This window comes from Streptomyces sp. AM 4-1-1, assembly GCF_029167625.1.
In the GTDB taxonomy this organism is placed as follows: Bacteria; Actinomycetota; Actinomycetes; order Streptomycetales; family Streptomycetaceae; genus Streptomyces.
The window spans coordinates 1,606,983-1,722,325 of sequence record NZ_CP119145.1 but is presented as its reverse complement, the minus strand read 5'-3'; the positions used below and the strand labels follow the sequence as shown (position 1 = coordinate 1,722,325).

General features: G+C 71.9%; 95 protein-coding genes, 1 tRNA gene, 1 other RNA gene, 4 pseudogenes and 1 riboswitch (2 of these 102 cut by a window edge). Of the genes and pseudogenes, 49 read left to right on the top strand and 52 right to left on the bottom strand.

Annotation, left to right across the window (positions count from 1 at the left end; translation table 11 throughout):
- The 4 genes from PZB75_RS07205 to PZB75_RS07190 form a co-directional block, all read left to right on the top strand.
- Positions 1-423, top strand: partial view of an HpcH/HpaI aldolase/citrate lyase family protein gene (locus tag PZB75_RS07205; RefSeq protein ID WP_275534455.1) — the final stretch only. Its footprint begins 738 nt before the window's first position; only the last 423 of its 1,161 coding nucleotides appear in the window; its start codon lies beyond the left edge, outside the window; the stop codon is at positions 421-423.
- Positions 424-426: 3 nt separating this feature from the next.
- A complete protein-coding gene (locus PZB75_RS07200) occupies positions 427-3,321 on the top strand; it encodes a phosphoribosyltransferase (protein ID WP_275534454.1) in 2,895 nt (964 codons plus the stop codon).
- A complete protein-coding gene (locus tag PZB75_RS07195) occupies positions 3,318-4,136 on the top strand; it encodes an HAD family hydrolase (protein WP_275534453.1) in 819 nt (272 codons plus the stop codon). Before PZB75_RS07200 ends, PZB75_RS07195 begins: the two co-directional genes overlap by 4 nt.
- Before the next feature lie 109 nt (positions 4,137-4,245).
- Complete coding sequence (locus PZB75_RS07190; RefSeq protein WP_275534452.1) at positions 4,246-4,905, top strand: O-methyltransferase; 660 nt, start codon at positions 4,246-4,248, stop codon at positions 4,903-4,905.
- 44 nt (positions 4,906-4,949) lie between these two features.
- Here the strand turns inward: PZB75_RS07190 and PZB75_RS07185 are convergent, their stop codons facing one another.
- From PZB75_RS07185 to PZB75_RS07170, 4 genes are all read right to left on the bottom strand, one after another.
- The gene (locus PZB75_RS07185) at positions 4,950-5,171 is read right to left on the bottom strand and encodes a zinc ribbon domain-containing protein (protein WP_275534451.1); all 222 of its coding nucleotides are present in this window, start codon (positions 5,169-5,171) and stop codon (positions 4,950-4,952) included.
- A gap of 19 nt (positions 5,172-5,190) precedes the next feature.
- The gene (locus tag PZB75_RS07180) at positions 5,191-5,757 is read right to left on the bottom strand and encodes a DUF4383 domain-containing protein (protein ID WP_275534450.1); all 567 of its coding nucleotides are present in this window, start codon (positions 5,755-5,757) and stop codon (positions 5,191-5,193) included.
- A 588-nt stretch (positions 5,758-6,345) separates the two neighbouring features.
- A complete protein-coding gene (locus tag PZB75_RS07175; RefSeq protein ID WP_275534449.1) occupies positions 6,346-7,713 on the bottom strand; it encodes a hypothetical protein in 1,368 nt (455 codons plus the stop codon).
- A gap of 71 nt (positions 7,714-7,784) precedes the next feature.
- A complete protein-coding gene (locus PZB75_RS07170) occupies positions 7,785-8,549 on the bottom strand; it encodes a DUF4097 family beta strand repeat-containing protein (protein WP_275534448.1) in 765 nt (254 codons plus the stop codon).
- Between the two features lie 327 nt (positions 8,550-8,876).
- Between PZB75_RS07170 and PZB75_RS07165 the strand changes: the two genes are divergently transcribed.
- Positions 8,877-8,951 (top strand) — tRNA-Val (locus tag PZB75_RS07165).
- A gap of 68 nt (positions 8,952-9,019) precedes the next feature.
- Here the strand turns inward: PZB75_RS07165 and PZB75_RS07160 are convergent.
- Both PZB75_RS07160 and PZB75_RS07155 read right to left on the bottom strand, forming a co-directional pair.
- Positions 9,020-9,465, bottom strand: a pseudogene (locus PZB75_RS07160) (tyrosine-type recombinase/integrase); the annotation flags it as partial.
- Positions 9,458-9,944: pseudogene (locus tag PZB75_RS07155) on the bottom strand (replication initiator); the annotation flags it as partial. The pseudogenes PZB75_RS07160 and PZB75_RS07155, both read right to left, overlap by 8 nt.
- 249 nt (positions 9,945-10,193) lie before the next feature.
- On the opposite strand from PZB75_RS07155, the gene PZB75_RS07150 reads away from it, so the two are divergent.
- Positions 10,194-11,252, top strand: coding sequence for an HNH endonuclease (locus tag PZB75_RS07150; RefSeq protein WP_275534447.1), 1,059 nt, complete (start codon positions 10,194-10,196; stop codon positions 11,250-11,252).
- A 226-nt stretch (positions 11,253-11,478) separates the two neighbouring features.
- Here the strand turns inward: PZB75_RS07150 and PZB75_RS07145 are convergent.
- Positions 11,479-11,730, bottom strand: a pseudogene (locus tag PZB75_RS07145) (LysR family transcriptional regulator); the annotation flags it as partial.
- Between PZB75_RS07145 and PZB75_RS07140 the strand changes: the two are divergent.
- Positions 11,729-12,514 (top strand): MFS transporter, encoded by a 786-nt coding sequence (locus PZB75_RS07140; protein ID WP_275534446.1) that lies wholly within the window; start codon positions 11,729-11,731, stop codon positions 12,512-12,514. The pseudogene PZB75_RS07145 and the gene PZB75_RS07140 sit on opposite strands and share 2 nt — an antisense overlap.
- Positions 12,515-12,980: 466 nt before the next feature.
- On the opposite strand, the gene murJ is transcribed toward PZB75_RS07140, so the two are convergent.
- Positions 12,981-14,666 (bottom strand): murein biosynthesis integral membrane protein MurJ, encoded by a 1,686-nt coding sequence (murJ, locus tag PZB75_RS07135; protein WP_275534445.1) that lies wholly within the window; start codon positions 14,664-14,666, stop codon positions 12,981-12,983.
- 59 nt (positions 14,667-14,725) lie between these two features.
- Positions 14,726-15,175, bottom strand: a complete 450-nt coding sequence (locus PZB75_RS07130; RefSeq protein ID WP_275534444.1) for a DUF6224 family protein — start codon at positions 15,173-15,175, stop codon at positions 14,726-14,728.
- Positions 15,176-15,426: 251 nt separating this feature from the next.
- Here PZB75_RS07130 and PZB75_RS07125 point away from each other — a divergent pair, with 251 nt between their 5' ends.
- The gene (locus tag PZB75_RS07125) at positions 15,427-15,867 is read left to right on the top strand and encodes a hypothetical protein (protein WP_275534443.1); all 441 of its coding nucleotides are present in this window, start codon (positions 15,427-15,429) and stop codon (positions 15,865-15,867) included.
- Between the two features lie 96 nt (positions 15,868-15,963).
- On the opposite strand, the gene PZB75_RS07120 is transcribed toward PZB75_RS07125, so the two are convergent.
- Positions 15,964-16,626: a VTT domain-containing protein gene (locus tag PZB75_RS07120; RefSeq protein WP_275534442.1), complete on the bottom strand. Its 663-nt coding sequence runs from the start codon at positions 16,624-16,626 to the stop codon at positions 15,964-15,966.
- Between the two features lie 318 nt (positions 16,627-16,944).
- On the opposite strand from PZB75_RS07120, the gene PZB75_RS07115 reads away from it, so the two are divergent.
- Complete coding sequence (locus PZB75_RS07115; RefSeq protein ID WP_275534441.1) at positions 16,945-17,592, top strand: superoxide dismutase family protein; 648 nt, start codon at positions 16,945-16,947, stop codon at positions 17,590-17,592.
- Between the two features lie 108 nt (positions 17,593-17,700).
- Here PZB75_RS07115 and PZB75_RS07110 read toward each other — a convergent pair whose 3' ends face one another.
- The 4 genes from PZB75_RS07110 to PZB75_RS07095 form a co-directional block, all read right to left on the bottom strand.
- Entirely contained in the window at positions 17,701-18,156 is a 456-nt protein-coding gene (locus PZB75_RS07110) for a DoxX family protein (protein ID WP_275534440.1), read from the bottom strand.
- Between the two features lie 1,134 nt (positions 18,157-19,290).
- Positions 19,291-19,953 (bottom strand): HNH endonuclease family protein, encoded by a 663-nt coding sequence (locus tag PZB75_RS07105; protein WP_275534439.1) that lies wholly within the window; start codon positions 19,951-19,953, stop codon positions 19,291-19,293.
- A gap of 489 nt (positions 19,954-20,442) precedes the next feature.
- Entirely contained in the window at positions 20,443-21,105 is a 663-nt protein-coding gene (locus PZB75_RS07100) for an HAD-IA family hydrolase (protein WP_275534438.1), read from the bottom strand.
- A gap of 280 nt (positions 21,106-21,385) precedes the next feature.
- Positions 21,386-22,681: a peptidoglycan-binding domain-containing protein gene (locus tag PZB75_RS07095; protein WP_275534437.1), complete on the bottom strand. Its 1,296-nt coding sequence runs from the start codon at positions 22,679-22,681 to the stop codon at positions 21,386-21,388.
- A 323-nt stretch (positions 22,682-23,004) separates the two neighbouring features.
- Between PZB75_RS07095 and PZB75_RS07090 the strand changes: the two genes are divergently transcribed.
- Positions 23,005-25,047 (top strand): MFS transporter, encoded by a 2,043-nt coding sequence (locus PZB75_RS07090; RefSeq protein WP_275534436.1) that lies wholly within the window; start codon positions 23,005-23,007, stop codon positions 25,045-25,047.
- Positions 25,048-25,391: 344 nt separating this feature from the next.
- On the opposite strand, the gene PZB75_RS07085 is transcribed toward PZB75_RS07090, so the two are convergent.
- Positions 25,392-25,874 (bottom strand): GNAT family N-acetyltransferase, encoded by a 483-nt coding sequence (locus tag PZB75_RS07085; protein ID WP_275534435.1) that lies wholly within the window; start codon positions 25,872-25,874, stop codon positions 25,392-25,394.
- 395 nt (positions 25,875-26,269) lie between these two features.
- Between PZB75_RS07085 and PZB75_RS07080 the strand changes: the two genes are divergently transcribed.
- Together PZB75_RS07080 and PZB75_RS07075 are read left to right on the top strand one after the other, a co-directional pair.
- The gene (locus tag PZB75_RS07080; RefSeq protein ID WP_275538622.1) at positions 26,270-28,441 is read left to right on the top strand and encodes a bifunctional glycosyltransferase 87/phosphatase PAP2 family protein; all 2,172 of its coding nucleotides are present in this window, start codon (positions 26,270-26,272) and stop codon (positions 28,439-28,441) included.
- A gap of 142 nt (positions 28,442-28,583) precedes the next feature.
- Positions 28,584-29,309, top strand: a complete 726-nt coding sequence (locus PZB75_RS07075; RefSeq protein ID WP_275534434.1) for a hypothetical protein — start codon at positions 28,584-28,586, stop codon at positions 29,307-29,309.
- A gap of 146 nt (positions 29,310-29,455) precedes the next feature.
- Here the strand turns inward: PZB75_RS07075 and PZB75_RS07070 are convergent, their stop codons facing one another.
- The 7 genes from PZB75_RS07070 to PZB75_RS07040 form a co-directional block, all read right to left on the bottom strand.
- Positions 29,456-29,881, bottom strand: coding sequence for a transglycosylase SLT domain-containing protein (locus tag PZB75_RS07070; protein WP_275534433.1), 426 nt, complete (start codon positions 29,879-29,881; stop codon positions 29,456-29,458).
- 322 nt (positions 29,882-30,203) lie between these two features.
- Positions 30,204-31,070 carry an ECF transporter S component gene (locus PZB75_RS07065; protein WP_275534432.1) on the bottom strand — a complete coding sequence of 289 codons (867 nt, stop codon included), beginning with the start codon at positions 31,068-31,070 and terminating at the stop codon, positions 30,204-30,206.
- On the bottom strand, positions 31,067-32,821 hold the full coding sequence (locus tag PZB75_RS07060; protein WP_275534431.1) for an ABC transporter ATP-binding protein: 1,755 nt from the start codon (positions 32,819-32,821) through the stop codon (positions 31,067-31,069). Before PZB75_RS07060 ends, PZB75_RS07065 begins: the two co-directional genes overlap by 4 nt.
- Positions 32,818-33,969 (bottom strand): energy-coupling factor transporter transmembrane protein EcfT, encoded by a 1,152-nt coding sequence (locus tag PZB75_RS07055; protein ID WP_275534429.1) that lies wholly within the window; start codon positions 33,967-33,969, stop codon positions 32,818-32,820. The genes PZB75_RS07060 and PZB75_RS07055 overlap by 4 nt, the downstream gene beginning before the upstream one ends.
- Positions 33,966-34,733 carry an SCO2322 family protein gene (locus PZB75_RS07050; RefSeq protein WP_275534428.1) on the bottom strand — a complete coding sequence of 256 codons (768 nt, stop codon included), beginning with the start codon at positions 34,731-34,733 and terminating at the stop codon, positions 33,966-33,968. The genes PZB75_RS07055 and PZB75_RS07050 overlap by 4 nt, the downstream gene beginning before the upstream one ends.
- A gap of 443 nt (positions 34,734-35,176) precedes the next feature.
- On the bottom strand, positions 35,177-36,448 hold the full coding sequence (locus PZB75_RS07045) for a prenyltransferase/squalene oxidase repeat-containing protein (RefSeq protein WP_275534427.1): 1,272 nt from the start codon (positions 36,446-36,448) through the stop codon (positions 35,177-35,179).
- Positions 36,449-36,577: 129 nt separating this feature from the next.
- A riboswitch (cobalamin riboswitch) is annotated at positions 36,578-36,652 on the bottom strand.
- Positions 36,653-36,680: 28 nt separating this feature from the next.
- Positions 36,681-37,349 (bottom strand): TetR family transcriptional regulator, encoded by a 669-nt coding sequence (locus PZB75_RS07040; protein WP_275534426.1) that lies wholly within the window; start codon positions 37,347-37,349, stop codon positions 36,681-36,683.
- A 415-nt stretch (positions 37,350-37,764) separates the two neighbouring features.
- Between PZB75_RS07040 and PZB75_RS07035 the strand changes: the two genes are divergently transcribed.
- The 3 genes from PZB75_RS07035 (at position 37,765) to PZB75_RS07025 (ending at position 41,094) form a co-directional block, all read left to right on the top strand.
- Complete coding sequence (locus PZB75_RS07035; RefSeq protein ID WP_275534425.1) at positions 37,765-39,096, top strand: glycosyltransferase family 4 protein; 1,332 nt, start codon at positions 37,765-37,767, stop codon at positions 39,094-39,096.
- 142 nt (positions 39,097-39,238) lie between these two features.
- Complete coding sequence (locus PZB75_RS07030) at positions 39,239-40,000, top strand: class I SAM-dependent methyltransferase (protein WP_275534424.1); 762 nt, start codon at positions 39,239-39,241, stop codon at positions 39,998-40,000.
- Complete coding sequence (locus PZB75_RS07025; protein WP_275534423.1) at positions 39,997-41,094, top strand: prenyltransferase; 1,098 nt, start codon at positions 39,997-39,999, stop codon at positions 41,092-41,094. Before PZB75_RS07030 ends, PZB75_RS07025 begins: the two co-directional genes overlap by 4 nt.
- 39 nt (positions 41,095-41,133) lie before the next feature.
- Here the strand turns inward: PZB75_RS07025 and PZB75_RS07020 are convergent, their stop codons facing one another.
- The 7 genes from PZB75_RS07020 to PZB75_RS06990 form a co-directional block, all read right to left on the bottom strand.
- Complete coding sequence (locus tag PZB75_RS07020; RefSeq protein ID WP_275534422.1) at positions 41,134-41,427, bottom strand: hypothetical protein; 294 nt, start codon at positions 41,425-41,427, stop codon at positions 41,134-41,136.
- A gap of 134 nt (positions 41,428-41,561) precedes the next feature.
- Entirely contained in the window at positions 41,562-42,344 is a 783-nt protein-coding gene (locus PZB75_RS07015) for a DUF5336 domain-containing protein (protein WP_275534421.1), read from the bottom strand.
- 566 nt (positions 42,345-42,910) lie between these two features.
- Entirely contained in the window at positions 42,911-43,894 is a 984-nt protein-coding gene (locus PZB75_RS07010; protein WP_275534420.1) for an N-acetylmuramoyl-L-alanine amidase, read from the bottom strand.
- Between the two features lie 72 nt (positions 43,895-43,966).
- Positions 43,967-44,554 (bottom strand): class I SAM-dependent methyltransferase, encoded by a 588-nt coding sequence (locus PZB75_RS07005; RefSeq protein WP_275538621.1) that lies wholly within the window; start codon positions 44,552-44,554, stop codon positions 43,967-43,969.
- Positions 44,555-44,762: 208 nt separating this feature from the next.
- Complete coding sequence (locus PZB75_RS07000; RefSeq protein WP_275534419.1) at positions 44,763-46,121, bottom strand: M20/M25/M40 family metallo-hydrolase; 1,359 nt, start codon at positions 46,119-46,121, stop codon at positions 44,763-44,765.
- Positions 46,118-47,515, bottom strand: coding sequence for a cytosine permease (locus PZB75_RS06995; protein WP_275534418.1), 1,398 nt, complete (start codon positions 47,513-47,515; stop codon positions 46,118-46,120). The genes PZB75_RS07000 and PZB75_RS06995 overlap by 4 nt, the downstream gene beginning before the upstream one ends.
- Positions 47,515-48,468 carry a DUF1177 domain-containing protein gene (locus tag PZB75_RS06990; protein ID WP_275534417.1) on the bottom strand — a complete coding sequence of 318 codons (954 nt, stop codon included), beginning with the start codon at positions 48,466-48,468 and terminating at the stop codon, positions 47,515-47,517. Before PZB75_RS06990 ends, PZB75_RS06995 begins: the two co-directional genes overlap by 1 nt.
- Positions 48,469-48,640: 172 nt before the next feature.
- Between PZB75_RS06990 and PZB75_RS06985 the strand changes: the two genes are divergently transcribed.
- Positions 48,641-49,465, top strand: coding sequence for an IclR family transcriptional regulator (locus PZB75_RS06985; protein ID WP_275534416.1), 825 nt, complete (start codon positions 48,641-48,643; stop codon positions 49,463-49,465).
- A gap of 74 nt (positions 49,466-49,539) precedes the next feature.
- Positions 49,540-50,268, top strand: coding sequence for a dipeptidase PepE (gene pepE, locus PZB75_RS06980; RefSeq protein WP_275534415.1), 729 nt, complete (start codon positions 49,540-49,542; stop codon positions 50,266-50,268).
- Here pepE and PZB75_RS06975 read toward each other — a convergent pair.
- The gene (locus tag PZB75_RS06975; RefSeq protein WP_275534414.1) at positions 50,231-52,039 is read right to left on the bottom strand and encodes an MFS transporter; all 1,809 of its coding nucleotides are present in this window, start codon (positions 52,037-52,039) and stop codon (positions 50,231-50,233) included. The genes pepE and PZB75_RS06975 overlap by 38 nt on opposite strands.
- 371 nt (positions 52,040-52,410) lie before the next feature.
- On the opposite strand from PZB75_RS06975, the gene PZB75_RS06970 reads away from it, so the two are divergent.
- Positions 52,411-53,844 (top strand): MFS transporter, encoded by a 1,434-nt coding sequence (locus PZB75_RS06970; protein ID WP_275534413.1) that lies wholly within the window; start codon positions 52,411-52,413, stop codon positions 53,842-53,844.
- Between the two features lie 39 nt (positions 53,845-53,883).
- Here the strand turns inward: PZB75_RS06970 and PZB75_RS06965 are convergent, their stop codons facing one another.
- Positions 53,884-55,170: a sensor histidine kinase gene (locus PZB75_RS06965; RefSeq protein ID WP_275534412.1), complete on the bottom strand. Its 1,287-nt coding sequence runs from the start codon at positions 55,168-55,170 to the stop codon at positions 53,884-53,886.
- 267 nt (positions 55,171-55,437) lie between these two features.
- Positions 55,438-55,623: a hypothetical protein gene (locus PZB75_RS06960; RefSeq protein WP_275534411.1), complete on the bottom strand. Its 186-nt coding sequence runs from the start codon at positions 55,621-55,623 to the stop codon at positions 55,438-55,440.
- A 608-nt stretch (positions 55,624-56,231) separates the two neighbouring features.
- On the opposite strand from PZB75_RS06960, the gene PZB75_RS06955 reads away from it, so the two are divergent.
- The 4 genes from PZB75_RS06955 to PZB75_RS06940 all read left to right on the top strand — a co-directional run bounded on the left by PZB75_RS06955 (position 56,232) and on the right by PZB75_RS06940 (position 60,410).
- The gene (locus PZB75_RS06955) at positions 56,232-57,278 is read left to right on the top strand and encodes an iron-siderophore ABC transporter substrate-binding protein (RefSeq protein WP_275534410.1); all 1,047 of its coding nucleotides are present in this window, start codon (positions 56,232-56,234) and stop codon (positions 57,276-57,278) included.
- A gap of 116 nt (positions 57,279-57,394) precedes the next feature.
- A complete protein-coding gene (locus PZB75_RS06950) occupies positions 57,395-58,240 on the top strand; it encodes a Nif3-like dinuclear metal center hexameric protein (protein ID WP_275534409.1) in 846 nt (281 codons plus the stop codon).
- Positions 58,237-58,980, top strand: a complete 744-nt coding sequence (locus PZB75_RS06945) for a C4-type zinc ribbon domain-containing protein (RefSeq protein ID WP_275538620.1) — start codon at positions 58,237-58,239, stop codon at positions 58,978-58,980. The genes PZB75_RS06950 and PZB75_RS06945 overlap by 4 nt, the downstream gene beginning before the upstream one ends.
- Positions 58,980-60,410: a bifunctional RNase H/acid phosphatase gene (locus PZB75_RS06940; RefSeq protein ID WP_275534408.1), complete on the top strand. Its 1,431-nt coding sequence runs from the start codon at positions 58,980-58,982 to the stop codon at positions 60,408-60,410. Before PZB75_RS06945 ends, PZB75_RS06940 begins: the two co-directional genes overlap by 1 nt.
- Before the next feature lie 296 nt (positions 60,411-60,706).
- On the opposite strand, the gene eda is transcribed toward PZB75_RS06940, so the two are convergent.
- Positions 60,707-61,339, bottom strand: a complete 633-nt coding sequence (gene eda / locus PZB75_RS06935; protein ID WP_275534407.1) for a bifunctional 4-hydroxy-2-oxoglutarate aldolase/2-dehydro-3-deoxy-phosphogluconate aldolase — start codon at positions 61,337-61,339, stop codon at positions 60,707-60,709.
- A gap of 101 nt (positions 61,340-61,440) precedes the next feature.
- Positions 61,441-62,241, bottom strand: coding sequence for a peroxide stress protein YaaA (gene yaaA / locus PZB75_RS06930; protein ID WP_275534406.1), 801 nt, complete (start codon positions 62,239-62,241; stop codon positions 61,441-61,443).
- A gap of 195 nt (positions 62,242-62,436) precedes the next feature.
- On the opposite strand from yaaA, the gene rnpB reads away from it, so the two are divergent.
- An RNA gene (gene rnpB / locus PZB75_RS06925) (RNase P RNA component class A) lies at positions 62,437-62,839 on the top strand.
- Positions 62,840-63,125: 286 nt separating this feature from the next.
- Here rnpB and PZB75_RS06920 read toward each other — a convergent pair.
- Positions 63,126-63,935 carry a phosphotransferase gene (locus PZB75_RS06920; RefSeq protein ID WP_275534405.1) on the bottom strand — a complete coding sequence of 270 codons (810 nt, stop codon included), beginning with the start codon at positions 63,933-63,935 and terminating at the stop codon, positions 63,126-63,128.
- Positions 63,936-64,178: 243 nt separating this feature from the next.
- Between PZB75_RS06920 and PZB75_RS06915 the strand changes: the two genes are divergently transcribed.
- The 11 genes from PZB75_RS06915 to PZB75_RS06865 all read left to right on the top strand — a co-directional run bounded on the left by PZB75_RS06915 (position 64,179) and on the right by PZB75_RS06865 (position 75,125).
- A complete protein-coding gene (locus PZB75_RS06915) occupies positions 64,179-65,009 on the top strand; it encodes an amino acid ABC transporter ATP-binding protein (protein WP_275534404.1) in 831 nt (276 codons plus the stop codon).
- Between the two features lie 4 nt (positions 65,010-65,013).
- Positions 65,014-67,044 (top strand): helix-turn-helix domain-containing protein, encoded by a 2,031-nt coding sequence (locus tag PZB75_RS06910; RefSeq protein WP_275534403.1) that lies wholly within the window; start codon positions 65,014-65,016, stop codon positions 67,042-67,044.
- A 71-nt stretch (positions 67,045-67,115) separates the two neighbouring features.
- Positions 67,116-68,189, top strand: a complete 1,074-nt coding sequence (locus PZB75_RS06905) for an LLM class flavin-dependent oxidoreductase (RefSeq protein WP_275534402.1) — start codon at positions 67,116-67,118, stop codon at positions 68,187-68,189.
- Positions 68,164-68,691, top strand: a complete 528-nt coding sequence (locus PZB75_RS06900; RefSeq protein WP_275534401.1) for a flavin reductase family protein — start codon at positions 68,164-68,166, stop codon at positions 68,689-68,691. The genes PZB75_RS06905 and PZB75_RS06900 overlap by 26 nt, the downstream gene beginning before the upstream one ends.
- The gene (locus PZB75_RS06895; RefSeq protein WP_275534400.1) at positions 68,688-69,083 is read left to right on the top strand and encodes a carboxymuconolactone decarboxylase family protein; all 396 of its coding nucleotides are present in this window, start codon (positions 68,688-68,690) and stop codon (positions 69,081-69,083) included. Before PZB75_RS06900 ends, PZB75_RS06895 begins: the two co-directional genes overlap by 4 nt.
- Positions 69,080-70,567: an aldehyde dehydrogenase family protein gene (locus tag PZB75_RS06890; RefSeq protein WP_275534399.1), complete on the top strand. Its 1,488-nt coding sequence runs from the start codon at positions 69,080-69,082 to the stop codon at positions 70,565-70,567. The genes PZB75_RS06895 and PZB75_RS06890 overlap by 4 nt, the downstream gene beginning before the upstream one ends.
- Complete coding sequence (locus PZB75_RS06885) at positions 70,564-72,216, top strand: amidohydrolase family protein (protein WP_275534398.1); 1,653 nt, start codon at positions 70,564-70,566, stop codon at positions 72,214-72,216. The genes PZB75_RS06890 and PZB75_RS06885 overlap by 4 nt, the downstream gene beginning before the upstream one ends.
- On the top strand, positions 72,213-72,539 hold the full coding sequence (locus PZB75_RS06880) for an NIPSNAP family protein (protein WP_275534397.1): 327 nt from the start codon (positions 72,213-72,215) through the stop codon (positions 72,537-72,539). Before PZB75_RS06885 ends, PZB75_RS06880 begins: the two co-directional genes overlap by 4 nt.
- 259 nt (positions 72,540-72,798) lie before the next feature.
- Positions 72,799-73,695 (top strand): transporter substrate-binding domain-containing protein, encoded by an 897-nt coding sequence (locus PZB75_RS06875; protein WP_275534396.1) that lies wholly within the window; start codon positions 72,799-72,801, stop codon positions 73,693-73,695.
- A 48-nt stretch (positions 73,696-73,743) separates the two neighbouring features.
- A complete protein-coding gene (locus PZB75_RS06870) occupies positions 73,744-74,484 on the top strand; it encodes an amino acid ABC transporter permease (RefSeq protein ID WP_275534395.1) in 741 nt (246 codons plus the stop codon).
- Positions 74,463-75,125 carry an amino acid ABC transporter permease gene (locus tag PZB75_RS06865; protein WP_275534394.1) on the top strand — a complete coding sequence of 221 codons (663 nt, stop codon included), beginning with the start codon at positions 74,463-74,465 and terminating at the stop codon, positions 75,123-75,125. The genes PZB75_RS06870 and PZB75_RS06865 overlap by 22 nt, the downstream gene beginning before the upstream one ends.
- 299 nt (positions 75,126-75,424) lie before the next feature.
- Here the strand turns inward: PZB75_RS06865 and PZB75_RS06860 are convergent, their stop codons facing one another.
- The 7 genes from PZB75_RS06860 to PZB75_RS06830 form a co-directional block, all read right to left on the bottom strand.
- On the bottom strand, positions 75,425-76,186 hold the full coding sequence (locus tag PZB75_RS06860; RefSeq protein ID WP_343286275.1) for a GntR family transcriptional regulator: 762 nt from the start codon (positions 76,184-76,186) through the stop codon (positions 75,425-75,427).
- An 82-nt stretch (positions 76,187-76,268) separates the two neighbouring features.
- Entirely contained in the window at positions 76,269-76,982 is a 714-nt protein-coding gene (gene deoC / locus PZB75_RS06855) for a deoxyribose-phosphate aldolase (protein ID WP_275534392.1), read from the bottom strand.
- Positions 76,983-77,044: 62 nt separating this feature from the next.
- On the bottom strand, positions 77,045-77,500 hold the full coding sequence (gene rbsD, locus PZB75_RS06850; protein ID WP_275534391.1) for a D-ribose pyranase: 456 nt from the start codon (positions 77,498-77,500) through the stop codon (positions 77,045-77,047).
- A 46-nt stretch (positions 77,501-77,546) separates the two neighbouring features.
- Positions 77,547-79,175, bottom strand: a complete 1,629-nt coding sequence (locus tag PZB75_RS06845; RefSeq protein WP_275534390.1) for a sugar ABC transporter ATP-binding protein — start codon at positions 79,173-79,175, stop codon at positions 77,547-77,549.
- A complete protein-coding gene (locus tag PZB75_RS06840; RefSeq protein WP_275534389.1) occupies positions 79,172-80,194 on the bottom strand; it encodes a substrate-binding domain-containing protein in 1,023 nt (340 codons plus the stop codon). The genes PZB75_RS06845 and PZB75_RS06840 overlap by 4 nt, the downstream gene beginning before the upstream one ends.
- Positions 80,195-80,306: 112 nt before the next feature.
- The gene (locus tag PZB75_RS06835) at positions 80,307-81,308 is read right to left on the bottom strand and encodes an ABC transporter permease (protein WP_275534388.1); all 1,002 of its coding nucleotides are present in this window, start codon (positions 81,306-81,308) and stop codon (positions 80,307-80,309) included.
- Positions 81,305-82,222: a ribokinase gene (locus tag PZB75_RS06830; RefSeq protein WP_275534387.1), complete on the bottom strand. Its 918-nt coding sequence runs from the start codon at positions 82,220-82,222 to the stop codon at positions 81,305-81,307. Before PZB75_RS06830 ends, PZB75_RS06835 begins: the two co-directional genes overlap by 4 nt.
- 337 nt (positions 82,223-82,559) lie before the next feature.
- Between PZB75_RS06830 and PZB75_RS06825 the strand changes: the two genes are divergently transcribed.
- The 10 genes from PZB75_RS06825 to PZB75_RS06780 all read left to right on the top strand — a co-directional run bounded on the left by PZB75_RS06825 (position 82,560) and on the right by PZB75_RS06780 (position 98,294).
- Positions 82,560-83,408 (top strand): AraC family transcriptional regulator, encoded by an 849-nt coding sequence (locus PZB75_RS06825; RefSeq protein ID WP_275534386.1) that lies wholly within the window; start codon positions 82,560-82,562, stop codon positions 83,406-83,408.
- Positions 83,409-83,940: 532 nt separating this feature from the next.
- Positions 83,941-85,029 (top strand): iron-siderophore ABC transporter substrate-binding protein, encoded by a 1,089-nt coding sequence (locus PZB75_RS06820; RefSeq protein WP_275534385.1) that lies wholly within the window; start codon positions 83,941-83,943, stop codon positions 85,027-85,029.
- Between the two features lie 46 nt (positions 85,030-85,075).
- Positions 85,076-86,158, top strand: a complete 1,083-nt coding sequence (locus tag PZB75_RS06815; RefSeq protein WP_275534384.1) for an iron chelate uptake ABC transporter family permease subunit — start codon at positions 85,076-85,078, stop codon at positions 86,156-86,158.
- Positions 86,155-87,234 carry an iron chelate uptake ABC transporter family permease subunit gene (locus tag PZB75_RS06810; RefSeq protein ID WP_275534383.1) on the top strand — a complete coding sequence of 360 codons (1,080 nt, stop codon included), beginning with the start codon at positions 86,155-86,157 and terminating at the stop codon, positions 87,232-87,234. The genes PZB75_RS06815 and PZB75_RS06810 overlap by 4 nt, the downstream gene beginning before the upstream one ends.
- Positions 87,235-87,328: 94 nt before the next feature.
- Positions 87,329-88,111 (top strand): ABC transporter ATP-binding protein, encoded by a 783-nt coding sequence (locus tag PZB75_RS06805; protein WP_275538619.1) that lies wholly within the window; start codon positions 87,329-87,331, stop codon positions 88,109-88,111.
- Positions 88,108-89,865: an ABC transporter ATP-binding protein gene (locus tag PZB75_RS06800; protein WP_275534382.1), complete on the top strand. Its 1,758-nt coding sequence runs from the start codon at positions 88,108-88,110 to the stop codon at positions 89,863-89,865. Before PZB75_RS06805 ends, PZB75_RS06800 begins: the two co-directional genes overlap by 4 nt.
- Positions 89,862-91,598: an ABC transporter ATP-binding protein gene (locus PZB75_RS06795; RefSeq protein ID WP_275534381.1), complete on the top strand. Its 1,737-nt coding sequence runs from the start codon at positions 89,862-89,864 to the stop codon at positions 91,596-91,598. Before PZB75_RS06800 ends, PZB75_RS06795 begins: the two co-directional genes overlap by 4 nt.
- A gap of 100 nt (positions 91,599-91,698) precedes the next feature.
- Positions 91,699-92,595, top strand: a complete 897-nt coding sequence (locus tag PZB75_RS06790) for a siderophore-interacting protein (protein WP_275534380.1) — start codon at positions 91,699-91,701, stop codon at positions 92,593-92,595.
- Positions 92,596-92,980: 385 nt separating this feature from the next.
- Positions 92,981-95,104, top strand: a complete 2,124-nt coding sequence (locus PZB75_RS06785; RefSeq protein ID WP_275534379.1) for a M4 family metallopeptidase — start codon at positions 92,981-92,983, stop codon at positions 95,102-95,104.
- Between the two features lie 280 nt (positions 95,105-95,384).
- Positions 95,385-98,294 carry an AAA family ATPase gene (locus PZB75_RS06780; RefSeq protein ID WP_275534378.1) on the top strand — a complete coding sequence of 970 codons (2,910 nt, stop codon included), beginning with the start codon at positions 95,385-95,387 and terminating at the stop codon, positions 98,292-98,294.
- Between the two features lie 219 nt (positions 98,295-98,513).
- Here PZB75_RS06780 and PZB75_RS06775 read toward each other — a convergent pair whose 3' ends face one another.
- Entirely contained in the window at positions 98,514-98,861 is a 348-nt protein-coding gene (locus PZB75_RS06775; protein ID WP_275534377.1) for a VOC family protein, read from the bottom strand.
- A 338-nt stretch (positions 98,862-99,199) separates the two neighbouring features.
- Positions 99,200-99,667: a lamin tail domain-containing protein gene (locus tag PZB75_RS06770; RefSeq protein WP_275534376.1), complete on the bottom strand. Its 468-nt coding sequence runs from the start codon at positions 99,665-99,667 to the stop codon at positions 99,200-99,202.
- A gap of 288 nt (positions 99,668-99,955) precedes the next feature.
- On the opposite strand from PZB75_RS06770, the gene PZB75_RS06765 reads away from it, so the two are divergent.
- Positions 99,956-101,617 (top strand): alkaline phosphatase D family protein, encoded by a 1,662-nt coding sequence (locus PZB75_RS06765; protein ID WP_275534375.1) that lies wholly within the window; start codon positions 99,956-99,958, stop codon positions 101,615-101,617.
- A 202-nt stretch (positions 101,618-101,819) separates the two neighbouring features.
- Here PZB75_RS06765 and PZB75_RS06760 read toward each other — a convergent pair.
- Positions 101,820-101,957: pseudogene (locus PZB75_RS06760) on the bottom strand (gfo/Idh/MocA family oxidoreductase); the annotation flags it as partial.
- Between the two features lie 284 nt (positions 101,958-102,241).
- Between PZB75_RS06760 and PZB75_RS06755 the strand changes: the two are divergent.
- From PZB75_RS06755 to PZB75_RS06745, 3 genes are all read left to right on the top strand, one after another.
- On the top strand, positions 102,242-103,669 hold the full coding sequence (locus PZB75_RS06755; RefSeq protein ID WP_275534374.1) for a multidrug effflux MFS transporter: 1,428 nt from the start codon (positions 102,242-102,244) through the stop codon (positions 103,667-103,669).
- Between the two features lie 148 nt (positions 103,670-103,817).
- A complete protein-coding gene (locus PZB75_RS06750; RefSeq protein WP_275534373.1) occupies positions 103,818-104,843 on the top strand; it encodes a small ribosomal subunit Rsm22 family protein in 1,026 nt (341 codons plus the stop codon).
- Positions 104,844-105,162: 319 nt separating this feature from the next.
- Positions 105,163-105,912, top strand: a complete 750-nt coding sequence (locus tag PZB75_RS06745; protein WP_275534372.1) for a bifunctional DNA primase/polymerase — start codon at positions 105,163-105,165, stop codon at positions 105,910-105,912.
- Between the two features lie 381 nt (positions 105,913-106,293).
- On the opposite strand, the gene PZB75_RS06740 is transcribed toward PZB75_RS06745, so the two are convergent.
- From PZB75_RS06740 to PZB75_RS06710, 7 genes are all read right to left on the bottom strand, one after another.
- Positions 106,294-107,280, bottom strand: coding sequence for a hypothetical protein (locus PZB75_RS06740; protein ID WP_275538618.1), 987 nt, complete (start codon positions 107,278-107,280; stop codon positions 106,294-106,296).
- Complete coding sequence (gene efeU, locus PZB75_RS06735; protein WP_275534371.1) at positions 107,162-108,133, bottom strand: iron uptake transporter permease EfeU; 972 nt, start codon at positions 108,131-108,133, stop codon at positions 107,162-107,164. Before efeU ends, PZB75_RS06740 begins: the two co-directional genes overlap by 119 nt.
- Before the next feature lie 30 nt (positions 108,134-108,163).
- Positions 108,164-109,435, bottom strand: a complete 1,272-nt coding sequence (efeB, locus tag PZB75_RS06730) for an iron uptake transporter deferrochelatase/peroxidase subunit (protein WP_275534370.1) — start codon at positions 109,433-109,435, stop codon at positions 108,164-108,166.
- 41 nt (positions 109,436-109,476) lie between these two features.
- Entirely contained in the window at positions 109,477-110,613 is a 1,137-nt protein-coding gene (efeO, locus tag PZB75_RS06725) for an iron uptake system protein EfeO (RefSeq protein WP_275534369.1), read from the bottom strand.
- A gap of 222 nt (positions 110,614-110,835) precedes the next feature.
- Positions 110,836-111,684 (bottom strand): heme ABC transporter ATP-binding protein, encoded by an 849-nt coding sequence (locus tag PZB75_RS06720; RefSeq protein ID WP_275534368.1) that lies wholly within the window; start codon positions 111,682-111,684, stop codon positions 110,836-110,838.
- The gene (locus PZB75_RS06715) at positions 111,681-112,787 is read right to left on the bottom strand and encodes an iron ABC transporter permease (protein WP_275534367.1); all 1,107 of its coding nucleotides are present in this window, start codon (positions 112,785-112,787) and stop codon (positions 111,681-111,683) included. Before PZB75_RS06715 ends, PZB75_RS06720 begins: the two co-directional genes overlap by 4 nt.
- Positions 112,784-113,824 (bottom strand): ABC transporter substrate-binding protein, encoded by a 1,041-nt coding sequence (locus PZB75_RS06710; protein WP_275538617.1) that lies wholly within the window; start codon positions 113,822-113,824, stop codon positions 112,784-112,786. The genes PZB75_RS06715 and PZB75_RS06710 overlap by 4 nt, the downstream gene beginning before the upstream one ends.
- 192 nt (positions 113,825-114,016) lie before the next feature.
- On the opposite strand from PZB75_RS06710, the gene PZB75_RS06705 reads away from it, so the two are divergent.
- On the top strand, positions 114,017-115,343 hold the 5' portion of the coding sequence (locus PZB75_RS06705) for an HtaA domain-containing protein (protein ID WP_275534366.1). Its footprint extends 101 nt past the window's final position; 1,327 of the gene's 1,428 nt are visible here — the first part of the coding sequence; it begins with the start codon at positions 114,017-114,019; the stop codon falls past the right edge of the window.

The following is a 115,343-nucleotide window of genomic DNA, read 5'->3' as shown; positions in this document are numbered from 1 at the left end:
TGGGAGTACTTCCGGCTCCAGGAGCGGATGTTCAAACCGCAGCTGCGCCGCAGCCCCTTCATGGGCCGGGCCGAGGAGCTGCGCACCGCGCTCATCGAACACGACCTGGACGGGCTGCTCCGGGAGATCGAGCTGGACCGGGCCAACGGACTGCTCGGCAAGACCTGCATCCACCCCTCCCACGTCCAGCCGGTGCACGCGCTGTCCGTGGTCAGTCATGAGGAGTTCAGTGACGCGCAGGACATCCTGCGGCCGGAGCGGGGCGGCGGCGGTGTGCTGCGGTCGGCCTACACGAACAAGATGAACGAGGTGAAGCCCCACCGGGCCTGGGCCGAGCGCACGCTGCGGCGGGCCGAGGTGTTCGGCGTGGCCAGGGAGAACGTCGGCTTCGTGGAGCTGCTGGCCGCGGGCCTGGTGAAGTAGCGCGTGTCGACGAGCGAGCGCGCGGCGAGGAAAGAGACGGCGGAGAACGTGGTGTGGTCGGGTGACTGGGTCGCTGAACGGCTCGGGGTGCGGCTCGTCGGTGACGGTGACGGTGACGGCGGCCGGGAGGGAGAGCTCCGGGAACTGCTGGGCCTCGCCCTGCGCCGCAACCCCAGGCGGGCGCACCTGCTGGTGTCGAACGTGCTGGGCAAGCATGTGCCGCAGCTGCCCTCCGTGGTCTACGGGACCGGGCTGGCCCTGGGCCACCGGGTGCGCGGACTCCTGGGCGACGAAGAGGCCGACAGGGCGGTGGTCCTCGGATACGCGGAGACGGCCACCGGCCTCGGGCACGCCGTGGCGGACGGACTCGGCACGGCCCCGTACCTCCACTCGACGCGCCGCCCGGTCCCGGGCGTGGCACGGGCGGGCGGCTTCGAGGAGTCCCACTCGCACGCGACCTCGCATCTGCTGCTGCCGGAGGACCCCACGCTGCTGACGGCCGGGACCGGCCGGACCGGGCCGGGGGGCGAGGACCCGGTGTCCGGGGCGAATGGTTCGGGGACCGCTTCGGTTCGGTCCGTGTCCCCGACCGGCCTGGTTCGGTCCGTGTCCCCGGCCGCTTCGGTACGGTCCGTGTCCCCGGCCGGCCTGGTTCCGTCCGTGCCCCCGGCCGCCTCCGGTGCGTCCCCCTACGCCGCGCCGCTCGTCCTCGTCGACGACGAGTTCTCCACCGGCAACACGGTGCTCAACACCATCCGCGCGCTGCACGAGCTGTGCCCCCGCGAGCGGTACGTCGTCGTCGCGCTCGCGGACCTGCGTTCACCGGCCGACCGGGAGCGGCTGGCCGGGTTCGCCGAGGAGATCGGCGCCCGCGTCGACCTGGTGGCGCGCGTCTCCGGCACGGTCGTCCTGCCGGACGGGGTGCTGGCGAAGGGCCAGGCCCTGGTCGCCGCCGAGGAGGCGCGGACGTCCGGTCCCACGCACACCGCCGACGCGTCCCCCTCCCGCACCGGAAATGGCGCGTTCCCCTCACGTACCGCCGATGGCGCGTCCCCCTCCCGTCACTCCCGTCCGTCCCGCCCCGGGGAGGACGGGGCCACCTCCCGTACCGCATACGGCCCGGTCCCCTCCCGTGCCGGAGTCGCCGCGTCGGCGGTACGGGTGGAGCTGGCCTGGCCCGCCGGAACGCCCGACGGAGGCCGCCACGGCTTCACCCCCGCCCACCGCGCCGCCCTGGAGGACGCCCTCCCGGACATGGCCGCGCGCGTCGCGGACGCCCTGGGCGACGCCCGGCGGGTGCTCGTCCTCGGCTCCGAGGAGCTGATGTACGCGCCGCTGCGGCTCGGTACGGCTCTGGAGGCCCGTACCGACGCCGAGGTGCGGTACTCCACCACCACCAGGTCACCCGTCCTCGCCGTCGACGACCCCGGCTACGCGATCCGCAGCCGCCTGGTCTTCCCGGCCCACGACGATCCCGCCGACGGCCCGGGCGACCGCTACGCCTACAACGTCGCCGGCGCGGGCTTCGACGCCGTCGTGGCCGTCGTCGACTCCACTGCCGACACCCACGAACTCCACGCTCCCGACGGGCTGTTGGCCCAGCTCGCCGCGCACACGGACCGGGTGCTGCTCGCGGTCGTCCCCTCCTACGTGCCGCGCCCCGCCGCGCCCTCCACCCCTCGCTCCGCCGCTTCCCCCGCCGAGAACGTCTCCGAACGCCTTCCCGAACACCTTCCCGAACGGCAGGAACCCCCCGTGCTGCCCGAGCCCCTTCGCGGCCCCGCCTTCTCCTCGTACGCGCCGCAGGACGTCGGCTGGCTGCTCCAGGACCTCTCGGACACCGAACTGGAGGCGCCCACCGAGGAGCGCGAGGAGGCGATACAGGGTGGTGGCGCGCACTACGCCGAATCGCTGCCCGTCGAGTACCAGCCGACCCCCCGCTACCAGGCACTGTTCAAGGCCGCCCTCGACACCTCCGCCGCACGGGTCGCCCGCGCCGTCGGTACCGTCACCGAGACGGTGCTCGCCGAACGCTCTCCCCGCCCCGTCCTCGTCTCCCTCGCCAGGGCGGGCACCCCCGTCGGCGTACTGATGCGCCGCTGGGCCCGGCACCGGCACGGCCTGGACCTGCCGCACTACGCCGTGTCCATCGTGCGCGGCCGGGGCATCGACGCCAACGCCCTGCGCTGGCTCGCCGCGCACCACGACCCGGCGGACGTCGTCTTCGTCGACGGCTGGACCGGCAAGGGCGCGATCACCCGTGAACTGGCCGCCGCGCTGGCCGAGTTCCCGGTATTCGACCCGGAGATCGCGGTCCTCGCCGACCCGGGCGGCTGTGTCCGGACCTACGGCACCCGCGAGGACTTCCTGATCCCGTCCGCCTGCCTCAACTCCACCGTCTCCGGACTGATCTCCCGTACCGTCCTGCGCTCCGACCTGGTCGGACCGGACGACTTCCACGGCGCGAAGTTCTACCGGGACCTCGCCGGGTCCGACGTCTCCGGCCACTTCCTGGACACCGTCGCCGCCCGCTTCGACGAGGTGGCGGACACCGTGGACACCGACGTCAAGGAACTGCTGTCCGCCGACCGGGCCCCCACCTGGGAGGGCTGGGCCGCCGTCGAGCGGATCAGCGAGGAGTACGGCATCCACGACGTGAACCTCGTCAAGCCGGGCGTCGGCGAGACCACCCGCGTACTGCTGCGCCGCGTCCCGTGGAAGATCCTCGCCCAGCGCGGCGCGGGCGCCGACCTCGACCACATCCGGATGCTCGCCGGGGAACGCGGCGTCCCCCTCGAAGAGGTCGACGGGCTGCCCTACACCTGCGTCGGCCTGATCCACCCGCACTACACCAGGGGCGCGACCGGCGCCGACGGCAGGGCGGTGGCCGCGAAGTGACCGCACCCACCACGCTGGTCGCCAGTGACCTCGACCGCACCCTCATCTACTCGGCACCCGCCCTCGGGCTCCGGATGCCGGACGCCGACGCCCCCCGGCTGCTCTGCGTCGAGGTGTACGAACACCGGCCGCTGTCGTACCTGACCGAGACGGCCGCCGGACTGCTCGACACCCTCGCCCGCACCACGGTCTTCGTCCCGACCACCACCCGCACCCGCGAGCAGTACCACCGCATCCACCTCCCCGGCCCGCCGCCCCGGTACGCGATCTGCGCCAACGGGGGACACCTCCTCGTCGACGGGGAGTCCGACCCCGGCTGGCGGGCGCGGGTGGCCGCCCGGCTCGCCGACGAATGCGCCCCGCTCACCGAGATCAGGAACCACCTCACCGCCTCGGCCGACCCCGCCTGGCTGCTCAAGGAGCGGATCGCCGAGGACCTGTTCGCCTACCTCGTCGTCGAACGCTCGCTGCTGCCCGAGAACTGGGTCAAGGAACTGTCCGTCTGGGCCGATCCGCGCGGCTGGACCGTGTCCCTCCAGGGCCGGAAGATCTACGCGGTCCCCAAGCCGCTCACCAAGAGCGCCGCGATGCGCGAGGTCGCCCGCCGCACCGGCGCCACCCTCACCCTCGCGGCGGGCGACTCGTTGCTCGATGCCGATCTGCTGCTCGCCGCCGACCGCGCCTGGCGCCCCGGCCACGGCGAACTGGCGGACGGCGGCTGGACCGCCCCGCACGTCGACGTACTGACCGAACAGGGCGTCGCGGCGGGGGAGGAGATCCTGCGACGTCTCGTCCGGGTGGCCACTCCGTCGTAGTGCGGTGAGCCGTCGGGCGCCACGTGGTAGCACTGGGGACGCCGGGACGCCGGGACGTAACGGGTGGACACAGGGCGGGGCGGTCGTGCCCCGGAGGGAGTGGTACGCGGTGACCAGAGGGAACGAAACCAAGATCACGGACGAGTTGTACGCGTACGCGCTGGCGCACAACCCGCCGCTCGACGCGGTGCAGCGGGAACTCGTGGAGACGACGTACGCGTGGTTCCCGGATCACGCCGGGATGCAGTCGGCCGAGGAACAGGGGCCGTTGCTCGCCTTCCTGGTACGACTGACGGGAGCGCGGCACATCGTGGAGGTCGGGACGTTCACGGGCTTCTCCGCCCTCGCGATGGCCCAGGCACTGCCGCCCGACGGACGGCTGATCGCCTGTGACGTCTCCGAGGAGTGGACCGATCACGGTCGGCGGGCCTGGGAGAAGGCGGGGGTCGGGGACCGGATCGAGCTGCGGATCGCCCCGGCACTCGACACCCTGCGGGCGATGCCGGCCGATCCGCACATCGACTTCGTCTACCTGGACGCGGACAAGGGCAACTACATCCCGTACTGGGAGGAGTTGGTCCCCCGGATGCGGCCGGGCGGCCTGATCGTCACGGACAACGTCCTCTTCCACGGCCGGGTGACCGACCCGGCGGCGACCGGGGGCGCGGCGGCGATCAGGGAGTTCAACGACCACGTGGCCGCCGACCCGCGCATGGACAGCGTCCTGCTGACGATCTCGGACGGCCTGACGCTTTCCCGCAAGCGCTGACGGCCGTCCCCCGCCCGGCGTAGGTGCGGGCCGTGGCGGCGGGTTCAGCCGCAGCAGCCACCACCGCAGCAGCCACCACCGCCGCCCCCGCCGCCCGACGGTGCGGGGGCGGACGTGGCGGAACCGCCCACGGCCACGGTGGAGAGCAGTTTCACGGTGTCCGCGTGCCCGGCGGGGCAGGTGGCGGGAGCGGCGGACTCCGCCATCGGACGGCTGAGTTCGAAGGTGTCTCCGCAGGAGCGGCAGCGGTACTCGTAACGAGGCATGGCGCCAGGCTATCGGCTGCTACGGGCGGGCGACCGGCATCGGTGGCTTCGGCCGCCTGCGGCGGCGCTCCCGCTCGACCTCCTCGGGGTGGCGGGCCCGCCAGTACGGGTTGTCGTGCGGCAGCCCACCGCTGACCCGCCCGTACATCCCGAAGAACATCAGCATCACCCCGACCACGAAGCTGAACAGCACGTTCTGGAGGTGGAAGGCGAGGAAGTTGAAGCGGGTGTCGAGCAGGGCGAGGTTCACGAACCCGCTCAGGATGAAGGCGACCCCCAGGATCATGTTCAGGGTCGAGGCGAGGTTGCCGCCGATCACCATTCCGGCGAAGAGCAGCAGCCCGATGCAGATGGACAGCACGCTGAGCGTGCCGTTGGTGTTGAGGCCCGCGACGGTGTCGCCGCCCGTGTCGAAGAAGCCGACCTTGTCGACCAGCCCCAGGATTCCGAACGCGAGCAGCACCAGGCCGGTCAGCCCCGCCCCGACGCGGTAGACGCGGCTGAGCCGGTGGTCGACCGGCAGGTGTTCGTCGAGCCTGGTGGGGGCCCGGCGCTTTCCGGTGGGGCGCAACAGATGAGTGGCCATGCCGCCTCCTCGGGCCACTGCCGCCGCTTCCCGGCCCACCCCGGCAGGAGAGGGAGCGCCGGGGCGGAAGGCCGGGCGGGGGAGCGGCCCGGAGCAATCAGCGAGGGACAGCCGACGGGCCGGGTGACCTGTCGGCGTACTCCTCACAGCATCCGCCCGGGGCGGCCGACGGGCCACCCGAGAACGTCCGGACACTCAGCGCGGTGCTGTGCGGTGCGGTGGTACGGGTGTGATGTGCGTGGTGCCTGGGGAACAGCTCAGGCACTTCGGACGCCCCCGGGCCCTGCCGTGCCGACCTGCCACGCCGAGAGCGTACGGGCGCTCCGGGCGGTGTGGTGTGCACGGGGGTGAGCTGCGTCGTGTGCGTGCTTGGGGAACAGCCCAGGCACTCCGGACGCCCCCGGGCCCTGCCGCGCTGATCTGCCACGCCGAGAGCGTCCGGGCGCTCCGGGCGGTGCGGTTGTGTATGGGGGGTGATCTGCGGTGTGCGCTGCCTGGGGAACAGCTCAGGCACTCCGCACGCTCCGGGCCCTGCCGTGCCGACCTGCCACGCCGATCACGCCGAGGGCTCCGGGCTCCGGCTCCGGATCAGGCGCCCGCGCCGCGTTCCTCGCGGATCTCGGTGACCACACGCGCCGCCGTCCGCCGCACGGCCTCGGTCTCGGTCAGGAAGTGCCAGTAGTCGGGATGGCGCCCGTCGAGCCCGGCGACCGCCCGGTCCAGCCGCGCCACGGCGTCGTCCAGCGGACGGGCGTGCCGCGGATCGGGGGTGTTGCGCCCGGCCATCGCGAGCCGCTGGGCGTCCCGGATCGCGAACCGGGTCCGCTGGATCTCCTGCTCGGGGTCCTTCGCCACGGCGTCCAGCCGGTGCAGCCGGTCACCCGCCGCGGACACCGCCTCGTCCGTCGTGTTGAGCAGCGCCCGGACCGTGCTCAGCCGGGAGGTCGCGTCGGCCCAGCGCTGTTCGTCCCGCGCCTGCGAAGCCTCCTTCAGCTTCGCCTCGGCCTGCCGGACATTGACCGCCGCCTGCTCCGGCACCGACTGGAGGTCCTGCCAGCAGGCCGCCGAGAACCGGCGCCGAAGCTCGCTCAGCATCGGCTCGACCGAGCCCGCGCGGGTCGTCAGCGCCTGGGCCCTGGTCCGCAGGGACACCAGCCGCCGGTCGATCTCGGCGGCGCGCTCCGGCAGCCGTACCGCCTCCGTCCGCACCGCCTCGGCGTCCCGCAGCACTCGGTCGGCACGCTGCAACGTCTCCGGTACGCCGTGCCGCCCCGCGCCCTGGTTGAGCTTGGTCAGCTCCGGGGCGAGCGCCGCCAGCCGTGCCGCGAGGTCGTCGGCCCGCAGCCCCGAGGCGCGTACCGCGTCGAGCGCGTTGCTCGCGCCGAGCAGCGCCTGCCGTGCCCGCTCCACGGCGGGTGCGAGCCGGGCCAGTTGGGTCTCCGCACTGCCCAGCAGCGGCCCGAGGCCCTGGGCGAAACGGTCCAGCTCGCCCTTGACCCGTACCAGCTCGTCCTTGGCGGCGGTCAGCTCCGTCCTGGCGCGGGTCGCGACCGAGGGTTCGAGATCGTCCCGGTCGAGGTCGTGGGCGTCGACCGCGGTGATGTACGTATGACTGGCCTCGTCGATCCGCCGCCCCAGCGCGGCGAAGTCGTCCACCGCCTTGAGGGCGGCCGGAGAGCTGTCCACCGCGGTGATGGTCTCGATGGAGATCCGCAGATCACGCTGAGCGGTGTCCAGCTCGTAGAAGGCGGCCGCCGCCGCGTCCTTGGCGGCCTGCGCGTCGGCGCGCTGGTTCTCGCCGCGCCCGCCGAACCAGCGGCGTGTGCCGCCGCCCGCGAAGGCGGCCGGCAGCGCGGCGGCGATCAGCGGCACCGGCAGCAGCACCAGTGTGAGGACGTCCCTGACGGCGGCACTGCCACCCGCTCCTGCCCGCGGCCGCGCGTGTGTCGCCGTCACATCCCTCTCCCGTGCTCTCTCGCCCCACCTGGTTCATTGTCCCACCAGGTAAGGACGAACACACGGGCCGGTTAGTTCGCGCTTCGCACCTTGATCTGTCCGTTGTCGCTCCGGACGTCCACGGTGTGCGCGCTTTGGTCGCTGCGCGGCACCTCGACCGAAACGTTTCCGTTCCTGGCCCGGGTCGAGACGGCGTACCTCTCCTTGCCGGACGGCAGGGTGATGGTGATCGAACCGTTGTCGCTGACGGCCTCCACCCGGTCGGGCACGCCGGTGAACGTGAGCCGTGACGAACCGTTGTCGGACTTCGTCGACACCGACCCGGCCGAGATGCCTTCGGCGACGATGTTCCCGTTGTCGCTGGTCAACGACAGCGGGCCGGAGGAGTCCACGACCCGAACGGTGCCGTTGTCGGAGCGCAGGTCGAGGGCGGTGGTGAAGCCGGTGGCGGTGACCTTGCCGTTGTCGGCCTTCACGTCCACCGCCAGGGCGCGCGGCACCTTGACCCGGTACAGGGCCTCGCAGTCACTGACGATTCCACTGCACTTCACCTGAAGCGTGAGCGTGTCGTCCCGGAGCTTCCAGACCCCTTCCGGCCCGTTGCCGACCGCCACCCAGCCGTCCACCTGACGGCTCACCTCGATCTTCGTCACGTCGGCGGGGACGAGCTCCACCTCCGCGTTGCCGGAGTCGATCGTCAGGTGCTTGCCGTCGAACGCGAACGACTTGTGCTCGATCGGCGCGTCCTCGACGTCCGTAGTGCCACAGCCACTCAGGACGAGGGCGGCGAGGACGGCCCCGCCGGAGACGACGAGAGTGCGGGTGCGCAGTGCCACGGTGATCGGTCCCCCAGATAGTCCAGCCGGTACGGGAATCACGGTACGTACTCCGGGGGACCCGGACGATGCGGACGCCTACCGTCTTGGGGGTGGGGATATCCCCCGTACGCGTTCCGCGCATCCCGTCACGGCTCCCAGGCGCACCCGGCCCGCACGCCTCGCCGGGACTCCCTCGCGCCCCCCCGCCCGGCCCCCGCCTTCTCGGCGCGTCCCCGCCCGGCCCCCGCCTTCTCGGCGCGCGCCCCGCACGGACCCCGCCTGGGGCGGCCGGAGACCTGTTTATGGGCGGAGGGCGGAAGCCATGTAACCTGTTGCCTCGTCCACGGGTGCGTAGCTCAGGGGTAGAGCGCTGCTCTTACAAAGCAGATGTCGGCGGTTCGAAACCGTCCGCGCCCACCAGCACGAAGACCCCCAACCGATCATGGTTGGGGGTCTTTGACATCCACTTCCGACATCAACGGGCGCGGTCACCCACGGTCGGGACGCTGCCGCTTCAGCATCCGGTCGAGGTGACTCACGGCCTCGCGCTGCGTGTCCTGGACGACGTGGGTGCAGATGTTCGTCGTGACCGCGATCTGGCTGTGCCCGAGGATCTCCATCACGACACGGAGCGGGACGCCGGCGGCGGTCAGCAGGGTTGCGCAGCCGTGACGGGGCATCGTGCAGCCGGATGACGCGGAGCCCGGCGGTCCGCGACCCGGGTGAACGAGCGGTACAGGTTGCGGGGTCCGATCGGCCGGCCGGTGAGGATGGTGAAGACGTAGCCGGTGTCCTCCCACTGCTCACCGGCGGCTTCAGGTGTGGCAGCCTGCCGCAGCTGTTCCCAGCGGAGTGGAGCGACGCAGAGAGTGGGCGGGGGAAGTGTTTGCTTTCTGCGGCATACCTTGGAGTCGTCCTCGTACCTCTCACCGCGAACAGGGTTGGATGTCGCGGTGGATGTTGGACGTGAGCCAGGATTCGAGGGGGGTGCGGCCGTGTCCGGCGTAAGCCCAGTGGATGAGGGTGAGCGTGGTGACTTCGGGTGGTCGTCGGGGCCGGGGAGGTCGAGGACGGTGCGTTGTTGGGTGGTGCGGACGTGGCGGAGTGCGCCGAGGGCGGTGGAGTAGCGGCGCGATTTGGTGGAGAGGTGGCGTTGGAATGCGAGCATGCTGGCCCGGTCGCGGAGTTCGCGGTCCGGGTGGGCGTGGTGGAGGTCGAGGCGTGACTCGATCAGCCGACGGGGTGGTCGGATGCCGAGGAGGATCAGGGCTTCCCTGTTGCCGATACGGTGGTCGCCGGTGCGGCTCTGGCGGCGTACTTGGCGACGTAGCACGCCACGGCTTGTTCGGCGAGGTCTTCGTCGTTGCCGAGGGCGTCGGCGGGTTGGACATCGAGCCGCGCGCGCCAACGCAGAGCGCCCCAGCACCTGATACCGACGGGGACGGACGGCAGCGATCCGAGCCGAGCCTGGCGGACGAACAGCCAAGGCTCACGATGGCTTGACCAACGTCACCGACGTTACCCAATCGACTTGATGAGGGCGAGGCCACAGAGTCAAGGTCTGTCAGCCGAGGGCGACGAGGCCCCCGACGATTAGGCCGGGTGCTTGTCTTGACGCACAACGCCGCTCAGCCTGTCGGTGGCCGCACGTACGCTTCCGCCATGCGCAAAGGTGCGATCACCAGGGATGGCGTCCTCAAGGCCGTAGCTGAGTACGATGAGTTGGGCCGCGAAGGGTTCTTGTCCAAGTACGGATACAAGCCAGCAACCGGGTACTTCCTCGTACATGAGGAACGGACATACGATTCCAAGGCCATCGCTGGCGTGGCCCACCAGTTTGATCAAGGCCGAGTGTTGAGGCCGGACGAATTGAGCGGGGGAAGGTCGCACGCTGCCAGGTGGCTTGCCCGACTCGGGTTCGTAATCCGCTCGTCCCGGAGCCCCGACTGGACTCGTGACGAGATCATTCTCGCCTGTGACCTGGCCATGACTAACGGTTGGAAGCGGCTGGAGTTCGACGATCCACGTGTGATCGAGCTGTCCACCTTGCTACAGACCATGCCGATCCATCCGGAAGAGCTACGGAACGAGCTGTTCCGGAATCCCAACGGCGTAGCTCGCAAAACGGTTGACATCACGTCCCGACACCCGGACTACCGGGGGAAGCCCACCAACGGCAACGCGCTTGATGTCGAAGTCATGAACGACTTCCTTGTCCGGCCGGCTGAGATGGCGGAGGTGGCCCGGCGCATCCGACATGGCCTTGTCTCAGGCGATTTCCTGGACCTGCTCCCGGAGGCCGAGGAGGAAGACGACTACGGCGCACCCGAGGGCAGGCTGCTGCTGCGCCACCACCGGAGCCGGGAGCGGAACAAGGCGTTGCGCAAGAAGAAGATCGATGCAGTGCTGCGCCAGGGCCGTCAGCTCGCTTGTGAAGCCTGCGGCTTCGACTTTGAGCAGGTCTACGGCGACCGCGGGAGCGGGTACATCGAGTGCCATCACGTGGTCCCTCTGCACGAGGCCGGCGAAAGGCGGACCAGGCTCAATGATCTCGCCCTCATATGTGCCAACTGTCACCGCATGATCCATCGGCGCGCACCATGGCCGACTCCTGGGGAACTACGGGCCTCCATAGAGCAAAAGCATGCAGCTGACAGGCGTGCGGCGGAAGTACTGGCACGACCGCGTAGGGCGGCTGAAGAGCGGATGCCGAACCCGTGATCCGACATCCGCTTCGGGCATCAATTGGCTGGTCGGTAACGGCCGGGGTGTCCTGCCGGCATGCGGTCCACAGGTCGTCCTACGACGCGCCTCCTCGCCTCCGGGGGCGGGGAGGCGCGGTGTCAGGAGCGCGAACGGGCCCAGCTCGGTGTCCAGAGTTCAGCCGGTGCCGTCGGGCGTGTCCGGAGGAGGTGCCTGCGTAGTGCCCCGAGAGTCGGGTGCAGCCTTGCAGGGCCAGGGCCGGGGCGATGCTTCGGTTGAGCACGTCCACCCGCAGGGCCCGTTGACCGGGGCGTACCGAGGTGGCCGCGCGTTCCACGGCGCGCAGGACCTCGTGGGCGTGCGGGAAGAACGCATGCCCGTCCAGGGTGAGGTGGGCACCGCGGGCGGTGCGGACGAAGAGAGCCACCCCGAGTGTGCGTTCCAGGTTCGCCACGCGCTTGGAAACCGCCTGCTGGGTGGCGTTAGCCGCGTCCATGGTCGGTACCTGGCTGGGGTTCGGCGCGTTTCCCCTCGTCCCGATCCAGGTGCTTCACGTCGGCCTGGCCGCGGTTTCGACGCTGGCGGCCGTCGGCCTGGCGGTCGGCGCGGTCCTCGCGCTCCCGCTCAGCCCGTGGGTCGAGGCCCGTCCTAAGAAGCCGGTCATGGTCGTCACTGATCCGGTGCGGTTCGGCGCCCTGCTGACGATCCCGGTCACCTACTTCTCCGGGCGGCTGACCTACACCCAGCTCCTGATCGTCTCTGTGATCGGCGCCGCCGCGAACGTCGCGCTCACCTCCGCCGGCGGCGCCTATCTCAAGCAGCTCTTGCGTCCGGACCACCTGCTGGTCGCCAACGGCCGTTTCGAGTCGATCACCTGGACCGCCACAGCCGTCGGCCCGACTCTGGGTGGCGCGGCGATCAGCCTGCTGGGGCCCGTGGTCACCGTGATCGCCAACGCCGTCGGATTCCTGGTGTCCGCGCTCGGGATCGGGGCGATCCGGCAGGAGGAGCGCGGGCCGGAGCGGGCCGAGGGCGAGAGGTTCCGGGCTTCGGACCTCGTCAAGGGCTGGACTTTCATCCACGACGATCGGCGGCTGCGCCCGCTGCTCTGGAACACCGTGACCGTCAACGCGCTGATCATGGCCACCGAAACGCTGGTAGCCGTCCTGCTGCTGGACGAACTGGTCTGGGCAGCGTGGCAGTACGGGCTCGCCTTCGGCCTGCCCTGCGCCGGCGGATTCTTCGGGGCTCAGATCTGCCCGCGCCTGGCTGCCCGATGATCTCCGGGACCCTGCGGGCCCTGTGGCCCCTGGGGCTGTTCATGGTCATGCCCGGGACCGTCGGCGTGGTCCTGGTCATCGCCGTCGAATTCGCCCTGATCACCTGCATGGGGGGTGTTCAACCCGCTGTTCGTGACCGAGCGCCTTCAGCGGGTGCCGTCCGAGCGGGTCGGCCGGGTCCTGGTGGCCTGGAATGTGACCGGCACCGGCGCGATTGCCGCGCTGACCGTGCCGTAGGGCATTCTGGCCGCTGTCACCGGCACCCGCATCGCGATCGGCGTCGCCGGCGTGCTGCTCCTGGCCACCCTCTTGCTTCTGCCTCGCGAGGACAAGACCGGCCTCAGGCCGCCGAACCGGAGGAGACCGCCCTGACCACCGCGGTCTGACCTGCTGATCCATATGCGAGACACCTCGCAGGATGAACCCCACAACTCCCCGCGCCCCGCCCCGCCGGGGCGCTCCAGGCTCACCCCAGCCCCGGCAGGCTCCGTAGTTCGGTGATCCTCAGGGTCCGGGCGAGCAGCACGAACAGGACGAGCATCGTGAAGCCCCCCGCCGCCAGGCTCAGTGCGGGTGACCAGGTCGTCGACGTGGCGGTGGAACAGGAGCGGGCCACGTACCAGCCGAGGGCTCCGGCCACGAGGGCGGAGGCCGTCAGCTTGCCGTAGGTGCGGCACAGCCTTCTGCCGTCCAGTCTGCCTTCGAGGCGCCGTCGCAGGAGGAGCGCGGTGACGAGCAGGCCGAGGCCGTACGAGGCGGCGTAGGCCGCAGCCAGGCCGATGACCGACCAGCGCGGTGGCAGCAGGAGATGACAGGCGGTCGCCAGGACGATGTCGGCCGCGCTGATCCAGGCCGCCATCCAGAACGGGGTCCGGGTGTCCTCGAAGGCGTAGAAGCCGCGCAGCAGCATGTACTGCGCCGAGAACGGGATCAGGCCGAGTCCGAATGCCTGAAGCATCTGCCCCAACGGAACGATGGACGTTCTGTCGGCCGCCCCGTGGGCGAAGACCACCTGCGCCAGCTGCGGGCCGAGGGCCACGAAGAAGAAGGCGGCGGGGACGATGACGACGCCGCTGATCCGAAGCGCCCGTGACAGGTCGTCCCGCATGTCGTCCAGGCGGTGTTCGGCGACGGCCCGGCTCATCCTCGGCAGCAGAGCGGTGACCAGCGAAACGGTGATGACGGACTGTGGCAGTGACCAGATGGTCTGTGCGTACGTATAGGCGGAGAAGCCCACACCACCGCGCGGAAGGGCCGTGTCCGCGGCGGAGGCGTAGCGGGTCACCACGGTGCTCGCCACGAGGTTGCTGAGGACGAACAGCAGCGTCCAGCGGGCCGCGCCGACGCTCTTGCCCAGACCGGTGCCGCGCCAGTCGAAGCGGGGGCGGAAGCGGAACCCGGCGGCCCGGGCGAAGGGGACCAGCGAGAGGGCCTGGACGGCCAGGGCGAGCGTGGTCCCCGCGCCCAGCAGTGTGACCTGCGCGCCCGTGATGTCCTGCACCCTGTCCGGGACGGTCATCATGCCGAGGTACACGCCGAACATGCCGATCAGCACGACGTTGTTGAGGACCGGGGTCCACATCATCGCGCCGAACTTATTCCGCGCGTTGAGCACTTGACCCAGAATGCTGAACAGTCCGTAGAAGAATATCTGCGGAAGCAGGAACCGGGCGAAGACCACCGTAAGCCGGAACGCCTCGTGATTGTCCGGTGTGTCGCTCTGATAGAGGCCGATGATCTGCGGCGCCGCCCATACGGCCAGCAGTGTGCCGACTCCGAGTACGGACATCGTGAGGGTGACCAAACGCTGCTCGAACGCCCTGCCCCCGTCGGCGTGTTCAATCCTTGCCCGGACCAACTGCGGTACGAGGACGGAGTTCAGCGCACCGCCGATGAGCAGGAAGTACAGGCTGGCGGGCACCACATTGGCCTGGTTGTACGTCGTGGCGAGGAGCCCCGTACCCAGTGCTCCGGCTTGAAGTACCGTCCTGAGCAGCCCGGTTGCCCGGGAAACGACCGTCCCCGCTGCCATCAGCATGGACGAGCGCATCAGTCCGCCCTTTGCCGGGCCCGGCTTCACGGCCGCATGGCGCCCACGGGTGCGTCGGCCTCGTGGACCCGATCTCGCCGCAGTCGGCGTGCCCTCAACCATGGGAGTAATCTACGGTGTTGGGATCATCGTCCTTTCGGCTGGGCCCGCCGGCCCACAAGTCATGACGGCATGGAGCGCAGGGTCCGTTCGCGTACCGAGTCGAGGAATTCCGGTACGTCGTCCATGTCGGTCCCCGCGCACCGCACGATCAGGCCCATCACATCGCCCATCGACAGGGCGTTGACCACGGGGTGGGTGTCGGCCAGTTCCAGGCGGTGTTCCACGCGTTCCACCATCAGGAGCGCGAGGCTGAGTTCGGGGACGTTGTTCGTGTGGCCGTACGAGAAGTCCTTCTTGATGACCCACATCTGCGGGACGATCGCCCCGTAGACGATGATGTGCGTCAGCGCGAACATCGCCCGCGCGATCTCGAACGCCGCCTTCGGGTCCTCCTCGTCGCCGTGCAGGACCGTTATCGCGTCCGTGTCCTCCGCCAGGTGTGCCTGGATGAGCGCGATGCCGTGCAGCACTTCGTCCTTGGTGTAGGGCCGCTCCTGTTCGCCGTCCATGCGTACCGGCTCCCTTTCACCGTGGCGGGCTCGCAGCGCCCCCAGTGTGGCAGGAGGCACGGCGCGTGCGAGGGCGAATGCCGACGATCCCCACGAGGGGTGGCGCGTCGCCGCAACCGTCGTCGTCGGAGCCCGGACGGACGTACGAGGGCGGGGCGCCGTCACCCGTACGGGTGTGCCCGGCTGGCTGCTCGGAGGTGGGGCGGGCAGGGTCGGTCCGAGTCGTGTCCGTCCCGGTGAAGGAGCTTCCCATGACACAGTCGACCCCCACGCCCGGTGGCGCGCGCCAGCGCGTCCCCGCCGGCGACGGCGGCAGTCCCTGGGCGGCCGGCGGGATCACGTTCGCCGGTGTCCTGCTGATGGTGGACGGTGTCCTCGGAATCGTGAAGGGCATCGCGGGGATCGCGTCCGACGACGTCTACGCCCGCATCGACCAGTACGTCTTCAAGTTCGACGTGACGACCTGGGGCTGGGTCCACCTCGTGCTCGGTGTGGTTCTCCTGCTGATCGGCTGGGGCATCCTGTCGGGCGCCCTGTGGGCCCGCGCGACAGGCGTGGGGCTGGCCGCGCTCAGCGTCGTCGCCAACTTCATGTGGCTGCCGTACCAGCCGGTGTGGGCGATCATCTCCGTCGCCATCGACGTCTTCGTGATCTGGGCCCTGTGCAGCTACCACAACAGGCCGGTGGCGTGAACGGTCGTTCCGCGACCCATACAGGTGCCGCCGCATCCGGACTCCCCATCCGCCGGTCTTCGCTCGGGGAGCCACCGGGGTGGGCCGGTGCCGGCGTCAGGGGCGGGCCGACGGCGTCAACGGTACGGCGGCGGCCGCCGCGGCCGCCGCGGGGCGGCGCATCACGTACGCCGCCACGGAGCCCGCGACGAACAGGGCGAGGACCGACACGGCGGTGCCCAGCCAGCTCGCGCCCAGCCACTGGCCGCCGACGTAGCCGAGGCCCACGCTGTAACCCGCCCAGGCCACGCCCGCCAGGGCCGACCACGGCAGGAACTCCTTCGCCCTGCGGTGTGCGGCGCCCGCGCCCAGCGAGACCACCGAGCGGCCCGCCGGGGCGAACCGGGCGATGACGACGAGAAGGCCGCCACCGCGGCTGAGCGCGGCACCGAGGCGTTCCTGCGCGGTCGTCAGCCGACGGGAGCCGGCGATGGCCCGGTCCAGGCGTTCGCCCCCGCGCCAGGCGAGCCGGTACGCGACGAGATCGCCGAGCACCGACGCGGTGGCCGCGCACAGGATCAGGGCGAGGAGGGAGGGGACCTCGCGGGGCACCTGGCCCGCGGCGCTCACCACGGTGGTGGAACCGGCGGCGGCCGTGGCGGCCGTGATCACCAGCACACCACTGGGCAGGACGGGCAGGAAGACATCCAGAAGCACCGAGAGGGCGACGACCGCGTAGATCCATGGGCTGCCGGTCAGCGCACCCACACTCTCAAGCACCTTTACTCCCCGATCCGTAGCGACGCCGCGACGTCGCAGGGGAGCGGCAGGAGCGGCAGGGCCAGCTGTACAGCGTACGCCCGCGGTTTGCCTGGACATCACCAAAGAGCGGGTTATGTTGTGCACCTCACGTGCACCCCTGGGGAGGGGACGCGCGTTGAACGGAAGGGGGCCACGGACAAACACACCCAACAGGGAGCGCGACCAATGACGGCACGGGTACCACGTACGGCGAAAACGGCTGACACGGCGTGTACGGCTGACGCGGTCTGTACTGCGGATACAGCGGATACGGCAGAGGGGGAAGAGGAGCGGCGCGTGGTCGGCGCGGCGCGGGCGCGGCGGGTCGGCGGGGCAGGTGTGCCGGCCGTGATCACGGCTCTGGCTCTACTGGTGGGCGGAGCGGGCACTGTGAGCGCGGTGCCGGGCGGCACGCCCGGGAGCGACAGCGGCGGCGCGGGCGGCGCCGCCGGGAACGGCAGGGTAGGCAGCGGCCGTCTCGACGGCGGGGGGTACTGGCTGCGGGCCGAGGGGACCTTCGCACCGCCCAGCGCCTTCGTCCCGTCCCCCGCGAAGACGTACGACATGCGGCTCGTACCGGCAGCGGCCCGGATCGAGATCGGGCAGTTCTCCGTGGACACGGGGACGACGGTGACGGCGCGGCTGCGCGGGCTGGTGCCGGGACGGGCGTACGGGATGCATGTGCACACCGCGCCCTGCGGCTCGGACCCGAAGGACGCGGGGCCGCACTACCAGCACCGCTCCTCGCCGACGGCCGAACCGGGGAACGAGGTCTGGCTCGACTTCAGGACCGACGCCAACGGCGAGGGCTCGGCGCGGGCCCGGCACGGATGGGGGTTCCGGCCGGGTGGCGCGGGTTCGGTGGTGATCCATGACGCTCCGGGCGGTGCGGGTGCGCGGCTGGCGTGCTTCACCGTGCCGTTCGGTTCGTACGGGGCGCTGTGACGGACGGGGGGACGTAGGCGTCGAGGATCGGAGGGGGCGGGGAGGAGCGGCGGCTCGTGCGGGGTCGGACGTGGGGTCCGGCCCCGCACGGTGTGCGGACGGGCGGGGTCAGACCGTGACGGCCGTGATCCGCTCGGGCTGCTCCTCCTCGCTCCGTTCCGCGCCGCGCGGCGTGAACAGCCGGTCCAGGGCGAACGCCCCGGGGCCGGTGAAGACCAGGAGCAGGAAGGCCCAGCAGAAGGTCGCCGACGCCTCGCCGCCGTTCTGGATCGGGAGCAGGGCGTGCGACTGGTGGACGTTGAAGTAGGCGTAGGCCATGGAGCCGGACGATATGAAGGCGGCGACGCGGGTGCCCAGTCCGAGTGTGACCAGGGCGCCGCCGACGAGTTGGATCACCGCCGCGTACCAGCCGGGCCAGGTGCCGACGGGGATGGAGCCGCCTCCCATCGCTCCGCCGAGAACCCCGAAGAGCGAGGCGATGCCATGGCAGGTGAAGAAGAGACCGATCACGACGCGGAACAGGGAGATCGCATAGGGCTGCGCACGGTTCAGACGTGTGTACATGGGGGGTGGCTCCTTCGGTCGGGGTGGGGGGCGAGAACCGATTGGGGCCATAAGGTTAGGGACACCTCACTAATGCTTACAAGTTCAACATCCTGCCCCCTGGCTGAAAACAACTGGCTCGTCGTGGCGGGTATTTCGCGCCTGTTCCGCTTTCAACTGCGGACCTGTGGTTGCCTTCGTGGCCTGAACCAATGACGGCGCAGTTTTTCGGCCATGTGAGCGGAGGCTTCCCGACCGCTCACCGAACTGCGGATCGGGGCGTTTTCATTTGGTGGACCACTGTCAATTCACCCGGCCGACCGGCTCCAGGACCGGTCCGGAGTGATCGCCGGGACGGCGGCGACCGGTGGGCGGGGCGGGCTTCGAAGCGTGCGGCGCCGGGGTGCGCGCAGGAGGGCAGGTCAGCCCGGGGGTGTGTTCCCCGGGGCCCCGTCGGGCGCATCGACGGAGCCGTCCCGTCTCCGTGGGGCACGGAAGGCGCACATCGCCCCACATCGCGCAAACCGTCGCCGGGCCGTCCTCGCCGTCCCGTGACGCCCGCCCGGCGCCGTCGGGAGGGGGGAAGGAGCGGAGGGGTGGGTGGGGAGGACGGTCAACGCTCCAGGTCGCAGCGTCGGCGCGGCCTCTCGCCGGAGCGGTGTCGGTGCCCCGCCGGACCGGCGCGCGTGTCCGGGCGGGTGCGACGGCTCCCGGCCCCCGGGTTCGTGTACCACTGGGAGCGGTGGCGGGGGAGGCGAGGTGTCGAACGGCCTTCGGTCGTACGGACGGGAGTTGGTGCGGGCTTCTTCGCACGAACCTTTGCGCCCCTCGGAGTTGGGTGCCGCAGGCCACTACCCGTTGAGCACACGGGCCGAGGCGCTGTCCACCGCGAGGAGCCGTACTCGGCCGAAATTGCGCGGTCGGCTTCCGTACGTTCCGGCCGGTCCGGCGTCCGTCGCGGCGGTCGGAGCCGGACCGGCCGATGGTGTCCGGGCCGCGCGTCACCGTCACGTACCGGGACGATCCGCTACGAGCGGGGCGGGCGAAGTAAGACGGGGTGGCGATGGACACGGTCCCGCGCCGGGCCGCCCGTCATCGGTGTGTGCGCCCTCGAAGTGGACCGGTTTTCGGTCCATGGGCGGCCCGGCGGTGGATTCAGCAGTCCTTGAGGGCGGTCTGGAGCGCGCTCTTCTCGGCGGAGTCCACCGTCAGCTCGTAGTAGTGCTTGACGTGCACCCAGGCGCGTACGTAGGTGCAGCGGTACGCGGCGCGCGGCGGCAGCCACTCGGCCGGGTCCTTGTCGCTCTTCGCCTGATTGACGTTGTCCGTGACGGCGATCAGCTGAGGACGCGTCAGGTCGTTGGCGTACGACTGGCGTTGGGTGTTGGTCCAGCCGCTCGCGCCGGACCGCCATGCCTCGGCGAGCGGCACCATGTGATCGATGTCCAGGTCGGAGGCGGCGGTCCAGGTCGCACCGTCGTACTCCGAGTACCAACTCCCGCTGACCGCCGCGCAACTGGCGTTCTGCTGGACGTTCGTGCCGTCCCGCTTCAGAACCACCTCGCGGGTGTTGCAGGCGCCCGACTGGGTGATCCAGTGCGGGAACTTCGCCCGGCTGTAACCGCTGGAGGAACCCTCCGCCTGGACGGTGAGCTCACCCAGATAGGTGCGCGCGGTGGCCGCGTCGACCGGGGTGGGCATGGCCGCCTGGGCCGAGGGGGCGGTGAGCAGCCCGGCGGTGACGGCGAGGGCGGTCGAGGCGAGGGTGACGGTGATTCGACGCGCGTAGACACGTGAGGCGCTGATCAGGCCCGACATGTGAACTCCCTTGATGTGGGGGGATTTCGGCCTGCCCGGAGGGGCACCGGCCATCCTGGCGGCGCCGGGTTTCCGTGGGGTGGGCGCCAGGTAACAGCGTGGCGACATGCGCACGTCACATCAAGGGGTAGGGCGTGCCGGGCCGGTGTGTCGGCCGTTGATTTGGCTGACTCGGGTGCGCGGGCGCGGAGTTGTCGGTTCCGGTTGCCTCCGCGCCCTCCCGCTGCTCGAAACGCCGGGCAGGGGTGGCGAATCGGAACAGGGGTGGTGAATCGAGCAGGCGTGATGACGGGGTGTGAGGGGGGATCGGTCAGCCGTCAGCCGTCAGCCGTCAGCCGTCAGCCGTCAGCCGTCATGGGGGCGGGGCGCCGTCACCGAATCGGTCCCGCGGCTTGTGTCCCCTCGGCGGGACGGTTTCTCCCTCGCCGGTCCTGGCCACGGGCGTCGCGCGGGCGCCGGCCGCGCCCGGCGCGGTGGACGGCCGTGTCCTCAGGCGGCGCTGATGTGCAGTCGCAGCGAGCCGTCGGCCACCGCTTCGACGCGGAGCCGGTTCAGGTCCTCGATGTGGGCGTCGGGGGAGTGCGCGCCCGCGCGCGGGCCCACGCCGATGACGCGCATGCCGGCCGCGCGGCCCGCCGCGATGCCCGCGCCGGAGTCCTCGAAGACGACGCAGTCCGCCGGGTCGAAGCCCAGCTCGGCGGCTCCCTTGAGGAAGCCCTCCGGGTCCGGCTTGCTGGCCCCGACGCACTCGGCGGTGATGCGGACGTCCGGCATCGGCAGCCCGGCGGCGGTCATCCTGGCGTGCGCCAGAGCCTTGTCCGCCGAGGTCACCAGGGCGTGCGGAAGTCCGGCGATCGAGGTCATGAACGCGGCAGCGCCACCGACCGGCACCACTCCGTCGAGGTCGGCGGTCTCCTCGGCGAGCATGCGCCGGTTGTCCGCGTGGTTGAGCTCCATCGGGCGGTCCGGGAGGAGCAGTGCCATGGTCGCGTAACCCTGCCGTCCGTGGACGACCTTCAGGGTCTCCTCCGGGTCCAGCCCTTCGGTGAGTGCCCAGCGGCGCCAGCAGCGCTCCACGACCGCGTCGGAGTTGACCAGGGTGCCGTCCATGTCGAGAAGGACGGCACGCGTAGTGAGGACGGTGGCCGGCATCGGCGGGCTCCTGGGCGCGGGGGAAGAGAACAAGCAGCCTCCGGCCGCCGGTCAGGGAGAACGGTCGGAGGCTACTTTGTTCCTCTACGGTACAAAAACCTGACCAGGAACGCCAGTCCTTCCACGGGGGCGCTCCCTCCCACCACTGTGACGTCGGACCGTTCCGTGCGCCGTGCGGGCGGCTGTCCTGTCCGACCGTCCCGTCGCCTGTCGCGTCCAACCGTGTCGGCGGTGTCACGTCCAGCCGTCCCGATCGCACGGGGCCACCCCCGCCCCCGGTTCAGTGGCCCTTGCCCGTGGTCTCCGCCTCCAGGGCGCGGCGGGTGTTCGGCCCGTAGACGCCGGGCGGGTCACCCTGGATGGCCTTGTACGACTGGTAGACGCGCAGGGCGCCCTCCACCCCGGCGTCGAAGTTGGCGTCGGCCGACCCCGCGTACAGCCACACCTCCTGCAATCTGCGCTGGAGGTCGGCCACCGCGGGACCCCGGTCGCCCGACCGCAGTGTTCCGCCGGCCAGGGCCGGCGGGGGCGGCGCCGTGTCGTCGTCGGAGGCAGAGGCGGCCGGGGACGACGGATGAGCGGGACGGGACGGATCGGGGGACGACGGCGCGGAGGATGACGGGCCGGTCGAGGGGGAGGCCGAGTGCGACGCGGAGCGCGAGGGGGACGGGGAGGCGGAGAACGAATGGGAGGGAGAGGGGGAGGCGGTCGCCGACTCCGAAGGCTCTGGGCTGCTCGCGGTCTCGGCGGCGCTCGCCGTCGGAAGCGGCAGCGCCCGGTCCTCGCTGTCGTCGCCGTCGCCGGAGAACAATCCGCCGGTGAACGCCGCCGTACCGACCACCACCGCCACCGCCACCCCCACGGCGAGCGCCGTGAAGGGCCGGCCGCGGCGCGGTTGTACGGGGTCCACGAGGTGGCCCGGGGCGCCGCCGTGCTGCTGGTGGCCGACGGGACCCGGTCCGCCCGGCTCCACGGCGGGGGGCAGCGGACCGGCCGGGGTGAGACCGGACGGGCCGCCGGACTGCCCGGGGGCCCCGGCGCCGCCGGGGCCCGGCGCACCGGCCGGACCCGCCGCCCCGAGGAACAACGGCATCGTGGCAGCCGCGTCCCCGGCGGACCCCGGCCCCGTACCACCGACGCCGTGGACACCGTCGGCCCCGTGCACGCCATGGGCCCGGTGAACACCGTCGGCCCCGTGCGTGCCGCCGGGTGCGGTGCCGCCGCCATCCGTGCCGCCGCCCGCGCCGTCGTCCACACCGCCGCGGCCCCCGTACCCGTCGCCCGCCGCCGGACCCGTCGCCCCCGCTGCGGCTGATCCGGCCGCCCCCATCGTCCCCGGTGTGTGTCTGCCGGAGGGCTCCGGGGCGTCGTCGCCCAGCGTCACGTACGGCCTGATGCGCAGTGGGTCGAAGTCCTCCGCCGCCGCGATCTCCCGCGCCGTACGGTCCGCCCGCCGCTGATCCTCGGCGTGCCGCTGATCATCGGCGTACCGGGCCGCGCGACCGGCGCAGCCGCATCCGGGTCTGCCGTCCACGCGGCGTCCCATACCGCACTCCGGGCAGAAATGTCCGGTCATTGTGGGTCCCCTCCCCTTGAGCTGCCTGCGATTATGCAGCCCGCCGACCGGAAGCCCAATGCCGTGCCCGTGGCACCGCCCCCGACCGGTCCCGTTCCGCAGGCCATAACGGCGCATAGCGGACAGGATGGGTGAGTAAGGGCTGTCCCGTCATCCCTGGCGGCGCGCGACGGCAGCCACGGCACCCCGCCGCGTCGCCGGGACGTCCGCGTACATCCAGCACGCGGACGTCCCGCCGCCTCGCGACGCCACCGCGTCCGACGCCGCCCACGGCTCCACCAGGGATGACGGGACAGCCCTCAGCGGATCGAGGAGATGTCTTCATGACCAACCAGTCGGATGCCCCGGCCCCGGCCCAGGGCGAGGACCGCTCCACCCGGACGATCCTGATCGCCATCGGCGCGCTGCTCCTGGGCATGCTGCTCGCCGCGCTCGATCAGACGATCGTCTCGACCGCGCTGCCGACCATCGTCAGCGACCTCGGCGGCCTGGACCATCTGTCGTGGGTGGTGACGGCCTATCTGCTGGCGTCGACCGCCGCGACACCGCTCTGGGGCAAGCTCGGCGACCAGTACGGCCGCAAGAAGCTGTTCCAGGTCGCCATCGTCATCTTCCTCGTCGGATCGGCGCTCTGCGGCATCGCGCAGAACATGCCGCAGCTGATCGGTTTCCGCGCGCTCCAGGGACTCGGCGGCGGCGGACTGATGGTGCTGTCGATGGCGATCGTCGGAGACATCGTCACACCACGCGAACGCGGCAAGTACCAGGGGCTGTTCGGCGCGGTCTTCGGCGTGACCAGCGTCCTCGGACCGCTCCTCGGCGGCTTCTTCACCCAGCACCTCAGCTGGCGGTGGGTCTTCTACATCAACCTGCCGATCGGGATCGTCGCGCTCCTCGTCATCGCCGCCGTGCTGCACATCCCGGTCCGCCGCACCAAGCACACCATCGACTACCTCGGCACCTTCCTCATCGCCTCGCTCGCCACCTGTCTCGTCCTCGTCGCCTCCCTCGGCGGTACCACCTGGGCCTGGGGCTCGGCCCGGATCATCGGCCTCGCCGCGCTCGCCGTACTGCTGGCCGTCGCCTTCGTCCACGTCGAGCGGCGCGCCGAGGAACCCGTACTGCCGCTGAGGCTGTTCCACATCAGGACGTTCACCCTGGTGGCCCTCATCAGCTTCGTGATCGGCTTCGCGATGTTCGGCGCGATGACCTATCTGCCGACGTTCCTCCAAGTGGTGCACGGGATCACACCGACCATGTCCGGTGTGCACATGCTGCCGATGGTGTTCGGTCTGCTGATCACCTCGACCGGATCGGGCCAGATCGTCAGCCGCACCGGCCGCTGGAAGGTCTTCCCGATCGTCGGCACGGGCGTCACCGCCGTCGGCCTCCTGCTGCTCCACCGGCTCACGGAGAACAGCGGTACCTGGGAGATGAGCGCGTACTTCTTCGTGTTCGGCGCGGGACTCGGCCTGGTGATGCAGGTCCTGGTCCTCGTCGTGCAGAACTCCGTCGGTTACGAGGACCTCGGCGTCGCCACCTCGGGCGCCACCTTCTTCCGTTCCATCGGCGCCTCGTTCGGCGTCGCCATCTTCGGCACCATCTTCACCACCCGGCTCACCGGCAAGCTCAGTGACGCGCTCGCCGGCCGCCCGCTGCCGCCCGGTGTGAACGCCGCCGGACTCGCCGACGACCCGCGCTCGCTGTCCCTGCTGCCGCCCAGCCTGCGCGCGTCGGTCATCAGCGCCTACTCGACGTCGATCACCGACGTCTTCCTGTACGCGTCCCCGGTCGTGCTGGTCGCCTTCGTGGTCGCCTGGTTCCTGAAGGAGGACAGGCTGCGCGGCTCGGTGACCGCCCCCGACACCAGCCAGACCGTGGGGGCGAACCCGGTCCAGCGTTCCTCGTACGACGAATGCGCCCGCGCCCTGTCCGTGCTCGCCACCCGCGAGGGCCGCCGCGAGGTCTACGAGAAGATCACCGAGAGGGCGGGTTACGACCTCCTGCCCGCCGCCAGCTGGCTGCTGCTGCGCATCCGGCGGCACGGCGCCGTCGAACCCGCCCGGCTGGCCGACGTCGCCCCCGTACCGCTGCGGGTGATCAGTGAGGCCGCCCGGCAACTGGAGGAGCGCGGGCTCGCCCGGCGCGAGGGCGTACAGCTGGTGCTCAGTGAGACCGGCGAGGAGGCGGTGGTGCGGCTGGGGCAGGCCCGCGAGGACTCCCTCGCGGAGCTGCTGGGGGACTGGTGGGGGCCGGACCGGCCGACGGACCTGGTCCGACTGGTGACTGAGCTGACGGCGGAGACGAGCGGATCGAGCCGGGAACGCCCGCACGAGCCGGGGCCCCGGCGGGACCACGCGGTCTGAGGGGGTCCCGCTTCTGGCGCGGCGATGGGGCCGGAGCGGGACACACGGTCCTGGCGGGACCACACGGTTCGGGTGGACCCCGCGAGGTCCTGGTGGGATCACACGGTTTGGGTGGACCCCGCGAGGTCCTGGTGGGATCACACGGTTCGGGTGGACCCCGCGAGGTCCGGGGGACACCCCATGGGGTCCGGGCGGGACTGGTCCGGGCGGGACGCACGGTCCCGGTGGGGTCCGGGCGCGCGCGGTCCGGGCGGGACCCCACCGTCCTGTCGGGCCGCGACCCCGCTCGACAACTGTCTTCGGCCCCTGCGCGATCCCCGCCCCCGCCAGCTCCCCGCCTCCGCTCACAGCTCCTTGGCGAACCAGTGTTCGGCGTACTGCCTGCGGTGGAAGGCGGGGACCTCCCGGTAGCCGTGCTTCGCGTACAGCCCGCGCGCCTCGACCAGGTCGCTCCGGGTGTCGAGCCGGATCTGCGCCATCCCCAGCGCCCGCGCCCGCTCCTCGGCGGCCGTCAGCAGCGCCCCGCCACCACCCGTGCCCCGGAACTCCCGGCGCACGAATACGCGCGTCAGCTCCACGACCCCCGCGTCCGCGTCCACCACGAGCAGACCGGCGCAGCCCGCCGCGCTCTTCCCGTGGCGGCCGACGAGGAACTGCCCGGTGGGCGGGGTGAGCAGTTCGGCGCCGTCGTCGGTGAGCCCGTCCTCGATCTCCTCGGCGGTCGCGGGCCTGTCCCAGTAGCGGCTCGCGACCTCGGTGTAGTAGTCCCGGCGCAGCAGGGTCGCGCCGGGGGAGTCGAAGCGTTCGGGGGCCACGGTCCACATCATGGGACGATTCTGGTTCGCGCATGACCGGGTGACGAGCCAATTTCGGTCACCTGGACCCGGCGCGGTGACGCCCCGCACCGCTTCTCACTCCTCGCTCTGACATTCGGGCGGCCGGGCGCGTGCCTGCGCGGATGCCCGCGCCGAGGGGGCCGCCGGGGTTCCGTTCCGGCCTGCGCCCCCGAGACGCGCCCCACGGCTGGGCCGCTCTCTCGGACACGAGGGGGGTGACAGGTGAAGAGGGGGTTGATTGTGTCTACCTCATTGGGCAATGCGAGGCTTCATCATCGCCTCCCCCGGCAGAGGGGACGCGGACGGAACGGTGGGAGGGTCGGCACGGCGTGGCGAATGCGGAGCACAGCGTGAGCGGAAACGCGGCGACGGGGGCGCGGACCGGGATGACCCGGGCCGCGCTCTGGTTGATCGTCGCCGTGCTGGCGGCACGGCAGATGGCGGTGGTGCTGAGGCAGTCGCCTGGCGAGCGGATCATCGACCTGGAGACCTGGACCGGTACGAACGGCGTCCTGCACATGCCGGGATCGCTGTACGAGACCGACCGGTTCACCGGCACCCCGTTCGCGGGACTCGTGCTGAGACCGCTGACCCGGACGGCGGAACAGACCCTCGGCGTGGCCTGGACCTTCGGCTCGCTGCTGCTCGTCGCCGTCATCGGTGTCGTCGTCGCCCGCGCCCTGCCACGACCGGTCACCCGCCGCACCGCCCTCCTCGCCGCCCCGGTCGCCATCAGCCTGCTGATGGTGTCGCTGCCGGTACGCAACGCGCTGCACCTCGGCCAGACGAGCATCCTGCCCGTCCTGCTGGTGCTGCTCGGCTGTTTCGTCGCGCGTGACGCACGCGTGTCCGGCGTACTGATCGGGGTCGCGGCGGCGCTCCAGCCGACGGTCCTGCTGTTCGCCGTGCTGCTCCGGCTGACCGGGCGCAGACGGGCGTCCGTGACCGGCGCCGTCACCTTCGCCGCGCTGACCGGGCTGACCTGGGCCGTCATGCCGAAGGACTCCTGGACGTACTGGGTGCACCATGTCGCGGGCGCCGGACTCGGGGCCCGTCCGGACAGCCTCGCCAACCAGTCCCTGCACGGCGCCCTGCTCCGCCTCGGCGCCGAGGGACCGCTGGAAATCGTGCTGTTCGTGGTGCTCGCGGTCACCGTCTGCTTCGTCGGGCTGCGGCGGGCGCTGCGGTACGCCGAGGACGGCCAGCTGCTCCTCGCGGTCGCCGTGACCGGCTGCGTCGCCGTCGCCGTCTCGCCGACCGCCTGGCAGCACCAGCTGCTGTGGGTGCTCCTGGCGGTCGTGGGCCGGGTCGGCAAGCGGGCCTCCGACCGGCCGGTGTGGCCGGTGGCTGTGGCGCTGGTGCTCGTCCTGCCGGGCAAGATGCTGCTCCCGAACATCGAGGCGCTGTTCCCGGTACGTGACAACGTGCTGCTCATCGCGGCGCTCGGCGCGGCCTGTGCGGCCCCCTTCCTGCCGCGTACCTCGCCGTACTGGCGCAGACCCGTCCCCACCGACTACGCGTCCCCGGTCGCCTCCCGCTGGGGACGTGTGCCGCTCCTGCCGTTCTGGCGACGTGTGCTCAGCCGCCCCAACCTGCTGCTGGAACTCCTGCTCATCCGGATCGTCTACTCCGCGTACCAGCACGTCAGGCTCGCCGCGACGGCGGGCCGCGCCACCGCCGAGCACCACGGCCGGCAGATCCACTCCCTCGAACAGTGGCTGCACATCGACATCGAGCGCTGGGTCAACCACTCGGTCGTGAAGGTCACCTGGCTGCGGGAGTTCTTCGACTACTACTACCTGACGTTCCACTTCGTCGTGCCGCTGACGATCCTCGGTGTGCTGTACGTGCGCAGGCCCGCGGACTACCGCTGGGTGCGCAGTTCCATCGGCTTCGCCACCGCCCTCGCGCTGGTCGGTTTCTGGCTGTACCCGCTGGCCCCGCCGCGTCTGATGCCCGGCCTCGGCTTCATCGACACCGTGCACGGCGTGCAGGACTTCGCGAAACCGGACTACGGCACGCTGACGGGGATGACCAACCAGTACGCCGCGATGCCGTCGCTGCACTTCGGCTGGTCGCTGTGGTGCGGTGTGGTGATCGTGATGCTCGCGCCGAAGGTCTGGATGAAGGCACTGGGCCTGCTCCATCCGCTCTTCACGCTCTCCACGATCGTCGCGACGGGCAACCACTGGGTGCTCGACGCGGTGGGCGGCGCGGCGGTCGTCTCGCTGGGCTTCGGGCTGACGTACGCCCTGTCGGGCCGGCGCGAACTGCGGGCGGGCACGGCGTCGACGCGGGGGGCGGCCATGCGTACGACCAGGACCGGGACCGGGGCGGGAGCCAGGGCCCAGGCCGAGGCGAGAGCCGAGTCCCAGGCCGGGACCGGGGTCAGGGACAAGGACGAGGTCCGGTCCGAGGCCGAGGGCAAGGCCGGGAGCGAGGCGAAGGCCGGGTCCGAGAGCATCGGCGGGGCCGGAGCCGCGTCCGGGCAGACGTCTTCCGTACGCGTCCCGAAGCCGAAGCCGAAGCCGGACGGGACGCCGGCCGGAAAGCGGTAACCGCGCCACCGGCCAGTGGCGCAGGTCAGGACCCCGATGGCGGGCCGTTCGCGGACTGCGCGTAGTCTCTCCCCGGCCAATCGGCCGGGGAGGGGGAAACGGACTCCCCAAGATCATTCGTATGTCAAGGGGAGAACACCTCATGCGCACCCATCTGCGACGCGGCCTGTCCGCAGCCCTCGTGGCGTCCTCGCTCTGCCTCATGGCCGCGTGCAGCGACTCGTCGGACAGTTCGGACAAGTCGGGCGGCGACGCCAAGAGCTCGCAGTCCGCGGAGAAGCCGTCCAAGGCGCCCGCGGTGGCCCTCTCCGTCGAGCAGATGAAGGCCGCCTCCCTGGCGGTCGAGGACCTTCCGGCCGGCTGGAAGGTCGACAAGACCGAAGCGGACCCGACCACCGAGCCCAAGGCGGACAAGGCGGAGTGCCAGCCCCTCGCCGCCTTCCTGGCCGACAAGGTCGCCGGGGCGACGATGGGCGCCAGCCTGGACTTCGCGGGTGACAAGGGCAAGACCGCCCTCAGCCAGCAGGTCTTCACCTTCCCCGGTGAAGGGGCGGCGGACTACCTGAAGACGGTCGGTGCCGCGCTGGAGAAGTGCGACGCGTTCGGGTACGAGGACGACGGCGCGAAGTTCAAGGTCACGCTCGAAAAGCTGACGGGCCCGAAGGTGGCCGAGGAGTCCCACGCCTTCCGCATGAAGCTGGAGGTCCTCTCGATGGACGTGAAGTTCGAGTCGGACATGCTGGTGGCCCGGCAGGGCACGGGCGTGACCCGCATCGCCTACATACCGTCCGACCCGTCGGGTCACAAGAACTTCGAGGAGCTGGCCACGCGCGGTGGCCAGAAGTTCGCCAGGCGCGCCCAGTACTGATCCGGCGGGGACCGCGTCGTCCCCTCGGACACGGCGAAGCCCCGACCGTTCGGTCGGGGCTTCGCCGTGCGCCCGGCAGGGCGGATGCCCTCGCCGGGCCGCTTTCAGCCGATCGCCCGATCGCTCCCGGCGGAGTGCGGGCCGGCTCAGTACCAGCTGTTGGCCTGCCAGAAGTTCCACGCCTCGCACGGGCTGCCGTAGCGGGAGTTCATGTAGTCGACGCCCCACTTGATCTGGGTCTCCGCGTTGGTCTTCCAGTCGGAGCCCGACGAGGCCATCTTGTTCGCGGGCAGGGCCTGGACCAGGCCGTACGCACCGGAGGAGGAGTTGGTGGCGTGCATGTCCCAGCCGCTCTCGTGCGACACGATGTTGCTGAAGCACTGGAACTGGGCGTCATCGCCGATGATCCGCTTCGCGCTGCTCTGCGCGTCCGACGTGGAGGCCGAAGCCGCGGACGGGGCGGCCATGGCCGGGGCGGCGCCCATGGCCAGACCGGTGGCACCGAGCAGAACCGCCGCGCCGGTGACGGCGGACTTGCGGGGCTGGGCGAGGATGCGACGGGCGAACGACACGTGGAGTCCTGACGTCGGGAACGGGGGATGTCGAAGCCGGAACCGGAGCGCCACGCGAGGCGCCGCTCCGGGGGAGTTCCGGCGATCGGTGACCGTGGTCCGTTCGGTGGGCCTGTCGGTGACCGGCGACGTGGACCAGTCTTAGCGGCGCCGTCCGGGCACCGCAATGACCCCCGGTACGGCCCGTCGTCGGAGCGGGGGCCGAAGGTCCCGGACCGGACCGCGGCACGTCAGCCCAGGTCACAGGAGTCGCGGAGGAAGCGCCGAGGGCCGGGACGGCTACTAGGCCGGGTGGTAGGGGACCAAGGACCTGTGGGGCCCTTCACGCCTTCGGGACCTCTTCCGGCCCCTCGAACGTGACCTGGGCCTCGAAGGCGGCGCGGCGCGTGGCCCGGCGCAGGGCCTTCAGCAGGACAGGACCGACGGTGAGGACCAGCACCACGGTCAGCAGCGCCCGGCCCAGGTCCCAGCCCAGCGAGGTGGCCAGGCAGTACGCGAGGAACCGCACCAGGTTCTGCGACAGCGGGTCGCCCGGGTGGAACGCGATACCCGAGCCGAGACCGGGGACGATCGTCCAGCCGTACAGGTTCATCACCGTGCCGTATGCCAGCGCCGCCACGCACCCGTACACCGCGAGCATCAGCAGCTCGCCCCGCCCGCGCAGCCGGTCCGGACCCGGCAGCAGGCCCGCGCCCATCGTGAACCAGCCCATCGACAGCATCTGGAACGGCATCCACGGCCCCACCCCGCCCGTGAGCAGGGCCGAGGCGAACATCGTCACCGAGCCGAGCACGAAACCGAAGCCGGGGCCGAGCACCCGGCCGCTCAGCACCATCAGGAAGAACATCGGCTCAAGACCGGCCGTGCCCGCGCCCAGTGGCCGCAGCGCCGCACCGACCGCGGCGAGCACCCCCAGCATCGCCACCGCCTTCGCGTCCAGGCCGGAGTCCGCGATGGTCGCCACGACGACCCCGACCAGCAGCGGCAGCAGCGCGGCGAACAGCCAGGGCGCGTCCTGCGAGTGGGCGAGGCCCGAGTCGGCGTCCGCGAGCAGCGGCCAGCCGAAGGCCACCACACCGATCGCGCTGATCAGGGCCAGCGCGGTGATCGCCCGCGGACCCAGCCGGACCGGGCGGGCGGCGGTGCGCCCGCCGAGGCGGTCTCTCATGTGCGTGCGGTCGCCTCTCATACGGAGGGAGCCGACGGCTCCGGGTGTTCCAGCGCCCGCCGCACCTGCGTCACGGTCAGCCACTCCTGGGGGGCGAGGATCTTCGCGGTCTGCGGGGCGAACGCCGGGGACGAGACCACCACCCGCCGGGTCGGACCGTCCGCGACGACCTCCCCGTCGGCGAGGATGACCACCCGGTGGGCGAGTTCCGCCGCCAGCTCCACGTCGTGCGTCGCCAGCACGATCGCGTGCCCCTCGGCCGCCAGCTCGCGGAGCATCCCGACCAGCCGGGCCTTCGCCGCGTAGTCCAGCCCCCGGGTCGGTTCGTCGAGGAGGAGCAGCGGTGGCCTGCCGGTGAGCACGATCGCCAGCGCCAGCGCCAGCCGCTGCCCCTCGGAGAGGTCACGCGGGTGAGTGGCGTCCGGCACGTCCGGCAGCAGCGCGGAGACCAGGGCCCGGCAGCTGCCCGGTTCGGCGCCCGCGTCGGTGTCGGCCGCCGCGCACTCGGCGGCGACCGTGTCCGCGTACAGCAGATCGCGCGGTTCCTGCGGTACGAGACCGACCCGGCGCACCATCTCGCGCGGCGGTGTCCGGTGCGGCGTCCGGCCGCCGACCAGGACGGACCCGGTGGTGGGCTCGATCGTGCCGACCAGGGTGGCCAGCAGGGTGGACTTGCCCGCGCCGTTGCGGCCCATCAGCGCGACGGTCTCGCCGGGGGCCACCGAGAGGGTGAGGCGGCGCAGCGCCTCGACGCGTCCGCGCCGCACGCCGAGCGAGGTGATCTCGGTGGTGGGGGTGTCGGGTGCGGCGGTCCCGGAAGCGGGGACGGGGGGAGCGCCCCCGGGACGCAGCAGCCGGGTCAGCATGCCGCGCCGGCCGGTGGCGGGCGCGGGCAGTGGCGGTACGCCCGCCACCGGTCCGGCCGGTCCGGCCGGGACGTCCGCCGGGGGGTGCGCCGTGGCCAGCCGGCTCCGCAGGTCCGTCGCCCGGCGGCGGGCGTCGCGCACCGACAGCGGCAGCGGGTCCCAGCCCGCCAGCCGCCCCAGCGCCACCACGGGCGGGTGGACGGGCGAGACGGCCATGATGTCGGCGGGCGCCCCCATCACCGCTGCCGCCCCGGGGGACGGCAGCAGGACGACCTGGTCGGCGTACTGGACCACCCGCTCCAGCCGGTGTTCCGCCATCAGGACCGTGGTGCCCAGGTCGTGCACGAGGCGCTGGAGCACGGCCAGCACCTCCTCGGCCGCCGCCGGATCGAGGGCGGACGTCGGCTCGTCGAGGACCAGCACCTTGGGGTGCGGGGTGAGCACCGAGCCGATCGCGACCCGCTGCCGCTGACCGCCGGAGAGCGTGGCGATCGGCCGGTCGCGCAGTTCGGCCAGGCCCAGCAGATCGAGCGTCTCCTCGACCCGCCGCCGCATCACCTCGGGAGCGAGCCCCAACGACTCCATTCCGTAGGCCAGTTCGTCCTCGACGGTGTCGGTGACGAAGTGGGCCGACGGGTCCTGGCCCACCGTGCCCACCAGATCGGCGAGTTCACGCGGTTTGTGGGTACGGGTGTCGCGGCCGTCGACCGTGACCCGGCCGCCCAGGCGGCCGCCCGTGAAGTGCGGCACCAGACCCGACACGGTCCCCAGCAACGTCGACTTGCCGACCCCCGACGGGCCGACGAGCAGCACCAACTCGCCCTCGGGCACGGTGAGATCGACCCCGTGCAGGGTGGGGTGCGCGGTCCCCTCGTACCGCACCGAGACCTGCTCGAACCGGATCACGTCTTCTCCTCGGGCCCCGGGGCGGAGGCCATGGGCGGGGTGGGGGCCACCAGTGCGGGCAGCAGACCGATCAGCGTCGCCGCCGCCGGCCACAGGGGGAGGACCGGAGCGGTCAGGGGTACGACACCGGGGTGCAGCGCGTCCGGGTCGGTGCCGCCCGCCCAGACCATCGCCACCGCCACCGCCGCACCCGAGGCGGCCGTCAGCCACGCCCGCCCGCCCCAGCGGTCGGGGCGGTAGCGGGTACGGACCGATCTGCGTCCGCCCAGCCGCAGCCCGGCCAGGGCGGCGACGAGCCCGGCGAGCAGCAGCGGCAGCCCGTACACCGCGCCCTGCGCGGCGAGCAGCCCGTACGTACCGGCGCACACCCCGAGCAGTCCACCGATCGTCAGGACGTTCGTGGTGTGCCGGACGGCGGGCGGGACCTGGGCCGTCCGCCCGTAGCCGCGCGCGTCCATCGACGCCGCCACCGCCACCGACCGCTCCAGCGCGCCCTCCAGCACCGGCAGCCCGATCTGGAGGACCGCCCGCACGCCGCCGGTGGGACGGCCGCGCAGCCGCCGCGCCGACCGCAGCCGGCTCACGTCGGCGACCATGTTCGGCGCGAAGGTCATCGCGACGACGACGGCGACCCCCGCCTCGTACAGCGCGCCCGGCAGCGACTTGAGCAGCCGGGCCGGGTTGGCGAGCGAGTTCGCCGCGCCGACGCAGATCAGCAGGGCGGCGAGCTTCGCCCCGTCGTACAACGCGAAGACCAGCTGCTCGGCGGTGACCCGGCCACCGATCCTGACGCCCTTCGCCCAGTCGGGCAGGGGCACCTCGGGCAGGGTGAACACGGTGTGCGTGCCGGGGACCGGGGAGCCGAGGAAGGCCGAGAAGAGCAGCCGGACCGCGACGACGAACAGCCCGAGCTTGATGAACGCGCCGTACGAACGGGCCCACGGCGCGTCCGTGCGGCGGGCCGCGACCACATAGCCCGCGACCCCGATCAGCAGCGCGAGGAGCAGCGGGTTGGTGGTCCTGGACGCGGCCGTGGCGAGTCCGAGCGCCCACAGCCACCAGGCCCCGGCGGGCAGGGCGTTGGCGCGGGTGGCCTCGGGGGCGCGCAGCGCCCGGTGGAGCCGGGGCGTGCCGGTGGCGCCGGTCATCCGCGCCGGCGGCGGGCCCGGAGGACGCCGGCGACACCGAGGACGAGCACGGCGGCCACGCCGACGAGCAGCCCGGCCGACGGGCCGCCGCCGCTGTCGGACGAGGAGGCGCTGTCGGACGAGGAGACGCCGGGGGAGAGCGAGGCACCGGGGGACGCGGCGCTGTCGCGGTGGCCGTTCCCGGAGACCTGCTCGCCGCACCCCGACGCCGGGTAGCGGGTGATGGCGCAGAGCAGCGCGTCGTTGCCGTAGCGCAGCGGCTTGGCGACCGACGCGAGTGCCTCGGCGGTGCTGGCGTCGGTGGCGACCCGGGCGCAGGCCGTGCGCGACGGGGGCGGGGTCTCACCGTCCGGCGCGTCCGCCGCCGTGCCGGGGTCGATGACGAGCGCGACCCGTTTCGTACCGCCCTTGGCGGGGGTGTCGCGGCAGATCTCCGCGAAGTCGGGGGCGTGGCGCGGCTTCGCGGCGTCCTGGGAGTCCTCGCTCACCGCGAACCGGAAGCCCTGCACCGAGCCGTCGTCCGGGCGGACCAGGGACGGGCCCTGGGTGGCGTACGTCCAGGTCGTGCCGGAGCCCTCCCAGAACGACCAGTAGCGGTAGCCCGCCGCCTGCGCGGTGCCCGAGCCGAGGACGACGGTGACGGCGGCGAGGAGGGCGGCGAGGAGGGCGGCGAGCGCAAGAGCGGGCCCACGGGCCGGTCGCGGGCCCGGCCGCTGGGTCTGCGCGCCCGGCCGCGGCCCCGGACGGGCGGCTGCCGGTGGCACGGCCGCGTGGACGTCCGGGCGCCGCCGGCGCCCGTCACGGCGAATCCCGGCCGCCGGTCGGGCGGTCCGGGTGTCGATGGCCGGTGTTCCTGGTCCGGTGGTCCGGGTGTGGGTGGCCGGTGTCGGTGGTTCGGTGGTCCGGGTGTGCGTGGCTGGTGCCCCCGGTTCAGCGGTCCGGGTGTCGATGGCCGGTGTTCCTGGTCCGGCGGTCCGGGTGTGGGTGGCCGGTGTCCGTGGTCGGGTGGTCCGGGTGCGGGCGGCTGGTGTCCCTGATCCGGTGGTCCGGGTGTGAGTGGCCGGTGTCCCCGGTCCGGCGAGCCGGGTATGCATGGCTGGTGCCGCTGGTGCCGCCGGACCGGCGGGCCGGGTGTCCGTGGCCGGTGTCCCCGGCCCCCAGGACCAGGTGCCCGTGGCCGGCCTCACGGCCGCTGGTTCCGCCGGGCTCACAGCTGCTGGTTCTTCCGGCGTCCGCTGATCAGGAAGCCGACGCCCGCGCCGACCGCGAGGCCGATCCCGATGAGCCACCAGACGCCGAGGCCGCCGTCGTCGCTCTCGCGGCCCTCCTCCGCCTTGTCGCCACTCGCGGTGGCGGCCGCGTCGGTCCGGGGCTTCCGGGTGGCGGCGGGTGCGGGGCCGGTCGCGTTGAGCCGCGCGACGAGGTCGACGCCGCCGAAGTCACGGGCGTCGGTACCGGTGGCGTGCGCGGCGAGGACCAGTTGGGCGTACGCGGCGGGACCGCTCGTCTCGGCCCAGGGCCCGGCGTTCTTCTCCAGCCAGCCGACCGCCTTCGCCGCCTTGTCCTGGTGACCGGAGGCGGACAGGGCGACGACCGCGTCGGCGGTGTTGCCGAAGTCGGGCCGGGGCGCGGTGTCGTCGGAGCCGGGCATCGGCGGAAGGTCCAGGTGCCCGGTCTTCGCGAGCACGCCCGAGAGGTAGTACGCGCCGTTCTGGGCGGCCTGCTCGGGCGTCGGGTCGGCCGTCTTCTGGCAGGTGGGGGCCTTGACCGCCGCGGTGTTGCCCGCCGCCATGCCCTTGCCCATGCCACCCAGCACGGCCGCCGCCGTGGCGTCCGCGTTGGCGGTGAGCTTCCCGGCCTTGTCGGGCTGGTAGGCGAACGCGCCGCCGTCCGCGCCGCCGCACGGAAGGGCGAATGTGAGCAGCGCGTCGTACGGGGTCGTGCCGCGGTCCGTGGTGATGTCGTTCATCTTCTGGCCCGCCCGCGCCAGCGCGCCGATCACGACGGCGGTGGAGTTCGCGTCGCTGGGGCTGCCGGGGTTGTAGCCCCAGCCGCCGTCCGCGTTCTGCACGGACTTCAGCCAGTGGACCCCGTTGTCGATGGCGTCGCGGTGCCGGCCGAGCTCGGCGAGCGCCTGTATCGCCGCCGCCGTGGCGTTGGTGTCCGTCATCGTCTTCGCGTCGCACGGCACGGACGGATCGGGGCGGTACGAGGCGAACGCGCCGCTGTCGCACTGCTGGCCGACCAGCCAGTCGACCGCCCCGGCCGAGGGCGTGACCAGCTCCACGCTCTGCGCGAGGAAGGCGAGCGACTGCCGCCAGACACCGTCGTACGTCGGATCGGCCGTCCCGTACAGCCCGTCGGGCAGCGCGGCGGAGGGGGAGGGCGAGGGGGACGGTGCCGCGACAGCCGCCGGGGCGGCGGCCACACAGAGCACGGCGGCGGTCGCGAGCGCTGCCGCGCTTCGGCGTACGGTCATGGCGGGCTGGGCCTCTCCTGCGAGGAGCCGGGCACAGGCACGCTGGGGTACCAGGCTCCGGCTCCGTGAACCTCGACGGTGCCGGTCACCGGGGGCCCCGGTGACACGAGCCGGTCACGACCAAGGACAGGGCATTCCGGCTCGCCGCCTCCGAAGGCGGCTCACGGCTGCGGGTCAGCGCCGGATTCGCACCGGCTTCCCCCTGAACGGGCATGATGACGACTCGCACACTCTACCGGTCGATACCCGGTCCTTCCTGGGCAGAGGCGCCCGCCCCGGCCGCCGCGCCCGCCCCGGACCCGGTCCCCGGTACGACATCGATCAGCCGGCACACCGTCTCGATGTCGGTCCGCACCCGGGCGGCCGACGCCCGCCCCGAGAGCCAGCTGATCAGCACCGAGTGCCAGGTGTGCTCGACCACGCGGACCGCCGACAACTGCTCCGGCGACGGGTCGTCGAGGCCCATGGCGTCCAGGACGATCGTCGTGGTGAGCCGGGACACGGCGTCCACCTCGGGGCTCACACTCCGGTCGGCGAAGGTCAGCGCCCGTACCATCGCGTCCGCCAGCTGCGGTTCGCGCTGGAGCGAACGGAAGGCCCGCATCAGGGTGTCCGCGACCCGCCGCGCCGGATCGTCCCCGGCCGGCGGACGTCTGCGGAGCGCGGTGTGCAGGTGCTGGAGCCGGTCCCGCATGACCGCGACCAGCAGATGGACCTTGGAGGGGAAGTAGCGGTACAGCGTGCCCAGGGCGACCCCCGCGTCCTCCGCCACCTCACGCATCTGCACGGCCTCGAACCCGCCCCGGCCGGCCAGTCGCGCGCCCGCCTCCAGGATGCGACGGCGACGGGCCTCCTGGCGCTCCGTCAGGGCCGGCGCCGCCGGTCTGGCTCCCGTTGTCATGTGACCCCGTCCATGGCTTCTGTCGCGACCGGAGGGAGCTTCCGTCCGCGACCGGAGGGAGGCGGAGTGCTCCAGGGGGCGCACAGCATGCCAGGGGTCCCGGCCGTGGCGCGAATCACCTGACCGCACCGACACCGCGACGCTACCTGCCGGTAGATTCGAAGCTCATCGAGCGGGCGAAGGGCTGTCCGGTACTCCCGGTGGAGTGGCGCGCGGCGTCGGACGCGGCGCGTCGCGAGGCGGAGGGGCGTCCACATACTGGATGTACGGGGACGTTCCGACAACGCCGCGAGGTGCCGTAGCTGCCGTCGCGCGCCCGCCGGGGAGTAGCGGGACAGCCCTAAGTCTGTAACTTGTTCTAGATTAGCGCGAGCGGTTACGCTCCGGCGGACACGCAGTGAGAAGGGGGCCGAGTGTGACCGCTGAGGCCATAGAAACGGGCCCTCACGCGGGCCGCGACGCGTCGGCCCCCGCCGGCGAACGGCCGCTGCGCATCGCACTCCTCACCTACAAGGGCAACCCCTTCTGTGGCGGCCAGGGCGTCTACGTCCGCCATCTCGGCCGCGAACTGGCCCGCCTCGGCCACAGCGTCGAGGTCATCGGCGCCCAGCCGTACCCCGTGCTCGACGAGGGCGTCCCGCTCACCGAGCTGCCCAGCCTCGACCTCTACCGCCAGCCCGACCCGTTCCGCACACCGGGGTTCGGCGAGTACCGGGACTGGATCGACGCGGCCGAGGTCGCCACCATGTGGACCGGCGGCTTCCCCGAACCGCTGACCTTCAGCCTCCGTGCCAGACGCCATCTGGCCGCACGCCGGGGCGAGTTCGACGTCATCCACGACAACCAGACACTCGGTTACGGCCTGTTGGGCGACCTGGGCGCCCCGCTCGTCACGACGATCCACCACCCCATCACCGTGGACCGGGAGTTGGACCTGGCCGCCGCGCCGAACCGGCGCCGCCGCGCCTCCGTACGCCGTTGGTACGCCTTCACCCGGATGCAGGGGCGCGTCGCCCGCAGACTGCCGTCCGTGCTCACCGTCTCCGGCTCCTCCAAGCAGGAGATCACCGAGCACCTGGGCGTGCGGCCGGACCGGGTCCATGTGGTGCACATCGGCGCGGACACCGATCTGTGGGCGCCCGACCCGGCCGTCGCGGAGGTTCCCGGACGGATCGTCACCACCTCCAGCGCGGACGTCCCGCTCAAGGGCCTCGTCCATCTCGTCGAGGCGCTGGCCAAGCTCCGTACCGAGCACCCTGACGCGCACCTCGTCGTCGTCGGCCGACGCGCCGAGGACGGGCCGGTCGCGCGGGCCATCGAGCGGTACGGGCTGCGGGGAGCCGTCGAATTCGTCAAGGGCGTCACCGACGCCGAACTCGTCGACCTGGTGCGCGGCGCGCAGATCGCCTGCGTCCCCTCGCTGTACGAGGGCTTCTCACTGCCCGCGGCCGAGGCCATGGCCACCGGCACCCCGCTGGTCGCCACGACCGGGGGAGCCATCCCCGAGGTCGCGGGCCCGGACGGCGAGACCTGCCTGGCCGTGCCGCCCGGCGACGCGGGAGCGCTGGCCGCCGCGCTCGCCCGGCTGCTGGAGGACCCGGAACTGCGGGCGGGACTGGGCACCGCCGGGCGCGAGCGGGTGCTGGCCCGGTTCACCTGGAAGCAGGCCGCGATCGACACGGCGGAGCACTACCGGGCGGCCATCGAGGCCCACTCCGCCCGGCCCGCCGCCAGGAGCCGTCGGTGACCCGGCCCGCTCCCGCCCCTCCCCGCTCCTCCGCCCCCTCCGACCGCCCCGACCCCCTCGACTTTCTCGACCGCTCCGAGCACCGCCGCCTCCTCGGCCGTCTCCGCCGTTCCGACCGTTCCGACTGCGAAAGCAGGCACTCGTGCTGACCGTGGATTTCACCCGCTTCCCGCTCGCCGCGGGCGACCGCGTGCTCGACCTGGGCTGCGGCGCGGGCCGTCACGCCTTCGAGTGCTACCGGCGCGGCGCCCAGGTGGTGGCGCTGGACCGGAACGCCGAGGAGATCCGCGAGGTCGCGCGGTGGTTCGCCGCGATGCGCGAGGCCGGTGAGGCACCCGAGGGCGCCACCGCCACCGCGATGGAGGGCGACGCGCTCAACCTGCCGTTCCCCGACGAGACCTTCGACGTCGTGATCATCTCCGAGGTCATGGAGCACATCCCCGACGACAAGGGGGTGCTCGCCGAAATGGTCCGCGTCCTCAGGCCGGGCGGCCGGATCGCGGTCACCGTGCCGCGCTACGGACCCGAGAAGGTCTGCTGGTCGCTCTCCGACGCGTACCACGAGGTCGAGGGCGGCCACATCCGCATCTACCGGGCGGACGAACTCCTCGGGAAGATCCGCGCCGCCGGCCTCAAGCCGTACGGCACCCACCACGCCCACGCGCTGCACTCCCCCTACTGGTGGCTCAAATGCGCGTTCGGCGTCGACAACGACAAGGCGCTGCCGGTCCGCGCCTACCACAAACTGCTGGTATGGGACATCATGAAGAAGCCCATGGCCACCCGCGTCGCCGAGCAGTTGCTCAACCCGGTCGTGGGCAAGAGTTTCGTGGCGTACGCGACCAAGCCGCACCCGTCCAGGGCCGGCTTCCCCGAGCAGCACCCTACGAAGGCCGAGGCGTGACCACTCCCGAGCGGACCGAACACCTCGTGCTGCCCGGAGTCCTGACCGCCGGGCAGGCCACCGAGACCGTCACCGCGCTGCTCGCCGGGCAGTGCGAGGACGGGGCCCTGCCGTGGTTCCGGGGCCACCACCTCGACCCGTGGGACCACATCGAGGCGGCCATGGCGCTGGACGCGGCGGGCGAACACGCCGCCGCCGCCCGCGCGTACGAATGGCTGGCCCGGCACCAGAACGACGACGGCTCCTGGTACGCCGCCTACCACGACGGCGACCCGGACCGGCCCGTCGACCGCGGTCGTGAGACCAACTTCTGCGCCTATGTCGCGGTCGGCGTCTGGCACCACTACCTCGCCACCGGGGACGACGCCTTCGTCGACCGGCTGTGGCCGACCGTCTACGCGGCCGTCGAGTTCGTCCTGCGGCTCCAGCTGCCCGGCGGCCAGATCGGCTGGAAGCGCGAGGCCGACGGCACCCCCGTCGAGGACGCCCTGCTGACCGGCTGCTCCTCCATCCACCAGGCGCTGCGCTGCGCCCTGGCCATCGCCGAACGGCGCGAGGAACCGCAGCCCGACTGGGAGTTGGCGACCGGCGCGCTCGCCCACGCGATCCGCCACCACCCGGAACGCTTCCTGGACAAGAGCCGCTACTCGATGGACTGGTACTACCCGGTCCTCGGCGGAGCCGTCACCGGGGCCGCCGCCCAGCGAAGGATCGACGAGGGCTGGGACCGGTTCGTGGTCCCCGGCCTGGGCGTGCGCTGTGTGCTGCCCAACCCCTGGGTGACCGGCGGCGAGAGCTGCGAACTCGCCCTGGCGCTCTGGATGATGGGGGAGTCCGACCGGGCCCTTGAGATCCTTCAGTCCGTCCAGCACCTGCGCGCCGACAGCGGCATGTACTGGACGGGGTACGTCTTCGAGGGCGACCGCGACTTCTGGCCGCAGGAGCAGACCACCTGGACCGTCGGCTCGCTGCTGCTCGCGGTGGCCGCGCTCGGCGGGGACGAGGCGACCACCGCGGTCTTCAGCGGTGAACGGCTGCCGACGGGCCTGGAACCCGACTGCTGCGACGGGACACGGTCCGGCGGTACGGACTGAGGACTGTCCCGTGGCCGGCGACGTTCGCCGGGAGCGGTGTCAGTACCGGCGGACACGGCCCGCCACCGCGTGCCCGATGAAGAGGTAGACCACGGCGGCGAGCCCGTACCCGGCGACGACCCGCTCCCACGCCTTGTCGAAGGTGAACAGGTCGTACGACCAGCCGGCCAGCCAACGGGCGGCGCCCCTGACGAAGTCCACCAGACTGTTGTCCCGGTTCGCGTCGAGCAGGTACATCGCGATCCACAGGACGAGGATGAAGGCCATGACATCGGCCACGGCAGCGATGACGCGCGCTGCGGTACTGCTTCCATTGCCGGTTGCTGGAGACATGGGTTCCACGTTGCCCCGTCCCGCCGGGTGAAACCCCGATCACGCCCCCGGTTGGCGCCCGGTCCGGACGGACGACGACGTCCCCCGCCCGGAAGGGGCGGGGGACGTCGTCCTGTGCGCGTACGAGGACCGGGTCAGCCGCGCTGGATGCCCGTGGTGTCCTGGAGCACGCCACGACGGCCGTCCTGCGTCTGGGCGACCAGGGCGGGACCGCGCTGCTCCACCGCGAGGTACCACGTACCGGGAGCCAGCTCCGCGATCGGGGCCGCCGAACCGTCCTCCCCGTACAGCGGACGAGTCACCGGCACCGCGAACCAGAACGGCGCGAAGTCCGCCGACTGCGCCGAGGAGTCCTGCGGGGCGGGCGTCTGCGCCTGCTGCGGCTCGGGCCGGGCGGCCTGCTGCGGGTGCGCACCGTACGGCTGGGGCTGACCCGGCTGCGCACCGTACGGCTGCTGCTGCGCGCCCGGGTAGCCGTAACCCTGACCGGGCTGCGGCTGACCGTAGGCCGACTGCACGGCCGGCGGGCGCGGGGCGCCCAGCAGCGGCGCCTTCAGCGCCGGGACCAGCGGGGTGGCGACCGCGCCCGCGGCCAGCACCAGCGCGGCGATCAGCCCGAGGATGAGCCCGGCCCCGGCGTCGACCTGGCCGAGGTCGATGATCGTCCAGAAGAGGGCCCACGCCGTGAACACCGTGGCGGCCACACCGACGACGCCCAGGTCCAGGCCGAGCACCTTGCGGGGCTGGGACTGCGAACGGGTCAGGATGATCAGTGCCGCACCGATCACTCCGACCATGAAGACGCCGATCGCGTTGCCCAACGAGTCCCAGGCGTTCGGCGCGTCGCCGAGGCCCTCGAAGGAGAAGTAATCGAGGAAAGAGGCGATGAACAGCACCACCGCTGCTCCGATCACCACGCCATCGCCTCGAGTGAGGGAGCGGATATCCACGTGAAGGTCCTTAGTCGTTCGTCTCGTCGGGACGGTCCGTCGCTCCGCTGTACGGCGGGCGCGGCGCGAAGCCGGTGCAGCTCCCCGCGAACCCTGCCCCGTCGCGCCACCCGGCACGCACACTCACGCCGTCGGCCGGAGGATCAGGCGGTCAGGCCACCAGGTCCTTCGGCCGCCCTGCGGTCGTACGCACCGGACGACGCTCCTTCCGGGCAGGCATTGCCGGTCACAGCACAAGGGGGCGGCTCCCCATGGTACGGATGAATCTATCGGTTGCCCGGCCGGGTGGGGGACCCGTCCGCAGGACGGGCGGTCATCCCTTCGGATACCACCGCATAACTCCCCGTCGTGGCGGGGAAATCACTCCCGGGGACGTCACCCGCCGAAGGGCTGTCCCGTAATCCGTGGTGGATCAGCGTGCGGCGTCAGATGCGGTGCGTCGCAAGGCGGAGGAGCGTCCGCATACTGGATGTATGTGGACGTTCCGACAACGCCGTGAGGTGCCGTAGCTGTCGTCGCACGCCCACCAGGGATTACGGGACAGCCCTGAGGTAGGAACCGATGCCGTCCGCGATGCCCTGGGCCGCCTTCTGTCGCCAGCCGGCGTCGGTCAGCAGGGCCGCGTCCGCCGGGTCACGCATGTTGCCGCATTCGATGAACACCTTGGGCACGGTCGACAGATTCAGTCCGCCCAGGTCCTTGCGGGTGTCCAACCCGCTGCGGCCGCCCACATAGTTGGAGGGCGCGCTCCCGGTCGCCCGGACGAAGAGGCCCGCCATCCGGGTCCCGAGATCACGCGACCGGTCGACGATCTTCGAGGTGTCCGCCGCTCCGCCGCGCACCTCGGCGGGCAGGATCACATGGAAACCGCGGTTGCCGACCGCGGAACCGTCCGCGTGGATCGACACCACGGCGTCCGCCTTCGCGTCGTTGCCGATCCGGGCCCGTTCGTCGACACACGGACCGTACGGGCGGTCGTCGTCGTGGGTGAGGACGACCCGCGCGCCCCGTGCCTCCAGGAGCGTCCGCAGCCGGTGCGACACATCGAGGGTGAACCGGGCCTCCGAGTAACCGGAGTCGGTGGACGTGCCCGTGGTGTCGCACTCCTTGTGCGTGGTGCCGATGTCCACCTGGCGGTTGATCTCACGGGAGTGCTGGTAGTTGCGCGGATTGTGACCCGGGTCGACGACGACCGTCCGCCCCGACAACGGCCCGTCGGGCAACGGGCGTTCGGCGGCCGGGGAAGACCTCGGCGGGGACGGGGTGCCGGCCGGGCCGGACGAGGGGGCGGCGGACGCCGCGGCCGACCCGCCCGGCGCGGAGGCCGACGGACCGGCCGACGGCTCCGAGGACGGGGACGCGGCGCCGCCGCCGGGATGGGGACGGGCCTGCCCGGAGTCACCCCCGCACCCGGAGGCGGTCAGACAGACGGCCGCCACCAGCCCGGCGGCGGCGAGAGCGGGCCTGCGGCGCGCGGCGGCGCGCGGAACGGGGGGAACGCTGACGTCGTACGGCACCACGCGATGCTAACCGGGCCCTACGGCCTTCCCCGGGACGGGGAGCCCCACTCCCTGTGGTGGGGGAGGCGTTCAGATCCCCGGCCCCGTCCGCCGCAGCACCCGGAGCGAGTCCGTCGCCGAGACCTCGGTGAACGCTCCGGAGGCCAACGCCCGCTGATGGACGCGGTACGGGGCCTGCCCGCCGTCCGCCGGGTCGGGGAACACGTCGTGGACCGCGAGCAGCCCGCCCTCGGCGACGCGCGGCGCCCAGCCCTCGTAATCGGCGTTCGCGTGCTCGTCGGTGTGCCCGCCGTCGATGAACACGAAGCCGAGCGCCCCGCTCCACACGGCCGCGACCTGCGGGGACCGCCCGACGAGTGCCACGACGTGCGCTTCGAGACCCGCCCGGCGCAGGGTCCGCCGGAAGGTGGGCAGGGTGTCCATCAGACCGGTCTCCGGGTCCACCAGCGACGGATCGTGGTACTCCCAGCCCGGCTGCTGCTCCTCGCTGCCCCGGTGGTGGTCGACGGTGAGCGCGGTGACCCCGGCCCGGCGGGCGGCGTCGGCGAGCAGGATCGTGGACCGCCCGCAGTAGGTGCCGACCTCCAGCAACGGCAGTCCGAGAGCGGCGGCGCCGGCGGCGGCCGCGTACAGGGCGAGACCTTCCCGTACCGGCATGAAGCCCTGGGCGGCCTCGAAGGCGGCGAGGGTCTCCGGTGCGGGCCCGGTCTCCGGCTCGGTGGTCACGGGCTGCTCCTCCGCGTCGTACGTTGGTGGGCCGCCCATCGTGCCGTACGCCCCCGCCGGGAAGTCCGGCGGGGGCGTACGCGGGGGCGGGCTCGGGTCGGGTCCGGCCCCCCGGGGGGCAGGGCTGTCGGCGAGGGGGTCAGCAGCTCTGCCAGAGCCGGGTCATCACCCGGACACCGAAGCGCAGCCCCTCCAGCGGGACGCGCTCGTCGACGCCGTGGAAGAGGCGCCCGTAGTCCAGGTCGTGCGGGAGCTTCAGGCCCTTGAAGCCGAAGCAGCGGATGCCCAGCCGGGTGAACGCCTTGGCGTCGGTGCCGCCCGGGTTGCAGTACGGGACCGGGTGGCCGTCCGGGTCCTCGGCGCGGACCGCCGCGCACATCGCGTCGACGAGCGGACCGTCGAAGGACGTCTCCATCGCGATGTCGTGGTTGACCCAGGCACGGCTGACGGAGGGCGGCAGCAGGGCGTCGATCGTGTCGATCAGTTCCTGCTCGTGGCCGGGCAGGAAGCGCCCGTCCACGCGGGCGGTGGCCTTCCCCGGGATGACGTTCGTCTGGTAGCCCGCCTGGAACATGGTGGGGTTCGCCGAGTTGCGGAGCACCACCTGCATGAAGTCGGAGACCGGGCCCAGCCTGGCCAGGCTGCCCTCGATGTCGTCCTCGTCGAAGTCGACCCCGTACAGCCCGGCCGCTTCCTCCAGGAGCGCGCGGACGGGTTCGATCAGCCGGATCGGGAAGGTGGTGCGGCCGATCCGGGTCAGGGCCTCGGCGAGGTCGGTGACCGCGTTCTCGTCGTTGGGCGACGAACCGTGACCGGCCCGGCCGGTGGCGGTCAGCTCCATCCAGGCCATGCCGCGCTGGGCGTTCTCGATCGGGTAGAGGCGGCGGCTGTCGTCGAGGGCGAAGGAGAAACCGCCGCCCTCGCCGATCGCCTCGGTGACGCCCCCGAACAGCTCGGGCCGGTGCTCGACCAGCCAGTGGCCGCCGAACTTCCCGCCCGCCTCCTCGTCGGCGAGGAACGCCAGCACCAGGTCCCGGGAGGGCCGGGTGCCGGTGCGGGCGAACTCCCGGGCGGTGGCCAGCATCACGGCCACCGTGTCCTTCATGTCGATCGCGCCGCGCCCCCAGAGGTAGCCGTCGCGGATCTCACCGGAGAACGGCGGCACCTGCCACTCGGCGGCGTCGGCGGGCACCACGTCGAGGTGCCCGTGGACCAGCAGGGCGCCCCGCTCGGGGTCCCGGCCGGCGATCCGGGCGATGACGTTCGCCCGGCCGGGGGCGGACTCGATCAGTACGGACTCGACGCCCACCTCGGCGAGCCGGGCCACCACCCAGTCGGCGGCCTCGCGCTCGGTGCCGGTGGGATTGGAGGTGTCGAAGCGGATCAGTTCGGCGCAGAGCCCCACGACCTCGTTCTGCGCCTCCTCGGAAGCGGGGACGAGGGACCGGGCGGTGCTGTTGCCGGTGCCGGGGCCTGTTTCGGTGTCGGGGGTGTTCATGCCGCTCCCACGGGGGTCGTCGCGTGGTCGGCGGGGACGGCGCTGTCCTCGTCGGCCAGGGTGGAGGTGCCGTACGGCTTGATCCAGCCCAGCAGGCCGAACACCACGTACAGCAGGAAGGCCGTGCCCAGCGAGTTCAGTGCCGGGATGCCGCCGTCGTAGAACTTGCCGACGCAGAACGCGACGGCCCAGATGACCAGGGACATCGGCACCCAGGTCGGCGAGGACCTCGGCAGGACCTCGGCCTCACGGGTCTCGTCCAGCGGGGCCCGCATCCGCCGCACCACCCAGTACTCGGCGACGATGATGCCGCCGATGGGCGGGATGGCGACGCCCAGCAGGGTCAGGAACTCGGTGAAGTGGGTCATGATGCCGACCGCGGAGAGCAGGGTGCCCGCGATGCCGAGGCCGATGGTGACCGCGCCGCGGTGCAGCCGCTTGCCGAACACGACCTGGAAGAAGTTCACGACGCCCAGCGAGGAGCCGTACAGGTTCCAGTCGTTGATCTTGGCGGTGGACATCAGGACCACGATGACGCCGAAGGCGCCGGAGGTGGAGAGCACGATGTGCGAGACCTCGTTGCTCTTCACCAGATGGCCCAGGAGCACACCGGTCAGACCGACGATGTACTCGGAGAGGATCATCGAGGAGGCGCTCTGGATGAAGACGTGCGAGCCCTTGCGGTTGTAGCGGGTCATCTCCGGGGCCACGATCGCGCCGGTCATGAAGCCGCCCGCGATGGCGGTGGCGGCGACGGCCAGCGGGATCGTCGGACCGGGCGCGGGCGAGTGGATCAGGTCCGTCAGGGAGTGGTCCTTCAGCGTGCTGATGATGGACCAGGCGACCATGGCGAAGAAGAGCGGGGTGACGATCTTCGCGAAGACCGCCATGTAGCGGAACCCGAAGATCACCAGCGCGGTGATGGCGATGCCCGCGATGACGCACCACATCCAGGACGGGCCGCCGACCAGCGCGGACACGCTGTTGCCGAAGATCGTGTTCTGCACGCCGAACCAGCCGACGAGACTGACCGCGATGACGAAGCTGACCAGCGCGGAACCGTTTCTGCCGAAGCCCACCCAGCGGGTCAGCATCGGGGTCGCCAGACCCTCGCGCATTCCGGCCAGCCCGATCGCGAAGATCACGATCTCCAGGGTCACCGCGCCGAGCGTGAAGGCGAGGAAGGCGTTCTGGAAGGTCATGCCGACACCGATGGTGGCGCCGAGGGTGAACTGCGAGATCGACCCGGACTGGGCCAGCCACTGGAGCAGCATGCTCCAGAAGCCGAACCGCTTCTCACGCGGGACGCGGGAGAGCGAGTAGTCGTCGCTGCCGATGCTCTTGGTGGTCTCGGAGACCCCGGCCTCGGCCGCGGGCCGCGGGGCGGCTGCCATCAGGACTCCTGGGGTGTACGGCCGAAGGTCTGCAGGTGTGCCAGCGACCCGTAGCGGTTGACGAGGTTGTCGAACTCCCCCGTGTCGTGGAAGTCCAGGTGGCCGCCGCCGAAGGCCTTGGCGACCTCCACGGCGTAGCGCGCCGCGGACGCGATGTCCGTCTCGTGGCTCGCGCCGGTCTGGCAGCCCGGTACCGCGGCGGCCGAGGTGACCGCCAGGCCGACGACCGGAGAGGTGGTCGCGGTGGCGGGCTGAAGGATCGAATTGATGTGATGTACACCGTTACCGTACGGGGTGATGTCCTGCGTGGTCACGGGGTACGTGACCAACGGCTCACCGGTCACCACGGCCAGCAGCTCGCCGAGCTGCTCGCTGACCCGCAGCACCCATCCCTCCTTGACGGTGGGGGAGAGGGCCAGCCCCTTGTGGTTGATGATCCGGTTGCCCTTGGTGGTGTCGATGGAGAGGACGGCCTCCATCTCGTCGGTCACCTCGTGCCGGTTCATGGTGGCGATGTCCACGGGCGAGCCCATGAACGGCACCGGGTCGTGCGGCTCGGTCGGCGCGTTCGGGCAGATGTGCGTGGCGACGACCACATCACCGGGCAGCGCGTCGCCGCGGCGGCGCATGTCGAGGAGCTTGGCCGCGGCGGCCAGCGCGGCGGCGGCGCCGTCCGCGTCGGAGACCAGGCCGGTCACCTCGGGCCGGGCGCCGATGCCGCCGAGGCGGCCGACCACACCGAGCGTGCGGGCGTCGCCGCCGGCCGAGCGGCCCCGGCTGCCGGGGATGCGCACGACGACGAAGTCCGTGGACCCCCGCTCGCCCGCGACCGTGGTGACCTCGGCGGACGAGCCCTCGGCGCCCGCCATGGTGTCGAGGTGTCCGACGACCCTCTTGCCGTCGACCTCGGGATCGTCCAGGAGCTCGACGATGTCCAGCACGTACTTCAACATGGGGGGCCTTTCTCGCTCAATCAGGCACACACCCGGACGATCCCGTATGAGCCCGGGTGTTCCGACGAGCAGATCCGGGGGCCGGGGTGCTGAGAGCAGAGTCAGGATCGGATAGCGTTGAACGCAACTGTTTCCCGCTATTTGCAACTCGGGTCTGAATGGTGAGATGACGATGACCGACTTCGATCTCGACCGACGCACCCCGGCCGGCGCCCTGCAGACCGTCGACCGGGCCCTCCTGGTGCTGCTCGCGTTCGAGCGGACCAGACCCGACTGGGGTGTGACCGAGGTCGCCGAGGAGTTCGGCTGGGACACCTCCGTCGCCCAGCGGCTGCTCGCGACGCTCGCGGGACGCGGTTTCCTGGTCTCCGACCCGGCCACCCGCCGCTACCGCATCGGCCCCGCCGTGCTGCGCCTGGGCCGGCTCTGGGAACGCTCCGGCTCACTGGAGCTGCTGGCGGGGCCGGTGCTGGAGGAGCTGCGCCGGGCGACCGGCGACACCGTCCTGTTCTGTCTGCCGGACAGCTTCCACATGCGCTGCGTGGCCGCCGAGGAGGGCGAGGCGGGGCCGCTGCGCTACTACCCGCTGGTCGGCGAGCTGTATCCGGCGCACGCGGGGGCCACCAGCAAGTCGTACTACGCCTGTCTGCCCGACGAGCAGCGCCACCGGCTCTTCCGGGGCCGTCCGATGGCCCGCTTCACCGAACGGACCGTGACCGACCCCGACCTGCTCGAACAGGAGCTGCTGAAGGTCCGTGCGCAGGGGTACGCCTGGACGGTCGGGGAGTACGACACCGGGATCGCGACCGTCGCCGTACCGGTGTTCCTGGGCCGGGAGCCGTACGGCAGCCTCAGCCTCGGCGGCGCGGAGGAACGCTTCCGCGGGGCGCCGGAGGACCGGCTCGACGCGCTGCGGCAGGCGGCGCAGGCGCTGGAGCGGCGGCTCACCCATCCCCCGCAGCGACCGAAGAGCCGGGCCCGCCGACCGCGCGACTGACCCCGGCCCCGGCGCCGCAGCCGCTCCGGTGCCGGTGTGGAACACCCGAACGACCGAACGATCCGAGGAACGACGTGAATCTGCTGCTTCTCTCCAACTCCACGCAGTACGGCAAGGGTTACCTGGAACACGCCCTCGACACCGTCACCGCGTTCCTGCCGCCCCGCGCCCGGCTGGCCTTCGTGCCGTACGCGCTCGCCGACCACGCCACGTACACCGCGCGCGTCCGCGCCGCCCTCGAACCCGCCTCGATCACCGTCCGGGGCGTCCACGAGAACGCCGACCCGGTCGCCGAACTCTCCGCCTGCGACGCCGTGTTCATCGGTGGCGGGAACTCCTTCCGGCTGCTGAGCGCGCTGTGCCGCACCGGACTGCGGGACGCGGTCGGCGACGCGGTACGCGGCGGGCTGCCGTACATGGGCGCCAGTGCCGGTACGAACATGGCGGCGCCCACCCTGCGCACGTCCAACGACATGCCCATCGTGCGGCCGCCGACCTTCGAGACGCTGGGCCTGGTCCCGTTCCAGATCAACCCGCACTACCTCGACCCCGATCCGGCCGGCACGCACAAGGGCGAGACCCGTGAGGAACGGCTGACCGAGTTCCTTGAGGAGAACGACGTACCGGTCCTCGGGCTGCGCGAGGGGTCCTGGCTGCGGGTCTCCGGGGACCGTGCCCATGTGCAGGGCGACCGGCCCGCACGGCTGTTCACCCGGGGCGCGCCGCCCCAGGAGCTGCCCGCCGGATCGGACGTCTCTCAACTCCTCACGAGGGCACCGAGGTTCGACGTTCCGGTGCGCTGACCGGCAGCACCAGATCGACCTCCACCGGCAGTCCGTCGCCGGGGTACGCGGCCGGGCGGGCGTGCGGCGCGTGCCCGGCCGCCGAGCCCGCCAGGACGAACGGGCCACCGCTCGGAGCCGTCAGCGTGTACCGGCCCTCCGCGTCCGCCACGGTCCGGCCGGCCTGGCGGCCCTGCCGGTCGATCAGGGTGACGTTCGCCCGCGCGACCGGCCGGCCCCCGGTGTCCAGCACCCGGCCCCGGAACCCGCCGGACCCGGCGACGACCGTGCCGGTGACGGGCGGGGCGCCGGCCGGTCCGGCCATGAGGGCGTCGCCGGCGCTGCTCGCCCGCGGCGACGGCCGGGCGCCGGCCCGCTGCGACGGCAGGAACGCGGCGATCAGCAGCCCGATCAGCACCGCGCCCGTCGCGATCATGAACGAGGTGCGGAACCCGGACATGGTGGGCACCGTCACCGACCCCATCCGCACCGAGCTGTTCGCCAGCACCATGCCGATCACCGCGCTGGACACCGATGTGCCGATGGAACGCATCAGGGTGTTCAGCCCGTTGGCCGCCCCGGTCTCCGACGGGGCGACCGCCCCCATGATGAGCGTGGGCAGTGAGGAGTACGCGAGCCCGATCCCGGCCCCGAGCAGCACCGAGATCACCACGGTCTGCCAGGCGGCGCTCATCAGGCCGAGCCCGGCGCCGTACCCGACGGCGATGACCAGCATCCCGAGCATCAGCGTCACCTTGGGGCCGCGCCGGGCGGAGATCCGGGCGTAGAGCGGGGCGACGAGCATCATCGTCAGACCGAGCGGGGCCACGCACAGCCCGGCGACCACCATGGACTTCCCGAGCCCGTAGCCGGTCGACAGCGGCAGTTGCAGAAGCTGCGGCAGGACCAGCGAGACCGCGTAGAACGCGACCCCGACCATGATCGAGGCGAGGTTGGTGAGCAGCACCACGCGCCGGACGGAGGTGCGCAGATCGACCAGGGGCGCCGGGGAACGCAGCTCGAAGAGACCCCACAGGAACAGGATCGCGAGCGCGGCGGCGATCAACCCGAGCGTGGTGCCCGAGGTCCAGCCCCAGTCACCGCCCTTGGTGATCGGCAGCAGCAGGCAGACCAGGCCGAGCGAGAGGCCGATCGCGCCGGGGACGTCGAAGCTGCCGAGGGCCCGCACCGGGCTCTCCGGTACGAAGAGGACGGTGAGCGTCATCGCCAGCACACCGAGCGCGGCGGACGCGAAGAAGAGCGCGTGCCAGTTCAGGTGCTGCGCGATCAACGCGGCGGCGGGCAGGGCGAGTCCACCGCCCACCCCGATCGACGAACTCATCAGGCCCATCGCCGAACCGAGCTTCTCGCGCGGCAGCCCGTCGCGCATCAGACCGATGCCGAGCGGAATGGCACCCATGGCGAAGCCCTGGAGCGCGCGGCCGACGATCATGACCACGAGATCATCCGTGAAGGCGCATATCAGGGAACCGAGCACCATGACGGCGAGGCTGGCGAGCAGCATCCGCCGCTTGCCGGCCAGATCCCCGAGCCGCCCCATGATCGGCGTCGACACGGCGCCGGCGAGCAGGGTGGCGGTCATCACCCAGGTGGCGTTGGACGGGGTGGTGTGGAGCAGCGCCGGCAGATCCTTGATGACGGGGACGAGCAGGGTCTGCATCACCGCGACCGTGATACCGGCGAAGGCGAGCACGGGGACGATGCCGCCCGCCGCGCGTCCGCCCGGTTCTCGTGGGACCGCGGTCTGCTGATCGTTCGTCGTCTGTGGCATACGTGCGGCCTCCGGGCAGCGGGAAATGACGGAAGGGCGGGCGTGCGGTCGCGCGGCGGACAGCGGTGACCGCCAAATGTGTGCACGGTGAACGCTTCAGCAGGCCGACGTTATTCCGGGGAACGCGGTGCGAACGGGGTGCGGCCGGAGGCGGGCGGGTACTTGACGGGGCGTCAGGTGTGCGCGTGCGTGTGCTGGGGCGCGTCGGGCGCTCGCGTGTCCCTGATGGCCGGTCCGGCGCACGCCCATGCCCTCAGGGCGTCAGGGGCACGCATTCGGGCTCCGGCCCGGCGGTCCCGGGAGACGTCGTACGCCCCAGGGGCACGAGACGCCACCGGTGCCGATGTACGGGGCCCGGGGCGGCTGCGAGTATGACGGTCATGGTCGATGTCTCCACTTCCTCCCGCTCCCTCATACCCGCCCGTGAAGTCCGCACCTGGGCCGTGGTGCTCGCCGCGTGCACCGGCCAGTTCCTCGTCGTCCTCGACGTCTCCGTCGTCAACGTGGCACTGCCGTCCATGCGGGCCGACCTCGGGCTCAGCCTCGTGGGACTCCAGTGGGTCGTCAACACGTACTCGATCGCCTTCGCGGGGTTCATGCTGCTCGGCGGCCGGGCGGCCGACATATACGGCCGCAAGCGGGTGTTCCTGATCGGCCTCGGGCTGTTCACCGCGGCCTCGCTCGGCGGCGGGCTGGCGCAGGAGGGCTGGCAACTGCTCGTCGCCCGCGCCGCCCAGGGTCTCGGCGCCGCCGTGCTCTCCCCGGCCACCCTCACGATCCTCACCTCGGCCGTGCCCGAGGGGGCCGCGCGGACCAGGGCGATCGGCACCTGGATGGCGGTCGGCGCGGGCGGGGGCGCGGCCGGGGGTCTGATCGGCGGGACGCTGACCGACGCCCTGTCGTGGCGCTGGGTCCTGCTGATCAACGTGCCGATCGGCGCGCTCGTCCTGGTCGGTGCGGCGCTCTGGGTCGCCGAGGGCCGGGCGGGCGACCGGCGCCGGGTGGACCTCCCGGGCGCGGTGCTCGTGACCGCGGGTCTGGCGCTCGTCGCGTACGGCATCGTGCAGACCGAGGCGGCGGGCTGGGGCACGGCGGTGACGCTGGTGCCGCTGCTGGGCGGGGCGGCGCTGCTGGCCCTCTTCGTGCTGGTCGAGGCGCGCACCTCAGCGCCGCTGATGCCGCTGAAGGTGTTCGCGGTACGGGCGGTGTCGTCGGCGAACGCGGCGATGCTGGTGATCGGGTCGGCGACGTTCTCCATGTGGTACTTCATGACGGTGTACGCGCAGAACGTCCTCGGCTACTCGCCGACGCGGGCCGGTCTCGCCCTGCTGCCCACCTCGCTGGCCGTCGTCGCCGGTTCCACGTACGCGCCCCGGATCATGGCGCGGGTCGGCGCGAAGAACCTGGCCCTGGCCGGTGTCGCGATCACCGCGGCCGGGTTCGGCTGGCAGTCCATGATGAGCGCCCACGGCTCGTACCCGACATCGATCCTCGGTCCCGGCGTCCTGATGATGGCGGGGGCCGGTCTGGCGTCCACCCCACTGGCGTCCCTCGCCACCTCGGGGGCGGCGCCGGGGGACGCCGGACTCGTCTCGGGACTGGTGAACACCTCCCGGACCATGGGCGGCGCGCTGGGCCTCGCGGTGCTCTCGACGGTCGCGGCGGCGCGCACCGGGGGTTCCACGGGGGCGGCGGAGCTGACCGCCGGGTACGCGATGGCGTTCCGCACCGCGTGCGGGGTGCTGCTGGGCGGACTGCTGCTGATGACGCTGTGGCTGCCGAAGCACCGGGGCGCCCGGCGCTGACCGGTGGCCGGCGCACGGGACCGCCCGACGGGACAGCCCTCAGTCCGGCGTGACCCCGGTGTCCCTGGCGCCTCCGGAATCCGCCGACTCCGTCCCGTACAACGGTAGTTCGGCGATCACCACGAAACCGCCACGGGGTCCGCGGGCCGCCTCCAGCGAACCGCCCGCCGCCGCGAGACGTTCGGTGAGCCCCTTCAGCCCCGTACCGCCCACACCTCGCGGACCGAAGCCGGACGCGCGGTCGGGGTCCGTGTCGGGGGCGGCGTCGGGAGCGCCGTCCGGGACCGTAGCGGCGTCGCCACCGGGGCCCGGGCCGTCGTCCGTCACCGTCAGCCGGACCCGCTCCGCCGTGCTCTCGACCACGAACTCGCAGTGCGCGGCCCCACTGTGCCGTACGACATTGGTGACGGCCTCCCGGGCCACCCAGCCCAGCAGGGTCTCCGACCGGGAGTCCAGCGGCGGCCCCGAGCGGCGGACGGCCGGTTCGATCCCGGCCGCGATCAGCACCGATCCGGCCCGGTCCAGCTCGGTGACGAGGCCGCCCTCGCGGTAGCCGGTCACCGCCTCCCGGATCTCGGCGAGCGCCTGACGTCCCACGGACTCGATGTCGGCGACCTGACCCAGAGCCGCGTCCATGTCACGAGGCGCCAGTCTGCGCGCCGCCTCCGACTTGATCACGATGACCGAGAGCGTGTGCCCCAGCAGATCGTGCAGATCGCGCGAGAAGCGCAGCCGCTCCTTCTCCACGGCGGTGCGGGCGAGTTCCTGCCGGGTCGCGCGCAGTTCCATCACCGTCTCCGACAGCGTGAGGATCGCGGCGGTCACCGCGCCCGAGATGAAGGTGCCGTATCCGATGGTCCACGGACCTGACGCGTCGTCCCCGCGCCAGGCGGCCACGACCCCCGCGAGCACCGCCAGGGCGATCAGACCGAAGCCGAGCTGCCGGTCGCGCAGGATGGTGCCGCAGGCCAGCGAGAACAGCGGGAGGAACAGCAGCCAGCTGCCGCCGTAACCGATCGCCAGACCGAACGTGATCAGCCCCATCGCGGCGAGCAGCCGGTACGAGACCGGACTCCGCCGCTTCTCCTCGTCGAAGCCCCGGAACACCACCACGACGTAGAGGGAGTCGAAGGCGACCAGCCCGAGGCCGCCGAGCCACGGGTACGGGGTCCTGCCCTGGAGGAGGTGGGAGAACGCGCCCAGTCCCATCAACAGCCAGGGCAGCAGGGCGTACGGCCCCGGCGGCCCGGGGCGCTTCGACGCGTGCCGCAGCCGGCGGCGCTCACGCCGGGGTCCCGACCAGGGCGTGTTCCTCGTCGGCCTCATACGGTCCTCGCGGACCGACGGCGTGGGCCGCCACCGGCCGACGGCCGGGCCACCGCCACCGGGTCGCCGTCCACTGTCTGCTTCATGGCCACGACCCTACGGAGCGTGGTGACCGCCTGAGCAGAGGCATGTGTACGGACTCCGGGATGACACATGTCATCAGCGGTCCTTCAGCGGCCTTCGGCCCAGTGGCTTCCGGGCTCAGTGGCTCCCGGGGCCCAGTGGCTTCCGGGGTTCATCGGCTTCCTGGGCTCAACGGCTTTCGGCTCAGCCGCGACCACCGTTCCGCGGCCCGCCCTCCTCGGAGGGGCGGCGGTGGCGGCCGTGTGGCTGCGCTGTCGTGTTCTCCGTCGACACACCCCCTCGGTGCCTTCCGGAGCCGCCGGCTCCGGCCCGTTCGGCGTCCGCCCCCGGCGGACGCGTCTGGGTCGTGTCGGTTCGGGCTTCAGACATGTGGGAAGTCACCCCGTCGTGATCGCTTACGTGTGTACGCACGAGGGCCACCGCGACACCGCCTCCGAGGTGGTCACCACCGTCGGCCGCCACCCGGTGCGGACGCGTGGCCCGAGCCCGAAAGTCTAGACAGACGCGGTACGGCCGACGCGAGGCGGCGGGGCCGAGGAAAACCGTTCGCGTACAGGGGGATGCGTGACAGCGACCGGCGGTTCCCGGCTCTGCGGCACACACCCCCCACGGGCGACGGAATGTCCGCGAGAACGGACATGTCGGCTATCGGTGTCCGGAAGAAGTGCGCTGATACCCGTGCCCGGCCGCGAAACGGAAGAGGTGGGAGGAACGGAGGAGCGGGAGGAGCGGATGAGCGGGAGGAACGGAGGAGCGGGAGGAACGGAGCAGCGGGAGGAACGGAGGAGCGGGAGGAACGGGGGAGGTCGGGACGGCCGGAGGCGTCCGAGAAGCCCGATAGGCCCGGGAAGGGGGTGGCTGCATCCTGCATCGATGCGCCTGTCTAAGGTTAGGCACTCCTAAGCGTCGATCCGCCGGTGCCCGTGCGGCATCCCGGCGCTGCCCGTGTGACCCTCGACTGGAGCAATGAGCACGTGATGTCGATACGACGCCGAAGCACCGCCGCGATCGGCCTGGCCGTGGCCGCCGCCCTCTCCCTCTCGGCCTGCGGGAGCGACGACGGCGGCAAGGCGGACGGCTCGGCGAAGTCCGACGCGGGCGGGGACAAGAAGGCGGCCGTCGCGACGGGTGGCAAGGACTTCGGCGACGCGTCGAAGAAGACGGCGGAGTACGGCACGGACGCCAAGGCGGGCGAGTTCCCCCGTACCCTCACCCACGCCCTGGGGAAGACCGAGATCAAGGCCGCTCCGAAGCGTGTCGTCGTCCTGGACGTCGGCGAGTTCGACAACGTGGTGTCGCTGGGTGTGCAGCCCGTCGGCTACGCCCCCTCCGAGGGCGACGAGGGCATCCCCTCGTATCTCAAGAAGGACGCGGGCACCCCGAAGAGCGTCGGCACGATCAACAACCTCAACCTTGAGGCGATCGCCGCGCTGAAGCCGGACCTGATCCTCGGGAGCCGGCTCCGCGCCGCCGACAAGTACCCGCAGCTCTCCAAGATCGCGCCGACCGTGTTCTCCATCCGTCCGGGCTTCACCTGGAAGGAGAACTACCTGCTCAACGCCGCCGCGCTGGACAGGACCGCCGAGGCGAAGGCCGAACTCGACGCGTACCGGGCCAAGGCCGTGAAGCTCGGCGAGGACATCGGCCCGGACAAGCCGACCATCTCCATGGTCCGCTACCTGCCGGACAGGATTCGTCTGTACGCGAAGGCGTCCTTCATCGGGACCATCCTGGAGGACACCGGACTGCCCCGCCCCAAGAACCAGCAGATCAACGAGCTGGCCGCGGAGATCAGCCCCGAGAAGATCGACGAGGCCGACGCCGACTGGATCTTCACCGGCGTCTACGGCGACCCGAAGGCCACCAAGCGCGACACCGCCCGGTCCAACCCGCTCTGGAAGAACCTCAAGGCGGTCAAGGCCGGACAGGCGAAGGACGTCCCGGACGAGACCTGGTACCTCGGCCTCGGCGTCACCGCCGCGGACAAGGTCCTGGACGACCTCCGCGCGGACCTCGTCAAGTAACCCTCCGTGACGGACGATCGGTCAGCTGTCACGGACCACGGGTCACGGCCGTCGCGCGGTCACGGTGGGCCGTAGCCATGGCCGACGGGGCACCGGCGGAAGGTAGCCTTTCCCCCGTGCCCCGTCTGTCCGAAGTCATCGCCGCACTCGACGCCCTCTGGCCCCGCGAGCGGGCCGAGGCCTGGGACGCGGTCGGTACCGTCTGCGGAGACGTGGGCGACCAGGCCGCCGCCACCGACCGTGTGCTCTTCGCCGTCGACCCCGTACAGGCCGTCGTCGACGAGGCGCGGGAACTCGGCGCGCAGCTGATCGTGACCCACCACCCGCTCTATCTGCGGGGTACGACGACGGTCGCGTCCGACACGTTCAAGGGCCGGGTCGTGCACACCCTCATCCGGCACGGCATCGCCCTGCACGTCGCGCACACCAACGCCGACACCGCCGACCCGGGTGTCTCCGACGCCCTCGCCGGGGCTCTCGACCTGCGGGTCACCGGACCCCTCGTACCGGACCCGACCGACCCCCGGGGCCGGCGCGGCCTCGGCCGGATCTGCGAGCTGGACCGCCCGGAGACCCTGCGCGAGTTCGGTGCCCGCGCCGCCGCGAGGCTGCCCGCCACCGCGCAGGGCATCCGTGTCGCGGGCGACCCGGACGCGCCGGTACGCACCGTCGCGGTGAGCGGCGGATCGGGCGACAGCCTCTTCGACGCGGTGCGCGCGGCGGGCGTCGATGCCTTCCTGACCGCGGATCTGCGCCACCACCCGGCCTCCGAGGCCGCCCAGCACTCACCGCTCGGTCTGGTCGACGCCGCGCACTGGGCCACCGAATGGCCCTGGTGCGAGCAGGCCGCCGCCCAGCTCGACGCGATCTCCGACCGCCACGGATGGGGCCTGCGGGTCCATGTCTCGAAGCGGGTCACCGACCCCTGGACCACCCACCACTCTTCTGGAGCCCCCAACTGAACGCCGCGCCCGCCGACCAGATCCGACTCCTCGACGTCCAGGCCCTCGACGTACGTCTGTCGCAGCTCGACCACAAGAGCTCGTCCCTGCCCGAGCACTCCGAGATCGAGTCGCTGAGCAGCGACCTCGCCCAGCTGCGGGACCTCCTGGTCGCCGCCCAGACCGAGGAGGGCGACACCGCCCGCGAGCAGACCAAGGCGGAGCAGGACGTCGACCAGGTGCGCCAGCGCGCCGTCCGCGACCAGCAGCGGCTGGACTCCGGTCAGATCACCTCGTCGAAGGACCTGGAGAGCCTTCAGCGCGAACTGATGTCGCTCTCCAAGCGCCAGGGCGATCTGGAGGACATCGTCCTCGAAGTCATGGAGCGCCGTGAGTCGGTGCAGGAGCGGATCACCGAGCTGACCGCCCGGGTCTCGGCCGTCCAGGCCAAGGTCGACGACGCGACCGCCCGCCGGGACGCGGCGACGCGGGAGATCGACGACGAGATCGCCACCGCCACCAAGGAGCGGGAGATCGTCGCGGGCTCCGTCCCCGCGGACCTCCTCAAGCTGTACGACAAGCTCCGCGCCCAGCAGGGCGGGGTCGGCGCCGCCCGCCTCTACCAGCGCCGCTGCGAGGGCTGCCGCCTCGAACTGAACATCACCGAGGTCAACGACGTGAAGGCGGCCGCCCCCGACGCGGTTCTTCGGTGCGAGAACTGCCGCCGCATCCTGGTCCGCACCTCGGAGTCGGGTCTGTAATGCCGGAGCCCCGCCGGCTCGTCATCGAAGCGGACGGCGGCTCGCGGGGCAACCCGGGGCCCGCCGGTTACGGCGCGGTCGTCTTCGACCCGGTGACGGGCGAGACCCTGGCCGAGGCCGCCGAGTACATCGGCGTCGCCACGAACAACGTCGCCGAGTACAGGGGCCTGATCGCGGGCCTGAGGTCCGCGAAGGCCCTGATCCCCGACGCCCCGGTGCGGGTGACGGTACGGATGGACTCCAAGCTCGTCGTCGAGCAGATGTCGGGCCGCTGGAAGATCAAGCACCCCGACATGAAGCCGCTCGCGGCCGAGGCGGCGGGCATCCTGCCCGCGGAGTCCGTCTCGTACGAGTGGATTCCGCGCGAACGGAACAAGCACGCGGACCGGCTCGCCAACGAGGCGATGGACGCGGGCAGGAGGGGCCTGCGCTGGGAGCCCTCGGCCTCCACGGCCGCCCTCGACACGCCCCGGGGGACGGTCGCCGACGCGCTGCCGCCGGTGTCCGGCCCGCCCGGCGACGCCACGGCGGGCGCGGCACGGGCCCGCGCCGCGCTGTCGTCCTCACGCGCCACGGCATCCGCCCGGACGGCCACGGAGGACCCGTCGGCCCGTGCGCCCCGGGACCCGGCGGCGCTGTCACCCGTGGACGCGGGCCCGGCGCCGGCTGCGCCCACGGACCCGGCGGCGCTTTCGCCTGCCGACCCCGCGGACCCGGCGGCCCCGGCGCCCATGGACCCGACGGCCCTCGCTCCGGGGGCGCCCGCCGGGACCCCGCAGGTCGGCTGGGGCGCACCGGCCGACCTCGGCACACCCACCACGTTCCTCCTGCTCAGACACGGGGAGACGGCCCTCACGCCCGAGAAGCGGTTCTCGGGCAGCGGTGGCGGCGACCCGGAGCTCTCGGAGACCGGCCGACGCCAGGCCGAGGGCGCGGCGCGGTCCCTCGCCGCACGCGGCACGGTCCAGCGGATCGTCAGCTCTCCGCTGCGCCGCTGCCGCGAGACGGCGGAGACGGTGGCCGCCCGGCTGAACCTCGACGTCCACATCGAGGACGGTCTGCGCGAGACGGACTTCGGAGCGTGGGAGGGGCTGACGTTCGGCGAGGTCCGTGAACGGTACGGCCCCGATCTGGACGCCTGGCTGGCCTCACCGGACGCCTGTCCGACGGGCGGCGGCGAGAGCTTCGCCGAGGTCGCCCGCCGCGTCGCCGGGGCACGCGACGCCCTGACCGCCGGACACCGGGGCCGGACGGTCCTGGTGGTCACGCATGTCACCCCGATCAAGACGCTGGCACGGCTGGCCCTGGGCGCCCCGCCGGAATCCCTGTTCCGGATGGAACTCTCCCCGGCGTCGCTGTCGACGGTGGCGTACTACGCGGACGGCAACGCGTCCCTGAGGCTGCTGAACGACACCTCGCACCTGCGGTAGGGCGGCGACGGCCCCGGTCCGGGTGCATGGGCGCGGTTCCCGAACGCCCCACCTGGCCTCGGGCCCCGCCACCCCGGAGCACTGCTCTCGCTCAGCGCCGCAGGGCCGCCGTCCCTCCGGTCCGGGGCATGGGCGGGGTCTCCCGGACGACCCACCTGGCCTGGGGCCGCCGCCCGAGAATCACCACCACCATCACCACCGCTCAGCCCCATCGGCTCCCCGGTCCCGAGGCATGGACGCGGTTCCCGAAGGCCCCACCCGGCCTCGGGCCGCCACCCGGGGATCACCACCGTCGCTCAGCGCCGCAGGGCCGCCGCCTCGCGGGCCAGGCGCTCCACCCGCGCCCAGTCCCCGGCGGCCACCGCGTCCGCCGGGACCATCCAACTGCCGCCCACGCAGCCGACGTTCGGCAGGGCCAGATAGGCCGGCGCGGAGGTGAGGGTGATGCCGCCCGTCGGGCAGAAGCGGGCCTGGGGGAGCGGTGCGGAGAGCGCCTTCAGATAGGCGGTGCCGCCCGCGGCCTCGGCGGGGAAGAACTTCATCTCGCTCACCCCGCGCTCCAGCAGCGCGACCACCTCGGACGTCGTCGAGACACCCGGCAGGAACGGCAGCCCGGACGCCTTCATCGCGTCCAGCAGCGCGTCCGTCCAGCCGGGGCTGACCAGGAATCGGGCGCCGGCCGTCACCGTGTCGGAGACGTTCCGCACGGAGATCACCGTGCCCGCGCCCACCACCGCGTCCGGGACCTCCGCCGAGACGGCCCTGATCGCGTCGAGGGCGGCGGCCGTCCGCAGCGTCACCTCGATCGCCGGGAGTCCGCCGGCGACCAGCGCTCGGGCGAGCGGCACAGCGTCGGCGGCGTCGTCGAGGACGACGACAGGGACGACGGGCGCGAGGTCGAGCACGGAAGAGGCAGAAGAGGAGGTCATGGGCCCATCCTGCCGCGCTCACCACATCACACGCAACGAGCGTTGCACAGAATGCAACGCGCGTACACCCCCGTCGCCCGAAACGGAGTCTCGTGCCCGGTTCAGTGGATCTCCGACACCACCACGTCGAGCGCCCAGCCACGCCCCGCCCGCCCGGGGGCCTCCGCCTCGACCACGTACCCGAGTTCCCGCAGGACCTCGACCAGTTCGGCGGGCCCCTTCAGCCGCGCCCCCGCCAGCAGCAGGTCGCGCACCATCCGCCCCTTCGTGGCCTTGTTGAAGTGGCTGACCACGGACCGCTTCTCCACCCCGTCCACCAGCTGGGAGTGCAGCACCCGTACGCTCGCCGTCCGTTCGGCGACCTCGCCCTTCGGCTTCCACGCCGCCGTGTACGCCGACGAGCGCAGATCCAGCACGAGTCCGTCCCCGGCCGCCTCGGGCATGACCTCCGCCATCGGGGCACGCCAGTACGCACCGAGCGCGCCGATCCCCGGCAGCCTCACGCCCATCGAGCAGCGGTACGACGGAATCCGGTCGCCGACCCGCACCGCGCCCCACAGCCCGGAGAACACCAGGAGAGACTTCCCGGCCAGCCGCCGGGCGGCGGTGTCCAGCGAGGCCAGGTCCAGCGCGTCGTACAGCACCCCGGTGTAGATCTCCCCGGCCGGCCGGGTCCCCGACGACCGCAGCTCCGCGTTCTTCGCGACCTCGCCCCGCAGCCCCTCGCTCAGGCCGAGCACCGCGCGCGCCTTCTCCTCGTCGGCCGCGCAGAGTTCGACCAACTCGTCGAGGACCGTGGCCCGCGCCCCGGCGAGCCCCGGCAGCGAAAGGGACTCCGGCTTCAGCGGTGCCCCGCGCCCCGAGGCGGCCTTTCCTTCGGAGGGCGGCAACAGCACGAGCACGGTGGTTCTCCTTCGCGTGTACGGGATGTTCGCGTGTACGGGGATCGCCGGGCGCGGCCTCGGACGGGGAGCAGCCCCGGACCCGTACACGTCCCGGCGCCAGGGTACGGGGACGGGCGGCCCGTACGCCTCCGTCCGAGGCGCCCGTCGACCGCTCCCGCCCCCACGGCCGGGTAGCATGGACCACACGGCAGACGAGCCGGGCGGACGGCCGCGTGGAGATCTCCGGATCTTCCCGAGGAACGTCCGGGCTCCACAGGGCAGGGTGGTGGGTAACGCCCACCCGGGGTGACCCGCGGGACAGTGCCACAGAAAGCAGACCGCCGGGGGCCTCGGCCCTCGGTAAGGGTGAAACGGTGGTGTAAGAGACCACCAGCGCCTGAGGTGACTCAGGCGGCTAGGTAAACCCCACCCGGAGCAAGGTCAAGAGGGGCCGTCCCAGGACGGCCCTGCGCGAACGCTTGAGGGCGGCCCGCCCGATGTTCGCGGGTAGACCGCACGAGGCCGGCAGCAATGCCGGTCCTAGATGGATGGCCGTCTCCCCGGCCGCCGCGAGGCGACCGGTCGACAGAACCCGGCGTACAGCCCGACTCGTCTGCCGGTAGCTTCGGCTTTGCCATGGAAGGGGCCTCCGACCTGCGTCGGAGGCCCCTTCCGGGCTTTCGGGGGCTTACCGCTTCGAGCGGCGAAGAGTCCCTTGGAAATCCCTCGGACGGCGCTGAAAGCATCTGAGGGACCGAGGTTCAGAGCAGGCGCGGAGTGGGGCCGCGCTGCATTCGCGTACTCAGGCAGCGGCTCAGCGCCTTCACCGGGTACGGCATGCGCATGGGTCCCGTGCAGAACGGCGACGCCTTCGGGACGGTTCCCGGGCCGGGTGGTGCCGTTCACCGCTGTGGGATTTTTCGCGTCAACGCGGCCGTGAAGGTTGTCGCGTGGCGGGCGATGTGTGCCGCGTCGGCGCGGTAGACGGAGTCGTGGCCGGCGGCGATGTGCTCGGCGAACGCCGCGGTGCCGGCGTCGGCTTGCCGGTGCATGTGGCGGACCAGGTGTTCCAGGCGTTCCCGGGCCGTGTGGGCCAGCGCCGCGCGGTCGTCGTGGCCGAGCCGGTAGGTGTCCGCGAGGAGCCGGAGCCTGCGGGCCTGTTCCTCGACGGGCAGGCTGAAGTCGCCGTTGCCCGGATCGGTCAGGGGCACGAATCGATAGGCGGCGTAGGCGAGGTCCCAGATGCGGGGACCGGGGTGGGCGGTGTCGAAGTCGATGAACGCGACGGGTCGCCCGTCGCGGAAGACACAGTTGTAGGGGGCGACGTCGCCGTGGCAGATCACCTCGGCCGGTTCACGGCTGGGCAAGTGCCAGCGGGCCTGCGCCGAGGGGCTGAAACCGACGGTGGCGTCGTGGTAGTCGCGCAGCAGCACGGCCACGGTCCGCAAAGTCGCGTCTGATCGCGCGTGGTCCGGCAGCGGATAGTTGGCGACGTGGCCGGGAAGGAAATCGAGGATCTCCCGGCCATCGGCATCGAAGCCATGAACCCGCGGGGCACCGGCGAATCCTGCCGCCCGCAGGTGATCAAGCAGAGCGTGCACCGTTCGGGTCCACGGTCCCGCGGGCCGTCGAACAGTCGGTCCGATCCGGACGACGCGGTTGACGCCACCACCGGCCAGCACTTCTTCGTCCATCCGCTTCGACGCTGTCATGAGGACTCCTTCCGGGTCCGCCCGGCTGTGAGGTGCTCGGCCCGGCGGAGTGCGGTGCGGCGGTGCATCCCGGTCACGTCGGACACCCCGGCCCCCGCCGCCCGGGCCGGGACCGTCCTACGAACAGTAGGACGCCACCGTATCCCTGTGCTACGAATCGGCCGGGGACCTGCGGACGGCCAGTGCCTACAGTGACGGGAACGGCACCGCCCGGTCGGCAGCCGCCGCCGACGGACGTCCCCTGTGACGGACCCGTCAGCCGGGCCGGTGGTGGTCGGCCGACAGAAAGGCGCCAAACAGATGGACAGCGGGGTCGCGGTCAGCCTGCGTGACGTGGGCAAGAAGTACGGGACGTTCACCGTCCTCGACGGAGTGAGCCTGGACGTGGCGGCCGGGGAGACGGTGTGCGTCATCGGGCCCAGCGGCTCGGGGAAGTCGACGCTGCTGAGGTGCTGCAACCTCCTGGAGATCCCCGACAGCGGTGAGATGCACGTCGGCGGCACCCGCTACTACCCGATGCCCACGGGCCGAGGTCGCTCCGGCGCTCTGCGGGAGCTGCGCAGCCGGTCCGCCATGGTGTTCCAGAGCTTCGAACTGTTCCCGCACCTGACCGCCGAGGAGAACGTCGCGCTCGCGCCCGTCAGGGTGCGCGACATGCCCAGGGAGAAGGCGCTGGAGAGGGCACGGAGCCTGCTGGAGAGGGTCGGACTGGGGGAGTTCACCGGGGCCCGCCCCTCGACACTGTCGGGCGGGCAGCAGCAGCGGGTGTCCATCGCCCGCGCCATGGCCATGGAACCCCAGGTGCTGCTGTTCGACGAGCCCACCTCGGCGCTGGACCCGGAGATGGTCGGCGAGGTGCTGGAGATCATCCGTGAGCTGGCGACCACCGGGGTGACGATGATCGTGGTCACCCATGAGATGCAGTTCGCCCGCAACGCGGCCACCCGTGTCGTGGTGATGGACGCCGGGAAGATCCTGGAGGTCGGTACCCCGGACCAGGTGTTCGACGCACCGAGCCACCCCAGGACGAAGCGCTTCCTCCAGGCCGTCGCCCGGTCCAGCCAGGCAGCGTGACGTGATGACGACGCCCGGTACGCCTGACTCCGCCCGGCCGGGCAGTGACGAGGTCGAAGCGCTGCGCCGGATCGCCGCGACGGTCAACTCCAACCTGGAGCTGGGGACCGTACTCGACGCGATCGTGTCGGCGGTGTCCGCGTTCACCGAGTGGAAGCTGTGCTGGGTCATCGCCCTGGACGTTCCGGCCGGGGTCGCCGAGGTCATAGCGCGCGAGGACCGGCTCACGTACTCGGGCAGCAGCCGGCAGCGGTTCTGGCCCATCGACGAGATCCCCGCGAGGGACGTCGTGGGGGGTACGGAACCGATCGTCATCCACGACGCCCACGAGTCGGGGTACCGGTTCTACGCGGACGACGCCCGTCGGCGCGGATATCGCTGCGGTGTCCTCCTGCCGCTTCGCGAGCCCGACCTCGACGGACGTTCCCTGGTCCTCGCGGTCCAGCGTCCGCGGGCCGGGCAGGTGGACGGCGCGGCGCTCGCGTTCCTCGAAGCCGTCGCCGACCTCTCGTCCGTCGCCCTCGCCAACGCGGGCAAGGTCGCGCAGGAGCAGCGCGACATCGCGGAGCTGGTCCGGGCCACGGCTGTCCTGCGCACGGGACTGGCGGGGACCCTGGCGGGGCAGGACGGGGAGCGGATTCTCACAGCGGTCGCCGACGCGCTGGACGTCGCGATCGTCGTGGTGAACCACCAGCTCGCCCCCATGTTCACGGCGGTCGCCGGGAACTGGGCGCCCGCGGGGGAGGGCGCCGCCGACTATGTGTCCCTCGCGCGGAACGCGGCCCGTCGCAGGAACGGCGAGGCATCCCCGGCCGGGCGGCCGGGGGAGCGGGACGCGCCCAGGAAGCGGGCCGCCCCGGCCGGGCCCGGTGTCTCCGGGAAGCCCGGAACCGGAGCGGGCGGGAAGACTCCGGGCGCCTACGGTGGTTCCGCCGCCGAGGGAGCCGAGACGGAGGAGGACGCCTTCACGGCCCAGGGCCTGTCCGGGGTACGGAACCCGTCCGGGATGCGGGTCAAGATCACCGAGCTGCTTCCCGAGTCGGAGCGCCCCCTGCTGGCCTGTGTCCTGCGCCGTGGACCGGTGAGCCGGGTCGAGACGGCGCTCGACTCGCTCGTGAACGTAGCGGTCGGCATCGTCGTGGCCCGGTCGTTGCTGGCCTCCGCCGAACAGGACCGGGAGACCGACACGGCCCTCACCGAACTGGTCCGTCGTTCCCCCGTCGACCCTCTGGCGCTGCGGATACGCCTGGCGGCGCTGGGACTTCCACCGCCGATGCGCTGCCGGATCGTCCGGATCTCCGCCCGCTCCCCGGTGGACACCGATCTGCGGCGGGTGCTGAGCGATGTGCACGGTGCGCTCCGCGCCCGGCGGGTCAGCGGGGTCGTCGTGGGCTGGGTGGACAGCAGTGTCGTGCTGGTGCTGCCCGCCCATGGCGACCACCACGAGGCGCTGACGGAGATCCGAGGGATGCTGCGGGGCGTCAGCGGGATCGGGACCACGCTCACCGCCGTGGTGAGCAGTCCGGGACCGGTCCCCGCCGACGGTCCCCGGATGTGGGCCGAGTGCGAGACCCTCACCATGGTGGGGGCGTCGGGCGCGGCCGGGGACATCGTGGCCTACGACGGGTTCGGCGCACTCGCGTTCCTGCTGACCGCCTGCCACGACGGCGCGGCGGTCAGATTCGTCGAGTCCCAGATCGGCCCGCTCCGCCGTTACGACGGCGACCACTCCGGCTCGCTCGTCGAGACCCTGGAGGTGTACCTCCAGACATCGGCGCGGCTCCAGGAGACGGCCCGGGTCCTGTGCATCCACGTGTCCACGCTGCGGTACCGCCTCGACCGGATCACCGAAATCCTCGGAACGGATCTGAAGAATTCCGAGGAACGGTTCGCCCTGGCCCTCGCCTGCCGGCTGATGCACATGGTCGACGCCGCTGCCGGCGCGGCCGGAAATGGCGGACCTGTAGCAACGGCAGCAGACAGTGCCAAAAGTTCGTCGGAAACGAAGGAAGGAAAGGGAGAGCCGGATCTATAGCGTTCAGGGTGTCGAAACCAAGTCCGCAGGATGAATGACGCGGATACCGATTCGAATTCATTGGACGCAACATGGAACTCGGGCTTTTCCTTGCCTACCAGGTCAACAGCGACGAACAAATGGACGGCCTCTACGACCGCATGGTGGAATACGCCGTCCGGGCCGACGAGAGCGGATTCACCCGGGTCTGGACCCCGGAACACCACCTCGTGCAGTTCCTGCCCTCGCCCTCGGCGCTGATCACCGCGGTCCACATAGGACAGCACGTGAAGTGCCGGGTGGGCACCGGGGTGGTGGTCCTCCCGTTCCACCAGCCCCTCCAGCTCGCCGGGGAGATCGCGGCGGCCGACACCTCCCTCGGCGGGAGGCTCGACCTCGGGGTGGCCCGGGGCGCGTACCGCTACGAGTTCGAGAAATTCGGCCTGTCGTTCACCGAGAGCCGGGACCATTTCATCGAGAACCTGACCGCGATCGAGACGCTGCTGCGTACCGAGGACGCCCCGGCCAGTTTCGACGGGCGGTTCTCCTCCTTCCAGGACGCCTATGTGTGGCCGCGTCCGGTGCAGCGTCCGATGCCTCCGGTGTGGATGGGAGTGCAGAGCCCGCCGGGGGTCGAGGACGCCGCCCGGCGCGGATACGACGTACTCAATTCCCTGTTCTTCTGGGACGACGACCACATGCGCACGGTCGCCGAGGCGTTCCACCGGGGGAAGGCGCAGTCCTCCCGCGACGACGCCCGGCTCGGCGTCACCCGCTACGCGTTCGTCACCCATGACGACAAGGAGACCGAGCAGCGCATCGAGGAGGTCCTGGAGGGCTGGCGCATTCACGCGCAACTCCATGACTTCACCCAGAACGCCGACCCGCTCGGCCGGGTGCGACCGATGCCGCAGGAGAACGAACCGACCGTCGACGACCTGCGCGACCGGTTGTTCATCGGCACCGCCGAGGAGATCAAGGAGAAGCTCCGCCGGTACCGCGACGCGGGCGTGGACATGATCAACCTCAACCTCGTGGGGGGCGCTCCCCGTGACGAGACGCTGGAGACCATCGGCCGGTTCGGCGAACTGCTCGCCGAGGTCGACGCCGAATCCGAGACATCAGAGGAGGGCCGCGGTCATGGTGAGCCCGTTCATACCCGCTGAGCACGGGAGCTGCGCCGTGGAGACCGCCGACAAGGCCGTACCGGTGCACGAGTACAAGCAGTTCGCCGGATCGTTCCTCACCGGGGTGGCCGTTGTCACCGCGCGGGACGAGGACGGCGACCACGGATGCACCGTCAGCTCCGTGTCGAGTATCAGCCTGGACCCGTCCCTGATGATGGTGTGCCTGCACCGCATGTCACGGACCCTCCGGGTGATCGAGCGGACCGGGCGGTTCGCGGTGAGCCTGCTCGCCCAGGGGGAGCAGGCGACCCGCACCGCGCTGGTCTTCGCCCGGCCCGGGCGTGACGCCTTCGACCAGGTCACTCTGGAGCGCAGCCCCGCCGGCCTCGCCATCAGCCCCGTAGCGGTGGCCCAGGCCGAACTGACCGTCCAGGCACTGCACGACGGTGGCGACCACGCGATCGTCCTCGGCACCCCGGTCTGGACCTCGGCCGACGACGGTGCTCCCCTGGCCTACTGGAGATCACGGTTCCTGTCATGACCACTCATCCCACCGACCCCGGCTCCGCCCCGGACCGTGCCGGCCCCGGTGGTTCCGAGGGGGCCGCCGGCAGCACGGACCAGGGCGGCCGGGGGAGCGGCTGGAGCGCCGACTGGAGCGCCCTCACCCGCGAAATCGTGTTCGACCGGATCTGGTCGCGCCCGGGACTGACCACACGGGAGCGCCGGCTGGTCACGGTCGCCCTGCTCCTGGCCTCCGGCGCCGAACCGGCCGCCCGGTTCCACATCGGGGCGGGCCTGGACGAGGGCATCGACGCGGACGACTTCTACGAACTGATCGCGCACACCGCTGTTTACGCGGGATGGGCCACCGGAGGACGCGGCATCGGCTGGCTGCGCTCCGTCGTGGCGGACGGCGAGGTGGACCGGTGAACGGACCACGCGCCACGCAGGACGTCCAGGGTCTCCGCGACCGGCTCGCGGAACTCTGCGCCGAGCTCGTCGTCGCGGGTGGCTCAGGCCGCCCCGAGGTGCCCTCGTCGTTCACCGTGAGCGCTCCGGGGATGCCCGCGCTGACCTGGTCCTGCGCCGACGCCGGGCCCGGTGACGCGGACCGCGCGCTGGACGCGGCCTGGGGCTGCCATCCCGCCTGGGCGGCGACGCACGTCTCCGAACGGGCGGCGCTCGTCAGGCGCTGGGCCGCCCGGATCGAGACCGATACGGACCGGTACGCGACCGTGATCGCCGTCGAGGCGGGCAAATCGCTGCCGGAGGCCCGCCGCGAGGCGCTGTTCACGGTCGCCACGCTGAAGGCCCTGGCCGATACGGCGGAGGACCTGTTCACGGAGGCCGGCCCGGGAACACGCCGGGACCCCATGGTCACGGTGCGGCAGCGCCCCCTGGGCCCGGTCCTCGCGATCACCCCGTGGAACTTCCCGCTGTCGCTGGCCGCGCGCAAGACGGCGTCCGCACTGCTCACGGGCTGTCCGGTGATCCTCAAGCCGTCCGAGCTGACCCCCGCCTCGGCGCTGCTGATGGGGCGTGACCTCATCCGCGAGGGAGCGCCCGAGGGATCGGTGTCGGTGCTGCCGACCACCCGGTCGGCCGAGCTGACCGACGCGCTGACCGGTGACCCGCGGCTGCGGAAGGTCTCGTTCACCGGCTCGACCGAGGTCGGCCGGGCAGTCCTGCGCGCGACCGCCCGCAACCTCCAGCGGGTCTCGCTCGAACTCGGCGGCAACGCCCCGTTCGTCGTCTGTCCCGAGCACGACGCCGAGAAGGCCGCGTCCGGTGTCCTCGCCGCCAAGCTGGCGAACAACGGCCAGGCGTGCACCGCGGCCAACCGCCTGATCGTCCCCGACGACGCCCGCCGGGTACGGACGCTGCTGGCCGAGCGGTTCGAGGAACTGCGCGTCGGCTGGAGCCTCGACCCGGAGGCGTCCCCGGTCGGACCGGTCATCAGCGCGGAGGCCGCCGAACGCGTCGAGGCCCTGGTCTCCGACGCCCGCGCCCGGGGCGCACGGGTGGTCAGGGCCCGCGCCGAACCTCCGGAGGACGGCCACTACGTACGCCCGGCGCTCGTCCTCGGAGTGGAGCCGCACTGGCCCATCGCCAGGCAGGAGATCTTCGGCCCCGTCCTTCCGGTGCTCACCTACCGGGACCTGGACGAGGCCGTACGGATCGCCGACGGCACCGAGTACGGACTCGCCGCCTACGTCTACGGCACCGCCCCCGCCGAAGTGGCCCGCGTCGCGAACGGTCTCGACACCGGCCTCGTCGCGGTCAACCACCCCTCCGTGTCCCACCCCGCGGCCCCGTTCGGCGGGGTCAAGCACTCCGGGTACGGCCGCGAGAACGCGGCGGAGGGACTGTCCGAGTACATGTCCGCCACCAGCACCGTCGGGAATCTCGAATGACACCAGGTATCACCGCCACCAGCCGTCCGGCCGACGAGTCCGTCCTCCGGTCGTCCCGGATCTTCACGATGGACGCCGACCGCCGGATCGTGGACGGTCATGTGCACATCCGCGACGGCCGGATCGTCTCCGTCACCGAAGGCCCGTGGCAGGGGCCCGCCCACGTCCCCGTGACCGACCACGGCGACCGGCCCCTGCTGCCCGGCTTCGTCGACCCGCACGTCCATCTGGAGATGAGCGCCGCCGCCCTGTGGGGGACGGTCGACTGCCACACCCCGCCGTGCTCCTCCATCGACGAACTCCTCGGCCAGCTCCACGACCATCGTGACCTGCGGGAACAGCGCGGAGGATGGCTGATCGGCCAGGGCGGCCTGTTCGCCGACCGGCGGTTCGCGGACGGTCGCCTGCCCACCCGGGACGATCTGGACAAGGTCTCCACGGAGTTCCCGATCGCCATCCGCTTCGGCGCACATGTCACCGTGCTCAACACGGCAGCCCTGGACATCGCCCGTGAGTCGGGCCTGCCGGAGACCGGGGACGCGCACATCGGCACCGACGACACGGGCCGCTGGACCGGCATCCTGCACGAGCTGTACTACGCGCTGCCCATCCCCGTGATGACCCGGGACGACCTGCGGTCGGCGGTGGAGGCCACGGCGCAGCGGCATCTCACCCGCTACGGCGTCACGACGATCGGTGAGATCACGAACACCCCCGAAGGCATCGAACTGCTCGCCGAGGCCGCGGGCACGCGGGTGCCCCAGCACGTGCGGGCCTTCGTCTGGTCACCCGGCACGATGGACCTCGCCACGGTGTGCGAACGCGCGGACGCGGGACAGCTGCCCCGCACCGGGGCCTTCGACGTCGCCGGGGTCAAGATCTTCGTCGACGGCGGGTTCTCCGCCGCCGGGGCCGCCGTCCTGCGGCCGTACCGCTCCGACCCGCGTTCCCGGGGCAGGATGGCGTACGACCGTGAGGCACTCACCGAACTCGTGCGCCGTACGGACCGGGCGGGCCTCCAGGTCGCCGCGCACGTCAACGGCGAACGCGCCCAGGCCGAGCTGTGCGCGGCCGCCGTCGCGGCCCGCTCCGGCCGTGTCGGCGCGCCCCCTCCCCGTATCCGGCTCGAACACGCCGGCAACGTCCTCACCGACCCCTCGACCGTGGACCGGTGGGCCGAGGCGGGGGCGGTCATCGTGCCGCAGGCCGGGTTCATCTGGACGATGGGCAGCTTCCTCACCGACTACCTGGGCGACTACGCGGCCGACGCCCGGTTCCCGTTCCGCTCCCTGCTCGACCGGGGAGTGACGGTCGCGTCCAGCTCGGACGGCGCGGGCTCGGAACTCCTCCAGTTCAACCCCATGTTCGGGGTCCGGTGCGCGGTCGGCCGGGTCTCCTGCACGGGCGAGGTGGTGGCCCCGTCCGAAGGCGTCACCGTGACCGAGGCGCTGGCGATGCACACGATCTCCGCCGCCGAGGCCCTCGACGTCGCGGACACCCGAGGCTCCCTGGAACCCGGCAAGCGCGCCGACATCGTCGTCCTCCCCCAGGACCCCACCACCGCCGAGGTCGCCGGCCTGGCGGACCTCCTGCCCGAACAGGTGCTGTTCGCCGGGGTGCCCGCGGACCTCGGGAAGGACCAGCCATGATCACCGAGTTCCGCCGCTACCGGATCGCGCCGGGCGACCTCCCCGATCTCACGCACCGCTTCTCGCACATCGTGACGCCGCTGTTCGCCGCTCACGGGTTCCGGGTCGAAGGCGCGTGGCAGCCCACCGGACCGGGCCCGGCGCACGAGCTGCTGTACGCGGTCGGCTGGAGTGACGAGGACGCCATGGCCGACGGATGGCGGCGCTTCAGGGAGGACCCCGCCTGGGAGCGGGCACGGGAGATACCTCGGTACTCCGGGCTGCGACCGGACATCACCTCGACCACCTGGACGCCCGCCGGATTCCTGGGCACCCGGCCATGACCTGATCATTCCGGTGCCTTCGGCCGGTCCGTGGCCTCCCCGGCCGGAACCGCTTCCCGGTCGCGTGATCGCCGTAACGGAAGAAGGCGCGGAGAGACGGGCGCCGGAGCGGAAACGGAAAATCCCCCGCCCACTCCTGTCCTTCACGCGAATCCGGGCCGGGAACTTCCACTGAATCGACGAAGACCACTCCGGCTCCACCGGACCTACAGTGTGCCGAAACCTCCCGAACCTCGTACCTCGACAAAGGAGTCGGAAAGTGAACCTGAGAACATCGGTGAAACGCCTCTTCCCACGCAACCCGCGGATGGTCGGCTCCGCCGTCGCGGCCCTGGTCACCCTCACCGCGACGGTCACGGCCTGCGGCGGTTCGGACTCCGGCGGGAGCGACGGCGACGGCGCCCCCTTCAAGACCGCGGAAAAGGGCCGTCTGACCGTCACCTATTCCGAGAGCTACCTTCCGAAGATCGCAACGGGAGAGGAAGGGAAACTCACCGGATACGAGGGATTCCTGCTGACGAAGGTCGCCGAGAAGTACGGCCTGAAACTGAAGTTGAAGCCGACCGAATTCGCCTCCCAGGTTCTTTTCGTGTCCCAGGGGAAGGCCGATGTCGGCACCGGGACCTACTACACGGACAAACGGGCCAAGCAGGTCTTCTACACCCGGCCCAATGTCAATGACCGGCTGGGCGCGCTGATGCTGAAGGAAACCTCGTGGTCGGGCGTCGATTCCCTGAAGGGGAAGCCGATCGCCTCGGTGACGGGTTACTCGTACAACGACTACCTCATCAAGGCGTACGGCGAATCGAATGTGAAGCTGTTCCCCTCCTACGCCGAAGCCGCCAAGGCCACGATGAACAAGCAGGTGAGCGCCTTCATGGGGTCCACCGGAACCGCCCCCGGCATCATCAAGCAGAACCCCCGGCTCACCCTGCACCCCCTCGCCGAGGGTGATCTGGACCTGCCGCCGAACATCCTCGTCTCGCCCACCTACGACTACGTCCGCTGCGACAACCCGGGCCTCGCGGATGCCGTCGACGGGGTCCTGGACGAGCTGATCGCCTCGGGCGAGTGGCAGAAGCAGCTCGACTCCTGGGGTGTCGGCGGCCAGGAGTACCTGCCCTCCAGGACCCGTCCCGCCCAACTGTGCAAATGACCACGGGCGCCGGTCCCCGCACCGGGCCATGACGGAAAGGAGGCAGCGGTGGAGACAAGCTGGATCAGCTTTCTGATCCGCGGGTTCGAGACGACCCTGTGGCTCGTGGCCATCAGCTCGGTGATCACCGTCGTCGCCGCGGCGGTCGTCGCCGTGGGCCGGATCAGCACCAGACGATCGATCCGGCTGCTGACCAGGGTCTATGTCGAGGTGTTCCGCAGCATCCCGCTGCCGGTGCTCCTCGCCGGGCTGTACTTCGGTTTCGGCCCGCAGTTCGAGAACATCGGCGTCACTGCCTTCGGACTCGCGGTCCTCGGACTCGTCCTGAACGAGACCGCCTATCTCGCCGAGGTCTACCGGGGCCTGATCTCGTCGGTCCGGATCGGCCAGTGGCGCGCGGCGGCCAGCCTCGGTCTCACCCGGTGGCAGACCCTGCGCCACGTGCTCATCCCGCAGGTGACGACCGCCGCGGGCCCCCAGACGGCCAACGGGATCATCTACCTCGTCAAGGGCAGCGCCCTGGCCTCCCTGATCACCGTGCCGGAACTGACCATGTACGGGACCAGGCTGGTCGTCGACACCTTCCAACCACTGGAGGTGTACCTGCTCATCGCCGTGTTCTACCTGCTCCTCACCGTCCCCGTGGCGTACGTGACCCGTGCGATGACCGGACGCCGGGGCCGCGGCCGGCCGAAGCGGGGGCCGCACTCCCGCCGGGGAGCCCTCCCGGACAGCGCAGGATCGTCACCGCAGCACACGGAGAAGGCATGGACATCTACCTCGACCTGATCTCGAAGGCACTACCGGTCACCCTGTCGGTGAGCGCCTGTGCCTGGCTGGTCGCCGCCGTACTCGGGCTGGGTCTCGGGCTTCTCGGCGGCTCACGTCACCGTGCCGTGCGTGAGGGCCAGTTCTTCGTGAGCACGGTGCTGCGCGGCATGCCCGAGGTCCTGGCGATCTACCTGTTGTTCTTCGGCCTCACCGACTACGGCATGGAATTCTCCCCGTTCAGCGCCACGGTCGTGGCCCTCGGCCTGACCCAGGCCGGATTCTGGTCCGAGGCGGTGCGGGGCACGCTCGACCTCGTGCCGCTCGGGCAGCGCGAGGCGGGCCAGTCGCTCGGGCTGTCCGCCCTTCAGGTCCAACGCCATGTGGTGCTGCCACAGATCGTCCAACCGCTGCTCGCGCCCGCGTTGAACATGTTCGTCGCCCTGATGAAGCTCACCGCCATCGCAGCGGCGGTCGGACTGCCCGAACTCCTCCACTCGGGCCGCGCGGAGATGGACCGCACCTATCAGGTCATCCCCGTGGTCATCGCCCTCGCCGTGATCTACGTCGTGGTGACCCTGCCGCTGACCCACCTGGTGGGTGTCGCCGAGCGGCGCACCCGCAGCCGGTCCACCCAGGAGTCGATGCCGGTGTTCTCCTGAGCGGGGCCGGCCGCGCGGCCGGCCGCCGTGAACGGCCGGTCCTCGTCGGCCGGGCGCGCTCCCTCGCGCCGAGCCCGGCCCACCGCGCCGTGACCGGCCCCCGTGACCGGCCCCCGCCACCGGCCTGTGCCCGTCCGGCCCGTCGTGCGCCGTGGTCGGCGCGCACGACCGGGCCGCCGAAACGACCGGGCCGCCGAAACGACCGGGCCGCCGAAACGACCGGGCCGCCGAAACGACCGGGCCGTCGAAACGACCGACCCGGCCGTCGGGCCGGTCGGCCGCTCAGCCCTTCGCCGCGTTCATCTGCGCATCAGCAGCGAGGTGACCCGCAACCGGCCGCTGTGGATCCACACGTCGGAGTACTCCACCGGCCGGCCGTCGGCGAGATAGGTGACCTGCTGGAGGTACTGCACCGGACTGCCCGGCGCCAGGGCGAGAGCGCCCGCGGTCTCGGCCGAAGCGGCCTCCGCGCTGAAGGTGCGGCGGGCCGTCGCGATCTTCAGACCGTAGGTGCCCTCCAACGTCCCGAAGAGGCTGGACGAGGCGAAGTCCGCCTTCTCGATGCCCGGAGCGAGATCGGTGCGCACGAAGTTGAACAACAGGGCCACCGGGCCCTCGGTGGTGCTGCGCAACCGGACCAGACGCAGCACCTGCCCGCTGCCGGGGCCCAGGTCGAGCAGGGCGGCGACGGGCTGGGGAGGGGTGATCAACGAGCACTCCCGCACCGTGGTCGAGGTGACGACCCCCTGACTGGCGAAGTCCTCCGACAGCGTGCTCAGCTTCTGGGCGATGGCCGGTTCGATCACCGTCGAGGTGACGTAGGTGCCGCGCCCCCGTACCTGCCGCAGCAGCCCTTCCTTGATCAGGGTCGCCAGCGCACGGCGCACGGTACCGCGGCTGACCCCGAACTCCTGGGCCAGTTCGGGTTCGCTCTTGAGCCGGTAGTGCGCCGGCCACTCACCGCCCGCGATGCGCAGCCGGATGTGCTCCGAGATCTGGACGTGGATCGCCGTGGGGACGTCCCGCCGGATGTCCGGGAGCCCTCCTTCGTCGGCCGTCACGGATGACATGTCTCCTCTCCGGAAATGAATGCGCCATGCCCCGGCACGTGGTGGCCCGGGGCACGGCGTCGGCCGATCAGTATCAGTAGCTGACGGTGGCCTCGTCACCGGTGTCGGTCACGATCGCCGTCCCGGCACTCGTGCCGAGCAGTACGGCGCCGGCCCGCAGAAGCTCCAGGGACTGCTTGTACGTCTTGATCGCCCCGGACGCCTTCACCTGGACGCCGTCCCGGGCACGGTCAACAAGGTACCGAACGCTCGTCGGATTCGCCGTCTCGATCTGTCCGCTGCTCGCGTTCTTCAGGAAGGACACGCCGGCCTCCATCGCCAGCTCGACGGCGGCCTCCTTCTCCGCGTCGGTGAGCAGCGGCAGTTCCAGCATCACCTTGACGGGCAGGCCCGAGGCGCGGACGACACCCGCGATGTCCTCGCGAAAGTCGTCGAACCGGCCGCTCTTGAGCCAGCCGAGCTGCACGCCGATGTCCAGCTGGGTGGCGCCGAGCCGGGCTATCTCCGCGGCCTCGGCCGCCTTGCCCGCGCTGGTCATGACGCCGACGGTGGGGAAGTCCAGCGCCGAGGCCACACCGATGCCGGTGCCCTTCAGCTCGGAGACGACGACGGGCAGCCAGGAGGCTGGAACCATCGCGGCGTTGAATCCGTGGGTGATCGCCTCCTGGGCGTGCGCGACCATGACGTCACGGGTCGCGTCGGGTTCGATGCGGGTGTGCTGGATGTAGGGCGCGAGCTCGGCGGGGGTGAGCTTCAGCTCGGCGGCCGCGGTAACGGTTTCGGACATGGAGTTGTCTCCTGTGGTGGAACCAGTGGGATGGAACGGTGGGGTGCCCGCCACCGAACGGGTCAGATGCGGGAGGCGTACTCCTCGGGGACGACGACGCCCTCGCCGCCGAACCACCGGGGGGCGTCGACGCCGCAGAGGAGGCCGACGTTGCCCCAGGGCTCGAAGGCCCCGGTACGGACGACGACCTTGGCCCGGTGGGCCAGCTCGCCGAGGACCTCGGCGTGCGGACGGGTGGTGAACTCCGCGTCCGGGAACCTGCCGCGCAGCCACTCGTCGAGCCGCGGGTTCCGGGCGGGGACGTCCTCGGCCCGTACCACGCCCTCGACGACCAGTTCCTCGGCGATCAGGCCGAGCACCGTACGCAGGTCGGGCAGGTTCTCGGCGAGCGCCAGGTCGACGCGGTGGGCGCCACGGGGGACCGGGAAGCCGGCGTCCACGACCATGAGCAGATCGGTGTGGCCGAGCGTGGCCAGGGCCCCGCTCAGTTCGGCGTGGAGAATTCCGCTTCGCTTCATGGGGGATTCCTTTCGGGGGGTGGGGAGATGAGGGGGTGTCGGGGCGTCAGGCGGCCTGTACCGCCCCGGTCGCCAGGGTCATGATCGATTCCTCGGTCGCCCCGGCGGTGTCGACGACGTCGACCACCCGGCCCTCGCTCATCACCGCGATCCGGTCGGTGAGGGTGAGGAGTTCGGGGAGGTCGGAGGAGGAGCAGAGGATCGCCAGGCCCTTCTCGGCCAGGCCGAACAGCTGCTCGTAGATCTCCGCCTTCGCGCCGACGTCCACACCTCGAGTGGGCTCGTCGAGGATCAGCACGCCGGGGTCGATCGCCAGCCAGCGGCCCAGTACGGCCTTCTGCTGGTTGCCGCCGGACAGGCTGGTGATGGGCTGGTCCATGGTGGCGGTCTTGACCCGCATCCGGCGGGCCTGTTCGGCGGCCTGCCGGTCGAAGGGACGGCGTTTGATCAGACCGAGACGGCTGAACGCCCTGGTGGTCAGTACGCCGACGTTCTCGCCGACGCTCATGGTCGTCAGCAGTCCCTGGGCGCGGCGTTCGCCGGGGACGAACGCGAGGCGGCGCCCGACGCTGGCGATCGGGTCGCGCCGGTCGTAGGGCTCACCCAGCAGCTCGACCTCGCCGCCGGTGCCCTTCTCGCCGCCGAAGACGTTGTGCAGCATCTCCACCCGGCCGGAGTCCGGCAGTCCGGCCACTCCGAGGATTTCTCCGGGGCGTACATCGAAGGACACCTCGCGGTGCCGTCGTCCGCTCAACTCCCGTACTTTCAGGGCGGGTCGGACCTCCGGTCCGGGACTGTGCCCGGTGCGGCGGGTGAACCGGCCCAGCTCCCGGCCGACCATGGCGGCGACCGCCTGGTCCGGGGTGGTCTCCGAGTTCCGCCAGGAGGCGACGTGCGAGCCGTCGCGCAGGACCTGGATGTGGTCGGCGAGCCGGAAGACCTCCGGCATGCGGTGGGAGACGTACAGCATCGTCGTACCGGCCGCCTTGAGGCCGGCCATCAGGGTGAACAGCCTCTCGGCCTCGGCCGGGGTGAGCATCGCGGTGGGCTCGTCCAGGATCAGCACCCGGCATCCCCGGGCCACGGACCGGGCCACCACCACGAGTTGCTGAGTGGCGAGGTCCAACGACCGTACGGGGGCGGCCGGGTCCAGCCGGAGGTCCATTCCGGCGAGGAGTTCGCCGGTCCGCTCCAGCATCCGGCGCCGGGAGGGGAACCAGCGGTGCCCCGGCTCCACACCGCTCAGGACGTTCTCCGCCACGCTGCGGTCGGGCAGGAGCGACAGCTCCTGCGGGACGATCGCCACCCCGTGCCGGTCCAGCACGGTGCTCGGGTCGAAGGAGGTGATCTCCTCGCCGAAGACGCTGACCGTGCCCTCGCTGGGCGGCTGGAGGCCGGCCAGGATCTTCAGCAGGGTCGACTTGCCCGCGCCGTTCTCACCGAGCAGAGCGGTGATCTCACCCGCCGGGACGTCGAAGGAGACGTCGGTCAGCGCGCGTACCGGGCCGAAGCTGCGGGACAGTCCGCGGACGCTGACGGCGGTCCCGGACGCGGGGGCATCATCGGTAACGGTTCGGTCGGGAACGGTCGCGGCGGGAACGGTCGTGGCGGGTGCCGTCGGCTTCCGGGGGACACTCCCGTCGTGCGCCGTCGGCCTCCGCGCGGCGGGCGTCACTTCTCCACCGTCGCTTCGCCGAGGTTGTCCCGGGTGACGAACTGCGCTCCGGTGTTCACGCCGGTGATCGCCGTGCCCTTGGAGAGGAAGTCCGACAGGACCTTGACGGCCTGGTAGCCCTGTTCGGTCGGGTTCTGGCTGATCGTGAAGTCGAGGACCCCGCTCCGCAGGTATTCGGCCGTCTGCGGCAGCAGGTCGAAGCCGCCCATCCTGATGTCGCCCTTGCCCTTGGCCCCCGACACCCACTTGGCCGCGGCGGTCGTGGAGCAGCAGTCGAGCCCGGCCACGGCCACCACGCCGGACTGGCCGGACATGGTGGATTCGACGGTGTTGTACGCGGCGCTGGGCTCGTTGCCGACGTTCACCGGGCCGACGATCTCCAGTCCGCTGCCGTCAAGGCCCTTCTTGAAGCCGCCGAAGCGGTCGTGCGACCAGCCCGCGCCGGTGTCCACGGAGAACACCACGACCTTGCCCTTGGCGGTCCCCTTCAGCTCCTTCAGGAGCCGCTCGGCCTGCGACTCCCCGGACGCCTTGAGGTCCTGGCCGACGAAGCCCATCTGCCGGGAGCCGGGGTTGTCGGTGTTGAAGGAGATGACGGGGATGCCCGCGTTGTGCGCCTGGGCGATGACCGGCTTCAGCGCGTCGCTGGAGGCGGAGGAGACCGCGAGACCGTCCACGGACTTCTGCTGGATCAGCGTCTGTATCTCCGACACCTGCTTGGCGGCGTCACCCCCGGTGGGCCCGATGAGGGCGGTCTCGGCCTTGAACTCCTTGCCCGCCTTCTTCATGCCCGCGCCGATCGGGGTGGCGAAGGCCAGCGAGGGGTCGTGGTAGCTGAGCTTGATCCGCATCGGCTTGCCGTCGTCGATCCGCTTCTGGATGTACGGGGCGAGCTTGAAGGAGCCGTCGGCGGAGGCGCCGCTGTCGGCGGAGGTGATGGCCCCGCACGCGGTGAGGCTCAGGGCGGTCAGGGCGCCGGTGGTGGCGATGAGACTTCTGACGAGGGTACGCGGAGACATCGGGACTCCTCTGTGGTGGATGTCGGCCGGGTGCGGCGTCCGCACCGGGTGGTCCGGCGCGGTCGCGCGCTCACCGGCCGGATGTGGGGCCGGGGGCGGTTTCGGGTGGGACTCAGGCGCGGGTCTTGCGCTTGCGCTGCCAGGTGTCGGCGGCCACCGCGGCGACGATCACCAGGCCGGTGACGACGGTCTGCCAGAAGGACGAGATCCCCTTGACGTTGAGGATGTTCTGGAGCAGACCGATGAAGGCGACGCCGATGACGGTGCCCCACATGGTTCCGGAGCCGCCGAAGAGGGCCGCGCCGCCGATGATGACGGCGGAGATCACGGTGAGTTCCATGCCCTGCCCGGTGACGCCCTGGACGTAGGACAGGAAGGACAGTCCGAGCACACCGGCCAGGCCGGCGGTGAATCCGGAGAGCACGAACGCGGTCAGCTTGACCCGCTTGACGTTGACGCCGACGAGCCGGGCGGCCTCCTGGTTGCCGCCGACCGCGTAGGTGTTGAAGCCGAAGCGCGAGCGGGACAGGAGCACCACACCGATGACGGCGATGACGGCGAAGATGACGAACTGCATCGGGATCAGACCGAACAGCAGTCCCTGACCGAGGAGGCTGAAGTCCGCGACGCCCGGCTGGGAGGAGCTGAGGGAGATCGGCGCGCCGTCGGAGATGAGCAGGGCGACGCCGCGGAAGACGCTGAGCGTGCCGAGGGTGACGATGAAGGACGGCACACCGAGGACCACGACCGCCAGCCCGTTGAGCAGTCCGGCGACCGCGCCCACGACGAGTCCGGCCAGCATGGCGAGCGGCCAGCTCCAGCCGTTCGAGATCAGCATTCCGGTGGATATCGCGGACAGCGCGTAGGTGGACCCCACGGACAGGTCGATCTCACCGTTGAGGATCACGAACGTCACGCCGATGGCCATGATGCCGATCTGGGCGACCTGCTGCCCGACCGAGAGCAGGTTGTCCGACTGGGCGAAGCTCGGCGAGAGGAGGACACCCAGGACGAAGAGCAGCACCAGGGCGGCGAAGACGCCGGACTCACGGGCGTGGAGCAGTCTGCGGAACGGGAGGACGAACTCCCGCGACGGTGCGGTGGTCGAGGTCATCGTGGGGTTCCAATCAGGGCGTTCAACTGGTCTCTGGTGGGCAGCGCCGGAATGACCCCGGCGAGGGTGACGGTGTGGGCGCCCGCCACGGCGGCGTAACCCACCGCCCGGTCCAGGTCGCGCCCTTCGGCGAGGGCCACGGCGAGTGCGGCGGTGAACGAGTCGCCCGCGCCCGTGGTGTCGACGACGGACGCGGCCGGGTGCGGTGGCACCCGGGTCACCCCGGCCGCCCGGGCGACCAGCGCGCCCTCTCCGCCACGGGTGAGGACTGCGGCGCCCGATGTGCGTTCCTGGAGCGCCCTGACCAGCTGCTCGTCCCCGAGCCCGTGGTCCGGGCCGAGGCCGAGCAGGACGGGGGCCTCCGTCTGGTTCGGGGTGATCACGTCGATGAGCGGCCAGACGTCCTCGGGCAGCGGCCGGGCGGGCGCCGGATTGAGCAGCGTCCTGGTCCCGGCCTCACGGCCCGCGCGGAGCGCGGCGACCACGGTCTCCTCCGGGATCTCCATGGAGACCACCAGGACATCGGCCGAGGCGATCTCCGCGCGGAACGGCTCGACCGCGGCGGCTCCCAGCTCGTCCAGGGCGCCCGGGGCGATGGCGATACGGTTCTCCCCGGACGGTTCGACCAGGATGAACCCGACCATGGTGGGGGTCCGTGTCGTCACCACATGCCTGGCGTCGACACCCTCCCGCCGCCACAGCGCGTGGGCCTCCCGTCCGAAGTCGTCGTCCCCGACGGCGGTCAGCAACGACACCTCGGCGCCCAGCCTGGCGGCCCCGATGGCCTGGTTGCTCCCCTTGCCTCCCGGCCCGGGATCGAACACCCCGCCCGAGACGGTTTCTCCTGCGGCAGGTGACCTGGGCACACGCATGGTGAGGCCAGCACCGTAACTCCCGACAACAGCGATCTTCACCGATGCACCACACCTTGTTGTATGGGGACAACTATGAACAACTGGAGAGTATGTACAGTGATGTCCATAGTCAATGGGTGACTATGGGGTGAACTTTTGCTACCCTCCCGGCGCCCGGGGAGCCCTGCGGGACCTCGTCGGCGGACGTCGCCGGATGCCCGAGGGGTCGTACCGCTCCGGAGCGCGAGGACATCCGTGCCGGGGCGGCGAGTTGAGGGGGCGTCACCTCGGGGCCGGGCTCGGGTGGGTCCCCGGGCCGCGCCTCCGGCCGTGTCGGGGGCGGGAGGCCGGAGGGGCGGGCCCCGGCTCCGAGGGGTGGTTAGGGTAGCCTAAGTTCATGCCAGTCGCCGTCCCCCGTCGTGAACGTGTCGAGACGGTTCCGCTCCGATGGGCGGAACCCTCGGCCGGTGGTGCGCTGGTGGCCGAGCCCTATCTGCTCACCACCGCGATCTTCGACGGCTCCGAGCCGGCGGGCGCGGCGCTCTCCGGGGTGCACACCCACACCGACGCGCTCCTGGTCTGGCCGCACCTCGGGTCGCTGACGCTGCACACCCGGAACGCGGTGTGGCGTCTCATACCCGGGCAGGGGGTGTGGCTGCCGCCGGGCGCCCCGCACGCCTCGTTCCACGAATCGGGCGGCGTCAGTTGCTACACCTACGTGGCGCGGACGGCGATTCCGCCGCAGTGGTCGTCGCCGCGTCCGATGAGGGTGGGCCGCGCGCTCCAGGAGATGCTGATCCACCTCGACGCGAACTCGATGTCCGACGACCTGCGGCTGCGTACGCAGCGCGTCATCATCGAGATGCTGGAGGAGGACCCGCGCCCGGCGATCGAGGTCCCGGTCCCCGAGGACTGGCGCATCCGGGTCCTGGCCGACGACGTCATGCGCGACCCGGAGAGTGATCTCTCGCTGGAGGAGTGGGCGGCCCGGCACGCGCTGAGCGTGCGTACCGTCACCCGGGCGTTCGGCCGGGACATCGGGATGTCGTTCACGCGGTGGCGTTCGCTGGTACGGATGTCCGTCGCCACCGGGCTGCTCGCGCAGGGGCACCCGGTCAACCTGGTGGCACACCGCTGCGGTTACTCCACCACGAGCGCGTTCTCCGCGGCGTTCCGCCGGGTGACCGGTGCCAGCCCGACCGAGTACCTGCGGGAGCAGTCCGCCCTGGTGCCGGCCGGCCGCTGAGCGCGTCCCGCCGGGGCGGGCCGGGTGTGTCCCGCCGGGTCGGGAGGTGTGTGTCCCGCCGGGTCGAGCGTGTCCTGCGGGTGCGGGTGCGGGTGCGGGTGCGGGTGCGGGTGCCGATGCCGGGTCGGGCGTGTCCTGCCGGTGCCGGATCGAGCTGTGTGTCCTGCCGGGTCGCTCCCGCCGTGGATGCCTCCGCGCGCTGAGTGCCGCCTCTTCATGTCTCCCGCCGCTCACCCGTCTCCCTCCGCGCACCCGACTCCCGCCGCTCACCCGTCCCTGCCGCCCCTCCCGTCCCTTCCGCCGGTCCGGCGGGATGCGGCGGGGGTTGGCCGATTCGCGACGCACCCTGGCCGGTCCGCGACCCTCGTGGCCCCCCGCCCTTCCTAATGTCTAGTTAGGCGAGGGTTACCTAACTTTCAGTCGTGCGGGGGTGCTCACCCGTGTGCCCGTGTGCCCGCGTGCGGCACCGTCCGCGACGGCACCCCGGCCCTCGCCGTCACACCACGAACGGTGTCCGGATTCAAGGAGAGACATGTCCATATTCATCCCGGGCCGACGCGGACCGGGTGCCCTGGCCCGCCTCATGGCGGTGACGGTCGCCGCCGTGGTCGTCCTGGCGGGCTGCGGCGGCAACGGGTCGGAACCCGGCAAGGCGAAGACGACGGCCGGTGCCGCGTCGGCCGGGTTCCCCGTGAGCATCAAGCACGCCCACGGGACCACGACGATCAAGCAGAAGCCGAAGCGCGTCGTGGCGGTCAGCTGGATGTCGCTGGACGTGGTCGCGGCCCTGGGCACGGTCCCGGTCGGTGTCGACGAGCAGTGGGGCGGCGACAAGCAGGGATACACCCCGTGGTTCCGCGACACCGTCGAAAAGCTCGGCGGACCCCTGCCCGAGAAGCTGAACTACGGTGACGCGGGCGAGATCGACTTCGAGCAGATCCTCTCGCTGAAGCCGGACCTCATCGTCGGTCTGTACTCCGGCATCACGGACGTCGACTACAAGCGGCTCTCCGAGATCGCCCCGACCATCCCCTACCTGAAGAAGCCCTGGGACGGCGGGACCTGGCAGGAGATGACCCGCACCATCGGCAAGGCGCTCGGTGAGACGAAGAAGGCCGAGAGCCTGGTCACCGACGTACAGGGGCAGTTGACCGCGGTGACCGACAAGCACCCGGAGTTCAAGGGCAAGACCTTCACCTACGGGGTGGCCCTGACACCCGGCTCCACGGAAGCCGGCCTCTACCTCAACTACGACGCGCGGGTCCGGCTGCTGACCGAGATGGGCTTCGAGAACACCCCGTCGATGAGCGCGATCGCCTCCACGGTCAAGGGCACCAACTGGTACGGCGGAATCAGCCTGGAGAAGCTCGACACGATCGACGCCGACATCTACGTCGCCTGGGCCAACGGCGCCGACGAGGTCGCGTACTCCCTCAAGGACCCGCTGTTCTCGCGCTGGAAGCCGATCGCGGAGAAGCACTACGCCTTCGTCCAGGACGACACCATGGGCATGGCCACCAGCGGACCGTCGGTGCTCTCCATCCCGTGGGCGATCGAGCGGTACGTGCCGATGCTCGCCGACGCCGTCTCGGGCAAGGGCAACACCGGTGCGGGCTCCTGACCGCCGTCCGCCGTTCCCCAGGTGAAGCCCTCTTCCAAGGACAACCATGACCACCCCCTCACCCCCGGGTGACCTCACCACCGGCGCGGAACGTGATGTGCCGGGCCCGCGCGAGCGCGCGGGCCTGGCCCGGCGCAACCGGTACCGCCTGCTGATCCTGCTGACCGCCGTCGGGCTGCTGCTCGTCGTGGCCGTCCTCAGCGTCATGGTCGGCGCCCGTTCCATCGCGCCCGGCACGGTGTGGGACGCGCTGTTCCACTTCGACGACTCCGACGAACACGTCATGGTGCGTGAACTGCGGGTGCCCCGCACCACGATCGGGCTGGTCGTCGGTGCCGCCCTCGGCCTCAGCGGCGCGCTGATCCAGGCATTCACCCGCAACCCGCTGGCCGACCCCGGCATCCTCGGGGTCAACGCGGGCGCGAGCCTGGCCGTGACCTTCGCCGTCGCCGTGCTCGGCTTCACCGCGGCGGGCCAGTTCATCTGGTTCGCACTGGCCGGAGCCTTCGGGCTCACCGTGCTCGTCTACGCCCTCGGCTCCCTCGGCTCCGATCGCGGCAGCCCGGTCAAACTCACCCTCGCGGGCGTGGCGTTCACCGCCGTGTGCGGCGGCTTCACCTCCGCCATGGTGCTGAAGAGCACGACCACCTTCGACATCATGCGGTTCTGGGGCGTCGGCTCCATCGGCGGCAGATCGCTCGACATCCTCCCGATCGCGCTGCCGCTCATCGGTGCCGGTCTCGTACTCGGACTGCTCAGCGCGGGCCCGCTCAACGCCCTCGCGCTCGGCGACGACATCGCCCGGTCCCAGGGCACCCGTCTCGCCCTCACCCGGGTGACCGTGATCCTCGCCGTCACCCTGCTGGCCGGGACCGCCGTCGCCGTCGCCGGTCCCATCGCCTTCGTCGGCCTGATGGTGCCCCACATCGTCCGCTGGTTCGTCGGCCCCGACCAGCGCTGGATTCTGCCCGTCACGATCGTCGTCGCCCCCGCCTTCCTGCTGGCCGCCGACATCATCGGACGCGTGGTGCTCCCCTCCGGGGAACTGCGGGTCGGCCTCGTCACCGCGCTCGTCGGCGCGCCCGTCCTCGTCGCCCTCGTCCGGCGCCGGAAGGTGAGCACCCTGTGACCACCGGAGCCACGACCGAAGCCGTACCCGACCGGACGGACTTCGGCCGGACCGTCTGGACCCTGCGCCGCACCTGGGTGGCGCTGCGCGTCGAACGGCGCTCCGTCCTCGTCTGCGCCGCACTGGCCCTCACCGTGGCCGTCCTCGGCGTCCTCACCCTGGGCACCGGTTCCCTCGCGCTCACCCCGGGACAGGTCCTGTCGGCCCTGTTCGACCCGGACGCCGACCCCCGTGCCCGGCTCGTCGTGGTGACCTGGCGGCTGCCCAGACTCCTGTTCGCGATCGTCTGCGGCGCGGCGCTCGCGATCAGCGGCGCGATCTTCCAGTCGCTCACCAGGAACCCGCTCGGTTCCCCCGACGTGATCGGCTTCGCCTCCGGTTCGTACGCGGGCGCCAGCGTCGTGATGCTCCTGCTCGGCACCGCCGACTACCTGGCCGTCGCCTCGGGTTCCCTGATCGGCGGGGCGGTGACCGCGGTCCTGGTGTACGTGCTGGCCTACCGGAACGGGCTGCGACCGTTCCGGCTCATCATCGTCGGCATCGCCGTGGGCGCGTTCCTCAGCTCCCTCACCTCGATGCTGCTGCTCTCCGTCAACCCCCGTCAGGCCATGCTCGCGGCCACCTGGGGAGCCGGCTCCCTCAGCGGACTCGGCTTCGAGCAACTACGGGCCACCGCGGCCGTCTTCGCTCTCCTCCTGGTCTGCTCGGCCACCGTGGTCCGCCCCCTCGTCCACCTGGAGATGGGCGACGACACCGCCGTCGCGCTCGGGGTGAACGCACAGCGCGCCCGGCTCACCGCCACCCTCGTCGGGGTCGCGCTGACCGCACTGGTGACCGCAGCCGTCGGCCCGATCTCGTTCATCGCGCTCGCCGCACCACAGATCGCCCAGCGCCTGACCAGGAGCTCCACCACCCTGCGCGTCGTCCCCGCCGCCCTCACCGGGGCCGCCGTCCTGGTCGGCGCCGACTTCGTCGCCCAACGCGTCGACCTGCCCGTCGGTGTCGTCACGGTCTGCGTCGGCGGTGCCTACCTGGCCTGGCTGCTCGCCCGTCAGTACCGGGGGCGCCGCCCATGACCGCTTCCCGCCCCCACCACCCCACCGCCCCCGGCCGCCAGGAGTACCCGTGACCACCACCGCACAGCGCACCCGGGCCCAGGACCCGGCCCGGCTGGAAGTGCGGGACGCCTCCATCGGCTACAACCGGCGGCCCGTCTCCGAACACCTGGACGTACGAATCCCGGACCGGTCCTTCACCGTCGTCATCGGCCCCAACGCCTGCGGCAAGTCCACCCTGCTGCGCGCGGTGTCCCGGCTGCTGAAACCCACCGCCGGACAGGTGGTGCTCGACGGCCGGTCCCTCGCGAGCTTCGGCTCCAAGGAGGTCGCGCGGCTGCTCGGACTGCTGCCCCAGACCTCGCAGGCACCGGACGGGATCACCGTCGCCGAACTGGTCGCCCGGGGCCGCCACCCGCACCAGAAGCTGCTGCGCCAGTGGACCGAACAGGACGAGCGGGCCACCCTCGACGCCATGGCGGCCACCTCCGTCACCGAACTGTCGGGGCGTTACGTCGACGAACTCTCCGGCGGCCAGCGCCAGCGCGTCTGGGTGGCGATGGTGCTCGCCCAGCAGACCCCCCTCCTGCTGCTGGACGAGCCGACGACCTTCCTCGACATCGCCCACCAGATCGACCTGCTGGAGCTGTTCACCGATCTGCACCGCGCCGGTCACACCCTCGTCGCCGTCCTGCACGACCTGAACCACGCGGCCCGTTACGCGACCCATCTGATCGCCATGCGGGACGGCCGGGTCGTCGCCGAGGGCACCCCGGACGAGGTGGTGACCGCCGGACTCGTACGGGAGGTGTTCGACCTGCCCTGCCAGGTCGTGCCCGATCCGGTCACCGGTACCCCCATGGTCGTCCCCCTGGCCCGGCAGCGGGACGCACGGTGAACAAACCCGCCGCCGCCCACGAGTCCGGCACCGGCCACGAGTCCGCCGCCCACGAGCCCGGCACCGCCGCGCACGAGCCCGGCACCGCCACCCGTCCACCCGTACAGGCCCACGAACCCAGCAGCGTCTCCACGCTGTTCCGCATCGCGCTCCTGCACGGGGGACGCGGCCGCCGACTGGCCCTCACCACCCTGGCGTTCATGGTCCACCAACTGTGCGAGGCCCTCGTACCGATCCTCATCGGCGTCGTCATCGACCGGGCCCTCGCCCCCTCGGACCGCCCGGCGCTGTTCGGATGGCTCGCCGTACTCGCCGGGGTGTTCGTCGCCCTGTCCCTGTCCTACCAGCGCGCGTCGGCGGCAATGGTCACCGTCTACGGCTACGGCGAACACGAGCTGCGCCAACGCACCATGACCCGGCTGCTCGCCCCGTACTCCCTCCGGCGGCGCCCCGGGGCGGGGGAAGCGCTCTCCCTGGTCTCGTCCGACACCTACCGGGTCGCCGGGGTCTCCTGGAGCGTCGTCCAGCAGGCGTCCACCGTCACCGCGATCCTGACGGCGTCGGCCGCCCTGCTGCTGATCTCCGTCCCCCTCGGCGCGGGCGTCATCGCCAGCACCGTCCTGGTGCTCCTCCTCATGCGGCGGATCTCGATGCCGCTGGAGGCCCGGGGACTGGCCGAGCAGAGTTCGGCGGCGCGGGCCGGCGACGTGGCCACCGACATGATCACCGGGCTGCGGGTGGTCATCGGCATGAACGCCCAGGCCGAGGCGGCCCGCCGCTACCGCGCGGCCAGCGACGAGTCACGGCGCGGCGCCATCGCCGCCGCACGGGCTGTCCTGACCTACTCCGGCGTCAGCCTGCTGCTGTCCGGAGTCTTCCTCGCCGGGCTCGCCACCGCCTCCGGACACCTCGCCCTCGACGGGCACATCACCATCGGTCAGCTCGTCACCGTCCTCGGACTCGCCCAGTACCTCCAGGGTTCCCTCGCCCACGTCGGCACCTTCGCCTCCAACTGGCTCCACAAACGCGCCTCCGCCCGGCGGCTCAGCGACCTGATCAACGAACCGCCCCTCGTCGACCCCCGGCCGGCCGGCCCCGACCCCGCCCCGCGCGCCCGTACCACCGATCCCGCCGCCCCGGCCCTGCGCTGGCACCCGCCCGGCCACCACGAACCCCTCGACCTGTGCCCCGGCGAACTCGTCGGCGTCGTACCCCGCGACCCCCGGCACGCGCGCGACCTCAGCGACCGCCTCGGCTACCGCGTCCCCATCGGCCGGGGCGAACTCCTCGTCGACGGGGCCGACGCCGTCGACCTCGGGCCCGACCGGCTCCGCACCCGGATCGCCGCACCGCCCCACCACGGCACCCTGTTCTCGGGCACCCTGCGATCGAACCTCACCCCCCGGGGAGGCGACGCCGACCCCGCCGTGCTCCGGGCGGCCATGCTCGACGACGTGCTCGAACACATCGGGGGAGACCAGGCCGAGGTCGGCGAACACGGACGCCGGCTCTCCGGCGGCCAGCGCCAGCGCCTGCTGCTCGCCCGCGCCCTGCACAGCGGGGCCGACCTCGTCGTCCTCGACGAACCCACCACCGCGGTCGACCCGGTGACCGAACAGCGCATCGCCGAAGGACTGCGCGCCCTGCCCGCCACCACTGTGCTCATCACCACCAGCCGCATCCTGCTCTCCGCCTGTGACCGGGTCGTCGACCTCGACACCGACCACCACGAACCGAACGGAACCCCCCGGTGACCCCCGCGCACGGGCTCCTGCCCATCGCCGACCCCCGCCGGACCCGGCGGGAACTGCTGCGCCGACTCGGCGCCCACCGCGTCCGGTTCTGCGCCGCGCTGCTCACCCTGCTCAGCGGCACGGCGGTCACCCTGGCCACCCCGCCACTCCTCGGCGGCGTCGTGGACGCGGTCACCGACCAGTCCGGACGCGACCGGATCACCACCCTCGGCATCGCCCTGCTGCTCGTCGCCGCCACCGGCGCCGCCCTGGCCCTCGCGGGCGGCCGGATGCTGATCACCCTGATCCAGGACGTCCTGGCCGCACTGCGCGAGGACGTGTTCGAGACCGCGATCCATCTGCCCGTCAGCACCCTGGAGTCCTCGGACAGTTCGGACGTGGTCTCCCGGGTCACCCGGGACGTCGAGGCGATCTCCGAGGCCGCGTCCGACGTGCTGCCCGACCTCACCGGCGCGGCCTTCACCATCGGTCTGAGCCTGGTCGGGCTGGCGGTCCTGGACCCCCGGCTCGCCCTCGCCGGTCTGGTCTGCCTGCCCGTCCACGTCCTCGCCACCCGGCGGTTCCTCACGCGTTCCCACGTGGTCTACGGGGACGTCCGCCGACTGGAGTCCGCACGCGGACAGTCCGTCATCGAGGCGGTGCACGGGGCCGAGACCATCCGCGCGTACCGCACCCAGGACCAGCACCTCGGCGAAGTCGCCCGACGCGGCGCGCTCGCCGTCGAACGGCAGCGCGACGGGGTACGGCTGCGCAACCGCTTCACGGGATGGCTCCACGCGGCCGAGTTCCTGGGCCTCGCCGCCGTCCTCATGACCGGCTACGCACTGCTCGGCTCCGGAGCCGTCACGCTCGGCGCCGCCACCGCCGCGGCCCTCTACTTCCACCGGCTCTTCGGCCCGGTCGGCGCGCTCCTGGGCAGCCTCGACGACATCCAGCGGGCCACCGTCGGACTGGCCCGCCTCGTCGGCGTCACCGACCTGGGCCGGGACCCCGGCGGGACCGCCACCGAGGCCGGCGCCACGCACCCCCCGGAGATCGAGGTGAAGGGCGTCTCGTACGCGTACGACGGGGGCGGCCCCGCGCTCAGCGAGGTCTCCCTGCACGTTTCCGCAGGCAGCAGCCTGGCGCTCGTCGGCGCCAGCGGCTCCGGCAAGAGCACCCTGGCCCGGCTGATCGCGGGCCAGGGCGAACCCTCCGAAGGCCGGATCACCGTCGGCGACGCCGGGACACCGGCCGGCCGGTACCTCGTCACCCAGGAGGTCCACCTGTTCAACGGCACCCTCGCCGACAACCTGCGGATCGCCCGGCCCACCGCCACCGACGACGAACTGCGCCACGCCCTGCGCGAGGCCGGCGCCGACTGGGCACTGGAGCTGGAATCCGGACTCGACACCCCCCTCGGCCCCGGCGGCGCCCCCCTCGACGACGGAGCGGTCCAGCACCTCGCCCTCACCCGTGTCCTGCTCGCCGACCCGCCCGTGGTCGTCCTCGACGAGGCCACCGCCGAATCGGGGACACGAACCGGAAGTCTCCTGGGGGCCCTTGAACGGGTCACCCGGGGCCGTACCAGCGTGATCGTCGCGCACCGCCTGGAACAGGCACGCGCCGCGGACCACATCGTCATCCTCACCCGGGGCAGGGTCGCCGAACAGGGCGGCCACGACGAACTGCTGTCCCGCGCGGGCCGGTACGCCGCCCTCTGGCACGCCTACACCCCCGCCGCCCGCCCCTGACCACCCCGCCGCCTGCCCTTGACCCACCCCGCCGCCCGCCCCTGACCCACCCAGGCGAACGCGTCACCACCCCGTCCGAAACACGAAGGAGCACCCCCCCATGACGATCCACCGAGCCGTCGTCGCCCGGGTCCGGCCACTCACCGGGACCATGGTCCGGATCACCTTCCACGGCGGAGACCTCGCCGCGTTCACCTCCACGGGCGTCCCGGACGAGTACGTACGCCTCTTCTTCCCGCACGGCCCCGACCGCGCCGATCTGTCCCTGCCCGAAACGACGGAGAACGGGGGCTGGCGGACCCCCGAAGGGCGACCCACCGCCCCCATGCGCACCTACACCGTCCGGGCGGTGCGCCCGGACACCGGAGAGATCGACATCGACTTCGTGCTGCACTCCCACGGTGTGGCGTCGGGCTGGGCCGCGGCCGCCCGCCCCGGCGACGTGATCGGCCTCAACGCTCCCACCGGCCTCTACCGTCCCCCCGCCGACCTCACCTGGCAGATCCTGGTCGCCGACCTCACCGGCCTGCCCGCCGTCGCCCGGATCATGGAGGACAGCCCGGCCGGCGTGACCACCCGGGCGGTCATCGAGGTGCCCGGCCCGTCCTCCGTGCAGCCGCTCCCGGACCGGCCGCACGCGAGGACGACCTGGAGCCACGGCGGCAACGGCCACGGCCCCAGCCGGCTGGCCGAACTCGTCGAGGCCGCCGTCCCGCCCGGCACCGACCCGGCCGGCGGGTACATCTGGGTCGCGGGCCGGACCGACGTGCTGCGGGAGGTGCGCCGCCACCTCCGGAAGGAGCTGAAGCTCCCCACGGAACGCTTCAAGGTGGTCGGCTACTGGATGCCCGGCGCCGAGACCTGGACCGATCGGTACGAGGCGCTGCCCGCCGCCGTACGGTCCGAACTGGACGCCCTGTGGGACGCCCCGGCCGAGGAGGACCAGGAGGACGTCACGGTCCGGTACGAGGCCAGGCTCAGCGACCTGGGTCTGTGAACCCGGGGACCCACGGACGGCACGGACGGCACGGACGGCGGGCCGGGGTCCGCGCGCGGAGCGGTCCGGGTGACCGGCGGCCGGGGGAAGACCGGCCCGCCCGGCGAACCGGCCGCCGCCTGCCCCCGGCCCTGCCCGCCGGGATAGGGAAACCCCTCGCCATTCGCCCAGTGCCTGGCAGCCGGACCTCTCATCTCCGCACACTCATGCGTCGGCGCCGCTCCACCCACGAGCGTCGTCGCCCGCACATCCGCATGTGACCGCTGGCTCCGTCACCGCCCACGCGACCCAGCGGCCGCGGCCTCCGTGTATGAGGTGAAAGGAAACCCCCGCTCCTATGTACATACCAAGAACCGCCCGGCTCCTGACGGCCACACTGGCGTGCGTGTCCGCCTCCGCCATCGCCCTTCCCGTGGCGCTCGCGGCCCCCGCGCCGGCGCCCACGCCCACGGCCGGGCCCAGCGCCTTCGCCGCGGCCCCCTTCACGACCGACCCGACGCCCGAGGTCCGCAGCCGCGTCGCGGACCACGCGCAGAAGGCGCTGGCGGCCCACGCGGGCGCCGCGCACCAGGCCGACGGAGACGTCTTCGCGGTCAGGAACGTGGCCGTCGACCGCGACGGCTCCGCCTCCGTCCGGTTCGACCGGAAGTACAAGGGCCTGCCGGCCTACGGCGGTGACGTCGTCGTACGCCTGAAGAAGGACGGGACGTACGAGTCGCTGGCGACCGGCTCGCAGACGTCGGGGGCCGTGTCCACCAAGCCCGAACTGGCCGCCTCCGGCGCCACCAAGGCCGCGAAGGGCGCCTTCGAGGGCCGTGTCGACTCGGTCTCCACGCCGAAGCTCGCCGTGCAGATGGAAGGCAGCGCGGCGACCCTCGTGTGGGAGAGCGTCGTCAGCGGGGTCCGCGCGGACCAGACGCCCAGCCGCCTCCACGTCCTGGTGGACGCCAGGTCCGGCAAGGTCGTGCGCACCAACGACGAGGTGCACACCTTCGCGGCCTCCGGGGACGCGCGTGTGGCCGCTTCGGTCGCCGCCGCCCAGAAGCCCGCCTCCGGCCTCAACACCGCGGGCACCGGCCAGTCGATCTACAGCGGCAAGGTCTCGATCGACCTGACGCAGTCCGGCAGCAGCTACGCGATGAAGGACCCGTCGCACGGCAACGGCTACACGACCAACCTCAACCACGCCACCAACGGCACCGGCACCACCTTCACCAACTCGACCGGCAACTTCGGCAACGGGTCCAACAGCGACCCCGCGTCCGCCGCTGTCGACGCCCACTACGGCGCGGCGATGACGTTCGACTACTTCAAGAACGCCCAGGGCCGCAACGGCATCTTCGGTGACGGCAGGGGCGTCCCCTCCCGGACCCACTACGGCAACGCGTACGTGAACGCCTTCTGGGACGGCAGCCAGATGACGTACGGGGACGGCCAGGGCAACGCCCGTCCGCTGGTCGAACTCGACGTCGCGGGCCACGAGATGAGCCACGGCGTGAGCGGCGCGCTCACCGGCTGGGACGAGACCGGCGAGACCGGCGGCATGAACGAGGGCACCAGCGACATCTTCGGCACCCTCGTCGAGTTCTACGCCAACAACCCGGTGGACCCGCCGGACTACACCATGGGTGAGCTGATCAACATCAGCGGCAACAACCAGCCGCTGCGCTGGATGAACCAGCCCTCGCTCGACGGCCAGTCGCCCGACTGCTGGAGCAGCAACAACGGCAACCTGGACCCGCACTACTCCATGGGCCCGCTCAACCACTGGTTCTTCCTCGCCGCCGTCGGCAGTGGCAACCACGGTTACGGCAACAGCCCGACCTGTAACAACTCCACGGTCACCGGCATCGGCAACGACAAGGTCGGCAAGATCTGGTACAAGGCGCTGGCCTCCTACGCCAACAGCCGGGAGAACTTCCACCAGGCCCGCACCGACTCGCTGCGCGCGGCGGCCGACCTCTACGGCGCCCACTGCACCGAGTACAACACCATCGACGCCGCCTGGGCGGCGGTCAGCGTCACCGGCGCCGACCCGGTCCCCGGCAGCTGCAACAGCCAGCCCGGCTCGCCCTCGGTGACCAGCCCGGGTAACCAGAACGGCACCGTCGGCACCGAGGTCTCCCTGCAGATCCAGGCGAGCGACCCGGGTGGCAAGGCACTGACCTACAGCGCCACCGGCCTGCCCGCCGGACTGACGATCAACGCCTCCACCGGCCGCGTCACGGGTACGCCGACCACCGCCGGCACCTCGTCCGTGAAGGTCACGGCGAAGAACACCGACAACGCCACCGGTGAGGCCACGTTCACCTGGACCATCACCACCGGCGGCGGCAACCCGCCGCAGGGCTGCGGCAACCTGCCGGCCTGGAACGCGACCAGCAGTTACTCGCCGGGTGACCAGGTCTCGTACAACGGTCACACCTGGGCCTCTCAGTGGTACTCGACCGGTGCCCAGCCGGACGCCCCCGGTTCCTGGGCCGTCTGGAAGGACCAGGGAGCCTGCTGAAACCGGACACCCGGGAGCGGCCGTGTCACTGACACGGCCGTCACCGGACACGGGGCCGCCACGGCCGCGTGACCGGGCGTCCCTCCGTCCGCGCACCTGAACACCACCGGGCCGGCAGTCTCCCCACTGCCGGCCCGGTCGTATGCCCGGCCCGAACCCGCAAGCGCCCAAGAGGTGTTGACCTTCGTCCAGGACAGTCCTACATTCGGCGCGGCATGACGAGTGGCAGGTTCATGATCCGATTCGGAGCGTGGACGAGGCTGTGTGCGGAGGGGCCCCGATGACTGAGCCGACCACCCTGTTGGCGAAGACCCCGGCAGACCCCCGGCCGCCCCGCCGCCGAGCCGTCGGCAGGGACGCCCTGCACGGCGCCGTCCGGGACCACCTCGCGGACGGTGGCGGCGTCCTCCTCACCGGGCCGCCGGGCATCGGCCGGACGACGGTGGTGTCCCGGCTGACGCGGGAGCTGGGCGACCGGGGCCACCGAATCCTGCGCTGTTCCCCGTCCCCCTCCGAGCGGGACAGCCCCTTCCTCGGGCTCATCGACCTGCTGGCCGCCGTCGGGGACGATGTCCTCGCCCGACTCGGCTCCCACGAGCGGGCCGTGCTCGAAGGAGCGCTCCTGCGGAGCACGCCGCCCGCCGGGACCGATCCGACCGGCGGCCGTGACGCGCTCGTCCTGCGCGTCGCCGTCCGCAAGGTCCTCACCCTGCTGGCGGACACCGGTCCGCTTCTGCTGGTCGTCGACGACGCCCAGTGGCTGGACGCGCCGACAGCGGAGATCCTGGTCTTCCTCGCCAGACGCGCCGGCCCCGGACCGGCGGTACTCGTGGCCCTGCGCACGGACGGCCACGGACACGAGGCCGACGCCCGGCCGGGCCCCTCCGCGGCCCGCCCCGGGGAGCTGGGGAGCGCCCAGGCGCGGGAGCTGTGTCCGCGGCCGGTACTCACGGTGCCGGCGCCGCCCATGACCGTACGCGAGACCGCCGAACTGCTCGACGGGCACGACGAACCGGTCTGGCCCCGGCCGCTCCTCGCCCGCCTGCACCGGACCGGTGGCGGAAATCCCCGTACGGTACTGGAACTCAGCTCCGCTCTCGGCGAGCACGTCCGCGTCACCGGGGGCACCCTGCCCGACCTGGCGGAACCCCTGCCCGTTCCCGAGTCCCTGCGCCGGCCGGTACTCGACCGGATCGACGCCCTCCCGGCGAGCGCCCGCCAGGCGCTGGTCACCGCGAGCGCCGCCGTCCGCCCCACGGTGGAACTGCTCCAACGCGCGGGCTGCTACCACGCGTCGGCCGACATCGACACCTGCGTACGCCACGGCATCCTCCAGGCGCCCGACCACGGAACCATCACCTTCCTGGACCCGCTGACGCCGATGGTGCTCCAGGCGGAGACCCCGTACGAACTGCGGATCAACGCCCACCGCGCACTGGCCGACGCGACCGACGACGCGGTCGAACGCGCCCACCACCTCGCCCGGTTCACCGAGGGGCCCGACTCCGCGGTGGCGGCCCGGCTGGCCGACGCGGCCACCGCCGCGCGCCGTCGGGGGGCGCCGGGAACGGCGGCGAGACTCGGCCGGCTCGCCGCGGAACACACCCCGGCCGACGAGACCGGCGTCGACACCGACCGCCGGCTCACCGCCGCGGAGGACGGGCTGGACGCCGGGGACCTCGACTTCGCCCGGCAGCTCGCGTACGAGGTCCTGGGCGACGCCGAACGGCCCGCCGACCGGGTACGCGCCTGGAACGTGGTCGTCGACTCCTGCGGTCAGGCGATGTCCGAGATCACGGACGTGTTCCCGGAGGCGATGCGCGACGCGGGCCGGGACCCGGGACTGCTGGCCCAGCTCCACTACCGCATGAGCTGGCGCGAGTGGATGGTGGGAGGCTCGGCAGCCCGCGCCCACGGCCACGCCGTCCGCGCCACCGGGCTCGCGGCGCGCACCGGGGACCGGCGCACCGAGCTGCTGGCGCTGACCCAACAGGCAGCCCTGGAACTCTTCCTGGGGTTCCCGGAGGCGGAGGAGACCCTGGCCGCCGCGCTCGCCGAACCGCACGACGTGTACGCCATGACCCACCACAACGGCCCGATCTACCTCAAGCACCGATTCCATCTGGTGCATGACGAGTTGGACGAGGCCAGAAACGAACTGCGCACCCTCGTCTACACCTTGCGGCAACGGGGCTCGGCGGACTGTCTGAGCCAGTGCCTGATCGGCCTCGCCCAGGTGGAGATCCAGCGCGGCCGGTGCCGACAGGCGCTGACCATCGCGAGGCAGAGCCTGCGCATCGCCGAACAGGCGGGGCTCAGCCAGGGACCCGCCTGGTACGCGGTCTCGCTCGCCGAGACGGCGGGCGGCAGCCTGAGCCAGGCGCTGGCCGCGGCGGAGGCGGCCAGACAGCACAGCGAGGACGACGACGACCGGCTCTTCCTCCCCCGGGCCCTGCACGCCGAGGGCCGGGTCCGGCTGTTCAGCGGTCAGAGCGCGCAGGCGGCCGAACTGCTGCGCCGCACCGGCGAGATGGAGACCGCGCAGGGGCAGCGGGACCCCGCGACGCGGCGTTGGCACGCCGACCTGGCGGAGGCCCTGGCACGCAGCGGCGCCACGGACGAGGCGGACGCGGTCATCACCCGGGCACGCTTCCAGGCCGGGCGGCTCGGACGGTCCGGCGTCGTCGCCACGCTCGACCGGGCGGCGGCCGCCGTCAGCGAGGCCCGCGGCGAACTCGACGCGGCGGCAGCTGGATTCGAGGACGCGGCGGCCCGCCTCCACGCCGCCCGGTACCCCATGGAGGAGGCACGCACCAGACTGGCGCTGGGACGGGTCCGCCGTCGTCTGGGCGACGCCGGGGCATCCCAGGCCGCGTTCACGGAGGCCCTGCGGATCTACACCAGGGCGGGCGCCAGGACCGGGGTCTCCGTGGTCCGCGCCGAACGCGACCGGGTCGAGGACGGTCCGATCCGGCTCCCCGACGGAGGCTCCTGGTCCGAAAGCCTCAGCCCGACCGAGCGCAACGTGGTCGCACGCGTCGCCCAGGGCGCCACCAACCGCGAGATCGCGGCCGGTCTGGTCCTCAGCGTCAAGACCGTGGAGGCGGCGCTCACCCGCGCCTACCGCAAGCTCGGCGCCAAGTCACGCGTCGAGATCACCCGCATCGTGATGGCGCGGTCGACGGCATGACGGCTTGAGGGTACGGCGGTACGGCGGTACGTCGGCACAGGGACGAGGAACGACGGACGCGACCCCGCACCCCTCCCGGAACTCCCCGCCCCGCCTCCGCGCTCAGCCGCTTCCCCGACCGGCGTATCCCCGAATCAACCGGTACGCCGATCCCCGCTACGCCGATCCCCGCTACGCCGATCCCCGCTACGCCGATCCCTGGTGCGCCGCTCCCGCCGGTCAGCGATGACCCAGTACGTTGATCACACGCCCGTCCGGATCGCGGACGAAGAAGCGCCGCACCCCCCACTCCTCGTCCTGGAGCGGATGCACGATCTCCGCACCCGCCTCGCGCATCACCGCGTACGCCGCGTCCACGTCGTCGACCTCGACACTCAGGTCCGGCGCGACCGGTGCCGTTCTGTCGGCGGTCATGAAACTGGCCTGGGCGGCAGGGCTGGTGGGGGAGGCGAGGGTCATGATCCAGCCGTGGTTCATGACTTCCTCGAAGCCCAGCAGACCGTAGAACTCGGCGTTCTCGGCCATGGCCCCGGTCGACAGATTCGGAACGACCCGGCGGACGGACATCGACGACTCCTGAGGTGGAAGCGGCTGCTGCGCCCCAGACTACGACCGTCGAGCGGCGCCGCCCCGGGCGCCGGAGCCGGGGGCATCGCCCCCGGTCGATGGTGTGCGGCGGATGCGGTCGTTCAGGTCCCGCCCTGCGCCACGTCAACCGTGCCCCGGTCCGGATGACTCCCGGACCGGGGCACGCGGCGGCCGGCCGCCGCCGGCGGGGGAGCGCGCGGACCAGGGGCACTGGCGCGCGGCTCGTACGGCTCGCGCACCGGCGCGCGGCGACTGGTCGGCCGGTCGGCCGGTCGGTCGCTCAGCTGCTCAGCTGCTCAGCCGGTCGGCCGTGGTGATCAGTGGCAGTTCTGGGTGCCCTTGTTCGCCTTCGTCCAGGAGCAGGAGTCCAGCAGCTTCCCGTCCGGCTTGATCAGCCGTGCCTTGTCCCCGGTGTTGTTCCAGACGTAGGAACCGCGGTTCCAGTACACGCTGCCCGAGGCGTTCTTGCCCTTGCCGGTGCGGACCTTGACCGTCTTTCCCGCGGCGATGGTGTAGCTGCCGAAGGTGTACGTGTATCCGGTGTTGTCCTTCAGCCGGTAGCCCTTGAGCTGGATCTTCGTCCTGCCGTTGTTGTGGATGTCGACCCACTCCGCGTTGAGGGACGCGTTCGTCCGGGTGTCCTTGCCCGGACTGTCGTACTGGATCTTCCCGAGGTGCAGTCCGCCCTGGTGCGTGGCCGCCGAGGCGGGGGTGGTGGCGAGGAGCGAGCCCGCCAGGGCGGTGGCCGCTGCCAGTGCGAGAGGCGCAGCGCTGCCTATGCGCATGTGTGTGTTCCTTGCGTGTGGTTTCCGTGAATACCGGGAAGCGTGAGCATACGGGGTAAAGGTGCCTCCCCGTCAGGTTGTCGGAAAACCTGCAAGTCCGTGCATTTGGAACGGAGTTGGCGCCGCCGCTCCGGCTTCGTACGGTAGAGGTCCATGCGGTGCCGCCAGTGCTGAGGGCACGACACGTGAAGATCATCGGGTGGCCATAAGAATGTTGTGTACACGACAGCGTGCGGTTGTCCGCCCGCAATGCAATACCTCTGACACCAGCCGTCAGGGGAGGGCAACATGACATCCGCACACGCTCACCGCACGCCCGGCCGACAGGCCCATTCGGCAGAGCTGCGGGCGGCTGCCCAGCGGCTCGGTCTCGGCCGCCGCCGGTTCCTCACCGTCACCGGAGCCGCCGCCGCGCTCGCCTTCGCCGTCGAGCTGCCCGCCGCGGGCGCCGCGAGCGCCGCCGAGCTGGACCCGAGGAAGATCCGGGAGGACCCGTTCACCCTCGGCGTGGCCTCCGGTGACCCGCTGCCCGACTCGGTCCTGCTGTGGACGAGACTCGCGCCCCGCCCCTACGAGGCGAGCAACGGACTGCCCCGCGCCCGCGTCCAGGTGCGCTGGGAACTCGCCCGCGACGAGAGGTTCCGCCGGGTCGTCCGGCGCGGGTCGGCGACCGCCCACCCGGAGTTCGACCACAGCGTGCACGCCGAGGTGCGCGGTCTCGATCCCGACCGCGTCTTCTACTACCGCTTCCGCGCCGGCGCCTGGACCAGCCCGGTGGGCCGCACCCGCACCGCGCCCGCCCCGGGCGCCGACAACCGTTCGCTCCGCCTCGCGGCCGTCTCCTGCCAGGCCTACCACGACGGCTACTACACCGCGTACGGACACCTCGCCCACGAGGACGTCGACGCCGTGTTCCACCTCGGGGACTACCTCTACGAGTACGCGGTGACCGCGACCGGCGGGGCCCGCGCCTACACCGACCGCAGACTCCCCGCCCACTTCAACCGCGAGACGGTCACCCTGGAGGACTACCGCCTGCGGTACGCCCTCTACAAGTCCGACCCCGACCTGAGGGCCGCCCACGCCGCGCACCCCTTCGTCGTGACGTGGGACGACCACGAGACCGAGAACAACTACGCGGGCGACACCCCCGAGAACGACGTACCGCCGGAGGAGTTCCTGCTGCGCAGGGCCGCCGCCTACCGCGCGTACTGGGAGAACCAGCCGCTGCGCACCCCGCAGCGGCCCACCGGTCCGGACATGCGGCTCTACCGTCGGCTCCGGTTCGGGCGGCTCGCGCAGTTCGACATCCTCGACACCCGGCAGTACCGCAGCGACCAGGCGTACGGGGACGGCTGGCAGAAGCCGGGCCCGGAGTCCGAGGACCCGTCACGCACCATGACCGGCGCCGCCCAGGAGCGCTGGCTGATCGACGGCTGGCACGCCTCGCGCGCCCGGTGGAACGTCGTACCCCAGCAGGTCACGTTCGCGCAGCGGCGCGACGTGCCGACCGACGCGTTCAAGCTGTCCATGGACGCCTGGGACGGCTATCCCGCCTCCCGGCGGCGCGTCCTCGCCGGGGCGGAGGCCGCAGGGATCGCCAACCTGATGGTCCTGACCGGCGACGTGCACGTCGGCTACGGCTTCGACCTCAAGAAGGACTTCGACGACCCGTCGTCCCGCACGGTCGGTACGGAGATCGTCGCCACCTCCGTCACCAGCGGCAAGGACGGATCGGACACGCCGTCCAACTGGAACAACCAGATGCGCGCCAACCCGCACATGAAGTTCTACAACGGGCGGCGCGGCTACGTCCTGGTCACGCTCGGGACCGAACACGCCCGGGCCGACTACCGCACGGTGTCCGCCGTCACCACGCCCGGTGCCCCCGTGCGCACGGCGGGTTCGTTCGTCACGGAGGCGGGCAACCCGGGGCTGACGCCCGCCTGAGGGGTGGGTGCCCGGTGATCCTCGGCGGAACAGCCCTTGGCGGCCCGTGACCGGCGGGGCCTGCCAGGAGCGGCCCTGGCGCCGTGGCCGGTACCAGGGCCGCTCGGCCCGGACGGACTCCCCGCGGCGGACCGGTCCGGGCCCCACCGGCTCCCGGCCGCGCGCCTCGGACCCGGGGCGCCGGCCCCGTCCGCCGGTCCGCGTCGGCCGGGTGGCGGACGCCGATCCGGTCCCGTACCGCGTCGAGCGTCCGCATCACGGCGAGCGTGCCGTCCAGCGGCACCAGCGGCGACTGCGCCGCGCCCGCCCGCGGACACCGCGTCACCTCGGCGGCCTCGAACGGATCTCACCCACGGTCCCGTCCCCGACCAGCTCGGTCGGGCGCCGATCGACCGGGTCGGCGTACGTCCGCATGGCTCCGTCAGGAAGGCGCCGCGGCGCCGGCCGAGCGTGACGAGTTCCCGCTCCTCCCGGGCGTTGGGCGTGCCTGGAGGTCGCGGCCATGGCGCCCGTCGCCAGAACACCCCAACGGACTGTCTTGTTCATGCCCACTGCTGGAAACGGTGGTTACCACGCGGACCGAGCTGAGAACATGGATGTGGATTCAACGACATGGAGATGAGAATGCCGGACAACGGCGCGAGCCGGGACCAGCGAGCACACATATCCACCTGCGAGAACGCGGTCGCGGACAGGACCACCGACGCGTTCGGGCCCGGGACCCCCGAAGCCCACGTGGCCCCTGAAGGCACATCCGTGCCCGTACCCGACCCCCCGGGAGACCTGTCCCGGCCCGGAACCGCGGCGACCACGAAGGCGCCCGACGTCGCCGCCCGCCGCGCCGGTCTCCTCGTCACCATGGTGCTCGGTGGGCTCACCGCACTGCCCCCGCTCTCCATGGACATGTACCTCCCCGCGCTGCCGGAGGTCACCGACGTACTGCACGCCCCGGCCGCCACCGTCCAGCTCACCCTCACCGCGTGCCTCGCCGGGATGGCGCTCGGCCAGCTCGTCGTCGGACCCATGAGCGACCGGTGGGGGCGACGCCGTCCGCTGCTCCTGGGCATGCTGGTCTACATCGTCGCCACCGCGATCTGCGCCTTCGCCCCCTCCGCCGAACTGCTCATCGGCTTCCGGCTCCTCCAGGGCCTGGCCGGCGCCGCGGGCATCGTGATCGCCCGCGCCGTCGTGCGTGATCTGTACGACGGTGTCGAGATGGCGAGGTTCTTCTCGACGCTGATGCTGATCTCCGGCGTCGCGCCGGTCGTCGCCCCGCTGATCGGCGGACAGGTCCTGCGGATCACCGACTGGCGGGGCATCTTCGTCGTCCTCACCGTCGTCGGTGTGCTCCTCACCCTCGTCGTGTGGAAGTGGCTGCACGAGACCCTGCCGCCCGAGCAGCGGCACAGCGGCGGAGTCGGGGACGCCCTGCGGACCATGCGCGGACTGCTCGCCGACCGGGTCTTCACCGGATACACGGTCGCGGGCGGCCTCGCCTTCGCGGTGCTGTTCGCGTACATCTCCGCGTCGCCGTTCGTCGTCCAGGAGATCTACGGGGCGTCCCCGCAGACCTTCAGCATCCTCTTCGGCGTCAACTCGATCGGTCTGATCATCGTCGGCCAGATCAACGGCAAGTTCCTCGTCGGCCGGTTCGACCTGGACAAGGTGCTCGCCGTCGGGCTCGCCGCCATCGTGCTCGCGGCCGGCGCGCTGCTGCTGATGACGGCCGGGGTCTTCGGTGAGATGGGACTGGTGCCGATCTCGATCGGGCTGTTCGTGCTGATGTCCGCGATGGGGCTGGCGGCTCCCAACACCAACGCGCAGGCACTGATGCGCACCAAGCACGCGGCGGGTTCCGCCTCCGCGCTGATCGGCACGTCGTCGTTCCTGATCGGCGCCGTCGCCTCGCCGCTCGTCGGTATCGCCGGGGAGCACACGGCCGTTCCGATGGCCGTGGTGCAACTGGTGTGCGCGCTCGGCGCGGTCGCCAGCTTCGTGGGCCTGTGCCGGCCGTGGCAGCACCAGACGTCCCGGACCACGGCCGCCCGCTGAGCGTCGCCCGGGACCGCGCTCGCCCGCTGACCGTCGCCCGGGGCCACGGCCGCCCGCTGACCGGAATCGCGGGGCCGCCCGGCGCGGGCCGGGCCGGGCGGGTCCCCGCCGGACCCGGCCGCCGCCCCGTTCCGCCTACAATTCGGCGGTGAACGTCACCCTCTCCACCGCGGACGCGCTGCGCTCGGCCCTCGCCGGGCTGCTCGACGGGCTGCCGCCCAGCCAGGCCGCCCAGGCCGTCGACCGGCTGATCGCCAGCTACCGGGGCACCACGCCCACCGACGCCCCGGTGCTGCGGGACCGCTCGGACGTCGTCGCGTACGCCGCGTACCGGATGCCGGCGACCTTCGAAGCGGTACGGGCCGCACTCGACGCGCTCCGCGAGGCCGCCCCCGGCTGGGTCCCCGCCGACCACACCGACATCGGCGGCGGCACGGGCGCGGCGACCTGGGCCGTCGCGGGTGCCTGGGAAGGTCCCGCGACGACCGTCCTGGACTGGTCGGAACCCGCCCTCGCCCTCGGCAGGGAACTCGCCGGGACCTCCGGCGTCCCGGCCCTGGAGGCCGCGCGCTGGCAGCGGGCCCGGATCGGCGCCGGTCCGGAACTCGCCCCCACGGACCTGGTGACCGTCTCGTACGTGCTCAAGGAACTGACCCCCGCCGCCCGCACCTCCCTCGTCACCGCCGCCGCCCGTGCCGCCCGCGCCGTGGTGATCGTCGAACCGGGCACGCCCGACGGCTACGCCCGGATCATCGAGGCCCGCGACCTGCTGATCGCGGCGGGCCTGCGCGTCGCCGCCCCCTGCCCGCACGACGCGGCCTGCCCCATCGAACCGGGCACGGACTGGTGCCACTTCTCGGCCCGGGTCAGCCGCTCCTCGCTGCACCGGCAGGTGAAGGGCGGCTCGCTGTCGTACGAGGACGAGAAGTTCAGCTATGTCGTGGCGACCCGGTTCGACCCCGAGCCGGTACGCGCCCGGGTCACCCGCAAGCCGCAGATCCGCAAGGGCCAGGTGCTGCTCGACCTGTGCACCAGGGACGAGGCGCTGCGCCGCGACACGGTCACCAAGCGGCACGGTGCCCTGTACCGCGAGGCCAGGGACATCGCCTGGGGTGACGGCTGGCCGCCGCGCACCGAGGACGGGGAGGCGGGCGAGGCCGGGGACCCCGTCTGAGGAGCCACGGGAGGCGGGCCTTTCCCGTGGCACGGCGGAACGTCGCGGTGTCACACCGTCGACGCGCGCTGTGCACCGATCGGGTGGTTCCCGCATGTGACGATCGGTTCCGGCCACCCGGGCGTGACGGCCCCGGCGTCCTTCCCACCTGCGTCGACACCCCGCGTCGGTTGGACCCGATGACCGGCATTCCATGCTATTGGGGGTGATAGCACCCACCTCGGCGCGACGGCCCACGCACCCCGCTTGGAGACTCCGGCCACCCGAGGCGCAGGATGGTGGGACCATGGACGGGGGCAACGCTGAAGTGAGGGGATTGATGGGCGCCGATTCCGGCCGTTATCGCGGCACAGAGAGCAGGATTTCCCAATGGCTTCGCCGGCGGCCCAAGGAGCGGCGGAGCGAGGCCGACGAGTCGGCCGCCCGGGAGGCGCTGCTCCTCGCGGTCGCCGAGGCCGGGATGCCGATCGCACCCGCCGCCCACCCGTCCGGCTACCGATGTTCGTGCGAACGCGTCGGCTGTCCCACCCCCGCCAGGCACCCCATCTCCTTCGCCTGGCAGACGCAGTCCACGACCGACCGGGCCCAGATCGAACGCTGGGCGGCGGGCCAGCCACTGGCCAACTTCATCACCGCGACCGGCCTGATCCACGATGTCCTCGACGTGCCGCTGACGGCGGGGCGCCAGGCACTGGAGCGGCTGCTCGCGGCGGGGATCGAGGTCGGTCCCGTCGCCCAGTCCGGCGAGGACCGGATGCTCTTCTTCGCCGCCACCCGGGGCACCCCGGAGGACGAGGACGAGTGGTGGCCGTGCGAACTCGACTGCCACCCCGAGACCATGGACGAGCACCCGGGACTGCGCTGGCACTGCCGGGGCAGCTATGTGCTCCTGCCGCCCGCCCGGCTCCCCGGTGAGCTGGACGTGCACTGGATTCGCGGACCCGAGAACCCCCTGCCCGATCCGCTGACGCTGCTGGAGACGCTGACCGACGCCTGCGCGCAGTACGCGGACACCGCCGACCAGAGCGACCTCGACCACGACGCGGTGGCCTGGCCGCTCAGCCGCTGACCCGGAGCGGAACGCCGCCCGGCCCGGGACCGGCCCGCCGCACCGGGCCGCCCCGTGCCCGCGTAAGCCTTGTGCCGCGCGTAAGCCTGGTGTGACGTGCGTCAGCCGCCCCGTGCCCCGCGTGAGCCTTGTGCGCCCCGCGTAAGCCACAAGCCCTGTGCCGCGCGTGCGACGTGCGTCAGCCGCCCCGCGTGAGCCCCGTGCCCCGCAGGAGCCTGTGCCCCGCATGAGCCTTGTGCGCTGTGCGTCAGTGCGCGCCCCGGGCGCCGCCGCGCCTCAGCGCGCCCACACACCGGCACCGGCAGACGAACCGGCAGACGAACCGGCACCCGCAGCCGAGCCGAGACCCGGCAGGCCGTCGCGCGACCACGCCGCCGACGCTCACGAGCCCTTCGCCGCCGTCAGCCCCGACAGCCGGTTCAGCACGCCCACCTTCGCGCCCCCCGCCGCGCCCCGGACGGGCACGTACACCGTCTGACTGGAGATCCGCTCCTTCGTGAGGCTGCTGCCGACCTCACCGGTCAGCAACGCGGCCACGTCGTCGTTGACCGGCGGACGCAGTCCCTTCGCCGCGGTCTGCCGCTCGAAGTGCTTGCTGCTGAAGAAGACCAGCGCCCCGCCGTCCTTGGCGGCCAGCCCGAGTGGGGCGAACGCCCCGGTGTCCAGGGCCTGGTCGAGGTACTGGTACGAGAAGCCCGCCCTGCGGGTGTCGCGCCGTACATCCCGCCACTGGGAGGTCGAAGGACCGGGCGCGAAGACGTCCGGCGCCCCGGTCTGCAGATACCGCGTGTACTGCTTGCTCAAGTCGCCCGGCGCGACGGCCAGTTCCGTGTCGTCCACGGCGACCGGCTTCGCCCATCCGTCGTCGTCGAGGTCGAACTCCGGTATGTCGGAAGGCGGCAGGACGGTCAGATAGGCGGCCCGCCACACGGCGTCCGGACCCGACCGCACGAACGTGACGAGCCAGCGGGTCGCCGGCTTCCCGTCGCCCTGGTCACGGTTGGCGTCGGTGTTCGCGACGAACCAGCGGGGCCAGCCCGCCTTCTTGGGGATGATGTACGTGGCGTCGGTCAGTTCCAGCGGGCGGTGGTTCTTGTTGCCGCCGGGCGAACTCTTCTGCCGTGACCTCAGACCGGCCTGGTTGATCGCGCCGAGCGGACCCGTCACCACGCCCGCGTCCAGCGCCGGGTCGTAGGCCCTGTCCGCCTTGTTGTACGCGGAGGTGAAGGTCTCCAGGGCCCGTGCGGCCTCAGCCCTCGTCGCCGCCGGCACGACTGCCCGCTCGCCGTGAATCGTCGCGCACCCGCTCGCCGTCACGCCCAGCACCGTCGCCGCCGCGAGCAGCGCCGTCCGCCGAACCGGCCTCAGCCTTCTCATCAGTTGCCTTCTGCGCCTTCTGGTCCGTCGCACCCACTGACCGTCCGAACCCTACCGGGGCGAGGAACAGCGCGAGGGTGGGGACCAGGTACAGCACCCACACCGTGACCTGGAGAACGGTCGGGTCCGGCTGGAAGTTGAAGGTGCCCTTCAGCAGCGTCCCGTACCAGCTGTCCGGCGGGATCGTCGAGCTGATGTCGAACGCCGTGTTCCGCAGACCGCCCAGGAACTCGGCCTCCTGGAGGTCGTGGACCCCGTACGCCAGCACCCCCGCCGCCACGACCACCAGCATTCCGCCGGTCCAGGTGAAGAACTTCGCCAGGTTGATCCGCAGCGCGCCCCGGTAGAACAGCCAGCCCAGCACCACGGCCGCCAGGATGCCGAGCAGCGCGCCCACCATCGGATGCCAGCCGTCGTCCGCCGCGTGCACCGCGCGCCACACGAACAACGACGTCTCCAGGCCCTCCCGGCCGACCGCCAGGAAGGCCGTCGCGACCAGCGCGCCCGTGCCCATCGCCAGCGCCGCGTCGAGCTTGCCGTGCAGCTCGGTCTTCAGGTGCCGCGCGGTGCGCCGCATCCAGAACACCATCCACGTCACCAGGCCGACCGCGACGATCGACAGCGAACCGCCCAGCGCCTCCTGTGCCTTGAACGTCATCTCCTGCGAACCGAATTCGAGCCCGGCGCCGAACGCCAGACTCACCACGATCGCGATACCGACACCGAACCAGATCGGCGGCAGCTTGCTCCGGTTGCCGGTCTTCACCAGGTACGCGACGAGGATGCAGACGACCAGGCTGGCCTCAAGGCCCTCACGCAGGCCGATCAAGAAGTTGCTGAACACGTTTCGGTTCCCTTTCTGCCACGAGTCCCGCTACGAGAACAGCGTCCGGCCCCACCAGTCGTCCTTGTCACGGACGCCCGGCGGGACGGCGAAGACGGCCGAACCCACGTGCTGGATGTACTCGTTCAACGCGTCGTGTGCCGCGAGGCCGCGCTGTACCGGAATGAAGCCCTTGCGCACATCACGCTGATAGGCGATGAAGAACAGCCCGGCGTCGAGCCGGCCGAGGCCGTCCGTGCCGTCCGTGAAGGAGTAGCCGCGCCGCAGGATCGTCGCGCCGCCGTTGCTGTCCGGGTGCGCGAGGCGCACGTGGGCGGTCGGCAGCATCGCCTTGAGGAACGGCTCGTCGCGCTCCTTCGCCCTGCCGACCGGCGCCCCCTCGCCCTTGTCCCGGCCGAAGATGTCCTCCTGCTCCTGGAGCGGGGCCCGGTCCCAGGTCTCGATGTGCATCCGGATGCGCCGGGCCACCAGATACGAACCCCCGGTCATCCAGCCGGCGTCGTCCTTCGCGCCGACCCAGACGTGGCGGTCCAGGGCGGCGGTGTCGTCACCGGAGATGTTCCGGGTGCCGTCCTTGAAACCCATCATGTTGCGCGGGGTCTGGGCGCCAGGCGTCGTCGACGACGTCTTGCCGAAGCCCAGTTGCGACCAGCGGATCGCGGTACGCCCCATGCCGATCCTGGCGAGGTTGCGGATGGCGTGCACCGCCACCTGCGGATCGTCCGCGCACGCCTGCACACACAGATCGCCGCCGCTGCGGGCCGCTTCCAGATTGTCCCCGGGGAACTTCGGCAGATCGGTCAGCGCATCGGGGCGGCGGTCCTCCAGACCGAACCGGCCCTTGGTGAACAGCGAGGGCCCGAACCCGACGGTCAGGGTCAGCCGGGACGGCTTCAGCCCCAGCGCCTCACCCGTGTCGTCCGGCGGCGCCTCGGCGAGACCGCCGTACGCCCCCTCGCCGACGGCGTGCCCGGCCGTCATGCGCTCGGCGGCCCGCGTCCACTCCTTGAGCAGGGCGACCAGCTCGGCCCGGTCCCGCGTCGTCACGTCGAACGCGGCGAAGTGCAGCCTGTCCTGCACGGCGGTGGCGATACCCGCCTGGTGCTCCCCGTGGAACGGCACCGCCGCGCCACTGTCCGCGGCCGGTTCGGACCCTCCGCCGGGGCGTACCGCGGCGACCGTACCGCCCGCGGCCACCGCGCCCAGCGCGAGACCCGCGCCGCCCCAGCCGAGCAGCCTGCGGCGGGACGGCGGTCCGGCACCCTCGGCGACGACGTCTCCCGGGTCCACGGACTCGGCCATGCGCGGTGCCTCCTCGCTCGTCGTTCTCGCTCCGTGACGCGTTACTTGGTGACCGCCGCGGCCAGCTTGGACAGCGGCTCGGCGAGCGCGTTCACCGCGTCCGACAGCTCCTTGCGGTCCGCCTTGCCGACCTTCTCGTACGAGGTGAAGTCGTACGCGTTCCGGTCCGCGCGGTACTTGTCGAGCAGCGTGTTCAGCGCCGCGAACCGCTTGTCCAGGGAGGCGGTCAGCGCGGCGTCGTTCTTCGAGGCGATCGGCTTCAGCAGCTGGTACGACTGCTCAGCGCCCTCGACGTTGGCCTTGAAGTCGACCAGGTCGGTGTGGCTGTACCGCTCCTCCTCGCCGGTGACCTTGCCGGTGGCGACCTCGTCCAGCAGCTCCTTGGCGCCGTTGGCCATCGAGGTCGGGGTGATGTCGGCCCGGCCGACCCGGTTCTGCCAGTCGGCGAGGTCCTTGTACAGGACCGGGGCGAGGGCCTTCTCCTCGGCGCCCAGCTTCTTGTCCTGCCACAGCGCCTTCTCCAGGCGGTGCCAGCCCGTCCACTTCTGCCCGGCCTCCAGGCCGTCCTCGCGGACGTCGACCTTCGGATCGATGTCACCGAAGGACTCGGCGACCGGCTCGGTGCGCTCCCAGCCGATCCGGGACTCGGCGTACGCCTTCTTCGCGGCCTCGATGTCACCCGCGGCGACGGCTTCCGTGAAGACCTTGACCTTCGGCAGCGTCTCGTCCGCCTGGGCCTGCACATAGGTGCGGTAACCGGCGACGGCCCTGTCCATCTCCGGGCTGCGCTTGGCCGCCGCGCCGCCGGTCACCTCGATCTTCCGGCGGATGCCCTTGCCCTTCATGCCGGGCTTGCAGGCGACCTCGTACGAACCGGCCTTCATCTCGGCCGTGATGTTCGCCTTGGTGCCGGGGCCGATGTTCTCGCGCTCGGTCACGATGCGGTCGTCCGGGAAGAGGACGTAGACCTCGGTGACCTTCGATCCCTTGTTCTCCACGGCGAGTTCGACATGGCCGGCGGGCAGCTTCGTCTTCGACACCTCGCAGGAGTCGTCCTTGGCGACGACCTGGACCGCGCCGTCGCCCTTGCCGTCGCTCTTCTCGGCGCAGCCCGTGACGGCGGTCAGGGCGGCCACGGCCGCGACGGCGGTGACGACGGAGGAACGGACCGGTCGCATACGGACTCCACACGGGACGAAAGAGTGAACGGAGGGGGCGGGGCGAGGAGTGAACGGTGGGGCGGAGAAGGCCGGACAAAGCCGGGTGAGGCGGACCTAACTTAGCCGAGGCTTACCTCCTCGGTACCCCACTTGGCAGTGATTCAGCTCTCACCTGCGAAGCAGGGGTACGGGCCGATCACATCCGACCCATGGACGACCCACCGAAGGGTCAAGTGGCGGTCAAGCGGCCCGTTTCGGGACGACGAGGGGCGCCCCGGTCCGCGGATGCGGGAACACCTCGACGGGCTGCCGGTAGACCTCTCCGAGCAGTTCCCCGGTGAACACCTCGGCGGGCGGCCCCACCACCGCGATCCGCCCGTGGTGCAGCACGGCGGCCCGGTCGGAGTACGCCGCGGCGAGTCCGAGGTCGTGGAGCACGACGACGACCGCGTCCCCGGCGGCGGCCCGCTCCCGGCAGATCCGCAGCACCAGCTCCTGGTGGCGCAGATCGAGCGCGGCGGTCGGCTCGTCGAGCAGCAGCAGCGGGGCGCGCTGGGCGAGCACCCGGGCCAGCGCGACCCGGGCGCGTTCGCCGCCGGACAGCGCGGAGAACGGGCGGGCGGCGAACTCGGTGACCTCGGTGGCCGCCATCGCCTCGGCGACCGCCGGATCGTCCTCGTCCTCGCGGTCCGTGCCGGACCAGGGCGCCCTGCCCATCCGTACGACGTCCTCCACCGGGAACGGGAAGGAGAGCGCGGCGGACTGCGGCAGCACGGACCGGCGCAGTGCCAGCTCGGGCGGTGTCCAGCCGGTGGCCGGGCGCCCGTCGATCCGGACCTCGCCGCTCTCGGCGGACAGATCGGCGGCCAGTGCGGCCAACAGGGTGGACTTCCCCGCGCCGTTGGGGCCGACGAGCGCCAGCACCTCACCCGCGTACGCCGTCAGGTCGATGCCGTCGAGCACCGGCCGTCCCCCCAGCCCCACCCGCAGGGCGCGCACCTCGGCGACGGCGGAGCCGTGCGGGACGGGGGAGGGCAGCTCCCTGCCGTGGGTCCGGAACAGATTCCTCAGGGCGTTCGCGGTCCTCATGCCCAACCACCTTGCTTGCGACGGGTCCTGCGGAGCAGCCAGAAGAAGAACGGGCTGCCGAAGAGCGCGGTGAGCACACCGAGCGGCAGCTCGGCGGGGTCGGCGACGGTCCTGGCCGCGAGGTCGCCCGCGACCAGCACCAGCGCACCGCCCAGCGCGCTGCCGGGCACCAGGAAGCGGTGCCCGGGGCCGTTCGCCATCCGCAGCAGATGCGGCACGAGCAGCCCGACGAACGAGATGATCCCGGCGACGGCCACGGCGGCGGCCGTCAGCAGTGCCACGACGAGCACCAGCACGATCCGCAGCCGTTCGACGTCCACCCCGAGGTGGCGGGCGGGGCGCTCACCGAGCGCGAGCAGGTCCAGCTTCCGCGCGTAGAAAGGGGCGACGAGCAGTCCGAGTACCGCGCACGGCAGCACGGCGAGGACCTTGGGCCAGGTCGCCTGGGCCAGCGAACCGAGCTGCCAGAAGGTGATCTGGGTGATCTGCGCGTTGTCGGCGAAGAAGATGAACAGCCCGATCAGGGCGCCCGCGAAGGCGTTGACCGCGATCCCGGTGAGGATCAGCGTCACGACCTCGGTCCGCCCGCCGGAGCGCGACAGCGTGTACACGAGCAGTACGGTCGCGAGTCCGGCGGCGAACGCGCAGACGGTGATGGTCCAGTTGCCGAAGAAGCTCAGCCCCAGCGCGATCGAGGCGACCGCGCCGACCGCCGCCCCCGCCGAGATCCCGATGACTCCGGGTTCGGCGAGCGGGTTGCCGAAGACGCCCTGCATCAGCGCGCCCGCGCAGCCGAGGGACGCCCCGACGAGCAGGGCGAGGACGACGCGCGGCAGCCGGACGTTCCACAGGACGCTCTCGCCGACCCGGTCGAGGGCGGAGCCGCCGAGGCCCATCCGGTGCTGGAAGGAGGAGACGACGTCCCCGAGCGGGATGTTGTACGCGCCGAGCCCGGCCGAGAGCAGACAGCACACGATCAGGGCGGCGAGCAGTCCGGCGGTCAGGGCGAAGGCGGTGCCGCGTCTCTTCCCGGTGGGCCCGGCGGGGGGCGGGGTCCCGGCGCCGGGGGTCGCGCGGGTGCGTTCGTCGTACGAGGTCGTCACGCGCCTGCCCCGCTCTTCGGGTAGAGCTGCTCGACGAGTTCGGTGAGCACCCGGTCGGTGCGCGGCCCGTAGTTGAGCAGCACCCCGTCGTCGATGGAGACGATCCGGCGGTCCAGGCCGGCCGGGGTCTCGGCGACGCCCGGGATCTTCACCAGTCCGTCGACGCCGCCGACGGAGTCGAGTCCCTTGCTCATCACCAGGATCGCGTCCGGCGCCGCCTTGGCGAGGGCTTCGCTGGTGATGGCGGTGAAGTCCTTCCTCAGCCCGGACGCCTTGCCCGCGTCCACCGCGCCCGCCGCTTCGAGCAGCGAACTCGCGCCGGACTCCCGGCCGCCCAGCAGGTAGACGGAGGCGGAACCGCGCAGATAGAGGAAGGCGACCCGCGGCTTCCTGCCGTCCTTCGGCGCCGGGACGGTCTTGCGCACGGCGTCGACGCGCGCCTGGGTGCGCGTCTTCAGGGTGGTGCCCGCCGCCTTGACGCCGAGCACCTGGGCGACGGTGTCGATGCGGCGGCCGACGTCGGCGAGTTCCTTCGCGGGTTCGACGACGACGAGCGGGATGCCCGCGTCACGGATCTGGTCGATGGCCTCGGCCGGGCCGGTGGTGGTGTCGGCCAGGACGACGGTCGGCCTCAGCGACAGCACGCTCTCGGCCGACACGTCGTGGGCGCGCGTCACCACCGGGAGCTTCGCGGCCTGTTCGAAGGTGGCGGTGATGTCGCGGGCCACCACCCGGTCACCGAGCCCGAGCGTGAAGACGATCTCACTCAGGCTGCCGGTGAGCGGGACGACACGGTCCGCCGAGGTGATGGTGGTGCGGGTGCCGTCCGCCGATGTGACGGTGACCGGAAGTTCCGGTTCCGGTACGGGAAGGGGTTCGATCCGGTCGGCCGTCGCGGACGCGGCGCCCGCCACCTGGGCCTTCGGGGAGTCCGAGCCGCCGCAGCCGGTCAGGGCGAGGGCGAGGGCGACCACGGCCACCAGGGCGCTCACCGGTCCACGGCCTCGTGGCCCGCGCGCGGTCCTTCGCGCGCTCAGGCCCGGTCGGGCCACGTCCTCCTGGAAGCGCACTGGGCACACCGTCCTGTCGTTCTGCTCGTCCGGCCCGTACCGCGTCCCGCAGCGGTGGAGGGTGACGTTTTGGGGTTGATGTGACGGTAGGGGTACCGACACGGCTGAACGTAGCTTAGGTTAGCCTTACCTGGTCCACCAGACCTTGGAGGGGTACTGATGTTGCCGTCCAGACCGGCCCGCGCGTTCGCCGTCGCGCTTCTCGCCGTACTGCTGGGAGCCCTGCTCCCCGCCACGGCCGCGCAAGCGGCGAGCCGCACGGTGCAGGGCGGCCGACTCGACTGGGGCATCAAGTCCTCGTTCCAGAGTTATGTCACCGGCCCGATCGCCCACGGCAGTTGGAACCTCACCGGGGGAGCCGCCACGGTCGGTGGAAGCCAGTTCCGCTTTCACTCCGCCACCGGCTCCTACGACCCCGCGAGCGGCGCCTTCCAGTCCGGTTTCTCCGGCGGCGTCCGCTTCCGCGGTCACCAGAAGGCCGACGGCTCGTACGAACTCGATCTGACGATCAGCCGCCCCACCGTCCGCATCAGCGGTGGAGGCGGCACGGTCTACGCCGACATGGTCAGCAAGGACCGGGGGAGCGGCCGTGTCAGCTCCGCCTCCCAGGTGCCGCTCGCCACACTCCGTCTCTCCGGGATCGACATGCGGGGCGGCTCCACCCCGATCGCCCTCAACAACATCCCGGCGACGCTCACTTCACAGGGCGCGCGGGCCTTCGCCGGCTACTACACGGCGGGCACCCCGCTCGACCCGATCAGCCTCTCCGTCGACACCTCGGCCCCCGCCGGGAAGAAGGGGGACACCCCGAAGCCCCCCGGCGACAAGGCGGAGAAGGACGCGGCAGAGAAGAGCGCGAAGCCGAAGGAGACCGCGGGCGCCTTCACGGACGCCGCCGTCGACTGGGGTGTGCGCCGCACCTACCGCGAGTACGTCACCGGCTCGATCGGCCAGGGGAAGTGGACCCTGGCGGGCGGGGCCCAGGACGGCGGCGCGCTGTTCCGCTTCCCGAAGGGGAAGGGCACGTACGACCCGAAGAAGCGGACCCTCGACGCCTCCTTCGCGGGCAGTGTCCGGTTCACCGGGGCCCAGGGCCTCGATCTGACCCTGGCCGGGGTCGCCGTCCGGGTGAAGGACGGCACGGGCACGCTCTCCGCGGACGTCGTGAACGCGGGCACCACCGAGAAGGCCGTCCCGCTCATCACCTTCACCGCGAAGGACTTCGCGCCGAAGAACGGCCTCGCCTCCCTCACCGAGGCACCCGCGACGCTGACCGCCGGGGGCGCCAAGGCGTTCGGCTCCCTCTACAAGGCGGGCACCGCGATGGACCCGGTCTCCCTCGCCGTCGCCGTCGACACGAAGGCGAAGCTCCCCGCCCTGCCCGACCTGGGCAGCGCCGCCGAACCGTCCGCCCCGCCCGTGGAGGAGAGCGCCGCCGCGACCCCCGCGCCGGCCGCCGCCTCGGCGTCCACCTCGTCGGACTCCC

Bases quoted from the DNA above. Each gene is read 5' to 3' on its own strand.
- PZB75_RS07185 (WP_275534451.1), bottom strand. From the start codon at position 5,171: ATGCCTCGTTACGAGTACCGCTGCCGCTCCTGCGGAGACACCTTCGAA.
- PZB75_RS07180 (WP_275534450.1), bottom strand. From the start codon at position 5,757: ATGGCCACTCATCTGTTGCGCCCCACCGGAAAGCGCCGGGCCCCCACC.
- PZB75_RS07150 (WP_275534447.1), top strand. From the start codon at position 10,194: ATGCGCAAAGGTGCGATCACCAGGGATGGCGTCCTCAAGGCCGTAGCT.
- PZB75_RS07140 (WP_275534446.1), top strand. From the start codon at position 11,729: ATGGTCGGTACCTGGCTGGGGTTCGGCGCGTTTCCCCTCGTCCCGATC.
- murJ (WP_275534445.1), bottom strand. From the start codon at position 14,666: ATGGTTGAGGGCACGCCGACTGCGGCGAGATCGGGTCCACGAGGCCGA.
- PZB75_RS07130 (WP_275534444.1), bottom strand. From the start codon at position 15,175: ATGGACGGCGAACAGGAGCGGCCCTACACCAAGGACGAAGTGCTGCAC.
- PZB75_RS07125 (WP_275534443.1), top strand. From the start codon at position 15,427: ATGACACAGTCGACCCCCACGCCCGGTGGCGCGCGCCAGCGCGTCCCC.
- PZB75_RS07110 (WP_275534440.1), bottom strand. From the start codon at position 18,156: ATGTACACACGTCTGAACCGTGCGCAGCCCTATGCGATCTCCCTGTTC.
- PZB75_RS07105 (WP_275534439.1), bottom strand. From the start codon at position 19,953: ATGTCGGGCCTGATCAGCGCCTCACGTGTCTACGCGCGTCGAATCACC.
- PZB75_RS07100 (WP_275534438.1), bottom strand. From the start codon at position 21,105: ATGCCGGCCACCGTCCTCACTACGCGTGCCGTCCTTCTCGACATGGAC.
- PZB75_RS07095 (WP_275534437.1), bottom strand. From the start codon at position 22,681: ATGACCGGACATTTCTGCCCGGAGTGCGGTATGGGACGCCGCGTGGAC.
- PZB75_RS07090 (WP_275534436.1), top strand. From the start codon at position 23,005: ATGACCAACCAGTCGGATGCCCCGGCCCCGGCCCAGGGCGAGGACCGC.
- PZB75_RS07085 (WP_275534435.1), bottom strand. From the start codon at position 25,874: ATGATGTGGACCGTGGCCCCCGAACGCTTCGACTCCCCCGGCGCGACC.
- PZB75_RS07080 (WP_275538622.1), top strand. From the start codon at position 26,270: ATGACCCGGGCCGCGCTCTGGTTGATCGTCGCCGTGCTGGCGGCACGG.
- PZB75_RS07075 (WP_275534434.1), top strand. From the start codon at position 28,584: ATGCGCACCCATCTGCGACGCGGCCTGTCCGCAGCCCTCGTGGCGTCC.
- PZB75_RS07065 (WP_275534432.1), bottom strand. From the start codon at position 31,070: ATGAGAGGCGACCGCACGCACATGAGAGACCGCCTCGGCGGGCGCACC.
- PZB75_RS07055 (WP_275534429.1), bottom strand. From the start codon at position 33,969: ATGACCGGCGCCACCGGCACGCCCCGGCTCCACCGGGCGCTGCGCGCC.
- PZB75_RS07045 (WP_275534427.1), bottom strand. From the start codon at position 36,448: ATGACCGTACGCCGAAGCGCGGCAGCGCTCGCGACCGCCGCCGTGCTC.
- PZB75_RS07040 (WP_275534426.1), bottom strand. From the start codon at position 37,349: ATGACAACGGGAGCCAGACCGGCGGCGCCGGCCCTGACGGAGCGCCAG.
- PZB75_RS07020 (WP_275534422.1), bottom strand. From the start codon at position 41,427: ATGTCTCCAGCAACCGGCAATGGAAGCAGTACCGCAGCGCGCGTCATC.
- PZB75_RS07005 (WP_275538621.1), bottom strand. From the start codon at position 44,554: ATGCCGGTACGGGAAGGTCTCGCCCTGTACGCGGCCGCCGCCGGCGCC.
- PZB75_RS07000 (WP_275534419.1), bottom strand. From the start codon at position 46,121: ATGAACACCCCCGACACCGAAACAGGCCCCGGCACCGGCAACAGCACC.
- PZB75_RS06995 (WP_275534418.1), bottom strand. From the start codon at position 47,515: ATGGCAGCCGCCCCGCGGCCCGCGGCCGAGGCCGGGGTCTCCGAGACC.
- PZB75_RS06990 (WP_275534417.1), bottom strand. From the start codon at position 48,468: ATGTTGAAGTACGTGCTGGACATCGTCGAGCTCCTGGACGATCCCGAG.
- PZB75_RS06985 (WP_275534416.1), top strand. From the start codon at position 48,641: ATGACCGACTTCGATCTCGACCGACGCACCCCGGCCGGCGCCCTGCAG.
- PZB75_RS06975 (WP_275534414.1), bottom strand. From the start codon at position 52,039: ATGCCACAGACGACGAACGATCAGCAGACCGCGGTCCCACGAGAACCG.
- PZB75_RS06970 (WP_275534413.1), top strand. From the start codon at position 52,411: ATGACGGTCATGGTCGATGTCTCCACTTCCTCCCGCTCCCTCATACCC.
- PZB75_RS06965 (WP_275534412.1), bottom strand. From the start codon at position 55,170: ATGAGGCCGACGAGGAACACGCCCTGGTCGGGACCCCGGCGTGAGCGC.
- PZB75_RS06960 (WP_275534411.1), bottom strand. From the start codon at position 55,623: ATGTCTGAAGCCCGAACCGACACGACCCAGACGCGTCCGCCGGGGGCG.
- PZB75_RS06955 (WP_275534410.1), top strand. From the start codon at position 56,232: ATGTCGATACGACGCCGAAGCACCGCCGCGATCGGCCTGGCCGTGGCC.
- PZB75_RS06940 (WP_275534408.1), top strand. From the start codon at position 58,980: ATGCCGGAGCCCCGCCGGCTCGTCATCGAAGCGGACGGCGGCTCGCGG.
- eda (WP_275534407.1), bottom strand. From the start codon at position 61,339: ATGACCTCCTCTTCTGCCTCTTCCGTGCTCGACCTCGCGCCCGTCGTC.
- PZB75_RS06920 (WP_275534405.1), bottom strand. From the start codon at position 63,935: ATGACAGCGTCGAAGCGGATGGACGAAGAAGTGCTGGCCGGTGGTGGC.
- PZB75_RS06910 (WP_275534403.1), top strand. From the start codon at position 65,014: ATGACGACGCCCGGTACGCCTGACTCCGCCCGGCCGGGCAGTGACGAG.
- PZB75_RS06905 (WP_275534402.1), top strand. From the start codon at position 67,116: ATGGAACTCGGGCTTTTCCTTGCCTACCAGGTCAACAGCGACGAACAA.
- PZB75_RS06900 (WP_275534401.1), top strand. From the start codon at position 68,164: ATGGTGAGCCCGTTCATACCCGCTGAGCACGGGAGCTGCGCCGTGGAG.
- PZB75_RS06895 (WP_275534400.1), top strand. From the start codon at position 68,688: ATGACCACTCATCCCACCGACCCCGGCTCCGCCCCGGACCGTGCCGGC.
- PZB75_RS06885 (WP_275534398.1), top strand. From the start codon at position 70,564: ATGACACCAGGTATCACCGCCACCAGCCGTCCGGCCGACGAGTCCGTC.
- PZB75_RS06880 (WP_275534397.1), top strand. From the start codon at position 72,213: ATGATCACCGAGTTCCGCCGCTACCGGATCGCGCCGGGCGACCTCCCC.
- PZB75_RS06865 (WP_275534394.1), top strand. From the start codon at position 74,463: ATGGACATCTACCTCGACCTGATCTCGAAGGCACTACCGGTCACCCTG.
- deoC (WP_275534392.1), bottom strand. From the start codon at position 76,982: ATGTCCGAAACCGTTACCGCGGCCGCCGAGCTGAAGCTCACCCCCGCC.
- rbsD (WP_275534391.1), bottom strand. From the start codon at position 77,500: ATGAAGCGAAGCGGAATTCTCCACGCCGAACTGAGCGGGGCCCTGGCC.
- PZB75_RS06840 (WP_275534389.1), bottom strand. From the start codon at position 80,194: ATGTCTCCGCGTACCCTCGTCAGAAGTCTCATCGCCACCACCGGCGCC.
- PZB75_RS06835 (WP_275534388.1), bottom strand. From the start codon at position 81,308: ATGACCTCGACCACCGCACCGTCGCGGGAGTTCGTCCTCCCGTTCCGC.
- PZB75_RS06825 (WP_275534386.1), top strand. From the start codon at position 82,560: ATGCCAGTCGCCGTCCCCCGTCGTGAACGTGTCGAGACGGTTCCGCTC.
- PZB75_RS06820 (WP_275534385.1), top strand. From the start codon at position 83,941: ATGTCCATATTCATCCCGGGCCGACGCGGACCGGGTGCCCTGGCCCGC.
- PZB75_RS06815 (WP_275534384.1), top strand. From the start codon at position 85,076: ATGACCACCCCCTCACCCCCGGGTGACCTCACCACCGGCGCGGAACGT.
- PZB75_RS06790 (WP_275534380.1), top strand. From the start codon at position 91,699: ATGACGATCCACCGAGCCGTCGTCGCCCGGGTCCGGCCACTCACCGGG.
- PZB75_RS06780 (WP_275534378.1), top strand. From the start codon at position 95,385: ATGACTGAGCCGACCACCCTGTTGGCGAAGACCCCGGCAGACCCCCGG.
- PZB75_RS06775 (WP_275534377.1), bottom strand. From the start codon at position 98,861: ATGTCCGTCCGCCGGGTCGTTCCGAATCTGTCGACCGGGGCCATGGCC.
- PZB75_RS06770 (WP_275534376.1), bottom strand. From the start codon at position 99,667: ATGCGCATAGGCAGCGCTGCGCCTCTCGCACTGGCAGCGGCCACCGCC.
- PZB75_RS06765 (WP_275534375.1), top strand. From the start codon at position 99,956: ATGACATCCGCACACGCTCACCGCACGCCCGGCCGACAGGCCCATTCG.
- PZB75_RS06755 (WP_275534374.1), top strand. From the start codon at position 102,242: ATGCCGGACAACGGCGCGAGCCGGGACCAGCGAGCACACATATCCACC.
- PZB75_RS06745 (WP_275534372.1), top strand. From the start codon at position 105,163: ATGGGCGCCGATTCCGGCCGTTATCGCGGCACAGAGAGCAGGATTTCC.
- efeB (WP_275534370.1), bottom strand. From the start codon at position 109,435: ATGGCCGAGTCCGTGGACCCGGGAGACGTCGTCGCCGAGGGTGCCGGA.
- efeO (WP_275534369.1), bottom strand. From the start codon at position 110,613: ATGCGACCGGTCCGTTCCTCCGTCGTCACCGCCGTCGCGGCCGTGGCC.
- PZB75_RS06720 (WP_275534368.1), bottom strand. From the start codon at position 111,684: ATGAGGACCGCGAACGCCCTGAGGAATCTGTTCCGGACCCACGGCAGG.